Source organism: Kitasatospora sp. NPDC041917, assembly GCF_055589745.1.
In genome coordinates this window covers 57378-166305 of sequence record NZ_JBVJBI010000013.1, presented here as the reverse complement: position 1 = coordinate 166305, position 108928 = coordinate 57378, and the positions used below count along the sequence as shown (strand labels likewise).

The 108928-nt window shown below is 73.2% G+C and carries 112 protein-coding genes, 2 tRNA genes, 1 pseudogene and 1 riboswitch (2 of these 116 only partly in view); of the genes and pseudogenes, 73 read left to right on the top strand and 42 right to left on the bottom strand.

The annotated features are described in order from the left end of the window. The 6 genes and pseudogenes from ACZ6EM_RS18600 to ACZ6EM_RS18575 form a co-directional block, all read left to right on the top strand. A protein-coding gene (locus ACZ6EM_RS18600) for a YqgE/AlgH family protein (protein WP_359904235.1) crosses the window boundary here: on the top strand, positions 1–539 show its 3' portion. 46 nt of this gene lie to the left of the window's left edge; the window shows 539 of its 585 coding nt (coding positions 47–585); its start codon lies beyond the left edge, outside the window; its stop codon occupies positions 537–539. Between the two features lie 63 nt (positions 540–602). Continuing rightward, positions 603–881 carry a DUF3039 domain-containing protein gene (locus ACZ6EM_RS18595; RefSeq protein WP_359904233.1) on the top strand — a complete coding sequence of 93 codons (279 nt, stop codon included), beginning with the start codon at positions 603–605 and terminating at the stop codon, positions 879–881. A 91-nt stretch (positions 882–972) separates the two neighbouring features. After that, on the top strand, positions 973–2583 hold the full coding sequence (locus tag ACZ6EM_RS18590; protein WP_465772777.1) for a beta-N-acetylhexosaminidase: 1611 nt from the start codon (positions 973–975) through the stop codon (positions 2581–2583). A 366-nt stretch (positions 2584–2949) separates the two neighbouring features. Then, the gene (locus ACZ6EM_RS18585; protein ID WP_355265826.1) at positions 2950–3816 is read left to right on the top strand and encodes an FAD binding domain-containing protein; all 867 of its coding nucleotides are present in this window, start codon (positions 2950–2952) and stop codon (positions 3814–3816) included. A 68-nt stretch (positions 3817–3884) separates the two neighbouring features. Continuing rightward, positions 3885–4442: pseudogene (locus tag ACZ6EM_RS18580) on the top strand ((2Fe-2S)-binding protein); the annotation flags it as partial. A 656-nt stretch (positions 4443–5098) separates the two neighbouring features. Then, complete coding sequence (locus ACZ6EM_RS18575; protein ID WP_380545566.1) at positions 5099–7426, top strand: xanthine dehydrogenase family protein molybdopterin-binding subunit; 2328 nt, start codon at positions 5099–5101, stop codon at positions 7424–7426. An 86-nt stretch (positions 7427–7512) separates the two neighbouring features. On the opposite strand, the gene ACZ6EM_RS18570 is transcribed toward ACZ6EM_RS18575, so the two are convergent. Continuing rightward, a tRNA-Cys gene (locus ACZ6EM_RS18570) sits at positions 7513–7584 on the bottom strand. Positions 7585–7669: 85 nt separating this feature from the next. Next, positions 7670–7735, top strand: a riboswitch (guanidine-III (ykkC-III) riboswitch). A 44-nt stretch (positions 7736–7779) separates the two neighbouring features. Here ACZ6EM_RS18570 and ACZ6EM_RS18565 point away from each other — a divergent pair. Next, on the top strand, positions 7780–8094 hold the full coding sequence (locus ACZ6EM_RS18565) for a DMT family transporter (RefSeq protein ID WP_380545568.1): 315 nt from the start codon (positions 7780–7782) through the stop codon (positions 8092–8094). A 124-nt stretch (positions 8095–8218) separates the two neighbouring features. Continuing rightward, the gene (locus ACZ6EM_RS18560; RefSeq protein ID WP_452178236.1) at positions 8219–9658 is read left to right on the top strand and encodes an MFS transporter; all 1440 of its coding nucleotides are present in this window, start codon (positions 8219–8221) and stop codon (positions 9656–9658) included. 3 nt (positions 9659–9661) lie between these two features. Here ACZ6EM_RS18560 and ACZ6EM_RS18555 read toward each other — a convergent pair whose 3' ends face one another. After that, positions 9662–10984, bottom strand: coding sequence for a polysaccharide deacetylase family protein (locus tag ACZ6EM_RS18555; protein WP_465772776.1), 1323 nt, complete (start codon positions 10982–10984; stop codon positions 9662–9664). A 404-nt stretch (positions 10985–11388) separates the two neighbouring features. Here ACZ6EM_RS18555 and ACZ6EM_RS18550 point away from each other — a divergent pair, with 404 nt between their 5' ends. Genes ACZ6EM_RS18550 through ACZ6EM_RS18540 form a run of 3 tightly spaced genes read left to right on the top strand, consistent with a single transcriptional unit; the run spans position 11389 to position 15922 of the window. Continuing rightward, entirely contained in the window at positions 11389–12030 is a 642-nt protein-coding gene (locus tag ACZ6EM_RS18550) for a class F sortase (RefSeq protein WP_380351913.1), read from the top strand. Next, positions 12027–13352 (top strand): alpha/beta hydrolase, encoded by a 1326-nt coding sequence (locus ACZ6EM_RS18545; RefSeq protein WP_401051065.1) that lies wholly within the window; start codon positions 12027–12029, stop codon positions 13350–13352. The genes ACZ6EM_RS18550 and ACZ6EM_RS18545 overlap by 4 nt, the downstream gene beginning before the upstream one ends. After that, complete coding sequence (locus ACZ6EM_RS18540) at positions 13349–15922, top strand: rhomboid family intramembrane serine protease (RefSeq protein ID WP_401051067.1); 2574 nt, start codon at positions 13349–13351, stop codon at positions 15920–15922. The genes ACZ6EM_RS18545 and ACZ6EM_RS18540 overlap by 4 nt, the downstream gene beginning before the upstream one ends. A 113-nt stretch (positions 15923–16035) precedes the next feature. Here ACZ6EM_RS18540 and ACZ6EM_RS18535 read toward each other — a convergent pair whose 3' ends face one another. Beyond that, on the bottom strand, positions 16036–16461 hold the full coding sequence (locus ACZ6EM_RS18535; protein WP_401053472.1) for an SsgA family sporulation/cell division regulator: 426 nt from the start codon (positions 16459–16461) through the stop codon (positions 16036–16038). Between the two features lie 312 nt (positions 16462–16773). Here ACZ6EM_RS18535 and ACZ6EM_RS18530 point away from each other — a divergent pair, with 312 nt between their 5' ends. The 3 genes from ACZ6EM_RS18530 to ACZ6EM_RS18520 all read left to right on the top strand — a co-directional run bounded on the left by ACZ6EM_RS18530 (position 16774) and on the right by ACZ6EM_RS18520 (position 20454). Continuing rightward, complete coding sequence (locus tag ACZ6EM_RS18530) at positions 16774–18606, top strand: DEAD/DEAH box helicase (RefSeq protein WP_465772797.1); 1833 nt, start codon at positions 16774–16776, stop codon at positions 18604–18606. Between the two features lie 352 nt (positions 18607–18958). Then, complete coding sequence (locus ACZ6EM_RS18525; protein ID WP_049654777.1) at positions 18959–19609, top strand: IclR family transcriptional regulator; 651 nt, start codon at positions 18959–18961, stop codon at positions 19607–19609. 38 nt (positions 19610–19647) lie between these two features. Continuing rightward, the gene (locus tag ACZ6EM_RS18520) at positions 19648–20454 is read left to right on the top strand and encodes a S16 family serine protease (RefSeq protein WP_465772775.1); all 807 of its coding nucleotides are present in this window, start codon (positions 19648–19650) and stop codon (positions 20452–20454) included. A gap of 44 nt (positions 20455–20498) precedes the next feature. Here ACZ6EM_RS18520 and ACZ6EM_RS18515 read toward each other — a convergent pair whose 3' ends face one another. Then, the gene (locus tag ACZ6EM_RS18515) at positions 20499–21269 is read right to left on the bottom strand and encodes a helix-turn-helix domain-containing protein (protein WP_359904201.1); all 771 of its coding nucleotides are present in this window, start codon (positions 21267–21269) and stop codon (positions 20499–20501) included. Between the two features lie 153 nt (positions 21270–21422). Further along, positions 21423–21884: an Lrp/AsnC family transcriptional regulator gene (locus tag ACZ6EM_RS18510; protein ID WP_401055998.1), complete on the bottom strand. Its 462-nt coding sequence runs from the start codon at positions 21882–21884 to the stop codon at positions 21423–21425. 342 nt (positions 21885–22226) lie between these two features. On the opposite strand from ACZ6EM_RS18510, the gene ACZ6EM_RS18505 reads away from it, so the two are divergent. Further along, positions 22227–22769 (top strand): VOC family protein, encoded by a 543-nt coding sequence (locus ACZ6EM_RS18505; protein WP_401055117.1) that lies wholly within the window; start codon positions 22227–22229, stop codon positions 22767–22769. Between the two features lie 127 nt (positions 22770–22896). Here the strand turns inward: ACZ6EM_RS18505 and ACZ6EM_RS18500 are convergent, their stop codons facing one another. After that, positions 22897–23448: a hypothetical protein gene (locus tag ACZ6EM_RS18500; protein ID WP_452178234.1), complete on the bottom strand. Its 552-nt coding sequence runs from the start codon at positions 23446–23448 to the stop codon at positions 22897–22899. A gap of 134 nt (positions 23449–23582) precedes the next feature. Here ACZ6EM_RS18500 and ACZ6EM_RS18495 point away from each other — a divergent pair, with 134 nt between their 5' ends. The 4 genes from ACZ6EM_RS18495 to ACZ6EM_RS18480 all read left to right on the top strand — a co-directional run bounded on the left by ACZ6EM_RS18495 (position 23583) and on the right by ACZ6EM_RS18480 (position 27685). After that, positions 23583–24287, top strand: coding sequence for a response regulator transcription factor (locus ACZ6EM_RS18495; protein WP_465772774.1), 705 nt, complete (start codon positions 23583–23585; stop codon positions 24285–24287). A gap of 59 nt (positions 24288–24346) precedes the next feature. Beyond that, entirely contained in the window at positions 24347–25918 is a 1572-nt protein-coding gene (locus tag ACZ6EM_RS18490) for a sensor histidine kinase (protein WP_465772796.1), read from the top strand. Between the two features lie 177 nt (positions 25919–26095). After that, complete coding sequence (locus ACZ6EM_RS18485) at positions 26096–27496, top strand: glycosyltransferase 87 family protein (protein WP_452178232.1); 1401 nt, start codon at positions 26096–26098, stop codon at positions 27494–27496. A gap of 60 nt (positions 27497–27556) precedes the next feature. Beyond that, entirely contained in the window at positions 27557–27685 is a 129-nt protein-coding gene (locus tag ACZ6EM_RS18480) for a hypothetical protein (RefSeq protein WP_465772773.1), read from the top strand. Here ACZ6EM_RS18480 and ACZ6EM_RS18475 read toward each other — a convergent pair. Further along, positions 27682–28098, bottom strand: coding sequence for an SsgA family sporulation/cell division regulator (locus ACZ6EM_RS18475; protein WP_097237712.1), 417 nt, complete (start codon positions 28096–28098; stop codon positions 27682–27684). The two genes, ACZ6EM_RS18480 and ACZ6EM_RS18475, sit on opposite strands and share 4 nt — an antisense overlap. A 405-nt stretch (positions 28099–28503) precedes the next feature. Here ACZ6EM_RS18475 and ACZ6EM_RS18470 point away from each other — a divergent pair, with 405 nt between their 5' ends. Both ACZ6EM_RS18470 and ACZ6EM_RS18465 read left to right on the top strand, forming a co-directional pair. Beyond that, positions 28504–30162, top strand: coding sequence for an RDD family protein (locus ACZ6EM_RS18470; RefSeq protein WP_465772772.1), 1659 nt, complete (start codon positions 28504–28506; stop codon positions 30160–30162). Positions 30163–30235: 73 nt separating this feature from the next. Next, positions 30236–30988: an RDD family protein gene (locus ACZ6EM_RS18465; protein WP_452178229.1), complete on the top strand. Its 753-nt coding sequence runs from the start codon at positions 30236–30238 to the stop codon at positions 30986–30988. A 36-nt stretch (positions 30989–31024) separates the two neighbouring features. Here ACZ6EM_RS18465 and ACZ6EM_RS18460 read toward each other — a convergent pair whose 3' ends face one another. Continuing rightward, positions 31025–31402: a hypothetical protein gene (locus tag ACZ6EM_RS18460; RefSeq protein ID WP_465772771.1), complete on the bottom strand. Its 378-nt coding sequence runs from the start codon at positions 31400–31402 to the stop codon at positions 31025–31027. 222 nt (positions 31403–31624) lie between these two features. Between ACZ6EM_RS18460 and ACZ6EM_RS18455 the strand changes: the two genes are divergently transcribed. The 4 genes from ACZ6EM_RS18455 (at position 31625) to mycP (ending at position 35695) form a co-directional block, all read left to right on the top strand. Continuing rightward, positions 31625–32338, top strand: a complete 714-nt coding sequence (locus ACZ6EM_RS18455) for an endonuclease V (RefSeq protein ID WP_401048717.1) — start codon at positions 31625–31627, stop codon at positions 32336–32338. A 97-nt stretch (positions 32339–32435) separates the two neighbouring features. After that, on the top strand, positions 32436–32885 hold the full coding sequence (locus ACZ6EM_RS18450; protein WP_380545597.1) for a hypothetical protein: 450 nt from the start codon (positions 32436–32438) through the stop codon (positions 32883–32885). A gap of 37 nt (positions 32886–32922) precedes the next feature. Beyond that, the gene (locus tag ACZ6EM_RS18445) at positions 32923–34350 is read left to right on the top strand and encodes a WXG100 family type VII secretion target (RefSeq protein ID WP_465772770.1); all 1428 of its coding nucleotides are present in this window, start codon (positions 32923–32925) and stop codon (positions 34348–34350) included. A gap of 85 nt (positions 34351–34435) precedes the next feature. Continuing rightward, the gene (gene mycP / locus ACZ6EM_RS18440) at positions 34436–35695 is read left to right on the top strand and encodes a type VII secretion-associated serine protease mycosin (RefSeq protein WP_465772769.1); all 1260 of its coding nucleotides are present in this window, start codon (positions 34436–34438) and stop codon (positions 35693–35695) included. Here mycP and ACZ6EM_RS18435 read toward each other — a convergent pair. Then, positions 35689–36261: a GNAT family N-acetyltransferase gene (locus ACZ6EM_RS18435; protein WP_465772768.1), complete on the bottom strand. Its 573-nt coding sequence runs from the start codon at positions 36259–36261 to the stop codon at positions 35689–35691. The two genes, mycP and ACZ6EM_RS18435, sit on opposite strands and share 7 nt — an antisense overlap. 206 nt (positions 36262–36467) lie before the next feature. Here ACZ6EM_RS18435 and ACZ6EM_RS18430 point away from each other — a divergent pair, with 206 nt between their 5' ends. Beyond that, positions 36468–37064: a DinB family protein gene (locus tag ACZ6EM_RS18430; RefSeq protein ID WP_465772767.1), complete on the top strand. Its 597-nt coding sequence runs from the start codon at positions 36468–36470 to the stop codon at positions 37062–37064. 33 nt (positions 37065–37097) lie between these two features. Here ACZ6EM_RS18430 and ACZ6EM_RS18425 read toward each other — a convergent pair whose 3' ends face one another. Next, complete coding sequence (locus ACZ6EM_RS18425; RefSeq protein ID WP_401048709.1) at positions 37098–37538, bottom strand: hypothetical protein; 441 nt, start codon at positions 37536–37538, stop codon at positions 37098–37100. A gap of 587 nt (positions 37539–38125) precedes the next feature. Further along, complete coding sequence (locus ACZ6EM_RS18420; protein ID WP_465772766.1) at positions 38126–38800, bottom strand: hypothetical protein; 675 nt, start codon at positions 38798–38800, stop codon at positions 38126–38128. A 256-nt stretch (positions 38801–39056) separates the two neighbouring features. Between ACZ6EM_RS18420 and ACZ6EM_RS18415 the strand changes: the two genes are divergently transcribed. After that, positions 39057–40064, top strand: a complete 1008-nt coding sequence (locus tag ACZ6EM_RS18415; RefSeq protein ID WP_452178223.1) for a hypothetical protein — start codon at positions 39057–39059, stop codon at positions 40062–40064. A 141-nt stretch (positions 40065–40205) separates the two neighbouring features. On the opposite strand, the gene ACZ6EM_RS18410 is transcribed toward ACZ6EM_RS18415, so the two are convergent. Both ACZ6EM_RS18410 and ACZ6EM_RS18405 read right to left on the bottom strand, forming a co-directional pair. Next, a complete protein-coding gene (locus tag ACZ6EM_RS18410; protein ID WP_380545613.1) occupies positions 40206–40796 on the bottom strand; it encodes an isochorismatase family protein in 591 nt (196 codons plus the stop codon). A 214-nt stretch (positions 40797–41010) separates the two neighbouring features. Further along, positions 41011–42345 carry a nicotinate phosphoribosyltransferase gene (locus tag ACZ6EM_RS18405; protein WP_465772765.1) on the bottom strand — a complete coding sequence of 445 codons (1335 nt, stop codon included), beginning with the start codon at positions 42343–42345 and terminating at the stop codon, positions 41011–41013. A gap of 140 nt (positions 42346–42485) precedes the next feature. On the opposite strand from ACZ6EM_RS18405, the gene clpS reads away from it, so the two are divergent. The 7 genes from clpS (at position 42486) to ACZ6EM_RS18370 (ending at position 47453) form a co-directional block, all read left to right on the top strand. Next, the gene (gene clpS, locus ACZ6EM_RS18400) at positions 42486–42779 is read left to right on the top strand and encodes an ATP-dependent Clp protease adapter ClpS (protein WP_049654313.1); all 294 of its coding nucleotides are present in this window, start codon (positions 42486–42488) and stop codon (positions 42777–42779) included. Positions 42780–42909: 130 nt separating this feature from the next. Next, complete coding sequence (locus tag ACZ6EM_RS18395) at positions 42910–43482, top strand: DUF2017 domain-containing protein (RefSeq protein WP_380632231.1); 573 nt, start codon at positions 42910–42912, stop codon at positions 43480–43482. Between the two features lie 304 nt (positions 43483–43786). Continuing rightward, on the top strand, positions 43787–45175 hold the full coding sequence (locus ACZ6EM_RS18390) for an amino acid permease (RefSeq protein WP_401048363.1): 1389 nt from the start codon (positions 43787–43789) through the stop codon (positions 45173–45175). A 157-nt stretch (positions 45176–45332) separates the two neighbouring features. Next, entirely contained in the window at positions 45333–45758 is a 426-nt protein-coding gene (locus ACZ6EM_RS18385) for a M67 family metallopeptidase (protein ID WP_465772764.1), read from the top strand. 139 nt (positions 45759–45897) lie between these two features. Then, positions 45898–46017 carry a putative leader peptide gene (locus ACZ6EM_RS18380; RefSeq protein ID WP_387694855.1) on the top strand — a complete coding sequence of 40 codons (120 nt, stop codon included), beginning with the start codon at positions 45898–45900 and terminating at the stop codon, positions 46015–46017. A gap of 117 nt (positions 46018–46134) precedes the next feature. Further along, complete coding sequence (locus ACZ6EM_RS18375; protein WP_465772763.1) at positions 46135–46413, top strand: MoaD/ThiS family protein; 279 nt, start codon at positions 46135–46137, stop codon at positions 46411–46413. Between the two features lie 71 nt (positions 46414–46484). After that, positions 46485–47453 (top strand): PLP-dependent cysteine synthase family protein, encoded by a 969-nt coding sequence (locus ACZ6EM_RS18370; RefSeq protein WP_359904138.1) that lies wholly within the window; start codon positions 46485–46487, stop codon positions 47451–47453. Between the two features lie 57 nt (positions 47454–47510). Here the strand turns inward: ACZ6EM_RS18370 and ACZ6EM_RS18365 are convergent, their stop codons facing one another. Then, positions 47511–47969, bottom strand: a complete 459-nt coding sequence (locus ACZ6EM_RS18365; RefSeq protein ID WP_380545619.1) for a type II toxin-antitoxin system PemK/MazF family toxin — start codon at positions 47967–47969, stop codon at positions 47511–47513. Positions 47970–48155: 186 nt separating this feature from the next. On the opposite strand from ACZ6EM_RS18365, the gene ACZ6EM_RS18360 reads away from it, so the two are divergent. The 3 genes from ACZ6EM_RS18360 (at position 48156) to ACZ6EM_RS18350 (ending at position 50897) form a co-directional block, all read left to right on the top strand. Next, on the top strand, positions 48156–48347 hold the full coding sequence (locus ACZ6EM_RS18360) for a MarR family transcriptional regulator (RefSeq protein WP_359904135.1): 192 nt from the start codon (positions 48156–48158) through the stop codon (positions 48345–48347). 244 nt (positions 48348–48591) lie between these two features. Then, positions 48592–49338 (top strand): MBL fold metallo-hydrolase, encoded by a 747-nt coding sequence (locus ACZ6EM_RS18355; RefSeq protein ID WP_401048362.1) that lies wholly within the window; start codon positions 48592–48594, stop codon positions 49336–49338. 227 nt (positions 49339–49565) lie between these two features. Continuing rightward, positions 49566–50897 (top strand): LAETG motif-containing sortase-dependent surface protein, encoded by a 1332-nt coding sequence (locus ACZ6EM_RS18350; protein WP_465772762.1) that lies wholly within the window; start codon positions 49566–49568, stop codon positions 50895–50897. Positions 50898–51047: 150 nt separating this feature from the next. Here the strand turns inward: ACZ6EM_RS18350 and ACZ6EM_RS18345 are convergent, their stop codons facing one another. The 4 genes from ACZ6EM_RS18345 to ACZ6EM_RS18330 form a co-directional block, all read right to left on the bottom strand. Beyond that, positions 51048–52334, bottom strand: coding sequence for an LLM class flavin-dependent oxidoreductase (locus ACZ6EM_RS18345; RefSeq protein WP_387733439.1), 1287 nt, complete (start codon positions 52332–52334; stop codon positions 51048–51050). Beyond that, a complete protein-coding gene (locus ACZ6EM_RS18340; protein ID WP_401054300.1) occupies positions 52331–53386 on the bottom strand; it encodes an LLM class flavin-dependent oxidoreductase in 1056 nt (351 codons plus the stop codon). Before ACZ6EM_RS18340 ends, ACZ6EM_RS18345 begins: the two co-directional genes overlap by 4 nt. A 401-nt stretch (positions 53387–53787) precedes the next feature. Further along, positions 53788–55065, bottom strand: a complete 1278-nt coding sequence (locus ACZ6EM_RS18335; protein ID WP_452178294.1) for a PTS transporter subunit EIIC — start codon at positions 55063–55065, stop codon at positions 53788–53790. A gap of 387 nt (positions 55066–55452) precedes the next feature. After that, positions 55453–56742, bottom strand: coding sequence for a PTS transporter subunit EIIC (locus tag ACZ6EM_RS18330; protein WP_401048440.1), 1290 nt, complete (start codon positions 56740–56742; stop codon positions 55453–55455). A 402-nt stretch (positions 56743–57144) separates the two neighbouring features. Between ACZ6EM_RS18330 and ACZ6EM_RS18325 the strand changes: the two genes are divergently transcribed. The 4 genes from ACZ6EM_RS18325 (at position 57145) to rdgB (ending at position 59519) form a co-directional block, all read left to right on the top strand. After that, positions 57145–57378 carry a PTS sugar transporter subunit IIB gene (locus ACZ6EM_RS18325; protein ID WP_063349220.1) on the top strand — a complete coding sequence of 78 codons (234 nt, stop codon included), beginning with the start codon at positions 57145–57147 and terminating at the stop codon, positions 57376–57378. A gap of 141 nt (positions 57379–57519) precedes the next feature. After that, a complete protein-coding gene (gene rph / locus ACZ6EM_RS18320; protein ID WP_401048438.1) occupies positions 57520–58245 on the top strand; it encodes a ribonuclease PH in 726 nt (241 codons plus the stop codon). 247 nt (positions 58246–58492) lie between these two features. After that, on the top strand, positions 58493–58882 hold the full coding sequence (locus ACZ6EM_RS18315; RefSeq protein WP_465772761.1) for a hypothetical protein: 390 nt from the start codon (positions 58493–58495) through the stop codon (positions 58880–58882). 31 nt (positions 58883–58913) lie between these two features. Continuing rightward, entirely contained in the window at positions 58914–59519 is a 606-nt protein-coding gene (rdgB, locus tag ACZ6EM_RS18310; RefSeq protein ID WP_401048436.1) for an RdgB/HAM1 family non-canonical purine NTP pyrophosphatase, read from the top strand. Positions 59520–59592: 73 nt separating this feature from the next. On the opposite strand, the gene ACZ6EM_RS18305 is transcribed toward rdgB, so the two are convergent. After that, positions 59593–59676: transfer RNA gene (locus ACZ6EM_RS18305), tRNA-Leu, on the bottom strand. Positions 59677–60176: 500 nt separating this feature from the next. Between ACZ6EM_RS18305 and ACZ6EM_RS18300 the strand changes: the two genes are divergently transcribed. Then, entirely contained in the window at positions 60177–62516 is a 2340-nt protein-coding gene (locus ACZ6EM_RS18300; RefSeq protein ID WP_465772795.1) for a chitinase C-terminal domain-containing protein, read from the top strand. 95 nt (positions 62517–62611) lie between these two features. Here the strand turns inward: ACZ6EM_RS18300 and bcp are convergent, their stop codons facing one another. Next, positions 62612–63085 (bottom strand): thioredoxin-dependent thiol peroxidase, encoded by a 474-nt coding sequence (gene bcp / locus ACZ6EM_RS18295; protein WP_401048434.1) that lies wholly within the window; start codon positions 63083–63085, stop codon positions 62612–62614. Between the two features lie 166 nt (positions 63086–63251). Between bcp and ACZ6EM_RS18290 the strand changes: the two genes are divergently transcribed. The 3 genes from ACZ6EM_RS18290 to ACZ6EM_RS18280 all read left to right on the top strand — a co-directional run bounded on the left by ACZ6EM_RS18290 (position 63252) and on the right by ACZ6EM_RS18280 (position 65392). Next, positions 63252–63593, top strand: coding sequence for a DUF3618 domain-containing protein (locus tag ACZ6EM_RS18290; protein WP_380538871.1), 342 nt, complete (start codon positions 63252–63254; stop codon positions 63591–63593). Positions 63594–63777: 184 nt separating this feature from the next. Continuing rightward, the gene (locus tag ACZ6EM_RS18285; protein WP_049655715.1) at positions 63778–64080 is read left to right on the top strand and encodes a GroES family chaperonin; all 303 of its coding nucleotides are present in this window, start codon (positions 63778–63780) and stop codon (positions 64078–64080) included. A gap of 130 nt (positions 64081–64210) precedes the next feature. Beyond that, positions 64211–65392: a winged helix DNA-binding domain-containing protein gene (locus ACZ6EM_RS18280; protein ID WP_465772760.1), complete on the top strand. Its 1182-nt coding sequence runs from the start codon at positions 64211–64213 to the stop codon at positions 65390–65392. A 30-nt stretch (positions 65393–65422) separates the two neighbouring features. Here the strand turns inward: ACZ6EM_RS18280 and ACZ6EM_RS18275 are convergent, their stop codons facing one another. Further along, the gene (locus tag ACZ6EM_RS18275; protein ID WP_465772759.1) at positions 65423–67762 is read right to left on the bottom strand and encodes a transglycosylase domain-containing protein; all 2340 of its coding nucleotides are present in this window, start codon (positions 67760–67762) and stop codon (positions 65423–65425) included. A 224-nt stretch (positions 67763–67986) separates the two neighbouring features. Here ACZ6EM_RS18275 and ACZ6EM_RS18270 point away from each other — a divergent pair, with 224 nt between their 5' ends. The 12 genes from ACZ6EM_RS18270 to ACZ6EM_RS18215 all read left to right on the top strand — a co-directional run bounded on the left by ACZ6EM_RS18270 (position 67987) and on the right by ACZ6EM_RS18215 (position 80180). Then, a complete protein-coding gene (locus ACZ6EM_RS18270) occupies positions 67987–68784 on the top strand; it encodes an ABC transporter permease (protein ID WP_465772758.1) in 798 nt (265 codons plus the stop codon). Continuing rightward, entirely contained in the window at positions 68777–69628 is an 852-nt protein-coding gene (locus tag ACZ6EM_RS18265; protein ID WP_452178298.1) for an ABC transporter permease, read from the top strand. Before ACZ6EM_RS18270 ends, ACZ6EM_RS18265 begins: the two co-directional genes overlap by 8 nt. 82 nt (positions 69629–69710) lie before the next feature. After that, a complete protein-coding gene (locus tag ACZ6EM_RS18260) occupies positions 69711–70673 on the top strand; it encodes an ABC transporter ATP-binding protein (protein WP_401047224.1) in 963 nt (320 codons plus the stop codon). A 183-nt stretch (positions 70674–70856) separates the two neighbouring features. Then, positions 70857–72110 (top strand): glycosyltransferase family 2 protein, encoded by a 1254-nt coding sequence (locus ACZ6EM_RS18255; protein WP_465772757.1) that lies wholly within the window; start codon positions 70857–70859, stop codon positions 72108–72110. A gap of 2 nt (positions 72111–72112) precedes the next feature. Continuing rightward, a complete protein-coding gene (locus tag ACZ6EM_RS18250; RefSeq protein WP_465772794.1) occupies positions 72113–73408 on the top strand; it encodes a nucleotide sugar dehydrogenase in 1296 nt (431 codons plus the stop codon). Between the two features lie 159 nt (positions 73409–73567). Next, the gene (locus ACZ6EM_RS18245) at positions 73568–74863 is read left to right on the top strand and encodes a DUF445 domain-containing protein (protein ID WP_465772756.1); all 1296 of its coding nucleotides are present in this window, start codon (positions 73568–73570) and stop codon (positions 74861–74863) included. 114 nt (positions 74864–74977) lie between these two features. Next, positions 74978–76018 (top strand): adenosine deaminase, encoded by a 1041-nt coding sequence (locus ACZ6EM_RS18240; RefSeq protein WP_401047226.1) that lies wholly within the window; start codon positions 74978–74980, stop codon positions 76016–76018. Between the two features lie 210 nt (positions 76019–76228). After that, positions 76229–76801, top strand: a complete 573-nt coding sequence (locus ACZ6EM_RS18235) for a toxin-antitoxin system HicB family antitoxin (RefSeq protein WP_401047216.1) — start codon at positions 76229–76231, stop codon at positions 76799–76801. 117 nt (positions 76802–76918) lie between these two features. Further along, entirely contained in the window at positions 76919–77758 is an 840-nt protein-coding gene (locus tag ACZ6EM_RS18230; RefSeq protein ID WP_401047213.1) for a DUF4097 family beta strand repeat-containing protein, read from the top strand. Further along, positions 77758–78702 carry an ATP-binding cassette domain-containing protein gene (locus ACZ6EM_RS18225; protein ID WP_401047210.1) on the top strand — a complete coding sequence of 315 codons (945 nt, stop codon included), beginning with the start codon at positions 77758–77760 and terminating at the stop codon, positions 78700–78702. Before ACZ6EM_RS18230 ends, ACZ6EM_RS18225 begins: the two co-directional genes overlap by 1 nt. Continuing rightward, positions 78699–79478, top strand: coding sequence for an ABC transporter permease (locus ACZ6EM_RS18220; RefSeq protein ID WP_401047207.1), 780 nt, complete (start codon positions 78699–78701; stop codon positions 79476–79478). The genes ACZ6EM_RS18225 and ACZ6EM_RS18220 overlap by 4 nt, the downstream gene beginning before the upstream one ends. Positions 79479–79589: 111 nt before the next feature. Beyond that, positions 79590–80180 (top strand): hypothetical protein, encoded by a 591-nt coding sequence (locus tag ACZ6EM_RS18215; RefSeq protein WP_401047204.1) that lies wholly within the window; start codon positions 79590–79592, stop codon positions 80178–80180. Between the two features lie 181 nt (positions 80181–80361). On the opposite strand, the gene ACZ6EM_RS18210 is transcribed toward ACZ6EM_RS18215, so the two are convergent. Next, positions 80362–80757: a hypothetical protein gene (locus ACZ6EM_RS18210; RefSeq protein ID WP_465772755.1), complete on the bottom strand. Its 396-nt coding sequence runs from the start codon at positions 80755–80757 to the stop codon at positions 80362–80364. A gap of 413 nt (positions 80758–81170) precedes the next feature. Then, positions 81171–81626 carry a GNAT family N-acetyltransferase gene (locus tag ACZ6EM_RS18205; RefSeq protein WP_401054220.1) on the bottom strand — a complete coding sequence of 152 codons (456 nt, stop codon included), beginning with the start codon at positions 81624–81626 and terminating at the stop codon, positions 81171–81173. A gap of 311 nt (positions 81627–81937) precedes the next feature. Here ACZ6EM_RS18205 and ACZ6EM_RS18200 point away from each other — a divergent pair, with 311 nt between their 5' ends. Next, a complete protein-coding gene (locus tag ACZ6EM_RS18200) occupies positions 81938–82195 on the top strand; it encodes a hypothetical protein (protein WP_465772754.1) in 258 nt (85 codons plus the stop codon). Positions 82196–82429: 234 nt separating this feature from the next. Here ACZ6EM_RS18200 and ACZ6EM_RS18195 read toward each other — a convergent pair whose 3' ends face one another. Together ACZ6EM_RS18195 and ACZ6EM_RS18190 are read right to left on the bottom strand one after the other, a co-directional pair. Further along, entirely contained in the window at positions 82430–82615 is a 186-nt protein-coding gene (locus tag ACZ6EM_RS18195) for a DUF397 domain-containing protein (RefSeq protein ID WP_465772753.1), read from the bottom strand. 3 nt (positions 82616–82618) lie between these two features. Then, complete coding sequence (locus tag ACZ6EM_RS18190) at positions 82619–83470, bottom strand: helix-turn-helix domain-containing protein (protein ID WP_401054225.1); 852 nt, start codon at positions 83468–83470, stop codon at positions 82619–82621. 229 nt (positions 83471–83699) lie between these two features. Here ACZ6EM_RS18190 and ACZ6EM_RS18185 point away from each other — a divergent pair, with 229 nt between their 5' ends. Then, the gene (locus ACZ6EM_RS18185; protein WP_452178305.1) at positions 83700–84065 is read left to right on the top strand and encodes an ATP-binding protein; all 366 of its coding nucleotides are present in this window, start codon (positions 83700–83702) and stop codon (positions 84063–84065) included. Continuing rightward, a complete protein-coding gene (locus ACZ6EM_RS18180; protein WP_380359172.1) occupies positions 84062–84316 on the top strand; it encodes a hypothetical protein in 255 nt (84 codons plus the stop codon). The genes ACZ6EM_RS18185 and ACZ6EM_RS18180 overlap by 4 nt, the downstream gene beginning before the upstream one ends. On the opposite strand, the gene ACZ6EM_RS18175 is transcribed toward ACZ6EM_RS18180, so the two are convergent. Beyond that, complete coding sequence (locus tag ACZ6EM_RS18175; RefSeq protein ID WP_465772752.1) at positions 84306–85436, bottom strand: tryptophan dimethylallyltransferase family protein; 1131 nt, start codon at positions 85434–85436, stop codon at positions 84306–84308. The two genes, ACZ6EM_RS18180 and ACZ6EM_RS18175, sit on opposite strands and share 11 nt — an antisense overlap. After that, positions 85433–85645 carry a hypothetical protein gene (locus tag ACZ6EM_RS18170; protein ID WP_465772751.1) on the bottom strand — a complete coding sequence of 71 codons (213 nt, stop codon included), beginning with the start codon at positions 85643–85645 and terminating at the stop codon, positions 85433–85435. Before ACZ6EM_RS18170 ends, ACZ6EM_RS18175 begins: the two co-directional genes overlap by 4 nt. 153 nt (positions 85646–85798) lie before the next feature. On the opposite strand from ACZ6EM_RS18170, the gene ACZ6EM_RS18165 reads away from it, so the two are divergent. Together ACZ6EM_RS18165 and ACZ6EM_RS18160 are read left to right on the top strand one after the other, a co-directional pair. Further along, positions 85799–86620, top strand: coding sequence for a class II aldolase/adducin family protein (locus ACZ6EM_RS18165; protein WP_465772750.1), 822 nt, complete (start codon positions 85799–85801; stop codon positions 86618–86620). A 40-nt stretch (positions 86621–86660) separates the two neighbouring features. Continuing rightward, positions 86661–87695, top strand: a complete 1035-nt coding sequence (locus ACZ6EM_RS18160) for a 2-dehydropantoate 2-reductase (RefSeq protein ID WP_465772749.1) — start codon at positions 86661–86663, stop codon at positions 87693–87695. A 231-nt stretch (positions 87696–87926) separates the two neighbouring features. Here the strand turns inward: ACZ6EM_RS18160 and ACZ6EM_RS18155 are convergent, their stop codons facing one another. After that, on the bottom strand, positions 87927–88382 hold the full coding sequence (locus ACZ6EM_RS18155; RefSeq protein WP_387691717.1) for a MarR family winged helix-turn-helix transcriptional regulator: 456 nt from the start codon (positions 88380–88382) through the stop codon (positions 87927–87929). A 188-nt stretch (positions 88383–88570) separates the two neighbouring features. On the opposite strand from ACZ6EM_RS18155, the gene ACZ6EM_RS18150 reads away from it, so the two are divergent. Further along, positions 88571–90037, top strand: a complete 1467-nt coding sequence (locus ACZ6EM_RS18150; RefSeq protein ID WP_465772793.1) for an MFS transporter — start codon at positions 88571–88573, stop codon at positions 90035–90037. A gap of 114 nt (positions 90038–90151) precedes the next feature. Here the strand turns inward: ACZ6EM_RS18150 and ACZ6EM_RS18145 are convergent, their stop codons facing one another. Then, entirely contained in the window at positions 90152–90997 is an 846-nt protein-coding gene (locus tag ACZ6EM_RS18145; protein ID WP_465772748.1) for an SDR family oxidoreductase, read from the bottom strand. 116 nt (positions 90998–91113) lie between these two features. On the opposite strand from ACZ6EM_RS18145, the gene ACZ6EM_RS18140 reads away from it, so the two are divergent. Continuing rightward, positions 91114–91704 carry a TetR/AcrR family transcriptional regulator gene (locus ACZ6EM_RS18140; protein WP_452178311.1) on the top strand — a complete coding sequence of 197 codons (591 nt, stop codon included), beginning with the start codon at positions 91114–91116 and terminating at the stop codon, positions 91702–91704. 49 nt (positions 91705–91753) lie between these two features. Here ACZ6EM_RS18140 and ACZ6EM_RS18135 read toward each other — a convergent pair whose 3' ends face one another. Then, positions 91754–92320: a TetR/AcrR family transcriptional regulator gene (locus tag ACZ6EM_RS18135; RefSeq protein WP_401044939.1), complete on the bottom strand. Its 567-nt coding sequence runs from the start codon at positions 92318–92320 to the stop codon at positions 91754–91756. Positions 92321–92421: 101 nt separating this feature from the next. Between ACZ6EM_RS18135 and ACZ6EM_RS18130 the strand changes: the two genes are divergently transcribed. Continuing rightward, a complete protein-coding gene (locus ACZ6EM_RS18130) occupies positions 92422–93144 on the top strand; it encodes an NAD(P)H-dependent oxidoreductase (RefSeq protein WP_452178313.1) in 723 nt (240 codons plus the stop codon). A gap of 7 nt (positions 93145–93151) precedes the next feature. Beyond that, on the top strand, positions 93152–93472 hold the full coding sequence (locus ACZ6EM_RS18125; protein WP_355268639.1) for a DMT family transporter: 321 nt from the start codon (positions 93152–93154) through the stop codon (positions 93470–93472). 130 nt (positions 93473–93602) lie between these two features. Here ACZ6EM_RS18125 and ACZ6EM_RS18120 read toward each other — a convergent pair whose 3' ends face one another. Continuing rightward, positions 93603–94310: a TetR/AcrR family transcriptional regulator gene (locus ACZ6EM_RS18120; protein ID WP_380356490.1), complete on the bottom strand. Its 708-nt coding sequence runs from the start codon at positions 94308–94310 to the stop codon at positions 93603–93605. A gap of 79 nt (positions 94311–94389) precedes the next feature. Between ACZ6EM_RS18120 and ACZ6EM_RS18115 the strand changes: the two genes are divergently transcribed. Together ACZ6EM_RS18115 and ACZ6EM_RS18110 are read left to right on the top strand one after the other, a co-directional pair. Continuing rightward, positions 94390–95322 (top strand): zinc-binding dehydrogenase, encoded by a 933-nt coding sequence (locus tag ACZ6EM_RS18115; protein ID WP_465772747.1) that lies wholly within the window; start codon positions 94390–94392, stop codon positions 95320–95322. A 195-nt stretch (positions 95323–95517) separates the two neighbouring features. Further along, positions 95518–96237 (top strand): hypothetical protein, encoded by a 720-nt coding sequence (locus ACZ6EM_RS18110; protein WP_401044950.1) that lies wholly within the window; start codon positions 95518–95520, stop codon positions 96235–96237. Between the two features lie 67 nt (positions 96238–96304). Here the strand turns inward: ACZ6EM_RS18110 and ACZ6EM_RS18105 are convergent, their stop codons facing one another. From ACZ6EM_RS18105 to ACZ6EM_RS18095, 3 genes are read right to left on the bottom strand one after another with little or no spacing between them, the layout of a single operon-like run. Continuing rightward, positions 96305–97126, bottom strand: a complete 822-nt coding sequence (locus ACZ6EM_RS18105) for an NmrA family NAD(P)-binding protein (protein WP_465772746.1) — start codon at positions 97124–97126, stop codon at positions 96305–96307. A 57-nt stretch (positions 97127–97183) separates the two neighbouring features. After that, the gene (locus ACZ6EM_RS18100; RefSeq protein ID WP_452178319.1) at positions 97184–97765 is read right to left on the bottom strand and encodes a hypothetical protein; all 582 of its coding nucleotides are present in this window, start codon (positions 97763–97765) and stop codon (positions 97184–97186) included. A 58-nt stretch (positions 97766–97823) separates the two neighbouring features. Further along, the gene (locus tag ACZ6EM_RS18095) at positions 97824–98810 is read right to left on the bottom strand and encodes a quinone oxidoreductase family protein (RefSeq protein WP_465772745.1); all 987 of its coding nucleotides are present in this window, start codon (positions 98808–98810) and stop codon (positions 97824–97826) included. A 109-nt stretch (positions 98811–98919) separates the two neighbouring features. Between ACZ6EM_RS18095 and ACZ6EM_RS18090 the strand changes: the two genes are divergently transcribed. Further along, positions 98920–99255, top strand: a complete 336-nt coding sequence (locus ACZ6EM_RS18090; RefSeq protein ID WP_401044962.1) for an ArsR/SmtB family transcription factor — start codon at positions 98920–98922, stop codon at positions 99253–99255. Positions 99256–99330: 75 nt separating this feature from the next. Here ACZ6EM_RS18090 and ACZ6EM_RS18085 read toward each other — a convergent pair whose 3' ends face one another. Then, entirely contained in the window at positions 99331–101121 is a 1791-nt protein-coding gene (locus ACZ6EM_RS18085) for a hypothetical protein (protein WP_465772744.1), read from the bottom strand. Positions 101122–101389: 268 nt separating this feature from the next. Further along, a complete protein-coding gene (locus ACZ6EM_RS18080; protein WP_359901911.1) occupies positions 101390–102157 on the bottom strand; it encodes a CDP-alcohol phosphatidyltransferase family protein in 768 nt (255 codons plus the stop codon). 398 nt (positions 102158–102555) lie between these two features. Between ACZ6EM_RS18080 and ACZ6EM_RS18075 the strand changes: the two genes are divergently transcribed. Both ACZ6EM_RS18075 and ACZ6EM_RS18070 read left to right on the top strand, forming a co-directional pair. Further along, positions 102556–103131 (top strand): NUDIX hydrolase, encoded by a 576-nt coding sequence (locus ACZ6EM_RS18075; RefSeq protein WP_452178321.1) that lies wholly within the window; start codon positions 102556–102558, stop codon positions 103129–103131. An 84-nt stretch (positions 103132–103215) separates the two neighbouring features. Further along, positions 103216–103905 (top strand): HAD family hydrolase, encoded by a 690-nt coding sequence (locus ACZ6EM_RS18070; RefSeq protein ID WP_465772743.1) that lies wholly within the window; start codon positions 103216–103218, stop codon positions 103903–103905. Positions 103906–103946: 41 nt separating this feature from the next. Here the strand turns inward: ACZ6EM_RS18070 and ACZ6EM_RS18065 are convergent, their stop codons facing one another. From ACZ6EM_RS18065 to ACZ6EM_RS18045, 5 genes are all read right to left on the bottom strand, one after another. Beyond that, on the bottom strand, positions 103947–104660 hold the full coding sequence (locus ACZ6EM_RS18065) for a YidC/Oxa1 family membrane protein insertase (RefSeq protein WP_465772742.1): 714 nt from the start codon (positions 104658–104660) through the stop codon (positions 103947–103949). Positions 104661–104742: 82 nt separating this feature from the next. Beyond that, positions 104743–105063 carry a DUF6412 domain-containing protein gene (locus tag ACZ6EM_RS18060; protein WP_401052564.1) on the bottom strand — a complete coding sequence of 107 codons (321 nt, stop codon included), beginning with the start codon at positions 105061–105063 and terminating at the stop codon, positions 104743–104745. A 68-nt stretch (positions 105064–105131) separates the two neighbouring features. Continuing rightward, positions 105132–105656, bottom strand: a complete 525-nt coding sequence (locus ACZ6EM_RS18055) for a hypothetical protein (RefSeq protein ID WP_465772741.1) — start codon at positions 105654–105656, stop codon at positions 105132–105134. Next, the gene (locus ACZ6EM_RS18050) at positions 105653–107128 is read right to left on the bottom strand and encodes a hypothetical protein (protein WP_465772740.1); all 1476 of its coding nucleotides are present in this window, start codon (positions 107126–107128) and stop codon (positions 105653–105655) included. Before ACZ6EM_RS18050 ends, ACZ6EM_RS18055 begins: the two co-directional genes overlap by 4 nt. Positions 107129–107131: 3 nt before the next feature. Beyond that, a complete protein-coding gene (locus ACZ6EM_RS18045) occupies positions 107132–107545 on the bottom strand; it encodes a hypothetical protein (RefSeq protein WP_465772739.1) in 414 nt (137 codons plus the stop codon). A gap of 136 nt (positions 107546–107681) precedes the next feature. Here ACZ6EM_RS18045 and ACZ6EM_RS18040 point away from each other — a divergent pair, with 136 nt between their 5' ends. Both ACZ6EM_RS18040 and ACZ6EM_RS18035 read left to right on the top strand, forming a co-directional pair. Continuing rightward, positions 107682–107966 carry a type II toxin-antitoxin system Phd/YefM family antitoxin gene (locus ACZ6EM_RS18040; protein WP_063349249.1) on the top strand — a complete coding sequence of 95 codons (285 nt, stop codon included), beginning with the start codon at positions 107682–107684 and terminating at the stop codon, positions 107964–107966. Between the two features lie 34 nt (positions 107967–108000). After that, positions 108001–108381 carry a PIN domain-containing protein gene (locus ACZ6EM_RS18035; protein ID WP_465772738.1) on the top strand — a complete coding sequence of 127 codons (381 nt, stop codon included), beginning with the start codon at positions 108001–108003 and terminating at the stop codon, positions 108379–108381. On the opposite strand, the gene ACZ6EM_RS18030 is transcribed toward ACZ6EM_RS18035, so the two are convergent. Beyond that, positions 108368–108928 carry the 3' portion of a hypothetical protein gene (locus ACZ6EM_RS18030; RefSeq protein ID WP_401052568.1) on the bottom strand. The gene runs 42 nt beyond the window's last position, so 561 of the gene's 603 nt are visible here — the last part of the coding sequence; its start codon lies beyond the right edge, outside the window — the gene reads right to left on this strand; its stop codon occupies positions 108368–108370. The genes ACZ6EM_RS18035 and ACZ6EM_RS18030 overlap by 14 nt on opposite strands.

Genomic DNA, 108928 nt, shown 5'->3' with positions numbered 1-108928 from the left:
TGCTCGTCGCGACGCCCCTGCTCACCGACCCGAACTTCGCGCGGGCGGTGGTGCTGCTCCTCGACCACGACGTCGAGGGGGCGCTCGGCGTGGTCCTCAACCGGCCGACGCCGGTCGAGGTGGGAAGCGTGCTGGACGGCTGGAACAGACTCGTCGGACAGCCGGCCGTGGTGTTCCAGGGCGGCCCGGTGGCGCTGGACTCGGCGCTCGGCCTCGCGGTGGCACCGGGGGAGCCGGGCACCGGCGAGCCGCTCGGCTGGCGCCGGGTGCACGGTGCGATCGGCCTGGTGGACCTGGAGGCGCCGCCCGAGGTGCTGGCCGGGGAGCTGGGCAGCCTGCGGATCTTCGCCGGGTACGCCGGCTGGTCGCCGGGACAGCTGGAGGCGGAGCTGGAGAGCGGCGCCTGGTACCTGGTGGACTGCGAGCCGGGGGACGTCTCCAGCCCCGAGCCGGAACGGCTGTGGCGCGCGGTCCTGCGCCGCCAGCGCGGCCCGCTCGCCCTGCTGGCGACCTACCCGGACGACCCCACGATGAACTGAGCCGACCGGCCCCGCGCCGCGACACTGGCCGGGTTTCCGGAGGCCCCCATAGACTTGGCACCCATGAGCACTCTTGAGCCCGAGCGCGGCCTCGGCACCGGCACCCTGGTCGAGCCCGTCCCACAGGTGTCCCACGGGGACGGCGACCACGAGCGCTTCGCGCACTACGTCCAGAAGGACAAGATCATGGAGAGTGCCCTCTCCGGGTCTCCCGTGGTGGCGCTCTGCGGCAAGGTGTGGGTGCCCGGGCGCGACCCGAAGAAGTACCCGGTCTGCCCCATGTGCAAGGAGATCTACGACGGCATCGGCAAGCCGCAGGGCGGCGACGGCGACAACAAGTAGTCCGCGGCGCCGCGCACAACGCCGTTTTGCATAGCACCAGGGTTTCCCCGGTGGTCTATGCCAATCGCCGGGGCGTGGGCAGGATGTCGGAATGGACCTCATTCCCGCACCGTCGAGTGCCGTTCGCCGCCCGGACGAGGACTACCCGCTCGACGCCGCCACCACGCTGACCGCACCCCCCGCGCTGGCCGACGCCGAGCGCTGGCTGCGGACCACACTGTCCGCCGCCACCGGGCTGCCGCTCGGCCCGGGCCGGCCGGGTTCGGGCATCGAGCTGGTCGAGGACCGGACGCTCGCCGCCGAGGCGTACCGGATCACGGTGCGCCCCGGCCACGCCCTGCTCGCCGCGGGCGGCCCGGCCGGAGCGCTGTGGGGCGCGCAGACCCTGCGGCAGCTGCTCGGGCCGGACGCCTACCGCCGCTCGCCGCTGCGCCGCGAGGGCTGGGTCCTGCCCGGCGCCGACATCGCGGACGCCCCCCGGTTCGGCTGGCGCGGCGCGCTGCTCGACGTCGCCCGGCACTTCCTGCCCAAGTCGGACGTGCTGCGCTTCGTCGACCTGCTGGCCGCGCACAAGCTCAACGTGCTGCACCTGCACCTGACCGACGACCAGGGCTGGCGGGTGGAGATCAAGCGCTACCCGAGGCTGACCGGGCGCGGCGCCTGGCGGGAGCGCTCGATGGTCGGCTACCGGGCCGGGCAGCGCCGCGACGACCGCCCGCACGGCGGCTACTACACCCAGGACGACCTGCGCGAGATCGTCTCCTACGCGGCCGCCCGCGGGGTCACCGTCGTCCCGGAGATCGACCTGCCCGGCCACACCCAGGCCGCCGTGTCCGCCTACCCCGAGCTGGGCAACACCGACGTGGTGGACACCGCCGCGCTCGGGGTCTGGACCGACTGGGGGGTGAGCCACAACGTGCTCAACGCCTCCGAGGAGACCCTGCGCTTCTTCGAGGGCGTGCTGGAGGAGGTCCTGGAGCTCTTCCCGTCCGAGTTCATCCACCTCGGCGGCGACGAGTGCCCCAAGGAGCAGTGGAAGGACAGCGCCGCCGCGCAGGCCCGGATACGCGAGCTGGGCCTGGCCAACGAGGACGAACTGCAGAGCCACCTCATCCGGCACTTCGACGGCTGGCTGGCCGACCGCGGCCGCCGGCTGATCGGCTGGGACGAGATCCTGGAGGGCGGGCTCGCGCCGGGCGCCGCCGTCTCCTCCTGGCGCGGCTTCGGCGGCGGGGTCGCCGCCGCGAAGGCCGGGCACGACGTGGTGATGTGCCCCGAGCAGCACGTCTACTTCGACCACCGGCAGGCGGACGGACCGGACGAGCCGATCCCGGTCGGATTCGTGCGCACGCTGGAGGACGTCTACCGGTTCGAGCCGGTCCCCGAGCAGCTGGACGAGGCCGCCGCCCGGCACGTGATCGGCACCCAGGCCAACCTGTGGAGCGAGTTCATGGACAGCGCCCGGGACATCGACTACCGGGCCTTCCCCCGGCTGGTCGCCTTCGCCGAGGTCGCCTGGTCGGAGCTGCCCGCCGAGCCGGCCGAGCGGGACTTCGCCGGTTTCGAGCAGCGGCTGACGACGCACCTGAGGGCCCTTGACGCGCTCGGCGTCGAGTACCGCCCGGCCGACGGTCCGCACCCGTGGCAGCGCCGGCCCGGGGTGCTCGGCCGGCCGATCGAGGGCCCGCCGCCGGTGCGGTAGGGCGTGTCCCGCAGGTCCCGCGGGTCCCGCCGGACCCGGCGAAGACCCGCGGGAAACGCCCCGGTCCTACCCGCGGGGAACTTCTGAGCGGTCGTCCGACGTCAAGAACTGATGAACATCTGCCCTGGCCCGGAGCGGGTCGGGGCAGATACCGCCCGGTATCAGTCTCAATCGGGCAGTCCCGTTCACCGGTCCCGAAATGATCATCGAGCATTGTGTGCCAGAGTTGCCCAACCCGGCCCGATCGCCCGTACCCTACGGGCCAGGCCGGGCTGCTGACGCAGGACAGTACGGCCGAAGGCCGGCGGGCGGCAGGCGATCGATGAGCAAGTGGAGCACGGTGGGACCCAGGTGAACCGGACGATCATGCTGCCGGCCTCCCTCGACGAGGCCGTCGACGCGCTGGCCGCCGCCCCGGCCGCGGTACCGGTGGCCGGAGCCACCGACCTGATGGAGGCCGTCAACGCCGGCCGACTGCGCCCCGCCGCCCTGGTCGGCCTCGGCCGGATCACCGAACTGCGCGGCTGGCGCTACGAGGACGGCGGCACCGCCGTGCTCGGCGCCGGACTCACCCACGCCCGGATGGACCGCCCCGACTTCGCGGCGCTCATCCCCGCGCTCGCCGACGCCGCCCGCACCGCCGGCCCGCCGCAGGTCCGCAACGTCGGCACCCTCGGCGGGAACATCGTCACCGCCGCCCCGGCCGGCGACACCCTCCCGGTGCTCACCGCGCTGGAGGCCAGCGTCACCCTGGCCCGGGCCGGGGGCACCCGCGAGGTGCCGGTCAGTCACCTGCTCACCGGACTCGACCCGGTGCGCCCCGGCGAACTGCTCACCTGGGTGCGCGTCCCGCTGCTGCACGCCCCGCAGGTCTTCCTCAAGGCCACCGGCCGCAGCGGACCGGCCCGCGCCACCGCCTCCGTCGCCCTGGTCCTCGACCCGGCCCGGCGCTCGGTGCGCTGCGCCGTCGGGGCCGTCGCGCCGGTGCCGCTGCGCCCGCTGGAGGCCGAGGCCTGGGTGGCCGGCTGCATCGACTGGGACGGCAGCCGGGAGATCGACCCGGCCGCGACCGCCGCCTTCGGCGAGTACGTGGCCGCCGCCTGCGTCCCCGACAACTACGGCGCCGAGGGCGCCTGGGAGGCCGTGACCGAGGGGCCGACCGCGGCCGCGGTTCGGTTGCGGCGTACCGTATCGGTGCTGGCCCGACGGGCACTGGGAAGGGCGCTGAAGTGACCACAGACCCCATCGAGACCCTGGACGCCGACCCGCTCGGCCTCTCCCCGCAGGTCAGCCGCGAGCTGCGCCCGTGCGCCTCGTACACGCTGCGGGTCAACGGTTTCGAACGGCCCGTCACCGACGCGTGGATCGGCGAGAGCCTGCTCTACGTGCTGCGCGAGCGGCTCGGCCTGGCCGGCGCCAAGGACGGCTGCGAGCAGGGCGAGTGCGGGGCCTGCTCGGTGCAGGTGGACGGCCAGCTGGTGGCCGGCTGCCTGGTGCCCGCCGCCCTGGCCGCCGACAGCGAGATCAGCACCGTCGAGGGCCTGTCCGCCGCCGGCGGCGCGAGCGCCGTCCAGCAGGCGCTGGCCGCCTCTGGCGCCGTCCAGTGCGGCTACTGCACCCCCGGCATGGCGATGGCGGTGCACGACCTGCTCCAGCGCAACCACCGGCCCACCGAGGTGGAGGCCCGTCAGGCGCTGTGCGGCAACCTCTGCCGCTGCACCGGCTACCGGGGCGTGCTGGCCGCCGTCCAGACCGTCGCGGACGCCCGCGCGGCGGAGGCCGAGGAGGCGGAGGAGGCCGCCGCGCAGGCCGCCGGGCCCGCTCCCGGGGGGCCGGCCGAGCCGGTCGCCGAACCGCCCGCCGACGTGCCGGTGGACGCGCCGGTCGAACCCGGGCAGGCCGTCGAGCCGCCGGTCTACGCCGACGCCGAGGCCTGGATCGAGCACGTCCCGCAGCAGCCCGTCGAGGCCCACCCGGTCGCCCACCCCGCGGAGCAGTACCACCCGGAGCGGCACGCCGCCGAGCAGCACCACCCGGCGCAGCCCGCCGTGGAACAGCACGCTGTCGAGCAGGCGCTGGCCGGGCTGCCGTACGGCGACCCCCAGGGCGGCTACGACACCGGCGTGTACGACACCACCGTGCTGGCCCCGATCCGGGACGACATCCCCGCCCGGATCCCCGCCCAGGCCGCCGACGACCAGGTGTACTACCCGCCGCAGGGCTACCCCGAGCAGCCGTACCAGGCCACCCCCGCGCACGGCACCTACGTGCCCTACCCGGACGGCCACCAGCAGCAGAACGGCTACGACACCGGGTACGACGCCCCGGTCTACGAGCCCACCCCCGCGCACGGGACCCCGCTGCCCGGCTCCGTCCACGACGGCACCCCGCACGGCACCCCGTACGCCGCCCCGCACCCGCACGGTGCCCCGGCCGAGGGCGGCGCCCCGGCCGGTGTCCCGTACGGTGCCACCCCCGCCCACGGCATCCGGCTCCCCGAGGACGACCACGCATCATGACGTCGCCTACCGACATCGGCGCAGCACTCCAGCAGGACGGCGGCGAGGGCGGCGCACCGGAGCCGATCGGCCTGGGCAGCTCCCCGCTGCGCAGCGACGCGCTGCCCAAGGCGCTCGGCATCTACCCGTACGCGGCCGACCTGTGGGCCGAGGGGCTGTTGTGGGGCGCGGTGCTGCGCTCGCCGCACCCGCACGCCCGGATCCGGGGCATCGACACCTCGGCCGCGCTGGCGCTGCCCGGTGTGCACGCCGTGGTCACCGCCGCCGACCTGCCGCCCGGACCGGACGGCACCCCCGACGGTGCCCCGGCCGGGCCGATCGTCGCCGACCGGCCGGTGCTGGCCGCCGGCGTGGTGCGCCACCACGGCGAGCCGATCGCCGCGGTGGCCGCCGACCACCCGGACACCGCCCGGCTGGCGGTCGGCCTGATCGCGGTCGACTACGAGCCGCTGGAGGCCGTCACCGACCCGGAGCAGGCCTTCACCGCGCCGCCGCTGCACCCGGACGGCAACCTGTTCCGCCACCTGCCGCTGCGCACCGGGGACCCGGACGCGGTCGGCGAGATCGTCGTCGAGGGCCTCTACCAGGTCGGCCGGCAGGACCCGGCCCCGCTCGGCGCCGAGGCCGGGCTGGCCGTACCGCGCCCGGACGGCGGCGTCGAGCTGCACCTGTCCTCCACCGACCCGCACGGCGACCGCGACCGCACCGCCGCCTGCCTGGGCCTGGAGCCGGACCGGGTCCGGCTGGTGGTCACCGGCGTGCCCGGCGCCACCACCGACCGCGAGGACCTCTCGTTCCAGGTCACCCTGGCCCTGCTGGCGCTGCGCACCGGCCGCCCGGTGAAGATGACGCTCACCCGCGAGGAGTCCTTCCACACCCACACCTCGCGCCACCCCGCGCTCCTGCGCTACCGCCACCACGCCGACGCCGAGGGCACGCTGGTGAAGGTCGAGGCGCAGATCCTGCTGGACGGCGGCGCCTACGCGGACGTCTCCGCCGAGGCGCTGGCCGCCGCGACGGCCTTCTCGGCCGGTCCGTACGTCTGCCCGAACGTCTTCGTGGACGCCTGGGCAGTGCGCACCAACAACCCGCCGGCCGGCCGGATGCGCGGCGAGGGCGCCCTGCAGGCGTGCTTCGCGTACGAGTCGCAGCTGGACCAGCTGGCCGCCCGGATCGGCGTGGACCCGGTGGAGATCCGCCGCCGCAACGCGATGTCCACCGGCGACCCGCTGCCCACCGGTCAGGCCGTCACCTGCCCGGCGCCGGTGCGCGCCCTGCTGGACGCGGTCGCCGCCGAGCCGCTGCCGGCCCTGCCGGTGGACGACCCGGACGCCGAGTGGCTGCTGCCCGGCGGGCCCGGCGGCGCGGGCGACCCGGCGGCGGTGCGGCGCGGGATCGGCTACGCCGTCGGCATGGTGCACATGCTGGGCGCCGAGGGCGAGGACGAGGTCTCCACGGCGACCGTGCGGGTCAGCGGGGACCACGCCACGGTGATCTGCGCGGCGGTCGACGCCGGGCAGGGCTTCGCCACGCTGGCCCGGCAGATCGTGCAGACCGTGCTGGGCGTCAGCGAGGTCTACATCGCCCCGGCCGACAGCGACCAGTCGATCGCCGGGCCGTCCGCCCGCGGCCGGCACACCTGGGTCTCCGGCGGCGCCGTCGAGCGGGCCGCGCTGATGGTCCGCCACCAGCTGCTGCAGCCGATCGCGGCGAACTTCGGGATGTCGGCGGAGCTGCTCCAGATCGCCGACGGCAAGATCACCTCGTACGACGGGGTGCTCGGCATGCCCGTCGCCGAGGCGCTGGAGGGCAAGGAGCTCTGGGCCACCGCGCAGTGCCGCCCGCACCCCACCGAGCCGCTGGACGAGGCCGGGCAGGGCGACGCCTTCGTCTCCATCTCGTTCTGCGCGATGCGTGCGGTGGTGGACGTGGACATCGAGCTGGGCGCCGTGCGGGTGGTCGAGATGACGGTCGCCCAGGACGTCGGCCGGGCGCTGAACCCGCGCCAGATCGAGGACCGGATCGAGGCGGGGGTGGCCCAGGGCGTGGGCCTGGCACTGCTGGAAGACCTGCGGACGGAGGGCGGGGTGCTACTGAACCCCTCGCTCACCGGCTACCGGCTGCCCACCGCGCTGGACACCCCGGAGGTGCGGATCGCCGCGCTGCTGGAGGAGCGCGACGTGGTGGCCCCGTTCGGCGCGAAGGCGGTCGGAGCCGTGCCCGCGGTGGTCGCCCCGGCGGCCGTCGCCGCGGCCGTGCGCGCCGCCACCGGCCTGCCGGTCGGCCGGCTGCCGATCCGGGCCGAGGACGCCGTCACCGCCTGACCGGGAGCTCCCGGGAAAGGCGGAAAGCAGGGAAAGGAAATTGCCGGTCGACTTTCGGAGTCGACTGGCAATTTCCTTTTCCGGTGAGGCCATGGCGGGAATCGAACCCGCGTGCACCGCTTTGCAGACGGTTCCCTAAGCCACTCGGGCACACGGCCAGTGAATTCATAGTGGCCGATCCGGGGGAGAGGGGTCAATGCCCTTTTGTAAATTCTGTATGGCAATGTGTGCTACCGTCGGGGACAGGTGGCGGTATTTCCGCCACCCCGGACGAGCGCGTCGTACCCGGTGACGACAAGACGGCGCAGTTCAGCGGCAATCCGGCCGCTGTGGACTGCGGAGGTAGCACCGTCATGGCCTGGCTCGTTCTGATCGTCTCGGGTGTCCTGGAGACCATTTGGGCGGTCGCCCTGGAATCGTCCAAGGGCTTCACCCGCCTCGTTCCCAGCCTCGTCTTCGGCATCGCACTGCTGTTCAGCATGGGCGGCCTGGCGTACGCGATGCGCACCATTCCGATCGGCACCGGCTACGCCGTCTGGGTGGGCATCGGAGCGGTCGGCACCGCGGTCTACGGCATGGCCGTCCTGGGGGATCCGGTGACCATGGCCCGGATCGCCTGCCTGCTGCTGATCGTCTCCGGCGTGGTGGGCCTCAAGGTGCTGCACTGACCTCCGCCGTGGTCCCGGCCTGGGCCCGTCCTGGGTCCCGGGGCCCGTCCTGGGCCCTGCGGCCGAGGAGATCACCGACCGGGGTCAGGGGTCATCGGGGCAGACGGCTCTTACGATGTTACGTATGACCACTGCCTCCCCCACCTCGGTCGACCCCGTACCGATACCCCTCGACGACGACCCCGGTGGTGGGGTCCTCGGCGGCCGCTACCGTGCGCTGACGCTGGGGATCGTCTCGGTGGTCCTGGTGATCGCCTTCGAGGCGACGGCCGTCAACACCGCGATGCCGACCGCGGCCCGCGAGCTGAACGGGCTCGGGCTGTACGCGTTCGCCTTCTCCGGCTACTTCACCACCACCCTGTTCGCCCTGGTCGTCTCCGGCCAGTGGTGCGACCGGAGCGGCCCGCTGCGGCCGCTGTTCAGCGGCATCGCCGTGTTCGGCGTGGGGCTGGTGGTGGCCGGGACGGCACCCGGAATGTGGGTGTTCGTGGCCGGGAGGGCCATCCAGGGCCTCGGCGGCGGGCTGGTGATCGTCGCCCTGTACGTGGTGGTCGGCCGGGCCTACCCGGAGCGGCTGCGGCCCGCGGTGTTCGCGGCCTTCTCCTCGGCCTGGGTGCTGCCCTCGATCATCGGTCCGCTGGTCTCCGGGGCCGTCACCCAGCACCTGGGGTGGCGCTGGGTGTTCCTGGCCGTGCCAGTGCTGATCCTGCTGCCGCTGGCCGTGATGGGCCCGGCACTGGCCCGCACCGAGCGCGAGCACCCGGTGGCCAGGGGCGCGGCCTTCGACCGCCGTCGCACCCTGCTGGCCGCGATGGCGGCGGTCGGCGCCGGCCTGCTGCAGTACGCGGGCCAGCGGCGCGACCTGATCGGGCTGGCCCCCGGGATCGCCGGGGCGGCGCTGCTGGTGCCGGCGGTCCTCGGCCTGCTGCCGGCGCGGACCCTGCGGGCCGGCCGGGGACTGCCGGCCGTGATCCTGCTGCGCGGGCTGGCCGCGGGGGCGTTCTTCGCGGCCGAGGCCTTCATCCCGCTGATGATGACCACCCAGCGTGAGCTCTCGCCGACGCTGGCCGGCCTGACCCTGACCAGCGGCGGTCTCACCTGGGCGCTCGGCTCCTGGCTCCAGGGCCGGCCCGGGGCGGAGCGCTACCGCACGGTGATGATCCGGGGCGGCTTCGTGCTGACCGCGGTGGCGATCTCGGGCGCCGCGCTGGTGCTGTTCCCGGCGGTGCCGGCCTGGGCCGCGTCGGTGGCCTGGGGCGTCGGCGGCGTCGGGATGGGGATGGCGATCGCGAGCGTCAGCGTGCTGATGATGAAGCTCTCCACCCCGGAGGACGCCGGGGCCAACTCGGCCGCGCTCCAGATGAGCGACGCGCTGGGCAATGTGCTGCTGACCGGTCTGGCCGGGGTGATGTTCGCGGCGCTGGGCGGCGGCTCGCTCGCCGCCGCCCACGGGGGCGGTGGGGAGGCCGGCTCGCCCGGCGCCTTCGCGGTGATCCTGCTGTCGATGGCCGGGGTGGCGCTGCTCGGCGCGGTGCTCTCCGGCCGGGTGCGGACGAAGGCCTGACGGTCAGCCGGCGGTGGCGCCGGCGGGGGCCGCAGCGGGGGCCGTGGTGGGGGCCGCGGCCCCCGCCGGGGCGCCGAGGAAGGCCTCCCAGCCGCCGGCCGGGGACTGCCCCGGGGCGAGGGTCTGGAGCTTGCGCAGCACCGCCGGGTCCTGGGCGTCCAGCCAGTCGACCAGCTGCCGGAAGGACACCAGCCGGACCTCCGGCTTGTCCGCGATGGTCCTGAGGACGTCCTCGACGGCGTTCATGTAGATGCCGCCGTTCCACTCCTCGAAGTGGTTGCCGATGACGTACGGCGCCCGGTTGCCGTCGTAGGTGCGGTCGAACCCCATCAGGTAGGCGTCGCGGGCCTGGGTCTGGAAGCCGGGGTGGAGCGCCGGGTCGGCCTTGGTGTTGGGGCCGCACTGGTTGTACATGATGTTGTAGTCCATCGAGAGCACCTGGAAGGTGTGCCCGGGGAACGGGATGGACTGCAGCGGGAGGTCCCACAGCGCGCCGCCCTGGATCTTCTGCGGCCACACCTGGGTGCCGTTGCCGCTGCTGTCGTAGCGCCAGCCGCGCCTGACCGCGGTGGGCAGCAGGTTGCGCTGGCCCTCCAGGCAGGGGGTGCGGCTGCCGATCAGCTCCTTGCGGTAGTCGAAGGGCAGCGCGGGCAGGTCGGTGAAGCCGGTGTTGGTGCGCCAGTTCGTCACGAAGTCCATCGCCTGCTGGATCTCGCTGTCCCACTCCTCCGGGGACCACGCGCCGACGCCCGTGGAGCCGCAGAAGTGGCCGTTGAAGTGGGTCCCGATCTCGTGGCCCTCCAGCCAGGCCGCGTGCACGTTCTCCAGGGTGTCGCGGATGTGCTGGTCGCTCAGGTAGCCGATGTCGGAGGCGCCGACCTTGTGCTGCGGCGGGCGGTAGAGGTCCTTCTTGGACTCGGGCAGCAGGTAGAGGCCGCTGAGGAAGAAGGTCATCTTCGCGTCGTGGTCCCGGGCCAGCCGGCGGAAGCGGGCGAACAGGCCGTTGTCGAGCTCGCCGGCGCCGTCCCAGGAGAAGACCACGAACTGCGGCGGGCGCTGGCCGGGCTGCAGCCGGTCGGGGACGGGCTGGTGCGGCTGGGCGCCGGTGTCCGAGGTGGAGCCGTCACCGATCAGGACCGCCTGCGGCCGGGGGAGCGGGGCCGGGGCCGGAGTGGCGCCCTGCTTGTCGGCCGCTCCGGTGGCCGGCGCGGCGCTGCCGGTCGCCCGCTCCTCGCCGGTGGCGTGGTTGCTGCCGCACCCGGCCGCCAGGGTGGCGGCGGTGGCGGCGCCGGCCGTCAGCAGGGTGCGGCGTGAGAGGGCTTCCATGGTCACTCCGTTCGTGGGGCGGGCGGGCGGCGTGCGGGAGTGCGGAGTCCGGTCGGACAAGTGGGTGATACAACCCGTAACCGGGTCAGCATGGCACGAGGGCGGGGCCGGTCGAAGAGGCGCAGCGCGAGCTCGTGAGTGATCGCTCGAACGACGCAACCGATCGGGTCCGTTGAACCGTCGGTAGCTCGTGTCGGGCGTGCACCCGCGGCGATCGTGCGCGGGGGGTGGTCGTCGCGCTCCGCGACCGGGCGCCCACGCGGCGCAGAAAAGAGGCCGTCCGCCCTGCCGATCGGCGGGTGCCGGTACGACCGTCGTATGGACGTGCCTTACAGTCCGTTCCGGTTGAATTGTTCCCAGGAAACTCCCAGGAAGCGGGGTTCCGTCGGCAGAGGGGAGCGCCCATGGGCGTCCAGCAGAGCAGGGGCCCGTGGCCGGGCACCCTGGCGGCCGGGGCCGCGCTGGTCCTCGGTGCCTGGCTGCTGCACGACGGAGGTTCGTCGCTGCCGCCCGCGCCGGGGGCCGGTCAGGCCCAGGCCGGGATCGCGCCGGTCTCGATCGTGCCGCCGCTCGGCCCGTCCGCGCCGACCCGGATCCGCATTCCGGCGGTGCGGCTGGACGCCCCGGTCACCGCGCTCGGGCTGGACGGCGCCGGCCGTCTCCAGACCCCGCCCGAGGCGGACCGCAACCTGGCGGGCTGGTACCGCGGCGGGGCCAGCCCCGGCCAGCGCGGCACCGCGATCCTGGCAGGACACGTCGACAACAAGGCCGGCCCCGCGGTCTTCTATCATCTGGGCGCGCTCCGTCGGGGGGACCGGATCGAGATCGCCCGGGCGGACGGCGCCACCGCCGTCTACCAGCTCTACGCCATCGAAGTGCACGACCGAAAGGACTTCCCGGACGACCGGGTCTATCGTCAGGCCGCTGACGCACAGCTGCGGGTCATCACCTGCGGCGGTTCGTACAGTGAGGAACACGGCTACGACGGCAACGTCGTCGCCTACGGTTTCCTGGCCGACACCACCCCGCCGGGCAAAGCCGCATGACCACGCTGACCCTTGCCTCCCGCTGGAACCCGATCGACTGGCCGCTCACCGAGGGCCTGATCCCGCACGCCGTGCTGGCGGCAGGCTGGGCGGCGCTGTTCGCGCTAGCCATCGGCCGCGGCCGCAGCTGGTGGCGGGTCCGCCTACCCGCCGCACTGTTCACCGCGGCCGCGCTCAGCTGGCTGCTGGACGTGGTGGTCGACGGCTGGTGGCACCCCTTCCCCGAGGGCACTCCCCGGTACGTCACCTGGTGGATAGCCGTCGCCCTGCTCGGGCTCTGCCTGGTCGGCTACCGGCTGCGCCGGCTCACCTGGCGGCGCCGGGGGCTCGCGCTGGGCCTGAGCGGCCTGGTGCTGCTGATGTCCTCCTCCGAGGTCAACATCGGCTTCGGCCAGTTCCCGAGCGGGCGCGTGATGCTGGCGCCCTGGCTGACCAGGACCGACGGGCTGGTCGCCACCAAGGCGGGCCAGACCATGAGCGCCCCGCCCGGCAAGTCGCTGGAGGAGGCCTGGAAGCCCCCGGCGGACCTGCCCGAGAAGGGCACCGTCTCGGTGGTGCCGATCCCCGGCACCAAGTCGGGCTTCAAGGCCCGCGACGCGTACGTCTACCTCCCGCCCGCCTACCAGGCCACCCCGCGGCCGCTGCTGCCGGTCGTCGTGATGATCACAGGCCAGCCCGGGGTTCCGGGGGACTGGGTGCTCTCCGCGCAGATCAACGAGGCGCTGGACGCCTTCGCCGCGGACCACGGCGGCCTCGCGCCGATCGTGGTGATGCCCGATCAGCTCGGCTCCACCTGGGCCAACACGCTCTGCCTCGACTCCAAGATCGCCAAGACCCAGACGTACCTGGCCGTGGACGTGCCGGACTGGGTCCACCAGAACCTCCAGGCCGCGACCGGCCGCACCGCGTGGGCGATCGGGGGCGCCTCGATGGGCGGCACCTGCGCGCTCCAGCTCGGCGTCAACGCGTCCGACGTGTACGGCACCGTCCTCGACATGTCCGGGCAGGAGGAACCGACCCTGGGCAGCCGGGAACAGACCGTCAAGGCCGCCTTCGGCGGTGACGAGAAGAAGTTCGACGCGGTCGATCCGCTCCAGGTGATGGCCCGCAGGAAATTCCCGGACACCAACGTCGCGTTGGTCGTCGGCGAGACCGACGAGGAGTTCAGACCGCAGATGGAGAAGGTCTACCGGGCCGCGCAGGCGGCCGGAATGAAGTCCAAGTTCGACCTGATGCCGGGCGGCCACGGCTGGGTCGTCTTCCGCCCCGGCATCGTCCAGCAGCTCCCGTGGCTCGCCCAGCAGACCGGGCTGACGCGGTGACCGGGGCGGGGACCGCGCTGGCCACCGTCGGCGAGCAGCGCAAGCCGGGGCCGGACGCGGAGCGCTCGGCCGAGCGCGGCACCGACCGGGCTCCGGTCACCCGCACCGCGGAGCCGCGCCCGCAGCGGGTCCGGCGGGCGGCCAGGGCGCTCGGCTCCCGGCTGCGCTCGGCGCCGCTGACGCTGACCCTGCTGGCCGGGCTCTGGCTGCTCGGCGCGGCCACCGGGAGCCTGGGCCACGGCCCGTCCGAGCGGCTGCTGGACCGGGCCGGGATCGGCCTGCCCACGCTGGCCGAGGGCCACTGGTGGACGCCGGTCACCTCGATGTTCTGGTGCTCCGGCAGCGGCTCGTACGTGTTCACCAGCCTGCTGCTGCTCCTGGTCGGCCCGGCCGCCGAGCACCGGCTCGGGCGGCCGCGCACCCTCGCGGTGCTGGTCGGCGGGCAGGTCGTCGGCACCCTGCTGGGCACCGCGCTGGTCGCCTTCGGCTCCTCGGCGGGGGAGCAGTGGACCGCCTCGGTGGCCGACCAGATCTCGGTCGGCCCCGGCGTCGGCGTGTTCGCGCTGGCGGGGGTGCTCGGGTACCGGCTCACCGTGCTCTGGCGCCGCCGGCTGCACCTGCTGGTGCTGCTCGTCCCGCTGGTGATGACGCTGTACGTGGGCCACCTGCAGAGCGTCCAGCGGTGCGCCGCCGCGCTGGCCGGGCTCGGCCTGGGCGCGCTGGTCAGCCGGGGCCGCCCGCACCTGCGCACGCACCGCTCCTCGCACTCCGAGACCCGGGTGCTGGTCGCGCTCTGCCTGGTCGCCGCCGCCTTCGGGCCGCTGCTCGCCTCGCTGTACGACAACGCCAGCGGACCGTTCAACACCTTCTCCGAGCTGTACTTCTCGCACCGGCTCAGCCCGGACGAGGTCGCCGACTTCTGCGCGCTGTCGGCGCACGACTGCGCCCGCGCGCACGCCGTCGTCCGGATCTTCGACACCCCGGGCCGGATGATGGCCGCGCTCTTCCCGGCGCTGCTGCTGGTGCTCGCCGAGGGGCTGCGCCGGGGGCTGCGGCTGGCCTGGCTGGTCACCGTGGCCACCGAGCTGCTCTGGGCGGCGTTGCTGTGCTGGCTGTACCTGGACGCCGGGCCGGTGAGCCGGGACGTGGTGCAGTACTTCGTCGAGGCGCTGCTGCTGCCGCTGCTGACCACCGCCCTGCTGGTGGCCACCCGCAAGCGCTTCCCGCTGCGGCTGTCCGGCAGCTCGGTGCGCCGGCTGGCCCTGGTGCTCGGCGGCGCGGCGCTCGCCTCCGCGGCCACCTACGTGGGGGTCGGGCGGCTGGCGGCCGGGGAGTTCGAGCCGGGGGCGACCGCCCGCCGGCTGGTGGCCGGGCTGCCGGCCCAGTTCCTGCCGCCCGCGTACAACGACCTGCTGCCGGACTACCCGATCGCGGTCGGGCCGGTGGCGCGCTTCCTGGAGACGTACTGCGGGCTGGCGTTCTGGGCGGTCGCGCTGGCCGTGCTGCTCTCCGTCTTCCGCCGTCCGGTGCTGCACACCGACGCGGCGGCGGCCGACCGGGCGCGGGCGCTGCTGACCGAGCACGGCGGCGGGACGCTCTCGTTCATCGCCACCTGGGACGGCAACCACTACTGGTTCGACGAGCAGGGCCGGGCGGCCGTCGCCTACCGGGTGGTGGGCACCGTCGCGCTGACCACCGGCGACCCGTTCGGCGCGCCGGAGGACCGCGCCGGGGCGGTGGCCGGCTTCGCCCGGTACTGCGACGCGCGCGGCTGGACGCCGTGCTTCTACAGCGTCTGCGGCGAGACCAGGGACGCCGCCGCGCGGCTCGGCTGGCGCTCGCTGCAGGTCGCCGAGGACACCGTGGTGCCGCTGCCCGAGCTGGCCTTCACCGGCCGCAAGTGGCAGGACATCCGCACCGCCCTCAACAAGGCCGGCAAGCAGGGCATCTCCGCGGAGTGGTGGGCGTACCACGAGGCGCCGCTCGCCCTGCGGGAGCAGATCCGGGCGATCTCCGAGGAGTGGGTCTCCGAGAAGGGCCTGCCGGAGATGGGCTTCACGCTCGGCGGGCTGGCGGAGCTGGACGACCCGGACGTGCGGGTGCTGATCGCGGTGGACGAGCAGCGGGTGGTGCACGGGCTGACCAGCTGGATGCCGGTGTACGAGGACGGCGTGCCGGTGGGCTGGACGCTGGACTTCATGCGCCGGCGCTCGGACGGCTTCCGCGGCGTCAGCGAGTTCCTGATCGCCTCGGCCGCGCTCGGCTTCAAGGAGGAGGGCGCGCGCTTCCTGTCGCTGTCGGGCGCGCCGCTGGCCCGCACCGGGCAGGACGAGGAGCCCACCGGGCTGCAGCGGATGCTGGACTGGATGGGCAAGGTGCTGGAGCCGGTGTACGGCTTCCGCTCGCTGCTGGCCTTCAAGGCGAAGTTCCAGCCGGAGTACCGGCCGATGTACATGGCGTACCCCGACCCGGCCGCGCTGCCCGGCATCACCCGGGCGATCGGCAAGGCGTACCTGCCGCACCTGACGGCGGCCCAGGGCGTCCGGCTGATGCGCAAGCTCTCGGGCTGATCCGCCCCGGGGCGGCGGGCGACCGCACGGGCTTCCCGGGCCCCGGACCCGGGTTGCCGCCGACGGACGCGGGTGGCCGGAAGCGCGGGGGCGCTTCCGGACGCCGCCGCCCGTCAGCCGAGCAGCTGGGCGAGCGCGCGGTCGGCGTCCAGGTGCAGGTGCTCCTCGCCCTCGGGGACGAGCAGCCGGCTGCGCCACAGGAAGCGGCGCAGGTCGGTCGTGTCGAACTGGAGCAGCGCGGTGCCCTCGGGGGCCCGCAGCTCGACCATGGTGCGCCGGCCGACCGCGGGCCGGACGTGGACGTCGCCGGCGCCGGCCGGAAGCTCGATGCCGGCCGAGAGCAGCTGGCGCGCGAAGATCCAGACGATGTCCTCGGAGCCCCGGCGTTCGGCGGGCTCGTCCAGCGAGAACTCGGCGGGGAAGGCCATCCGGACGGCCAGCGGGTCCTCCGGCAGGTAGGAGAGCACCACCCGCAGCCGGACCGAGCGGTGGGGGGAGAGGATCAGACGGGCCTGGACGGGCTCTTCGACGGTGCGCACGGGTGGGTCCCTTCGGTTCGGTGCGAGGCCGCGGTGCGGCAGGTGGGGTCGGTGCGGCCTCACCCTGGTGAGAGTCCCGGGACGGGTGGCGATTACCGGGTTTCACGAGATATCGGATGTGATCCGGGTCACATCGATTTCCGGCCGCGCGGGCCGGGCGCGGCGCCTCGCCCGGAGGTCCGAACGGCGCCGGACCCGGTACGCTGGGCGGGTTGCCCGATCGCCGCCCGACCGCGGGGCGAGGCCGCTAAACCGCCTCTGACCTGCGATGATCCCCCCTCGGAGACCGTGAGTACTGCCGCCGCCTCCTCGATGCCGCTGTTCTCCGACGCACCGGAGTCGCAGGCGCCCGCCCGATCCGCCGGCCATGGTGCGCCCGCCGGTTCGCACCACCTCTCCCCGGCCTTCCCCGGCCGCGCCCCGTGGGGCACCGCGGGCAAGCTGCGGGCCTGGCAGCAGGGCGCGCTGGACAAGTACATCGAGACGCAGCCGCGCGACTTCCTCGCGGTCGCCACCCCGGGCGCAGGCAAGACCACCTTCGCGCTCACCCTGGCCTCGTACCTGCTGCACAACCACCTGGTGCAGCAGGTGACCGTCGTCGCGCCGACCGAGCACCTGAAGAAGCAGTGGGCCGAGGCCGCCGCGCGGATAGGCATCAAGCTGGACCCGGCGTACTCCTCCGGGCCGCTGTCCCGGGAGTACCACGGCATCGTGGTCACCTACGCGGGCGTCGGGGTCAACCCGATGCTGCACCGCAACCGGACCGAGGCCCGCAAGACCCTCGTGATCATGGACGAGATCCACCACGCCGGTGACTCCAAGTCCTGGGGCGAGGCCTGCTTCGAGGCCTTCGAGCCGGCCACCCGCCGACTGGCGCTGACCGGTACGCCGTTCCGCTCCGACACCAACCCGATCCCGTTCGTGGCGTACGAGGCGGGCGGCGACGGCATCCGCAAGTCCGTCGCCGACTACACCTACGGCTACGGGCACGCGCTGGCCGACCACGTCGTCCGCCCGGTCATCTTCCTCAGCTACAGCGGCAACATGCGCTGGCGCACCAAGTCCGGCGACGAGCTGGAGGCCCGGCTCGGCGAGCCGATGACCAAGGACCTGATCGCCCAGGCCTGGCGCACCGCGCTGTCCCCGCAGGGCGAGTGGATCCCGGCCGTGCTCCAGGCCGCCGACCGGCGCCTCACCGAGGTCCGCAAGGCGATCCCGGACGCCGGCGGGCTGGTCATCGCCACCGACCAGAACGTGGCCCGGGCCTACGCCAAGATGCTGCGCGAGATCAGCGGGGAGAAGGTCACCCTGGTGCTCTCGGACGAGGCCGAGGCGTCCAAGCGGATCTCCGACTTCGCGGAGGGGACCTCGCGCTGGATGGTCGCCGTCCGCATGGTGTCCGAGGGCGTCGACGTGCCCCGGCTCAGCGTCGGGGTGTACGCGACCTCGATCTCCACCCCGCTGTTCTTCGCCCAGGCCGTCGGCCGCTTCGTGCGCGCCCGCAAGCGCGGCGAGACCGCCTCCGTGTTCCTGCCGACCATCCCGCTGCTGCTGGGCTTCGCCAACGAGATGGAGCTCCAGCGCGACCACGTGCTGGACCGGCCGAAGAAGGAGGGCGAGGGCCTCTTCGACGAGGAGGACCGGCTGCTCGCCGAGGCCGAACGGGCCAACGACGGGCCGGACGGCGCGGGCGGCGAGGAGTTCTCCTACGAGGCGCTGGGCTCCGACGCGGTCTTCGACCGGGTGCTGTACAACGCCATGGAGTTCGGCATGCAGGCCCACCCGGGGAGCGAGGAGGAGGAGGACTACCTCGGCATCCCGGGCCTGCTGGAGCCGGACCAGGTGCAGATGCTGCTCCAGAAGCGCCAGCACCGGCAGATCCAGCGCAGCAAGACCAAGCCCGCCGAGGAGGCCGACCTGCTGGAGCTGCCGGCCGAGCAGCGGCCGGTGGTCACCCACCAGGAACTGCGGGAGCTGCGCAAGGAGCTGAACGCGCTGGTCGCCGCCTGGCACCACCGCACCAGCCAGCCGCACGGCACCATCCACAACGAGCTGCGCCGCCAGTGCGGCGGGCCGCTCACCGCGCAGGCCACCGTCAACCAGCTCAACGCGCGGATCGTGAAGATCCGGGAGTGGGCCAAGTAGCGGAGCCGCGAGCGCGCCCGGCCGTCGGACCGGGGGCGCGTCCGGTCATCGGACCGGGGGCGCTCCCGCACCCCGACGCACCCGGCGAATCGCGGGGGTTTGTCCGGAATTCGAGCCGGTGTTGAAGTTGATCACGCCCGAATTTTGGACAACCACTTCCGTCGCGTCATTTCCTTCACTACCTTTCCCCCACGCTCTTCCGCCGGGCAACCCCCGCGGGACGGCGTCGCGGGGCCGTGCGCGTCAAGGACGACGCCGTGCGGCCCGAGCGCGGCCACCCCCACCTGCGCGCGACACCGACCTTGGAACGGCGCCGCCCGCCCCGCGAGCGCCGCGGAAAGGATTGCCCGTCGTGACTGCCGAGACCTCCCAGACCCTGGACCGCGGCGTCCGGGTCCTCAAGCTCCTCGCCGACTCCGAGCGAGGGCTCACCGTGACCGAGCTGGCCGCCCGGCTGGCCGTCAACCGGACGGTGGTCTACCGGCTGCTGGCCACCCTGGAACAGCACGGCCTGGTCCGCCGGGACATCGGCGGGCGCGCCCGGGTGGGCCTCGGCGTGCTGCGCCTCGCGCACCGGGTGCACCCGCTGCTGCGCGAGGCCGCGCTGCCGGCCCTGCGCAGCCTCGCCGAGGACCTCGGCGCCACCGCCCACCTGACCCTGGTGGACGGCAACGAGGCGCTCGCCGTCGCCGTGGTCGAGCCCAGCTGGACCGACTTCCACGTCGCCTACCGGACGGGCCTGCGCCACCCGCTCACCGAGAGCGCGGCCGGCCGGGCGATCCTGGAGGCGCGCACCTTCCCCAGCCAGCGCCGGCCCGAGCAGGGCTTCGTCATCACCCGTGCGGAGGAGCAGTCCGGGGCGAGCGGGGCGGCCGCCGCACTGGTCGGGCTGAGCGGCATCGAGGGCAGCGTCGGCGTGGTGATGCTGAACGGCATGGTGCCCGAGCGGGTCGGCCCCCGGGTGGTGGAGGCGGCGACCGAGGTGGCCGACGCCCTGAGGTAGCGCCCGCACACGGTGTCGGGTGTGTTTGGATTCCCCTTGTGTCCGACACCAAGCTCCCCAAGGCCCTCACCACCCCGCGGACCCGCGCGCTCGCGCTGTGCGGGGTGCTGGTCGCCGCGCTGTTCGGCGTGGCCGCCTTCGTTCCGCTGCCGTACACCCTCACCTGGCCGGGCCTGACCGCGGACACGCTGGGCTCGTACCAGGGCAAGCCGGTGCTCACCATCACCGGGGCGCCGCTGCGCACCACCGAGGGCGAGCTGCGGATGGTCACCATCACGGCGACCAACGCGGGGCAGAAGAACACCTTCTGGCGCTCGCTGCGGGCGTGGTTCGACCCGAAGGAGGCGGTGCGCCCGTCCGAGACGGTCTACCCGGAGAGCAACCCGGTGAAGGCCGACGAGGCGACCGCCCAGCAGATGGCCGAGTCGCAGGACGCCGCCACCGCGGCCGCGCTGGGCTACCTCCACCTGTCGCCGGACCAGGTGAAGGTCAAGGTCGACCTGGGCGAGGTCGGCGGGCCGAGCGCCGGCCAGATGCTGGCGCTGGGCATCGTCGACAAGCTGGCCGGCGACGGCAAGGGCGGCGACCTCACCGGCGGGCTCACCGTCGCCGGCACCGGCACCATCGACAAGGACGGCACCGTCGGCCCGGTCGGCGGCGTCCCCCTGAAGACGCAGGCGGCCGCCCGGGACGGCGCGACGGTGTTCCTGCTGCCCAAGGACGAGTGCGCGGACGCCAAGGTGAACACCCCGGCGTCGCTGCGCCTGGTGCCGGTCGGCACCCTCGCCGAGTCGGTCTCCGCCCTCCAGGCGCTGAGGAGCGGCGGCAGCGTCCCCTCCTGCTGACCGGGCGCCGCCCCTCCCGCGCGGGGCCGGCCCGGTCGGCGGGGTCAGACCCCGAAGGCCATCTCGGCGAAGTCCTCGCCCACCCGGGTGCTCAACCGGGCGGCGATCCCGGCCAGCCGGTGGGCCTGGGCCATCGGCAGGGAGACCGAGATCGCGCCGATGCCGGTGCCCGCGACGACCGGCACCGCCGCACCCGCCGTGCCGAGCGCGTACTCCTGGAACTGGGTGATCGGGACGGCCCGCCGCGGGCCCTGGCGCGGCAGCAGCGGCAGGCAGGCCGGGTCCCGCAGGGTGTACGGGGTGAACGGCACCATCGGGTAGCGGGCCAGGTGGGCCCGGCGCTCCTCGGCCGTCATCAGGGCCAGCAGGGTCTTGCCGGCCGCGTGGGCGTGCGCGCCGGCCCGGAAGTCGTGCCGGTCGACCAGCGGCGCGCCGGGGGCCTCGGCGGCCTCGACCAGTTCCACCTCGCCGTGCCGGTACCAGGTGAAGTAGACGGCGGCGGACAGTTCGTCGGCGAGCACGCCCAGCAGCGTCCGGAGCCGGGCCCGGCCGGTCGCCGGGCCGTCGTCCCGGATCAGCCCGGCGACCGCGGGGCCGGTCCGGTAGAGCCCGCTGCGGCGTTCCAGGTAGTGGTCGTGCACCAGGGTGCGCAGCAGGTGGTAGGCGGTGCCCAGGGCGAGATCGGTGTCCCGGGCGAGCTGCTTGGCGGTGGCGCCCTTGGGGTAGCGGGCGGCCGCCTCCAGCAGGCGCAGGGCGCGCTGGGCGGAGGCGATGAGGGTGGGGGCGGTACCGACGGCCGCGACCGCGTTCGTCATGCCGGGGCCGACCCGGCGCGGGGCGCGGCTGCCGCGGGTATCAGCGGACCGGAGGGCGGCGCGAGAGGTAGTAGAACGTTCATATAGAAATCTTGCGGCCGTCGGCGCCTCACGCATATGCCCGAATCGGCGCGTCGGACCGATCCGATCCTCCTACTCGGCGGCGGCCTGGTCGACCAGCGGCAGGATCCGGTACGGCACCGGGTTCTCCAGCACGATCGCCGTGGACGAGCGGACGATCCCGTCGAAGCCCAGCACCCGGTCGATCACCCGCTGCAGATCGGCGTTGGACCGGGCCACGATCCGCACCAGCATGTCCCCGATCCCGGTGATGGTGTGCAGCTCCAGCACCTCCGGCACGCTCGCCAGGTGCGCCCGCACGTCCGCGCCCTGGCCCTGGGAGATCTCCAGGGTGGCGAAGGCCGTCACCGGGTAGCCGATCGCCGCCGGGTCCACCTCCGGGCCGAAACCGCCGATCACGCCCTTGGCCTGGAGCCGGTCCAGCCGGGCCTGCACGGTGCCCCGGGCGACCTGCAGCCGGCGCGAGCACTCCAGCACCCCGATCCGGGGCTCCTCGGCGAGCAGCCGGATCAGCCGGCCGTCCAGGATGTCGATGGCGTCGTTGGTGCTGCCCGCCTGGGCGGCGGACGGGCCTTGCGGGGCGGCGGAAGACCCCTGCGGAGCGGAGGAAGATCCCTGTGGAGCGGCGGAGTTGGGCGAGCCGGGGGAGCTCGGGACGTGAGCGGGGGGCATCGACGGCACCGTCCTGTGGTGGGCATTCTGTACAGCGGCGCGGCCGATTCTCCCGTTCCGGGGCACAGCTTGACCAGGAGGAAACGGAACAGTTGCGCGCAGGTCGGACCGGCGCCACCCTCCAGCCACACCCCCGTGCGCAGGGCCCCACCCCCGGTGCCCGGGACGGCCAGGATGGTCCGTACGCCTACCGGGAGGGCAGTCATGACCGACACCGCCGCCGAACCCGTCCTGTTCGGGGCCGGCCTCGAACCGGACCCCGCGGAGCAGGGGCCGCTGCCGATGGGCCGCGCCGACGCGGTGGTCTTCGCGGTCGCCGACGCCGAGCGGGCGGCCCGCCGCTACTGCGCCGCGCTCGGGCTGCGCTGTACCGCGTACGCCGGGCCGCGGACCGGGGACCCGGAGACCCTCTCGTACGTGCTCGCCGCGCCGGGGACGCGGATCGTGCTCACCTCCCCGGTGCGGACCACCGGCCCGCGCGGCCGGGAGCTGACCGCGTACCTCGACCGGTACGGGGACGGGGTGCTGGACCTCACGGTGAGCGTGCCGGACGTCTACTACGCCTACGACTACGCGGTGGACCGGGGCGCGCTGTCGCTGGCCGAGCCCTACGAGGCGCGGGACGACTACGGCGCGGTGGTGCTGGCCACCATCGGCGTGCCGGGCGGGACCAGGCACACGCTGGTGGACCGGGCGGGATACGTGGGGCCGTACCTGCCGGGGTACGTGCCGTGCGACGGCTTCTGACGGCGCCCGCCGTGCGACCGTCCGCTGTCCGACCGCTCGCGCCGCGACGGCCGGCGGTGCCGTCGCCCGTCGCCCGTCGCCCGTCGCCCGCCGCCTGACGGGGTGTCGGGGTGTCGGGGTCCGCGCGTCAGCGGACCACCGTCTCCACGATCGGCGCGTGGCCGTTCCAGGAGGCGAAGACCGAGTTGGCCTCGTCGCCGCGGGTGAAGTCGACCCGCAGCCACTGGCCGTCGGTCCACACCTGCATCTGCCAGCCCGGGTCCGGGGTGGCGGACACCAGGGTGGCCCGGTCCGGCTTCAGGTCCAGCGCGACCTTGCCGCCGGGGATCGGGTAGCTCTTCACCGTGGACGTCGCGGCGGCGCTGGGGGTGGGCCGGCGGCCGGGCGACGCGGTGGTGGTGGCGGGAGCCGGGCCGTGCGGGGCGGTGGCGGCAGTGGCGGTGGTGGTCGGGGAGGCCGCCGGGGAAGGGGCCGTGGACGGTGGGGTGGAGCGCGGCTGGTCCGGCGTGGCGGGCGCGGAGTGCGGCGTGCCCTCGGCCTTCGGGGAGGGCAGCGCGATCGCCGTGGGCTGCTCGAACGCGGCGCCGGTCAGCACCGCGTGCACGCCGAGCCAGGACAGCGCCACCGCCGCCCCGGTGGCCGCCGCCCAGGCGCCGAGCTGTACCAGTCCGTTCCGCATCGTCCGCACATCCTGCCGTATTTCCAAACGGATGGAGACCGGCACCCCCGGTATTCGGCAGGGCAGTTGCACAATGTCCGGACCCACCCCCGAGGTACAGACCACTGACCGGCGATGGCGTACCGTGCAGGCCCATGGCAACAGTGCTCGTGGTCGAGGACGACCCCTTCGTACGCTCCGCCCTCATCCGCCACCTGACCGACACCGGTCACGCGGTCCGCAGCGTGGGCACGGCTCTGGAGGCGCTGCGGGAGGTCGCCCAGGTCGGCTGCGACCTGGTGATCCTCGACCTCGGACTGCCCGACCTGGACGGCAGCGAGGCGCTCAAGATGATCCGGGGCCTGACCAATGTGCCGGTGATCATCTCCACCGCCCGGGACGACGAGGCCGAGATCATCCGGCTGCTCAACGACGGCGCCGACGACTACTTGGTGAAACCTTTCTCCGGGGAGCACCTCAGTGCCCGGATGACCGCCGTGCTGCGCCGCTTCGGCAGCGGCGCGGCGCCCGTCGCCCAGCTGCTGCGCGTCGGCGGACTGGCCATCGACCTCCAGCGGCGGGAGGCCGCGCTGGACGGGAGCCCGCTCGACCTGACCCGCCGTGAGTTCGACCTGCTGGCCTTCCTGGCGGCCAGGCCCGGCGTGGTGGTGCCCCGCAAGGAGATCCTCGCCGAGGTCTGGCAGCAGACCTACGGCGGCGACCAGACCATCGACGTCCACCTCTCCTGGCTGCGCCGCAAGCTCGGCGAGACCGCCTCCAACCCCCGCTACCTGCACACCGTCCGGGGCGTCGGGGTCCGGCTGGAAGCCGTCGGGGGCGTGGCGGAGCACCGGACATGAGGCGGTTCGGGCGCTCGCTGCGCTGGGCCCTGATCAAGGCCGCCGTCGCCGGGACCACCATGGTCGCGCTGGCCTTCCTGATCCCGCTCGGACTGATGGTCCAGCAGACCGCACGGGACCGGGCCTTCACCGCCGCCGAGCGGCAGGCCGCGGCGCTCGGGCCGGCCCTGGCGATCACCACCGACGAGGAGGCGATCACCCGGGCGCTGGCCAGTACGGACGCCGGCGGGCAGGGGCGGATGGCGGTGCACCTTCCGGCGGCCGGGCAGCCCGCCGGGGCGGGTGGCGGCGGCGCGCTCCACGGCGGCGCGGCGGCCGGTGGGGGAAGTGGAGCGGGCGGAGGAAGTGGAGCCGGCGGCGCGGCAGCCGTCGGCGGGAGTGGAACCGCCGGCGGGAGCGGAGGCGGCGGCGACGCGGTCCACGCCGTCGAGGGCGACGGAGCCGGGCCGGGCGGAGGCGGCCCCGGGACGGTGGCCGCCGGGACCGGCGAGCCCGGGGGCCCGATGCTGGGGGAGGGGCGCGCCACCACGGCCGACGTGGCGACGGCCGGCGGGCAGGGCCGCTCCTTCACCGTGAAGGTGCCCGGCGGGTACGCCCTGCTCCAGCCCGTCGCGGTGGACACCGGGCGGACCGCGGTGGTCGAGGTGTTCGTGGCCGAGAGCGACCTCACCCGGGGCGTCGCCACGGCCTGGCAGGTGCTCTCCGCCGTGGCACTCGGCCTGGTCGCCATCTCGGTGCTGGTCGCCGACCGGATGGGCAGCCGCATCGTCGCCTCCGCGCGCAAGCTCGCCGCCGCCGCCCGCTCGCTCGGCGCCGGGAACCTCTCCGTGCGGGTCCCGGTGGAGGGCAAGCAGGTCGAGGGCAGCCCCGAGGAACTGCGCGAGGCCGGCCACGCGTTCAACACCATGGCCGACCGGGTGGTCCAACTCCTCGCCGCAGAACGGGAACTGGCCGCCGACCTGTCGCACCGGCTGCGCACCCCGCTGACCGTGCTGCGGCTCAACGCCGCCTCGCTCGGCGAGGGCGACGCGGCCGACGCCACCCGGCACGCGGTCGCCCAGCTGGAGCGCGAGGTCGACCAGATCATCCGCTCGGCCCGCCGCGCCCCCGAGGACGCGCCCGCCGTCGCCGTCGGCTGCGACGCCGCCGAGGTGATCCGGGAACGGGTCGCCTTCTGGTCGGCGCTGGCCGAGGACGAGGGACGCCGCTGGCAGCTGGCCGGCGCCGAGCGGGCGGCGCCGGTGCCCGTCCAGCGCGGGGACCTCGCGGCCGCCGTCGACGCGCTGCTCGGCAACGTCTTCCGGCACACCTCCGTCGGCACCGCCTTCTCGGTGGACGTGCTCGCCACCGACTGCTCGGTGATCGTGCTGGTCGGCGACGCCGGACCGGGGTACAGCGACCCGGCCGCCGCCCTCAAGCGCGGCGAGGGGCACGGCGGAGAGGGCTCCACCGGCCTCGGCCTGGACATCGTCCGCAAGCTCGCCGAGTCCACCGGCGGGGACGTCGCGCTCGGCCGCTCCGCGGTGCTCGGCGGCGCCGAGACCCGGCTGCGGCTGCGCACCGGGCCCCAGGAGGCGGAGCCCGCGCGGGGTGGACGGCGGCGGAGCCGGGGCGCCCTGTTCCAGAGGTGAGGGGGCGACCACCGTCCCGGTTCCGGCCGTCCGGGTTCCGGCCGTTTGTGCTCCGCCCGCGACGGAGTGCGGCCGCTCAGAGCCACTTTGTCACGCTGAGTAGTTGATCGTGTCCGGTTCCGTTCGGACGGCATCCGGTATCGTCGCTGGTTGGCAGAGCCGTGGACGGAGTGGACAGTGACAGCGGTGCAAGACGAGCGCAGCCCGGTGCGGACCGCACCCGACCCCTCGCCCGCCCCCCTGTCGGACCGGCTGCGCCGGGCCCTCGGCGCCCCCGTCCGGGCGCTGCGCGAGGCCCCCCGGCGTCCGCTGCTGGCGGCCTCCGCCGTGGCGCTGCTGTCCCTGCTGGTGTACGCGGTGGTCCGCCACTTCGTCCACACCTCGATGGTGGACATGATCGTCTACCGGGCCGAGGGCGCCGCCGTGGCCAACGGCACCGACCTGTACGCGCTGCGCGTCACCGAGTGGAACCTGCCCGCGACGTACCCGCCGTTCGCGGCGATGCTGTTCGTCCCGACCACCTGGTTCCCGGTGCCCGTCCTCCGGGTGGCGATCACTCTCGGCAACGTCGGGCTGCTCGCCCTGCTGACCCACCTGTCCTTCAAGCTGGTCGGCTGGCCGCGCCGCGAGCTGCGGCCGATCGGCGTGATCCTGGCGACCGGCCTCGGAGTCTGGCTCGAACCGGTCTTCACCACGCTCCGCTACGGCCAGATCAACCTCGCGCTGGCCTGCCTGATCCTCTGGGACCTCACCCGTGCGGACGGGCGGCGGAGCAAGGGCGTGGCGATCGGCATCGCCGCCGGCATCAAGCTCACCCCCGGCCTGTTCGCGGTCTACCTGCTGATCACCGGTCGGATCCGGGCCGCCTTCGTGGCGGGCCTCACCTTCCTCGGCACCTTCCTGCTCGGCGCCCTGGTCCTGCCGGACGCCACCTGGGGCTTCTGGACCAAGTACCTCTACGACTCCTCCCGGGTCGGCAAGACCTGGATCGTCGACAACCAGTCGATGCGCGGCGCCTTCGCCCGCCTGCTGCACAGCGCCGACCCCGGCACCGTCGCCACCCTCGGGGCCGGCCTGATCGCGCTGGCGGGCCTCGCGGTCTCCGCCTGGGCCGCGCGCAGCGGCCGCTGGCTGCCCCGGGCCGAGGCCTGGGGCGTCTGCTGCGCGGCCGTCACCGCCGTCCTGATCTCGCCGATCAGCTGGACCCACCACTGGGTCTGGTGCGTGCCGATGCTCGTCCTGCTCGCCGCCGAGGCCTCGGTCGAGCACGCCCGCCCGGCCGGCGTCCGCCGGCTGCGCTGGCGGGCCGTCTTCTGGGCCACGCTGGTCGCGTTCCTGTCCTTCGCGATGTGGGCCGCGAAGCCGGTCGGCCTGGCCGTCCTCGACATGTCACCGTGGCGCCAGCTGCCGACCTCGGTCTATCCGTGGGTCGGACTCTGCTTCCTGCTCGCCGCCGCCGTCCGGATAAGGGCCCGACGGCGTTCGGCCGGCGCGCCGCTGGTCCGGCTGCCCGGACAGCGGGACGCCGGAGGGCCGGACACCGCCCGCGGTCGTCAGCAGGCCCCCGCGGCCCGCTGAGCCGGCGGGGGCGCCGCTCCCGCTTCCCCGCTCCCGTTGCCGCCGCCGGTCCTTGCGGGCGTGGTCGCGTTCCTGGGGGTGTTCGTCCGGGTGCTGGTGCGGGTGCTGGTGCTGGTGCTGGTGCTGCTGGTGCGGGTGCTGATGCTGGTGCTGGTGGACGAGCCGGTGCACGCTGCGGCGCATGCCTAGGCGAGCAGTTCGGCGAGCGAGCCGTCCATGTCCAGCGCGGCCAGCTCGCTGCCCGGCGGAACCAGCCGGTGCGCCCGCTCCAGCCAGGCCGCGACGGCCGGCAGCGGGGCCTCCAGCAGCGCGTCCCCGGCGGGCGAGCTCAGCGCCAGACAGAGCACGCTGCGCCGGCCCGAACGGGTCGGCCAGATCCGCACGTCACCCTGGCCGCACGGGCGGAAGGTGCCCTCGACCAGCAGCTCGCGGGCGAACACCCAGGTCACCGGCGAACCGGTGTCCAGGTGAAAGGTGATGTACACCGCGTACGGGTCGTGGCTGCCGTAGGACAGCCGGGCCGGGACGGGGACGCTGTGCTCCGGCGAGAGCACCAGGTTGAGCTCCAGCTCGTGCTCGACGACGCTGACGGGACGCTCCATGATCGTCTTCCTCTCTGCCTTCGGGCGGTGCCCGGTTCCGGGCCCCTGTGACCTTTGAGAGGGCGGTCCGCACCGGCTCTTACACACGTTTCCGGGATTTCTTCGGGAAGTTTGGTGAGGGTGGTGAACAGCGGGTGGCACGGCGCGCGAGCAAACGTCGTGCGCTGGGTTCCCTACCTTGAGCTACCCCCTGCTGTCCGGGGAATCGCGAACTTTCCGTCACGGCTTCGGTGAGGTACTACCCTTTGTGACTGTCCGGCGACTGTCCGCCCATCGGTGGCGCCCCCACGCGCGCCGAGCGCAGGGTGCGCGCCGGGCCGTGCGCGCGCGTGGACGCGTCTGCGGTGGTCGGGCCCGGTCGGCCCGCGCCGTCCTCGTCAGGACCTGCCAGGAAAGAAGACCCCCATGACGGACCGCCCCTTCGCCGCCGACGGCGACCCGGCCGTCGCACCCGAGCCCGGCTACTACTCCGACCCCTCCATCCCCGGCTTCGTCCGGTACTGGGGCGGCTCGGCCTGGGTGCCCGGCACCAGTCGGCCCGCGCCCGCCGGGGGCGAGGTGCTGCAGCCGCCCCGGTACGCGACGCGGCGGTCCGCCCCGGGCGGTGCGGCGGTGCGGCCGGTGCGGCCGCCGGTAGCGCCGGTGGTGGTGCCGGTGGTGCCGGAGCCGGCCGGGCTCCCGGAGGTGGCAGCGGCGCCGGAGCCGGTGGCCCCGGAGCGGATGGCCCCGGAGCGGATGGCCCCGGAGCCGGTGGTGCCGGGGGCGGTGGCGGAGGTCCGGGTCGGGCCGCCCGCGGGTGGGGGTGACACCGGGCCGGTGTACTTCGACCAGACCTCGGGCGGGGCGTCCTTCGTGCTCGGGCCGCGGGTGGCGGAGGTGATCGGCGGGCCGGTGTTCCGGACGGTCGACGGGCCGGGCGTTTCGTCGGGCGTTTCGCCGGGGGTCTCGCCGGTGGCGCCGTCGGGCTTCGCCGGCGCCGGGCTGCCCGGGGTCCTGGAGGAGCCGGTGGCCGTCGGTGCGGTGCCCGAGGCGGTCCAGGGGATGGGCACGGCCCTGGGTTCGGGGCCGGCCCCGGCGCCCGTGGTCGGGGAGTCCGGGTGGCAGGCCGATCCCCGGGCGCAGCCGGGCCTGATGGAAGCGGGCGACGCGCCGCGTTGGGTCTCCTGGGGGGTGCTTCCGGAGGCGCTCGATGCGGAGGAGGGGTGCGCGGAGCCCGAGCGCGCTCCGGCTGCCGTCGAACTGGCCGCGGCCGGCGCTCCCGCCGCGGCGGTGACCGTGCGGGAGACGCCGGTACCGGCCGTCCTGGCCTCGGGCCCGGTGCCGGTGGTCGGCGAGAAGGCGATTCCGGCCCCGGCCCCGGCCCCGGCTGCGGTCGCCCCGAAGCCGGTGGCTGCGGTCGCCGCGACCGCCGGGGCCATGGCGGCCTCCGCCGCCCCGCTGCCCGCCGTACGGACGGTTCGGGAGACCGCCGTCCAGCCCCGCCCGTCCGCCGCCGCCCCCGCCGCCACCGCGTCCTCCCGGGCGGCCGGCGCCACCCGTACCGCCCGGACGGCCCGTACCGCCCGGGTCGCCGTGCCGGCCGGCCTCGGCCGTCGCCTGGCGGCGCGGACGGTGGACACCGCCGTGCTGCTGGTGGTCGCGGTCGCCGCCGGGATTCCGCTCGGCCGCTCGGTGACCGACCACCTCCAGCAGAAGGTCGACCAGGCCCGGATGGCCAGCGCCCTCAGCCGGCGTCAGATCCAGGTCTGGCTGGTGGACGACGTGGTGCTGGGCAAGATCGCCGTCCTGATCGGCATCCTGCTGTTCGTCAGCCTGCTCTACGAGGTGCTGCCGGTCGCCCGCACCGGCCAGACCTTCGGCAAGCGGCTGGCCCGGATCCGCGTGGTGAACGCCGCCGCCCCGGCCGGCCGGACCAGACTGAGCCTCGGCCGCTCGCTCCTCCGGTGGGCGGTGCGGCAACTCGGCACGGTGCTGCTGCTCGGCCTGGTCTGGCCGGTGTTCGACCGGACGGCGCGGCGGGGGTGGCAGGACCGCGCGGCCCGCACCCGGGTGGTGCGCGGCTGAGGGCCGGTAGGCCCAGTGCAAAACGGACAAAATGTCCCAAACATCGAGAATGTGTGATGTTCTACTCGGGGTCATGAGCACCCACGACCCCTCAGGCCCCCAGCCGGAGGGGGGCGGCAAGCCCTCCTTCGACAAGCAGCCCCCGCAGTCGGGCGGCGGCACGCCGGAAGGCGAGCCGTCGGGCCCGACCCCGTCCCCCGAGCCGTCCAACGAGCCGCCCCACGAGCCGTCCGGCGGCCCCGGCGCCTACCAGGGCACCTACGGCGGAAGCCCGTACGGCGAGCCGACCCCCGGTCAGAGCCCGTACGGCCAACCCCCGTACGACCGGACGCCGCCCGGGTACGGCCACGGCTACGGCCCCGGCGCGTACGGCACCCCCGGCGCCGGCCCCGTCCCCGGCATGCCGCCGATCGGCACCTGGCCCAAACGGATCCTCGCCCGGCTGATCGACTACCTCCTGGTGCAGGCCGTCGCCGTGATCATCGTGGGGCCCTTCGTCGACCTCGGCACACGCAACGGCTCCACCGAGGCGTTCTGGCTCGGCTGCGCCATCTACCTCGTCTACGACGCCCTGATGCTCAGCCGGGACGGCCAGACCCTCGGCAAGAAGGCGACGAAGGTCCGCGTCGCCATGCTCGTCGACGGGAACAAGCCGACCCCGGCCGCCGCCTGGACCCGCGCAGCCGTCTTCATCCTCCCGGCCGTGCTCTGTTGTGCCGCGCTCTGGTGGATCATCGACGGGTTCTTCGGCGTTTTCGACAAGCCCTACCGCCAATGCCTGCACGACAAGGCCGCGAAGACCGTGGTGGTCACCACGGAGGTCTGAGCGGCGGCGCAGGACACACCGGCGCCCGGCGGCCGATCAGCGCTGCCGGGCGTACGCGTGCCCGGTGGCGGCCGCAGCGGGGCGGGGCGCCCGCGCCGGGTCCGCGCCGCCCGCCTCCACGGTCGCGTCCTCCACGGTCGCGTCCTCCACGGTCGCGTCCTCCACGGTCGCGGCCCCCGCGGCGGCGGCCCCCGCGGCGGCGGCCCGCGCGGCGGCGGCCCGCGCGGCGGCGGCCCGCGCGGCGGCGGCGGACATCGAAAGCACCGTCACCACGGTGCCGAGCACCAGCGCGAACCCCACCAGCACCGCGACCGCCAGGACGCCCGAAGCACCCGAAACGGCCAGCAGCACCACCGTGGTGGCGACGACGGTGAACGAGCCGAGGCAGACCTGGGCGACGGAGGGGCGCGGCATGGCGGAGGTCCTTCGCACGTCGGGGGAAACGGGCGGGAATGGTGCCGGGTTCCAGTGGTCCTACCCCGCGGGGAGACGGGTACGTCCAGGCTAGCCCCCGAACGCGGGGGCACAGGGGGCGCACGGGCTCACCCCGGGGTCGTCCGGCCCGGTCGGTACGGTGAGGCGAAACCCGTCGACACCACGCACCGCCGCACACCACCGCACCCGGGGGAACCGACCATGCCCATCCCCGCCGACTGGCCCACCACCGAGGCCGAGGCACTCGCCGAACAGGAGCGGCTGCGCCCGCTCGTCCAGGCCCACGACGACAAGGGCCCCGGCGACCCGGCCCCCGACGCGCTCGTCGCCGGCGTGGACGTCGCCTACGACGACGACCACGACCTCGTCGCCGCCGCGGCCGTCCTGCTCGACCGCGACACCCTCGCCGTCGTCGAACAGGCCACCGCCGTCGGCCGGATCGCCTTCCCGTACGTCCCCGGACTCCTCGCCTTCCGCGAACTCCCCGCCGTCCTCGACGCACTGGCCGCACTCACCCGCACCCCCGACCTCGTCGTCTGCGACGGCTACGGCCTCGCCCACCCCCGCCGCCTCGGCCTCGCCAGCCACCTCGGCGTCCTCACCGGACTGCGCACCCTCGGCGTCGCCAAGACCCCCTTCACCTTCGACCACCACGAACCCGACGCGCCCCGCGGCTCCTGGACCCCGCTCACCGACCCCGCCACCGGCGAGGAGGTCGGCCGCGCCGTCCGCACCAGGGAAGGCGTGAAACCCGTCTTCGTCTCCGTCGGCCACCGCACCGGCCTCGACACCGCCGTCCGCACCACCCTCCAACTCGCCCGCCACTACCGCCTCCCCGAAACCACCCGGCACGCCGACTCGCTCTGCCGACGCGCCCTCACCGACGCCCAACGGACCGGGACGACCGCGAACTGACCAAGCCCCGGGCGGGATTCGGACCCGGTGTGTTAGACATGAGACACCGGGGCCCGGCCCCGACCGCCAGGGACGGACGCACGGGGGAGGCGCCGAAATGGGATCAGGGACCACCGGAACCGGATCGACCGGCGGAGCCGGACAGGGCTACCGCATCGAAGTCGAACAACTCCGCGCCTTCGCCGGCCAAGTACGGCTGCTGCTCGCCGACTTCCAGAAACACGCCGACGGCAGCGACACCCACGGCCGCAGCGGCATCGGCAAGAACGCCTTCGGCACCTTCGCCGAAGCCACCGAGATCCACGGCCGCTACGGCACCATGCGGGACGCGCTGCGCGACGTCCTCAACCAGCTCCAGGAAGCCGTGAACGAGGCCCAGCAGAAGGCCGACCTCACCGCCACCAACTACGAGGAGCAGGACCAGCACGCCGCCGCGAAACTCAAACTCGGCGACGACGGCTGGTCCGTCGCCCACCCCTCCGCCGGCAGCCAGGCCGCGGCCCAGCAGAACCTCACCCCGTCCACCCGCGGCAACGCCACCGTCTGACCGCCGCCCGCCCGGACCGAACGGAGGCCGACCGCCCGTGGTCTACACCGACTTCACCAAGTACAGCCACGCCCAGCTCCGCACCATGGCACAGGCCCTCGACCCCGGCGCGGTGATGGCCGCCGGAGACCCCTGGCGCAAGGCCGCCGACACCCTCAAACAGATCCGCCAGACCCTCACCAAAGCCAGCACCGAAGCCGCCACCTCCTGGGAAGGCACCACCAGCGACGCCTTCCACACCCGCATGCTCACCCTGGCCGCCAGCATCAACAACGCCGCCGCCTACGCCAACGACGCGGCCAACATCCTCCACACCGCCTCCGAAGCCATGGCCAAGGCCAAGCGCGACATGCCCGAGGAACCCGGCAACTGGGACAAGGTCAAGGACACCGTCGGCGACGCCCTCTTCGGCGACGACGACGAACACCTCCCCCTCGCCGACCGCAAGAAGGCCGAAGCGGCCGCCATCATGCAAACCCTCGCCATGCACTACCGCATCGCCACCCCGGCCCTGAAGCCCCCGCCGCCGTACGACCCGAAGAGGCCGGGAAGGGTTGAAACCCCCGACGCCGGTTCGACGGACGACCCGACTGGGGCAGCGGCGATGGCGGCGGCAATGGTGTCAGGAACCTCGATGGGAACGGCGGGGGCGTCGACACGGGCGACGACTGTCCCGCCTGCCCAGCGCAAGTCCGGCCAACCGCCGATGACCGCCGGATCCGTCGCGAGGAGCGCGCCGGCTCCGAGCGACTCGGGCATCAAGGGCGGTACGGCGCAAGCCCCGGCAAAGCCGTCGGTGCCTCCCGGCCCCGGCTCCGGTGCGGGTGTCTACGGCAAGCCGGTTGCACCTTCGACCGGAAGTGTCCCGAGTCCGTCACTTGCCGGGATCCAGACCTCGGGGCTGGATCCCGTGCACACCGGAGGCCCTGCCACTGGGCCGTTCGGGGCCGGCAGCGGGCCGGACGTCCCTCGGTCCACGGGCCCGACGACCATATCCCCGGTCGGGCCGATCGTGGGTCAGGGAAAGTCCGGCCCAGGAGGTAGGGAGATCTCGGCCGGGGTGACGCCTGTCGAGGGGCCCGGACAGCGTGGAGGGCGGGCTAGCGGCAGTGCTGGCGAGGTCCATCCGGGCATCGGTACCGGAGGCCGCGGAGCGCTTGGCGGAAAGCAGGCCGGGCAACCTCTGGCACGGCCTGGTGGGGTCGTCGGGGAGACGGCGAAGCCCGGTGGAGTACAAGGCAAGCAGGCTTTCACGGAAGGCGGATCCGGACTTGGAGCGCGAAACCGGCTCAGGGGTGAGTCGGGGGTCGCAAGCGCGAACGGTATGTCTCCCGGTGTCCCGATGAGCGGAGCACAAGGACGTAAGAAGGACCAGGGGAAGGACGGCAAGCGGCCGGACTATCTCGTCGAGGATGAGGAGACCTGGGCGTTGGAAAAGCCCAGGAATCCGAACGTGGTGAAATGAACCGGTCCGGGAACGGACGGGTGATCTGATCGCATCCCGCAGGTCGACGGCCTGCGGGATGCCTCACTGAGTGGGGTGACCAGGTTTGACGAGCCGCCGGTTGGCGCGTGGTGCGGCGGCTCTGGCTGCCGGGGTACTGATGCTGGGCTCGGCCACGCCGGTGGCATCGGCCGACCAGGCCAGAGACCAGCAGTGGGCGTTGAAATCCCTCGAAGCGGAGACGAAGGTCTGGCCGGTAAGTCAGGGCGACGGCGTGATTGTCGGAGTGATCGATACCGGCGTGAACCAGGATCACCAGGACTTGACCGGACAGGTGCTTTCCGGGGCCGACTTCTCCGGCGGTAATACGGACGGTCGAGTGGACAGTGACGGTCACGGCACGGGGATGGCGAGCCTGATCGCAGGACACGGGCACGGCGATCAGGCAGGGGTGATGGGGCTGGCCCCGAAGGCGAAGATCCTTCCGGTGAGGGTGACAACAGATGCCGACAACTCCAGTCCTTCGCCGGATCCTGGTTCTTCGCAAGGTTCTGACACGGGTCAGAACGAACTCGCAGCGGCGATTCGATTCGCGACGGACCACGGCGCGAAGGTCGTCAACATCTCCCTCTCCGGGTCCTACCGTTGGGACTCGCAGCTGAGAAAGGCCGTCAACTACGCGGTTTCAAAGGATGTCGTGCTGGTTTCCGGCGCGGGCAACACCGGGTCAAGCCTGGGGGTCGGATACCCGGCTGCCTTCCCCGGAGTGGTGGCGGTCGGGGCAGTGGATTCCAACGGGTCTGTGTGGGATCGGTCGACGTCAGGTCCTGAGACGACGCTCGTAGCGCCCGGGGTGGGGATCTACCACGCGGCTGCGAAGTCTTCGATGGCGTATGTCACCGGAAGCGGCACCTCGGATTCCACCGCCTATGTCGCCGCCACCGCTGCGCTCATTCGGTCCAAGTACCCCAATCTGTCCGCTGGACAGGTGATCAACCGCATGATCAAGTCGGCTTCTCCGCCCGCCAACGGGGCGGTAGTGCCCAACAACCAGTACGGCTACGGGCTCGTCACGCCGGCGAAGGCCCTGGAAGCGAATCCGGCCGTGGACAACGGGTCTCGGGAGAATCCCCTGATCGGGCGAATGGAAGCGAAGGGCACCCCGCCTCCGGTGACTGAGGAGACCGACGAGCCCTCCGTGGAGCCGATGGTCCCCGAGGGGGACCGCGGGAGCAGCGGGAGCGGGGTGGGGGTCGTGGTGGGGGTGGCGGCCGGGGGTTTGGTGTTGGTGGTCGGTGGCGTCGTGGCGCTCGTGGTGCGGGCGCGGCGGCGGCGGGGGGCGGCTGGTGGGGGGTCGTATCAGTGAGTGGCGAGCCATTCGTCGCGTAGGGCGGCCATCTGGAGGACGTCCCAGTAGCGGTTGTCCCAGTGGTGGGCCTGGCGGGAGCGGCCTTCGAGGGTGAAGCCGGATTTGCGGTAGGCGTGGGCGGCGCGTTCGTTGTACTCGAAGACTTCGAGGTGGACGCGGTTGAGGCGGATGGTTTCGAAGGCGTGGCGCAGGACCAGGAGGGTGGTCTCGGTGCCGATGCCGCGTCCGGTGCTGTCCGGGGTGAGGGCGATCCGGAAGCTGGCGGAGGAGTTGTCGGGGTCGACGTCGGTGAGGGCGGTTTCGCCGAGGAAGCGGCCGGTGGTGGGGTCCTCGACGGCGAGGTCGAGGCGGTCGGGCTGGTCGGGGCGGGTGGCGCACCATTGGTGGATCCGGTCGCGGGTGAAGGCGGTGCGGGTGCCGGTGAGCCGGTTGGTCGTCTTGTCGGTGCAGAGTTCCCACATCGGGTCGGTGTGCCGTTCGTCGAGGGGGACGAGCCGGATGGTGGGGCCGTGCAGGGTGGGTTTCACGGCGAGGGCGGCGAGGTTGGTGGTGTCGGCGGTCATAGCGTCCAGGATGGCGGGCCGGTTTCCGGTTCGTCCACGTCTTTGATCCCGGTGGTGCGGGTGCGCACCGGGCTGGAGTGCGCGCGGGGATGGGGGCGCGTGATGGGGGAATGCGCCGGTGGGTGCGCCGGGGGTGGCAGCATTTCGGCGATCGCTGGCGTCATTGCCACTGGTGGGGCTTGTCGGGTGGTGGAGATGCTGGGCCCATGAGCGCTTCTGAGAGCACGCCGGCCGAGAGCACGTCGATCGCCGCCACCGACAGCACCGACACCGGGATCGTCCCGGACACCAAGGACTGGACCTGGGTGTTGGAACGCCCCTGTCCCGACTGCGGGTTGGACACTCCGCGGGTGGTCCGGGAGGACGTTGCCGGGATGGTCCGGGCCAATGCGGAGGGCTGGCTGACGGTGCTGGCGGGGGAGGCGGACGGACTGCGCCGCAGGCCCGCCGCGGGGGTGTGGTCGGACCTGGAGTACGCGTGCCACGTCCGGGACGTCTTCCGGCTGTTCGAGGTCCGGCTGGGCCTGATGCTGGACCGGGAGGACCCGCTGTTCCCGAACTGGGACCAGGACGACACGGCCGTCGCCGAGCGCTACGGGGAGCAGGACCCGAAGGCGGTGGCCGGGGAGCTGGCGGAGGCCGCGGAGAGGCTCGCAGGGGCCTTCGAGCGGGTGGCCGGCGAGCAGTGGGGGCGGACCGGGAACCGCAGCGACGGGGCGCGGTTCACGGTCGAGTCGTTCGCCCGGTACCTGATCCACGACCCGGTGCACCATCTGTTCGACGTGACGGGCGAACGGGTCTGAGGCCGGGCCGGGGGCGGCGGCGGGGGCGCGGGGTCACCAGCCGGAGGCCTCGCGCAGCATGGTGCGGCGCAGCCGTCCGGCCACGCTGGCGGCGTCGGTGCCGATGACGTCGGCGATCTCGGGGGCGGCGAGGCCGACGACGTAGTGCAGGATCGCCAGGTCGTCCTCGGCCGGGTGCCGGCCCGGGTCGGCGGTCACCCGGCGGGTGTGTTCGGCGACGGTGCCGCGCAGGATCTCCCAGGCGTGCGCGGTCGGGTTGGAGCTGCCCATCAACTCCCGCCAGTGCACCGCGATTTCCGCGAAGGCCTGCTGGACGGCGATGGCCGCGGCGGCGTGCTCGGTGAGCCACACGCGCGCATAGCTGAGGTACCGGGGGCGGTGGAGTTCGCAGAACGCGGTGAACTCCAGTGGTACGTCCGCCGGCTCGCCGGGCCCCGGGGGCGACTCGGCGGAACTCTCGTGACGGTTGGTCATCTCGGCTTCTCGGAAAGGGAGATGGATTTCTGACGGTCGATCATCTGTGCTCACTCTACGGTAGGCCCTCGGTGCGCTGGGTGACCAATCCGATGGAATGCCCGGAACCCGCCGCCGCCAGGCCGGTTCCGGTGGCGACCGGGTGCGGCGCGGCGGCGGGACGGCCGGGAAGGTGGCCGGCGAGGGCCGGCGGGGCAGTACTGCGCAGTGGCGGGGGACTCGTAGGTGCGAGCGTGTCGCAGCTGGTCAGAGCGCGTAGGACGGCTGTGGCTGCAAGGCAGTTGATGTGACACCGTAGGGCCTGAGGAGGCTGGCGTCCACGCTCAGGGCGCGAACCTGCGCCCGCACAACCACCCGCACAACCGCACTCACGATCGTCGCGGAGATCACCACGGACGGGGACACGGTCGTCATCACGGTGACGGTCGTGCGCGTGGCGTTGACGGCGTGCGCGGAGTGGGCGCGCTGCGGATGCGGTGGACGGCCGATGCGGTGGGCCGGGCACATCGACCGCGCCCCGGCGGCCTGAACGGGACCGGCCTGAACGGGACCGGCCGGGGCGGGAGGGCGGGCGGAGCGGCCGCCGGTCAGGAGGTCGTACGGGCCTCCGTGGGGGTGATCCGGTCGACGGCGGTGTCCCGCTCGACCTGGGTCGGGAAGGCTTCGACGGCCCGCCGCCGGGCCGCCTGTGCCACCGCCGCGGCCGCGGCCTCAGCCGCCGCGGCTGCTCCGGCGGCGGCCTCCTCGCGCTCGCGCCGGTGCGCGGTGCCTGCGGCGTGCGTCCCGGAGCCGTGCGTCCCGGAGCCGTGCGGACCGGCGGAGAGCGCCCCGGAGCCGTGCGTCCCCGGGGCGTGCGTCCCCGGGGTGTGCCCGCCGCCCGTGACGGCTCCGGGGGCGTGCTCCCCGGCGGGCTGCCCCGGGGCCCGTCGTCGGCGGCCGAGCGCGGCCCGGGCGGCGTGTTCCTCGGCAGCCTGTCTAGCGGCCAGGTAGGCCTGCACGGCGGCCATGCCGTAGACGGGCTGGATGAGCTGATGGCCCTTGAAGAAGGGCCTGGCCGGGGCGAACCCGGCGGCGACCACGAGGTCGCGGATCTCTGCTATCTCGGCCTCACTGCGGGCGGTGAAGCGGACCTCCCAGCCCTTCTTGTACGTATGGCCCTTTTCGCCGCTGCGGCGGGCGGGGTCCGGGCGGCGGACGTATCCGGGCAGGCGGCCGAGGCGGAGCTGGGCCGCGCGGAGGCCGGCGGTCTCGTCACGTGACATGACGTAAGCCTAGGCAATCCCCGGGGCGGGATTGACGCCTTGGGCATCCCTCGCCGTATGCCTTTGATCACTCTGGGTCAGGCGACCAGGTCGACGATCGTTTTCGATCACATATGACAACCTGATGAGCGTCAATTACTCCAAATGAGTGAGGGTATGAGGACTTTAGTGCGGGCTGATCCCGGTTTCGCGACGGTTGGGTAACAGTGCGTCAGGGTCCCGGTCGCGGGTCCGGGGGGTTGGGGATGGTGTCGGCATGAGCTACCGGATTCCGACTCCGCCGCCGTCCCTGGAGGAGCTGGCGAAGCGTCAGCAGAACGTCGTCACCGCGAGCCAGTTGCGCGCCCGGGGCGTGCCGGCCCGGATCATCACCGAGCACTGCCGCCGGGGCGGACCCTGGCAGCGGATGCTGCCCAGGGTCTACCTGCTGCAGGCCGCCGAGCCCACCCCCGAGCAGCGGATGTGGGCCGCGCTGCTGTACGCCGCGCAGAACGGTCGCGAGGAGGGTCGCCGGGAGGGTGCGGTGATCACCGGCACGGCCGCGTTGGCGCTGTACGGCTTCACCGTCGTGCCCCGGCTGCCGGCGGTGACGGGGGTGGACGTCCTGGTGCCCCGGCAGCGCCGGCTGAAGGACGTCGGTGAGGTCCGGATCCGGCGCACCGAACGGGAGTTGGTGGCCCGCTCGGTGCACGGGCTGGCCTGTGCGCCGGTGGCCCGGGCGGTGGCCGACGCGCTGGTCGAGTGGACGGCGGAGCCGTCGGGCGGCCCGGCTCCGGTGCGCGAGGTGCTGAGGGAGGCCCTCGCTCTGCCCGGGAACCACTGCACGGTGCGGGAGTTGGTGGCCGAGCTGACCGACTGCGGGTTGACCTGCGAGCCACGGGTGCGTGCCGCGCTGGATGAACTGCTCGCCACCGAGCGGGATGTGGTGTTGGAGCGGCTGGGGAGCCTGGTGGACGAGTGGTTGCTGCCGGCGCCGCTGAGCGCCCCCGAGCTGCGGATGCGCGGCGGTACGTACATCGCCGTCCCGGACTTCTACTGGCCGGAGCGGGGCGTCGCGGTGGAGGTGGACTCGGAGCTGCGCTGCGTGAGCGAGGGCGAGGCCGCCTGGGTGCGCGGCGGCCAGCACCGGATGGAGTACCTGGGCGTCCGCGTGGTGTACGTCTGCGGGGCCCGGCTGGCTGCCGACCCGGACGTGGTCGGCGGCGAACTGCGCGAGGCGTACCGGGCCGGCGGGACGGACGTGGTGGAGCTGCTGGTGGTCTGAGCGGCCCCGCGGGAACGCCCCCGCGGGCACGACCTCGCGGGCACGACCCGGCGAGCACGACCTCGCGACCGTGCCCCCGCGAACACATCCCCCGTGAACACGCCCCCCCGCGAGCACCCCCGGGCGCGGCCCCGGGAGCCGCTACGGACGGACCAGCGGTGTGCCGACCAGCTCGACCCCGGCCGCCCGCAGCTCCGCCAGCGCGGCGGCGGTGGTCTCCGCGGCGACCCCGGCGGTGAGGTCCAGCAGTACCCGGGTGGTGAAGCCCGCCCGGGCCGCGTCCAGCGCGGTCGCCCGGACGCAGTGGTCGGTGGCGATGCCGACCACGTCGATCTGGTCGACCTGCCGCTCGCGCAGCCACTCCACCGGACCGCGGTTGTTCTCGTCCAGCCCCTCGAAGCCGCTGTACGCCGCCGAGTGGGCGCCCTTGTCGAAGACCGCCTCGACCGCGCCGGAGATGACGGCGGGTGCGAAGTTGGGGTGGAAGCCCACGCCCTCGGTGCCGGCCACGCAGTGCGGCGGCCAGCTGTCGACGTAGTCCGGCTCGGCGGAGAAGTGGTCGCCCGGGTCGATGTGGTGGTCGCGGGTGGCGAGGATGTGGTGGTAGCCGGGGGAGGACTCGGCGATCAGGTCGGTGATAGCGGCGGCCACCTCGGCGCCGCCGGCGACGGCCAGGCTGCCGCCCTCGCAGAAGTCGTTCTGCACGTCGACGACGATCAGTGCCCGGTGCATGGCTCGCATCCTCGGATCTCGGGGGCCCGCGGGAGGCGGCGCCCCGGTGGGGGGAGCCCTCGGGAGTACGCGGCCCGGCCGCGGCGGGCGCGGGGGGTACTCGGGGAGCTCCGGGGGAACTCGGGGAACTCTACGGTTGACTGTAGGGAGTGGCGCGCGGGGGCGGAAGTCCCCGGGGCCGGTCCGGTGGGCCGGTCCCGGCCCCGGGCTCCGGTCAGTGGGCCGGCCCGGCGGGCAGGACCAGTTCGGTCGGCAGCACCGGGTCGCCCTTGGACAGTTGGGTGGCCGACAGCGGCAGGGCGGCGCGGGCGCGCACGTGCCGTTCGCGGGCGGCGCTCAGCGGCTCCCGGCCGACGGTCTCGCCGTCCAGCACCAGCGGCACCTGCACCAGGTGCGGGCGCAGCCCGTCCGGGACGGGCCCGGTGCCGACCACCTCGGCCTCGGCGACGCCGTCGGCGTCGGGCCGGCGGGCCGCCCACTTGCGGCCGCCGACGCTGGTCTTGCCGCCGGCCGCGCGCTTGGCGACCGGCACCATCGGCCCGCCCTCGGTCCCGGCGCGGGCGACCAGCTTGTAGACCATCGCGCAGGTCGGGTGGCCGCTGCCGGTGACCAGGCTGGTGCCGACGCCGTAGCCGTCCACCGGTGCGGCGGCCAGGGCGGCGATCGCGTACTCGTCGAGGTCCGAGGTGACGATGATCCTGGTCCGGTCGGCGCCGAGCTCGTCCAGCTGGCGGCGGACCCGGTGGGCCAGCAGGGTGAGGTCGCCGGAGTCGATCCGGACGGCGCCCAGTTCGGGGCCGGCCACCTCGACGGCGGTGCGCACGGCCTCGCGCAGGTCGAAGGTGTCGACCAGCAGCGTGGTGCCCTTGCCCATGGAGGCGATCTGCGCCGTGAAGGCGTCCCGTTCGCTGTCGTGCACCAGGGTGAAGGCGTGGGCGGCGGTGCCGGTGGTCGGGATGCCGTGGGTGAAGCCGGCCTCCAGGTCGGAGGTGGCGGCGAAGCCGGCCACGTAGGCCGCTCGGGCGGCGGCGACGGCGGACTGCTCGTGGGCGCGGCGGGCGCCCATCTCGATCACCGGGCGGCCGCCGGCGGCGGCGGTCATCCGGGAGGCGGCGGCGGCGATGGCCGAGTCGTGGTTGAGGATCGAGAGGATCACCGTCTCCAGGATCACGGCCTCGGCGAAGCTGCCCTCGACGGTGAGCAGCGGCGAGCCGGGGAAGTAGACCTCGCCCTCGGGGTAGCCGTGGATGTCGCCGCGGAAGCGGTAGTCGGCGAGGAAGCGCAGGGTGGTCTCGTCGACCACGTCCTGGTCGGCGAGCCAGTCCAGCTGGGGGGTGGTGAAGCGGAAGTTCTCGACGGCGTCCAGGACCCGACCGGTGCCGGCCATGACGCCGTATCGGCGGCCGCTCGGCAGGCGGCGGGTGAAGACCTCGAAGACGGAGCGGCGGTGCGCGGCCCCGCTGCGCAGGGCGGCCTGCAGCATGGTGAGCTCATAGCGGTCGGTGAGCAGCGCGGTCGAGCCGGCCGCGCGCACGGAAGTGGCGTCCATACGGATGATGCTACTACCACTTAGCGTCAGAGTGACGATTTCTCGGCGAGCGTGCCGGGCCGGAATCGCCGGGGTGTCCCCCGGATGGCAGCATGGGGCATGAGGGGTTACGGACGACTGTGCAGCGAGGAGGACCCGGCTTGAGCGTCGCGCCCGTGGAGATCGAGCGCCCGGAGGTCGAGGGGGTGCCGGTGACCGAGCCGGACACGCCCTGGGTGACCATCGTGCACAACGACCCGGTCAATCTGATGAGCTACGTCCAGTACGTCTTCCAGGCCTACTTCGGCTATCCGAAGGACAAGGCCCGGAAGCTGATGATGGACGTCCACACCAAGGGTCGGGCGGTGGTCTCCAGCGGCTCCCGCGAGGAGATGGAGCGCGACGTCCAGGCGATGCACGGCTACGGCCTCTGGGCGACGCTGCAGCACGACTGACGCCGGACCGACCGGCGCCGGCGGTACGGGCGTCGGCGCGACCGGCGCACAGGCGGCCGGGGCCGGCCCGACGGGTGCCGGACCGCCGGCCGTACGACCGAAGACGACGAAGACGGGCTGACCGATACAGATGGCTGGGTTGTTCGAGAGTGCCGGCGGTGGCGGCGCGGCGATCGCGCTGGACGAGTGGGAGGCCTCCATCCTGCGCTCGCTGGAAGTGCAGTTGCTGGAGCTGATCGGCCCAGGCCCGGGCGGGGAGGGTGACGACCCCTTGGCCGCGCTGTTCGCCGAGGGCCCGACCGAGGCTCCCGCCGACCCGGCGCTGGCGCGGCTCTTCCCGGACGCCTACGGCGACCCGGGGAAGCCGGAGGACGAGGAGGCCAGGGTCGCGTCCGGCGAGTTCCGCCGCTTCACCGAGCTGGACCTGCGGGCCCGCAAGCGGGACGACGCGCTGTTCGTGGTCCGGGCGCTGGACGGCCTCGGCGACGGCGGGGTGCTCAAGCTGGCGGTGCCCGACTGTCAGCGATGGCTGGGCGCGCTGAACGACCTGCGGCTGGCCGTCGGCGTCCGGCTGGAGGTCACCGAGGACGACGAGGACGGCCTCTACGAGCTGCCGGACGGCGACGAGCGCAAGCCGCTGGTGATGGCGTACCTGTGGCTGGGAGCCCTTCAGGAGTCGCTGCTGGAGGCCATGGCGGACTGAGTCCGAGCGGACCCGCCCCTCGGGGGAGTGATCCTGCCCGATTCCGGGCAAGCCCCGGCCGTTTCGTCCAGAATGTGGACGATTGGCCGGGGCATTTCTTATGAAAATCGGGCAAACCATACCAGGTCATGCTCAAATAACGCTCAGATGGACACCGCTGTCCGAACTTCGCGTGGTACGACTTCTCCACCCCCGAGACCGACCAGGACGGTGCACAGTGGCCGAGAAGTTGTACGACGAAAGGGTCGACAGCACGGCGGACGGCGAAGGCTACGAGCGCGGGCTCGGCAGCCGCCAGATCCAGATGATCGCGATCGGCGGAGCGATCGGCACCGGCCTGTTCCTCGGCGCCGGCACCGCGATCTCCCGCTCCGGCCCGAGCCTGATCCTCTCCTACGCCGTCGCCGGCCTGGTGATCTTCGTGATCATGCGGGCGCTCGGCGAACTGCTCACCTACCGACCGGTCTCCGGCAGCTTCGCCGAGTACGCCCGGGAGTTCCTCGGCCCCTTCGCCGGCTACGTGACCGGCTGGACGTACTGGCTGTTCTGGGTCGTCACCGGCATGGCGGAGACCACCGCCGCCGCCGTCTACGTGCGGTTCTGGGCGCCCGACATACCGCAGTGGGTCAGTGCGCTGACCTTCCTGGTCCTGCTCTACGCGGCCAACCTGATCTCGGTGAAGCTGTTCGGCGAGATCGAGTTCTGGTTCTCCATGGTCAAGGTCACCGCCATCATCGGCATGATCCTGATCGGCGTCGGGGTGCTGACCCTCGGCTTCAGCAAGGCCGGTGACACCGCGTCGCTCGGCCACCTCTGGCAGGACGGCGGCTTCTTCCCCCAGGGCATCGGCTCCACCGTGATGACCCTTCAGATCGTCATGTTCGCCTACCTGGGCGTCGAACTCGTCGGCGTCACCGCGGGCGAGAGCGAGAACCCCGAGAAGACCCTGCCGCGGGCCATCAACACCCTGCCCTGGCGGATCATGCTGTTCTACATCGGCGCGCTGGTGGTCATCCTCTCGCTCGTGCCGTGGACCGAGTTCCGGCCCGGAGTCAGCCCGTTCGTCGCCGCCTTCGGCAAGATCGGCATCCCGGCGGCGGCCGGCATCATCAACTTCGTGGTGCTCACCGCCGCGCTCTCCTCCTGCAACTCCGGGATGTACTCCACCGGCCGCATGCTGCGCGACCTCGCGCTGCGCGGCCAGGCCCCGGGACGGCTCACCAGGCTCAACTCCCGCCGCACCCCGGCCTTCGCGATCACCGTCTCCTGTCTGCTGATGGGGATCGGCGTGGTGCTCAACGGCGTCGTCCCGGCGCGGGCGTTCGAGTACATCACCTCGGTCGCCACGGTCTGCGGCCTGTGGACCTGGGCGATGATCCTGATCTCCCAGATCCGCTACCGCCGGGCCTGGCGGGCCGGCCACCTGCCGGCGCCCACCTTCAAGGCACCCGGCGGCGCCTGGGTCAGCTGGGCCGCGCTCGCCTTCCTCGCCCTGGTCGTGGTGCTGATCGGCCTGGACCGGGACAACCGGATCTCGCTGTTCGTCTTCCCCTGCTGGGCCGTGCTGCTGGTGGTCGGCTACCAGGTGCTCAAGCGCCGCGATCCGCGGGCCCTCCACGACGCCGCCGCGGACCGGCAGCCCGCCGACGACGGCAACCTGCCCGCCGGCGACGGGAGTCTGGACGCCCGCTGACCGGGCCCGGACGCCACGGCCCGGCCCCGGCGCCACCGACCGGAAGCGGACACCCACCGCCCGGATGTGGACACCCACCACCCGGACGTGGACACCCACCGACCGCGCCTCGGACGCCCCGGCGGACAGCCGCCGGGGCGTGGCTATCCTGGCCCGCATGCTGACCATCACCCGAGAACTCCGCGACCGGATCGTGGCCCACGCCCGCGCCGACCACCCGGACGAGGCCTGCGGCGTGGTCGCCGGACCGGCCGGCAGCGGCCGGCCCGAGCGGTTCGTCCCGATGCTCAACGCCGCCCGCTCGCCCACCTTCTACGAGTTCGACTCGGGCGACCTGCTCAAGCTCTACCGCGAGATGGACGACCGGGACGAGGAGCCGGTGATCGTCTACCACTCGCACACCGCCACCGAGGCCTACCCCTCGCGCACCGACGTGAGCTACGCCTCCGAGCCGTTCGCCCACTACGTCCTGGTCTCCACCGCCGAGGGCGAGGACGACCCGTACCAGTTCCGCTCGTTCCGCATCGTGGACGGCGAGATCACAGAGGAAGACGTGCAGGTCGTCGAGGCCTACCCGGTCTGACCGGCACCCCCGCGGACGCGGCCCGCCGACCCCTCCCGAAGGGGCGGCGGGCCGCTGTCGTCTCAGCCCTGAGAACGGGAACATCCGGATCCCGAGACAGCCATGTCGGAGCGGGCCCGGGAATCTATACGATGAGCCCATGCGTTCCGTCGATGTGAGCACTCAGGCCCCGGGCATCCGCCTCGTGGCGCGCCTGCACATCGACCTGTGCCGGCACGCCGGTGCGATCTGTCCCGGCACGCCCGCGCGCTCGCGCTGAGAGCCGCTTCACCACCTCACCCGGGCCCGCCGCCCCCGGCGACGCCGAGCCCGGGGCGACCGCCCCGCCGCCTCCGCCGCGGCCCACTCACTCCACGACTCGCCCAGGAGCGCACTCATGGCCATCGAGGTCCGCATCCCGACCATCCTCCGCACCTACACCGAAGGCGCCAAGGCCGTCGAGGGCAACGGCAGCAACCTCGGGGAACTCTTCACCGACCTCGACGCCCGCCACCCGGGCATCGCCGCCCGCCTGGTCGAGGGCGGCGAGCTGCGCCGCTTCGTCAACGTCTACCTGAACGACGAGGACGTCCGCTTCCTGGAGGGCATCTCCACCGCCCTCGCCGACGGCGACAGCGTCACCATCCTGCCCGCCGTGGCCGGCGGCGCCCGCTGACCTCCCGGTTCCCCCGCCCGCACGGCGGGGGAACCGCCCTCTCCACCCCACCGCCTTGGCCGGAGGCCCCCTTGCGTTACGACAGTCCGCTCGAAGCCGTCGGCAACACCCCGCTGGTCCGTCTGCCGAGGCTGTCCGCCGCCGTCCCCGGCAACGCCGACGGCCTGGTGAGCCTCTGGGCCAAGCTGGAGGACCGCAACCCGACCGGCTCGATCAAGGACCGCCCGGCCCTGCACATGATCGAGCGCGCCGAGGCCGACGGCCGGCTCACCCCCGGCTGCACCGTCCTGGAGCCCACCAGCGGCAACACCGGCATCTCGCTGGCCATGGCCGCCAAGCTCAAGGGCTACCGGATGGTCTGCGTGATGCCGGAGAACACCAGCGAGGAGCGGCGCGAACTGCTCCGCATGTGGGGCGCCGAGATCATCCCCTCCCCGGCGGCCGGCGGCTCCAACACCGCCGTACGGATGGCCAAGGAGATCGCCGCCGAGCACCCCGACTGGGTGATGCTCTACCAGTACGGCAACCCCGACAACGCGGGCGCCCACTACACCGGCACCGGCCCCGAGATCCTCGCCGACCTGCCCACCGTCACCCACTTCGTGGCGGGCCTCGGCACCACCGGCACCCTGATGGGCGTCGGCCGCTACCTGCGCGAGAAGGTCCCCGGCGTGAGGATCGTCGCCGCCGAACCGCGCTACGACGACGTGGTGTACGGGCTGCGCAACCTCGACGAGGGCTTCGTCCCCGAGCTGTACGACGCCGAGGTGCTCACCACCCGCTTCTCGGTCGGCTCCGCGGACGCCGTCCGCCGCACCCGCGAACTCCTCCAGCAGGAGGGCATCTTCGCGGGCGTCTCGACCGGCGCCATCCTGCACGCGGCGATCGGTGTCGGGCGCAAGGCGGCGGCCGCGGGGGAGCGCGCGGACATCGTCTTCGTGGTCGCCGACGGCGGCTGGAAGTACCTGTCCACCGGCATCTACACCGCCGAGTCCACCGAGGCCGCGGTCGAGGCGCTGCAGGGCCAGCTCTGGGCGTAGGGCGCAGGGCCCGTCCCGTGGATCCTCGCCGGGCCCGCGGAATCCGGGGGCAGGCCGCTAACCGCGCGGCAGCGCCCGCTGCGCCCGGGCCCAGACCTGCCGGTCCACCGCGCCGGCCCGGCGGCGGAAGGCCGACAGCGGTACCTCGCGCAGCTCGTCGGTCTCCAGCCAGCTGGCCCGGCCCTCCCGGTCACCCACCGTCCCGGGCGGCAGCGGCAGTACGCCCGGGCGTTCCGCGTGGTGCTTGCTGGTGATCTTGGCGACGGTGGCGGTCCGGCCGCGCACCCGCAGCACCAGGCACGGGCGGTCCTTGGACCCGGGCCCGTCCTCGAACGGCACCTGCGCCCACCAGATCTCCTGCGGCTCGGGGCCGGCCCCCGGCCGCGGCTTCGGGCCGGTCGGCCCGGCCGGGCGCGGGGCCGGGCGGGTGCGCCGCACCAGCGCCGCCGCGGCGGCGGCCAGCAGCGCGACGCCCAGCAGCGACAGGACGAGCCAGGTAGCGGTCATGCCGTTCATGCGGCGAACCGTACCGGGCCGGGGTGACCGCCACTACCGTGCCGGCCGTGACAGTCGGGCATTTGTCCGCGCATTGCTCCCGGTTCGTCACGGAACTGCCACAATGCCCGTTCTGCGCCCGGAGTCCCGGCCGGTCCGGCAAGGCTGCGTCACGAACGTCCGCCCCCGTCCCCCGGAGGTGCCCCCGTGACCCGTGGCCCCGAGCTGTGGTCCTGCGCCGAGATCGCCCGCCACATCAACGTCCGGCCCGCGACCGTCCGCAGTTACCGCCGGCACCGGCTGCTGCCCGATCCGGACGTGATCGACGGCAGCGGCCGCCCGCGGTGGTACCCGTTCACCATCCGTACCTGGGCCCGCAACCGGCCCCGGCGCCGCTGATCCCCGGCCCGTCAACCACCCCCGCTCCCGCTCCCGGCGTTCTGGTGATTCCGCCCACAGCCCGGCACGGGGACGGGGGCAAAGTGCCGCTCCGCCCTTACCCTCGACACACCAACGCAGTGCTACCGGCCGGTTCGCCGCGCCCGGCCTGCCGTTTTCCATGCCGTTTTCCACGCTGTCCGGTGGAGGACGGCGATGCCGTTTTCCAGCAGCAGCCAGGATGTGTCGGGGCGGAGGGGCTCGGATGAAACTGACCGTGGTGGGGTGTTCGGGGAGCTTCCCGGCCCCCGACTCGCCCTGCTCCAGCTACCTGGTCGAGGCCGAGGGCTACCGCGTCGTGCTCGACCTCGGCAACGGAGCCCTCGGCGCCCTCCAGAAGTACACCGGCCTCTACGACGTCGACGCCGTCCTGCTCAGCCACCTGCACGCCGACCACTGCGTCGACCTGTGCGCCTACTGGGTGGCCCGCAACTACCGCGCCGAGGGCTGCCCGGAACTGCTGCCCGTGTACGGTCCGGCCGGCACCGCCGAGCGGCTCGCCCGCGCCTACGACATGCCGGAGAACCCCGGGATGAAGGAGGTGTTCGAGTTCCGCACGCTCACCCCCGGCAGCTTCGAGCTCGGCCCGTTCCGGATCGGCGTCGCCCAGGTCAACCACCCCGTCGACGCCTTCGCCTTCCGGCTGGAGCACGACGGCCGCTCGCTGGTCTACAGCGGGGACACCGGCGAGAGCGCCGAACTCGTCGAACTCGCCCGCGACACCGATCTCTTCCTCTGCGAGGCGGCGTACATCGACGGGCGCGACACCTATCGGGCCGTCCACCTCAACGGCCGCGAGGCGGGCGAGCACGCCGCCGCGGCCGGCGCCCGCCGGCTCGTCCTCACCCACATCCCCCCGTGGACCGACGCCGAGCACAACCGGCGGGACGCCGCGGCCGCCTACCCGGGGCCGGTCGAGGTCGCCCGGGCCGGTGCGGTGTACGAGGTCTGAGCAGCTTGGCGGGGGTTGCGCGGGGTTCCGCGGAATTCCCGGGAAAAAGTTCCGGGACGACCCGCAACCTCGCCGCCCCCCGTACGTCCTAGTAGGTGAGCGGCGGGAAACGCCGCCGGAACGGTCGGCCCGTCGGGCGCGGCCGCGATCACACCACTCACCAGGCTTGCTTCGTGCTGCCCGGATCCGGCCGTGTCGGTCCGGAGCGGAAATCCAGGGGGATTCCCATGCGCAAGACCAACCGTGCCCTGAACCGGGCCCGCCGGCTCGTTCCGGCGGTCGCGCTGACCGCCGCGCTGGTCGCCGGCGGCGCCGTGACCGCGACCCCGGCGTTCGCCACCGCCGGGCCGCTCAGCCTGACCGTGCACGCCCCGGCGGTGGTCGGCTTCGCGGGCGGGCCGGTCGAGTTCACCGAGCACATCGGCAACCCGGGGGACCAGGGCACGTCCGTCGTGCTGGACTTCGAGATCGAGAGCGACCTCGGGACGCCGCCGGACGCCCTGAGCCTCGACTACTTCAGCGACATGACCGGTGGCTGGCTGCCGGTGGACCTGAAGGCGCGCTCCGAAGGGAACCGGATGGTCAACGCGGGCGGCACCGGCAAGGTGACGGTCCCGGCGGGCGGCGCCGACGTCAGGCTCCGCCTCGGTGTTCCGATGGGCAAGCCGCACGACGGGGCCACCAACGGCGGCACCGGCCCGAACCTCGCCTTCCGCACCGCGGTCAAGGGCTGGTGGCAGGACTCCCCGGTCGAGCCGCCGCTCAACGACACCCACGTGATCAACGTGGAGGGGATCACCAACGGGGTGTCCGGGGTCCCGGCCACCGCCGTCGCGGGCGGGGCGCCCATCGAGTTCGACGCGGTGCTCAGGAACCCGACGCCGTCCGCCTACACCAACCTCGGCAACGTGCTGTTCACCGACCGGCACGCCAGGGTCGAGGTCCGTGGCGCCGACGGCACCTGGACCGTCCTGGCGCCGGTCACCACCGAGGCCGAGCCTCCGGCGGGCTTCTACCTGGACGGCCGCAACTCCTCGGTGGCCCCCGGGAGTTCGCAGACCAAGCGGGTCCGGGTCAGCTACCCGGCCGACATGCCGCCGGGCGCGACCGAGCTGAACCCCTGCGTGTTCGTCAACGAGGGCGACGGCATGCCCTTCCGCGGCACCACCATGTGCTCGCCCGGCGCCACCGTCCGGGTCGTCGCCCCGGAACCGAAGCCCACCACCACGCCCGCCCCGACCGGCACCCCGGAGAGCACCGGGACCCCGGCCCCGGCCCCGTCCAACGGCTCGAACGGCTCGAAGCCGCAGCCGGGCGGCGACGCGCCCGCCGCCCAGCAGGCCGGCGACGTCACCAGGGCACCGGCCGCCCCGGCCGCTTCGGCGCCCGCCGCGCCCGCGGGCGACGCCCCGGCGGCCGGTGACCGGCCGGTGGGCGGCCACCTGGCCTCCACCGGCGCCGACAGCGACCGGACCGGCCTGATCGCGGGCGCCGGAGCGCTGCTGGTGGGCGCCGGCGCGGGGGCCTTCTTCCTGGCCCGCCGCCGCCGCACCAGCTGACCGCCCGCCGTGCGCGGCCCGTCCGGGAGGCCCGGGAGGCCCGGGCGGGCCGCGCACGGCCGTGTCACCGGCGTCGGTCGCGGCGGCCCGGTGGGTCACCCGGCTGTGGGAGGCCGGCCGGGTGGCCCCCGGGTGCCGGGCGACGGATCGTCAGCGCCGCCCGGGCGCCGGCAGTCCGAGGTGGTCCCGCAGGGTGGGGCCGGTGTAGTCGGTGCGGAACACCCCGCGCTCCTGGAGCAGCGGTACGACCCGGTCGACGAACTCGTCCAGCCCGCCAGGGGTGAGGTGCGGGACGAGGATGAAGCCGTCGGCCGCGTCGTTCTGCACGAAGTGGTCGATCTGCGCGGCGACGGTGGCGGGCGAGCCGATGAAGGACTGCCGGCCGGTCAGCTCGATCACCAGCTCGCGGCTGGTCAGCTTCTTCTCCGCGGCCACCGCCCGCCACCGTTCGGCGAGGGCCACCGGGTCGGCGTGCCGGACCCGCCCCTGGACCAGGCCGCTGTCCGGGTCGGGGTCGACGGTCGGCAGCGGTCCGTCGGGGTCGTGGTCGGACAGGTCGACGCCCCAGACCTGCTCCAGGAAGGCGATCGTGGTCTGCGGGCCGACCTGGGCCCGGCGGATCCCGTGGGCCCGTTCGGCGGCCTCGGCGTCGGTGTCGCCGAGGACGAAGGTGGCCCCGGGCATGATCTTCAGCTCGTCCGGCTTGCGCCCGTACGCGGCGAGCCGGCGTTTGACGTCGGTGTGGAAGGCCTGGCCGTCGGCGAGGGTGGAGTGCCGGGAGAAGACCACGTCGGCGGTGGCGGCGGCGAACTCGCGCCCCTCGTCGGAGTCCCCGGCCTGGATCACCACCGGGTGGCCCTGCGGCGGCCGCGGCAGCGAGAGTCTGCCCTCGACCTCGAACTGCGGGCCGCGGTGCCGGGCGGGTTCGTCCCCGGCGTCCCAGAACTCCCGTGCCAGCTGGACGAATTCGGCGGCGCGGGTGTAGCGGTCGGCGCGGTCCAGGTAGCCGCCGCGGCGGAAGTTCTCCCCGGTGAAGGCGTCCGAGGAGGTGACCACGTTCCAGGCCGCGCGGCCGCCGGAGAGGTGGTCCAGCGAGGCGAAGCGGCGGGCCAGTTCGTACGGCTCGTTGAAGGTCGCGTTGACGGTGGCGGCCAGGCCGAGCCGTTCGGTGACGGCGGCGAGCGCGTTCAGTACGGTGATCGACTCGGGGCGGCCGACCACGTCGAGGTCGTGGATGAGGCCCTTGGTCTCGCGCAGCCGCAGGCCCTCGGCGAGGAAGAAGAAGTCGAACTTCCCGCGTTCGGCGGTCTGCGCGAGGTGGCGGAACGAGGAGAACTCGATGTGGCTGCCGGAGGCCGGGTCGCTCCACACCGTGGTGTTGTTGACGCCGGGGAAGTGCGCGGCCAGGTGGATCTGCTTGAGCGGTCGGTCCGTCATCGGGTCACCTCGGCGAGGGCGGGGGAAGCGGCGGGGGCGCCGGCGGGGCGGGCGGCGTAGCGGCTGGCCGGGCGGGCCAGGCCGAGGTGGTCGCGCAGGGTGCGGCCGGTGTACTCGGCGCGCAGCAGGCCCGCGGCGCGCAGGGCGGGGGCGATCCGGTCGGCCAGCGCCGCCAGGTCGCGCGGCGGGTCGGCGGGGGAGAGGTGGAAGCCGTCCACGCCGGTGCCGGTCGCGGTGAGTTCGGCGAGCAGCCGCTCGTCGGCGGCCCGGTCGGGCAGCGCGGACAGGGCGGTGTCGAGCCGGGCGAGGATGCGCAGGCCCTCCCCGGCGCGCAGCCGCAGTTCGGTGGCGGCGGTCAGCCTGGTGGCGCGGTCGGGGGCGTCGAGCAGCACGACATCGGCGTGCCGGATCGCGGCGGCGGTCCGGGCCCGCCCGCCCGGGGAGGCGTCCGGCGCGAGGTCGGCGGCGGCGACCGGCACCGCGACCACCGGGCGGCCCTGCGGCGGGCGCGGGGTGATGGACGGGCCGCGGACCGAGAAGTGCGGGCCCTCGAAGTCGATGTAGTGCAGTTTGTCGCGGTCGATGAACCGCCCGGTCGCGGTGTCGCGGATCTCCGCGTCGTCCTCCCAGCTGTCCCAGAGCCGGGCGGCCACCTCGACGGCGTCGGCGGCCTCGGCCCACAGCTCGTCCTCGGCGCCGACCGGGCGGCGGCCGAAGGCCCGGGCCTCGGCCTCGGTCGTGGAGACGCCGACCAGCCAGCCGGCCCGGCCCTCGCTCGCCCAGTCCAGGGTGTTGACCGAGATCGAGGTGTGGAAGGGCTCGGTGTGGGTGGTGGTGACGGTCGGCACCAGTCCGACCCGGTCGGTCAGCGGGGCGATCCGGGCGAGGGCGGCGAGCGCGTCGGGGCGGCTCGGCGCGGCGGCGAAGGAGTCGTCGAGGGTGACGAAGTCCAGGGTGGCCCGCTCGGCGAGGCGGGCGAGGTAGGCGTAGTGCCCGGCGTCGAAGCGGCCGGGGCTGTCGAGGGCGGCGGACAGGTGCAACTGGCGGGGCATGGTGAGCCTGACTTCCTCGTGCGGACGCGTGCGGGCGCCGGCGCGGCCGTGCGGGGAGCACGGGAGCGCGGGGGCACGCCGGAGCGCGGTGGCGGCCCGCGGGCGGAGCCCGTGCGGGCGGGGGGAAGGTCCGGCGCCGGGCGGGACGTCAGCCGGGCGGCGGCGGGGGAACGGTCAGCTCAGCCGCGACACGCCGCGGACCACACGCGACCGAAGTCGATGTGGCTGCGGGTGACCAGCGGGCACGAGGCGTTCACCGCTTCAGTTGACCAGGGCGTCCGTCGGTTCGTCAACCGCCGTTTCCGTCGGCCCGGGGTGCCCGGGCACGCCGAAGGCCCCGCCCCGCCGCTGGGGGAGCAGCGGCGGGGCGGGGCCTTCGGGGCGGGGCGGTGACGCGGGCGTCAGGCCTTGGTGACGTCCTCGATCTCGTCGTCGTCCTCGCGACCGGGGGTCTTGAGGTCGAACTTGGCGATCGCGAAGCGGAAGAGGAAGTAGTAGACCGCGGCGAAGGCCAGGCCGAGCGGGATGATCATCCACGGGTCGGTGGCCTTGTTCCAGGCCAGCGCGTAGTCGATCAGGCCGCCGGAGAAGGTGAAGCCGTCGTGCACGCCGAGCGCCCAGGTGACGGTCATCGAGACGGCGGTGAGCAGCGCGTGGATGACGTACAGGACCGGGGCGATGAAGACGAAGGCGAACTCGATCGGCTCGGTGACACCGGTGACGAAGGAGGTCAGGGCCAGCGAGACCATCATGCCGGTGACGGCCTTGCGGCGGTGCGGCTTGGCGGCGTGGGCGATGGCCAGCGCGGCGGCGGGCAGCGCGAACATCATGATCGGGTAGAAGCCCGACATGAACTGTCCGGCGGTCGGGTCGCCGGCGAAGAAGCGGGTCAGGTCGCCGTGCACGACGGTGCCGTCGGGCTTGGTGAAGTCACCGGTCTGGAACCAGGCGTAGGAGTTCACGAACTGGTGCATGCCGACCGGCAGCAGACCGCGGTTGACCAGGCCGAAGGCGCCCGCACCGAACGCGCCGGCGCCGATCAGGGTGTCGTTCAGGCTCTTGATGGCGTCGCCGATCGGGCCCCAGGCCAGACCGAAGAAGACGCCGACGGCGGTGCCGACGAAGGCCATGATGATCGGGACCAGGCGGCGGCCGTTGAAGAAGCCGAGCCAGTCGACCAGCTTGGTGCGGTGGTACTTCTGCCACAGCACCGCGGCCAGTAGACCGATCACGATGCCGCCGAGCACACCCGGGTTCTGGTAGGTGGCGGCGTCGTCCTTGCCGGGGAGGATCTTGTACTCGGTGATCGGGAACGCGGTGAGCACGTTCTTGTACACCAGGTAGCCGACCAGTGCGGCGAGGGCGGTGGAGCCGTCCGCCTTCTTGGCGTAGCCGATCGCGATACCCACCGCGAAGAGCATCGGCAGAGCGTCGAAGACCGAGGTGCCGGCGGTGTTGAACACCGCGGCGACCTTGTCCCAGCCGAGGCCGTCCTTGCCGAACACGTCGTCCTGGCCGAGACGCATCAGCAGACCGGCTGCGGGGAGCACGGCGATGGGCAGCTGGAGGCTGCGACCGATCTTCTGCAGACCCTGGAGGAGGTTCTGGCCGAACTTCTTGGCGGGGCTGGGTGGGGCCGGAGCCGTGGCGGGCGCCGGTGCCTGCGCAGACTGACTCATGGGGGTGGGTTCCTAACGGCATGGCGGTCGGTCGGGGGGAAGGCACAGGGGCCGAACCGCGAACTGGTCTACACCACACGTGGTGTAGACCAGTTTTGTAGCACGGGTGGAGAAGTCGAGGAACCCCGGAAAGCGGTGTCGCCGGGAAGCGCTATGAAATCGAAACCTACTTACCGAATGGCGATCATGGTCGCGGCTGCGATCGGCATTTTGGCCGACCGCGCAACAAAATCGATTTTGGCTAATCGCGCAACAAAAGCACAGCCTGTTCCGGTGGGCCCTGCCAGGCGCGTTGGGCCGGGGTGACCGGGCTTTCCGAAATGCCGAAGGCCCCCGGACCGTCGGGTCCGGGGGCCATTGCGGGGATAACCCCGGTGTCGCCCGGGCTCAGGCCTTGGTGACGTCCTCGACCTGGTCGTCGTCCTCCCGCCCGGGTGTTTTCAGGTTGAATTTGACGATGATGAACCGGAAGAGCGCGTAGTACACGGCGGCGAAGCAGAGGCCGATCGGGATGATCAGCCACGGCTTGGTGGCCAGCCCCCAGTTGATCGCGTAGTCGATCAGGCCGGCCGAGAAGCTGAACCCGTCGTGCACCCCGAGACCCCAGGTCACCGCCATCGAGGCGCCGGTCAGCAGCGCGTGCACGGCGTACAGGGCGGGGGCGAGGTAGGCGAAGGAGTACTCGATCGGTTCGGTGACGCCCGTCACGAAGGAGGTCAGGCCGACCGAGAGCATCAGGCCGTAGATCTCCTTGCGCCGGTGCGGCTTCGCCGAGTGCGCCATCGCGAGGGCGGCGGCCGGCAGCGCGAACATCATGATCGGGAAGAAGCCGGACTGGAACTGGCCGGCCGTCGGGTCGCCCGCCAGGAAGCGCGGGATGTCGCCGTGCACGATCGTGCCGTCCGGCTTGACGAACTCGCCGAACTGGAACCAGACGAAGGTGTTCAGCAGCTGGTGCATGCCGATCAGCAGCAGTGCGCGGTTGAAGACGCCGAAGATGCCGGCGCCGGCCGCGCCCAGGTCGGCGAGGGTCTGCGAGAAGTCGTTCAGGCCGCGGCCGATCGGCGGCCAGACCCAGAGCGCCACCACGGCGGTCAGCATGCCGACCAGGGCGGTGATCATCGGAACCAGGCGGCGGCCGTTGAAGAAGCCGAGCCAGTCGACCAGCTTGGTGCGGTGGAACCGGACCCACAGCCAGGCCGACATCAGGCCGATCAGGATGCCGCCCAGCACGCCCGGGTTCTGGTACGTCGCGGCCGCCGCCTTCGCCGAGGTGTAGTCCACGCACTGGTCGCTGACCAGCACCGTCGGCGGCTTGCAGTGCTCCGGGAAGGCGTGCAGGACCCGGAAGTAGACCAGGAAGCCGACCACGGCGGCCAGTGCCGTCGAGCCGTCCGCCTTCTTCGCCATGCCGATCGCGACGCCGACGCAGAACAGCATCGGCAGGCCGAAGGCCGAGTCGAGCAGTGCGCCGCCCGCGGCGGCGAAGACCCTGGCGACGTCGTCCCAGCCCAGTCCGTCCTTGCCGAACACGTCCGGCTGGCCGAGCCGGTTGAGGATGCCCGCGGCGGGGAGCACGGCCACCGGGAGCTGCAGGGAGCGGCCCATCTTCTGGAGGCCGCCGTAGAAGGTGTGCCACCACGTGGTCTGCGGGGCCGTGGCGCCTGCCGAACTCATCCTTCGCCCTCCGGGTGCGGTTGCCGGCCGGCGGGCCCCTGCGGGACCCTCGGGCGGGGTTCGGGAACACCCGGGGCCGTTACCGCGTTCCTCGGAGTACACATATATTGGTGTAGACCACTTGGAAGCAGGCCGTACTCCGGAGGCGCGAGCCCCGCTGATCGTCATCCTCGGGCGACGATCGGACGCCTGCCCGCCGGAATGGGCCAAAAGTGGACTAACGTGGCGGACCGGACCGGCACGGGTGATGCTGGTCGCGCTGCTCGCCGGCACGACCGCAGCCGAACCCGCGTCAGCCACCGGCACGGACCTCACCGCCCGGCGGTCGAGGGACACCCCAGCACCAGCGCAGGACGGCACCCGGCAGAGCCGCCGAAGGGCCGAGACAGAGGGAGAAACCAGATGGCCAGCAAGGCTGAGAAGATCGTCGCCGGTCTGGGCGGCATCGACAACATCGAAGAGGTCGAGGGCTGCATCACCCGCCTGCGTACCGAGGTCAAGGACGCCTCCCTGGTCAACGAGGCCGCCCTCAAGGCCGCCGGCGCCCACGGCGTCGTGAAGATGGGCACCGCGATCCAGGTCGTCATCGGCACCGACGCCGACCCGATCGCCGCCGACATCGAGGACATGATGTGAGCTGAGCCACCCGGGTTCAGCCCGCCCGGCCCGCCGACCCGCTCAGGGGGACGGCGGGCCGCGGCGCGTCCCCGCCGGCTCCCGGACCGGCCCCCCGCCGCTTCCCGGACCGGCCCCCCGGAGCGACTACGCTCAGTGCCTATGTCACGCATCGACGGCCGCACCCCCGAACAGCTCCGCCCGATCACCATCGAACGGGGCTGGAGCAAGCACGCCGAAGGCTCCGTCCTCATCTCCTACGGCGACACCAAGGTGCTGTGCACCGCCAGCGTCACCGAGGGCGTGCCCCGCTGGCGCAAGGGCAGCGGCGAGGGCTGGGTCACCGCCGAGTACTCCATGCTCCCGCGCGCCACCAACACCCGCGGCGACCGCGAGGCCGTCAAGGGCCGCATCGGCGGCCGCACCCACGAGATCAGCCGGCTGATCGGCCGTTCGCTGCGCGCCGTCGTGGACCACCGGGCGCTCGCCGAGAACACCATCGTCCTCGACTGCGACGTCCTCCAGGCCGACGGCGGCACCCGCACCGCCGCCATCACCGGCGCGTACGTCGCCCTGGTCGACGCCGTCGCCTGGGCCCGCGACAAGAAGCTGCTGCGCGCCAAGGGCCAGCCGATCACCGGCGGCGTCAGCGCCGTCAGCGTCGGCATCATCGACGGCGCCCCGATGCTCGACCTCCAGTACGAGGAGGACGTGCGCGCCGAGACCGACATGAACATCGTCTGCACCTCCGACGGCCGCTTCGTCGAGGTCCAGGGCACCGCCGAGGGCGCCCCGTTCGACCGCGAGCTGCTCGACCGGCTGCTCGACCTCGGCAGCCTCGGCTGCGCGGAGCTGGACGCGATCCAGCGCAAGGCCCTGGAGGGCTGAACCGGCGCGGGTCCCGCAGCCGTGGACCGGAGCGGACGCACGGTCAGCCCGCGGGCGCGGACGGCCGTTCGGGCCGCGGTGCGGACACGCGTGCGGGCCGCGGGCGAACGGCCCGCCGAACCGGTCGGCCTGCTGTACAGGCCGGGCCCGGAGACCGTACGGTTCCCGCAGCACTCCCGCTGCGGGAACCGCGCACCTCCCGGCGCGCGTCCCCCATCACGGAACCCGCGCCCCACAGGAGGATCGGATGCCGTCGAGCATCGCCCGCCCCGCCGCCCTCGCCGTGGCCGGACTCATCGCGATCCTCCCGCTCAGCATGGTGAGCTGCTCCGCCGCGCAGAAGGCGCTCGACTGCGGCAACACCGCGGTGCGGATCACCGGCGACATCGCCGACGTCACCCAGGCCTACGACAACGCGAGCAACGACGCGGCCGCGGCGGGGAAGGCCCTGCAGAAGCTCAAGAACGACCTCGACCAGGTCGGGAAGAACTCCAAGAACACCGACGTCGCCAAGGCCGTGACCGATCTGCAGAAGCAGGTCGAGAACGTGCAGCGGGCCGCGGACCGCAACGACGTCCCGGACCTCAAGCCGCTCGGCGCCGCGGCCGGCAACCTCACCTCGGTCTGCACCGGCTGATCGTCCCCGGCCCCTCGGTAGGGTGGGCGATATGTCCACCCGCCTGATTCTCGCCACCCGTAACCAGCACAAGGTCACCGAGCTCCGCGCCATCCTGGCGGACGCCGGCCTGGACGTCGAACTCGTCGGCGCCGACGCCTACCCGGAGATCCCGGACGTCCCCGAGACCGGGGTCACCTTCGCCGAGAACGCCCTGCTCAAGGCGCACGCCCTGGCCCGCGCCACCGGCCTGCCCGCCGTCGCCGACGACTCCGGCCTCTGCGTGGACGTGCTGAACGGCGCGCCCGGCATCTTCTCCGCCCGCTGGTCCGGCAAGCACGGCGACGACACGGCCAACCTCGACCTGCTGCTCGCCCAGCTCTCCGACATCGCCGAGCCGCACCGCGGTGCCCACTTCTTCTGCGCCGCCGCCCTCGCGCTCCCCGACGGCACCGAGCGCGTCGTCGAGGGCCGCCTCCTCGGCACCCTGCGCACCGCCCCGGCCGGCGACGGCGGCTTCGGCTACGACCCGGTCCTCCAGCCGCTCGGCGAGACCCGCACCTGCGCCGAACTCACCCCGGCCGAGAAGAACGCCATCAGCCACCGCGGCAAGGCCTTCCGTGCCCTCGCCCCGGTCGTCAAGGACCTGCTGGCCTGACACTCCGTCCGGTGAGCGCGTCGAAGGCCCGCCCCGGGATCACCTCGGGGCGGGCCTTCGATTTCAACGCCAGTGCGGCCTGAGGGACTCGAACCCTCACGGGATTTCTCCCATGGGCACCTAAAACCCAGGCGTCTGCCAATTCCGCCAAGGCCGCATGGCGACCAGTCTAGAGCTTCGTCGAGTGTGGGGACAGCGAGTTCGGCCGCCGCCCCGCCGGTGCCGCGTCCCGGTTCGGCCCCCGGTTCGGCCCCCGGTTCGGTCCCGGCCGCGTCCCGGTCGGGGGACGGCCGCGCGTCGGCCGTGCGCCGGTGCGGGCAGCTCGGCCGCCGGGTCGGCCGGCGCGCGCCGGGAGCGGGTTTCGGCCAGGGGGCTGACCGATTGTCGAGCGGCTCCGACCTGTGATGTTTGGCTTTTGATTACCAATTGGTACAGACCTATTGACCTATGTGGTTCAGACCACATAGCTTCTGCGCCAATTGCAATCCCCCACGTGCGTGCTCCCCCACAGGCACGCGCCGACACTCTCTCCTGGAGGACCGAGTGTTGATCCGAAACACGGCGGAGCGGCGTCCCACCGCCGCCCACCGCCGGAAGAGCCCGGCCGCCCGGGCCGGCGTGGCCTCGCTCGCCGCGGCCTCGCTGGCCGGACTGCTGATGGCGACGCTGGGTGCGGCGCCCTCGCAGGCGTCGGCGGCGGTCGACAACGCGGCCTGTCGGCCGGACGGCCTGTACCAGACCCCCGGGGTGGACGTCCCGTACTGCTCCGTCTACGACACCAGCGGGCGCGAGAAGATGGGCGCCGACCACCAGCGCCGCATCATCGGCTACTTCACCGGCTGGCGCACCGGCAAGAACGGCGACGCGCCGTACCTGGTGAACGACATCCCCTGGGACAAGGTCACCCACCTCAACTACGCCTTCGGCCACGTCGGCGGCGACAACAAGCTCTCGGTCGGAACCGACGGCCCGACCAACGAGGCCACCGGGATCTCCTTCCCCGGCGTCCCCGGTGCCGAGCTGGACCCGAGCCTGCCGTACAAGGGCCACTTCAACCTGCTGACGAAGTTCAAGAAGCAGTACCCGAACGTCAAGACCCTGATCTCGGTGGGCGGTTGGACCGAGACCGGCGGCTACTTCGGGGACGACGGCAAGCGCGTCGACTCCGGCGGCTTCTACTCGATGACCGTCAACGCGGACGGCAGCGTCAACCAGGCCGGCATCGACACCTTCGCCGCCTCCTCGGTCGACTTCATCCGCAAGTACGGCTTCAACGGCGTCGACATCGACTACGAGTACCCGACCTCGATGAAGGACGCCGGCAACCCGCTGGACTGGCAGCTCGCCAACGCCAAGCGCGGCTCGCTGGCCAAGGGCTACGCGGCGCTGATGAAGACCCTGCGCGAGAACCTGGACAAGGCCGGCGCCGCCGACGGCAAGCACTACCTGCTGTCGGTCGCCGCCCCGTCCTCCGGCTACCTGCTGCGCGGCATGGAGACCTTCCAGGTGGCCAAGTACCTGGACTACGTCAACATCATGTCGTACGACCTGCACGGCGCCTGGAACAAGTACGTGGGCCCGAACGCCTCGCTGTTCGACGACGGCAAGGACGGCGAGCTGGCCGCCGCCAACGTCTACGGCACCGGGCAGTACGGCGGCATCGGCTACCTGAACGCCGACTGGTCGTACCACTACTTCCGCGGTTCGATGCCCGGCGGCCGGATCAACGTCGGCCTGCCGTACTACTCCCGCGGTTTCAAGAACGTGCAGGGCGGCACCAACGGCCTCTGGGGCACCGCCTCCGCGACCACCTGCCCGGCCGGCTCCGGCCTGACCGCCTGCGGTGACGGCGCGGTCGGCATCGACAACATCTGGAACGACAAGGACGACGCGGGCAAGGAGTCCCCGGCCGGGTCGAACCCGATGTGGCACGCCAAGAACCTGGAGAAGGGCATCCTGCCCGACTACCTGGCCAAGTACGGCGTGTCCGACACCGCGCTGCAGGGCACCTACACCCGCAACTACAGCTCCGCCCTGGTGGCGCCGTGGCTGTGGAACGACACCAAGAAGGTGTTCCTCTCCACCGAGGACGAGCAGTCGGTGGGCGCCAAGGCGGACTACATCGTCAACCAGGGCGCCGGCGGCGCGATGATCTGGGAGCTCGCGGGCGACTACAAGTGGGACGCCGCCGCCAACGGCGGCAAGGGCGAGTACGTCCCCGGTTCGACGCTGACCTCGCTGATGTACGACAAGTTCAAGTCGGCGGCCCCGTACGGCGCGATCCGCTCGACGACCTCGCTGCCGCAGCAGACCCTGCCGATCGACGTGTCGTTCACCAACTTCGCGCTGGGCGACTCGAACTACCCGATCAACCCGAAGCTGCACATCGTCAACAACTCGACGCTGACCCTGCCGGGCGGTACCGAGTTCCAGTTCGACTACGGCAACTCGGCCCCGGGCAACGCCAAGGACCAGTCCGGCTTCGGCCTCCAGGTCATCAAGCAGGACAACCCGGGCCCGGGCAACGTGGGCGGTCTGAAGGGCACCTACAACCGGGTGTCGGTCAAGCTGCCGGGCTGGCAGTCGCTGGCGCCGGGCGCCTCGATCGACATGGACTTCGTCTACTACCTGCCGGTGTCCACGCCCTCCAACTGGACGGTCAACGTGGGCGGCACGCTGTACGGGATCAAGGGTGACCTGACCCGCGGTGCGGTGGACGGCGGCACACCGACCCCGACCCCGTCGCAGACGGCCACCCCGACGCCGACCCCGACGCCGACCCCGACGCCCACCGCGACCGGGACGCCGACCCCGACGCCGACCCCGACCTCGGGCGCCTGCACGGCCGCCCCGGGCTGGGACGCGGGCACCACCTACGCGACCCCCACCAAGGTCTCGTGGAAGGGCCACTACTACCAGAACAAGTGGTGGACCAAGGGCGACGACCCCGCGGCCAGCGGCTCGTGGGGAGTCTGGAGCGACCTCGGGGCCTGCTGATCGGGCCGGTCCCCCGAGGTGAGGAACGGCGGTGGCGGTGCACCCGGTCGGGGGGTGTGCCGCCACCGCTTCGTCGTTCTCCGTACCGCGGTCGGTCAGGCGCCGACCTTGAGGTCGCGCAGCAGCTTGGCGACGTGGCCGGTGGCCCGCACGTTGTAGAACGCGTGCTCCACCTTGCCCTGCTCGTCCACGACGATCGTGGAGCGGATCACGCCCAGGTAGGTGCGGCCGTAGTTCTGCTTCTCGCCGAAGGCGCCGTACGCCTCCAGCACCTCCTTGTCCGGGTCGGACAGCAGCGTGACCTTGAGGTTCTCGGCCTCGCGGAACCTGCCGAGCTTCTCCGGCTGGTCCGGGGAGATGCCGATGACGTCGTAGCCGGCGCCCGCGAGGACCTCCAGGTTGTCGGTGAAGTCGCAGGCCTGCTTGGTGCACCCGGGGGTCAGGGCGGCCGGGTAGAAGTAGACGATGACCTTGCGGCCGGCGTGGTCGGCGAGGGACACCTGGTTGCCGTCGGCGTCGGACAGGCTGAAGGCGGGCGCGGTGTCGCCGGGCTGGAGGCGCTCAGACACGGTCGTACTCTCCTGAAGGCTGGGACGGGCGGCTGTACCACGGCAAACTTACCTCCGATGGTGGGTGGGGCCGCGCGGCCGTGTTCGGCAGCTGACACACTGGGTCAGTCGCACCGATCGCACGGATCGGACGGAACGACATCGGCGAGTGAATGGGGTGGCCCGAGTGGGCGAGGCGAGCACGCAGGACAAGTCGGCGCGGACGACCGCCCAGATCGAGGCGGACATCGAGCGGACGCGTGACCGGCTGGCGGGGACCCTCGACGAGCTGGCCGTCCGCGTCCACCCGAGCACCATCTCCGCCCAGGTCAAGGCCAAGGCGGCGGCCGCCGTCGAGGAGCGGGCAGCCCGGGCGTACGTGGCCGCCAGCGGCGTGGTGGAGAAGGTCCGGGCGCAGTTCGTGGACGAGAAGGGGCAGCCGCGCCGGGAGCGGATCGTCCCGGCCGCGCTGGTCGGCGTGGGCCTGGTGCTGCTGGTCGCCTCGGCCCGCAAGCGCCGCAAGGGCTGAGTACCGCGGGACGGAGGGCCGGGCGCGCCGCGTGCCCGGCCTTCCGCGTACCGGGCCAGCGTCACGCCCCGCGCCCGGGGGAGGTACCTTCGGGACCGTGAGTACGAACGACGAAGCGACCCGCTCCGAGTACGCGCAGGAGCCCGCCCGCCACGACCGGCTCGGCGAGAAGCTGCCGATCCGGATGCTGCACGACCGCGTGCTGGTGCGCATCGAGGGCGGCGAGGGCGAGCGCCGCTCGACCGGCGGCATCCTGATCCCGGCCACGGCGGAGCTGTCCAAGCGCTGTACCTGGGCGGAGGCCGTCGCGGTGGGCCAGAGCGTGCGCTCGGTGGAACCGGGGGACCGGGTGCTGTACGACCCGGAGGACAAGCTGGAGGTGGAGGTCCGCGGCGCCACCTACGTGCTGCTGCGCGAGCGCGACCTGCACGCCGTCGCCGCGACCCGTTTCGGCGACACGGAGGGCTCGACCGGGCTGTACCTGTGACGGCCTGATCCGCCCGGTGCCCCGCGGTGCCCCGACCCGGGTCGGGGCACCGCGCTTCCGGCGCGGGCGGCGGGCCGGGCCGCCCGGGCGTCGTCGGTGCCGCGCGGCGGACACGCGCTAGGGTCCCGGCATGGGTGTGCCGGTGATCGGGGATGCGGAGCGTCGGGCCAGGCTGGGGCGGCGGCAGTTGCTGGTGCCGTCGCTGCGGGCGGCGCGGGTGGAGGACGTGGCCGACGCGGTGGTCGGGCTGCACGCGACGGACGCGGCCACGGTGTACCTGTCGGCCTGCGCGCGGCTGGCGAAGCCCTCGGCGGCGGAGGTGGACCGGGCGCTGTACGAGGACGTCTCGCTGGTGAAGCTGCTGTCGATGCGGCGGACGATCTTCGCGGTGACGGAGGGCCTCGCCCCGTACGTGAGTTCGGCGGCGGCGCGGGCGATCGCGGCGAAGGAGCGGGCGACGCTGCTGAAGCACCTGCGGGACTTCGCCGAGGGCTGGGACGAGGCCCGGCTGGCGGAGACGGAGCGCGAGGTGCTGGCCGCGCTGGCCGTCCGCGGCGAGGCGACGACCAGGGAACTCTCCGAGGACGTACCGCAGTTGCGCGAGACGATGCTGATGTCGGCGGGCAAGGCGTACGAGGCGAAGCAGAGCGTGGGCAGCCGCCTGCTGCGGCTGCTGGCCTCCGACGGGCATGTGCGCCGCTCCCGCCCGCGCGGTTCGTGGCTGAGCAGCAGCTACCCGTGGGCGCCGGTGCCGCAGTGGCCGGAGGTGCCGGTGCGGGAGGCGAAGGCCGAGGTGGTGCGGCGCTGGCTGGCGGCGTACGGACCGGCGACGGCCGAGGACGTGAAGTGGTGGACGGGCTGGACGCTGGGGGACGTCCGCCGGGCGCTGGCCGATCTCGGGGCGCTGGACGTGGCGCTGGCCGGCGGAGCGCCGGCGCTGGTGCTGCCGGGGGACGAGGCGCCGGTGGCGGAGCCGGAGCCGTGGGCGGCGCTGCTGCCCGCGCTGGACCCGGCGGTGATGGGCTGGCGCGGGCGGGACTGGTACCTGCGGCCGGAGCACGTGCCGGCGCTGTTCGACCGGGCGGGCAACGCCGGGCCGACGGTGTGGTGGTGCGGCGAGGTGGTGGGCGGCTGGGCGCAGCGCCCCGACGGCGCGGTGGTGTGGCGGCTGTTCCGGGACGTCGGGGCGGCGGCGGAGCGGGCCGTCGCGGAGCGGGCCGAGCGGCTGGCGGGCTGGCTGGGGGAGGTGCGGGTGACGCCGCGGTTCCGCACCCCGCTGGAGCGCGAACTGGTGGCCCGGGGCGTGTCCTGAAGCCTGTTCCGGAAGTCCGGGGACAAAGCTTCAGGGCGTGGGCGGGGCCGCCGGGCGGCTGACGGGGCCGCCGGTGGCGCTGGGCGGGGCGGTGGGGCGGGTCGGCTGGACCTGGCTGGGCCTGGGGGTGGGGCTGGGCTGTTCCGGCTCCGTCGTGGGCTTGGGCGCCTGCGGGCTGGGGGTGATCGGGCCGGGAGCGGGTCGGCCGGTGGCGGCGGGGGTGCTGGGCTCGTGGCCGGGCGGTGTGCCGGGGGCCGGGCCGGCGTTGGCGGGTTCGCCGCCGGCGGCGGGGGCGGTGGTCGGGGTGGTGGCGCTGGGGGTGGTGCCGGCGGGGGCGGTGGGCCAGGGGGTGGCGGCGGGGGTGCCGTGTCCGGTCTTGAGGTCGAAGTCCTGGGTGGGGGTGCCGTCGAGGGCGGCGGCCATGTAGGCGGTCCAGATCCGGGTGGGGAAGGTGCCGCCGTTGATCCGGGTGAGTCCGGCGGTGCCGGCCAGTGGCTCCTTGGCGTGGGTCTTCGGGTTCTCCCGGAACAGGCCGACGGTGGTGGCGAGTTCGGGGGTGTAGCCGGCGAACCAGGCGGAGAGGTTGGAGTCGGTGGTGCCGGTCTTGCCGGCGGCGGGGCGGTTCAGGTCGAGGGCGGCGGCGCCGGTGCCGCGCGGGCTGACGACGTCGCGCAGCACGTCGGTGACGGAGTCGGCGGTCTCCCGGTCGAGGGCCTCGGTGGGGTCGTGTTCGGGCATCTTGGGGACGTCGACGGCGCCGCCGGGGTTGACGCGTTCGAGTTTGACGACGGACCAGGGGGTGCGGGCCCGGCCGTGGTCGGCGAGGGTGGCGTAGACGCCGGCCAGGTCGAGGGCGCTGGGGGTGGCGGTGCCGAGCGTCATCGAGGTGTTGGCCGGGTCCATGCCGCGGACGCTGTCGGGGATGCCGAGCTTGACGGCGGTCTCCCGGACGCGGGCGAGTCCGGCGTCGACGCCCTCCTGCGCGTACACGGAGTTGACGGACTTCACCATGGCGTAGCGCAGGGTGATGCTGCCGTAGTCGACGTCGTCCTCGTTGGGCGGCGCGTAGGGGGTGGGGCCGCCGGTGACGGGGCGTTCGCTGCTGCCGTCGTAGCGGGATTCGGTGGTGATCGGGACGCCGTCGAGGGTGTGCTGGGCGAGCAGGCCGGCGGCGAGGTCGATCGGTTTGAAGGTGGAGCCGATCTGGTTGTCCTGGCGCAGCGCGTCGTTGTAGGGCTGCTTGGCGTAGTCGGGGCCGCCGTAGACGGCGACGACCCGGCCGGTGGCGGGTTCGACGGAGGCGCCGGCGACCCGGACGTCGGTGTCGGTGGCGGGGCGGGCCCGGGGGTCGAGTTCGCCGGTGAGCCGGTCCTGGACGGCCTTGACGAAGGCGTCCTGTCGGGGCTTGTCGAAGGTGGTGGTGATGCGCCAGCCGCCGGCCTTGAGGGTGGCGGCGTCGAGGGTGCCGGAGGAGACGAGGTAGTCGTCGGCGACGCCGACCAGGTAGCCGGCCTGGCCGGCGAGGCCGGTGGCGGGCTGGGGGTCGATCGGGTCGGGGAAGGTGGTGGCGGCGCGGTCGGCGGGGGCGAGGAAGCCGAGCTGGACCATGCCGTCGAGGGTGTAGTTCCAGCGGGCGACGGCCTTCTCGCGGTTGGCGGGGGTGGCGGTCTTGACGTCGTAGAGGCTGGGGGCCTGGAGCAGGGAGGCGAGGTAGGCGCCCTGGGCGGGGGTGAGCCCGGAGACGTCGACGCCGTAGTAGGCGTGGGCGGCGCTCTGGATGCCGTAGGCGCCGCGGCCGAAGTAGCTGCTGTTGAGGTAGCCGGCGAGGATCTCGCGCTTGTCGCGCTGCTGGTCGACCTTGAGGGCGATGAGCAGTTCGCGGCCCTTGCGCTCGATGGTGCGGTCCTGGGTGAGGTAGTAGTTCTTGACGTACTGCTGGGTGATGGTGGAGCCGCCCTGCATGCCCTTGCCGAGCAGGGTGTTCCAGCCGGCCCGGAGCATGCCCTTCAGGTCGATCCCGCGGTTCTGGTAGAAGGTGCGGTCCTCGGCGGAGACGACGGCCTGCTGGGTCGCCGGCGGGATCTGGTCGATGGTGACGTCGGTGCGGTTGACGGCGCCGGTGCGGGCGATCTCGGTGGTGCCGTCGGCGTAGAGGTAGATGTTGTTCTGGGCGACGGCGTGGGCGTTGGGGTCGGGCACCGGGACGATGACGTAGAGCACGGCGAAGCCGCCGGCGGCGAGCAGGAACAGCAGGGTGAGGGTGCCGAGGGTGACCCGCCAGGTGGGCAGGAGCCGGCGCCAGAGCGGGAGGGCACGGCGGGCCTCGCGGCGGGCGGCCCGTTTGGCCTGGCGGCGGGTGCTCAAGGTCATGCCGAGATTATCTGCTATTTGACGTCGGATCAGGCGGGGAAAACCGGGTGCGGGTGGTGCGGGCCGGAGGTACGGTGAAAGGTGCAAACCACATAACGCACCCACTTTCGCAGCTCCGCCCGCCAGGCCCGGCACCCCCGGGTACGGCCGGTCGGAGCCGCTGTGGCGTGCGCGGATGTCGAGGGGAATCCCCCTCTGCCCATATTTGTCGACAAGGAGACAATATGCTCTACGCCGCCGTTGCCCGCGGCGCCTTCCGCCGCTACTCCACCTACCGGGCCGCCACCGTGGCCGGCACCTTCACCAACACCGTCTTCGGCATCATCCTGGCCTCCACCTTCCTCGCCCTCTGGCAGGCCCGCCCCGGCCTCGGCGGCTACGACCAGAGCCAGGCCGTCACCTACATCTGGGTCAGCCAGAGCCTGCTGGTCACCGTCGCGGTCTGGGGCGGCGGCTTCCAGGACGACCTTCAGGAACGCTTCCGCAGCGGCGACATCGCCGTCGACCTCTACCGCCCGGTCGACTTCCAGGCCTGGTGGCTGGCCGCCGACCTCGGCCGGGCCGGCTTCCAGGCGCTGGTGCGCGGCACCGTGCCGATACTGATCGGCGCGCTGGTGTTCCGCATCCGGCTGCCCGAACACCCACTGACCTGGGCGTTCTTCCTGCTCTCGGTACTGCTGGCGGTCGTGGTCAGCTTCGGGCTGCGCTTCCTGGTCTCGATCACCGGCTTCTGGCTGCACGACTCGGAGGGGGTGCGCTCGGTGATGCTGGTGGTCTCGATGTTCTTCTCCGGGATGCTGCTGCCGGTCGCGCTGTTCCCCGGCCTGCTCGGCGACCTCGGCCGGGCGCTGCCCTGGTCGGCGCTGGTGAACGTCCCCACCGACGTCTTCCTGGAACGGACCGGCGGCACCGCCCTGTTCGGGGCGCTCGGCTTCCAGCTCGGCTGGGCGGTGGTGCTGCTCGCCGCCGGGCGGGGCGCCCAGTGGCTGGCCACCCGCAAGGTGGTGGTGCAGGGTGGCTGAGCAACTCGTCGGGCTCCGCCGGGAGCCCCTCGCCGCCCGCACCGCCTGGGCGCTGCGCTCCTGGTGGCTCTGCGCCCGGATGTGGATGCGCTCGATGATGGCCTACCGGGCCTCCTTCGCGCTCAACCTGGCGGCGAGCCTGGTCACCCACTCCCTCGACTTCGCGGTGCTGGTGATCATGTTCCTGCACACCGACCGGCTCGGCGGCTGGAGCCTGCCGGAGATCGCCTTCCTGTACGCCACCGCCACCTTCTCGCTCGGCGTCGCCAACCTGCTGGTCGGCTCGGCCGAGGGGCTCGGCGCGCGGATCCGCAGCGGCTCGCTGGACACCATGCTGATCCGGCCCGCGCCCGCGCTCTCCCAGCTGTGCGCCGAACGCTTCACGCTGCGCCGGCTCGGCCGCCCGCTCCAGGCCGTCGCGGTGCTGGTCTGGTCGCTGGCCGCCCTGGACGTCCACTGGACCTGGGACCGGGTGCTGCTGGTGCCCGCCCTGCTGCTCTGCGGCACCGTCATCTTCGGCGCGATCTACATCGGCGGCGCCACCGTCCAGTTCTGGTGGGGCGAGTCCAAGGAGATCCAGAACTCCTTCACCTACGGCGGCGCGACGCTGCTGCACTACCCGCCGACGATCTTCGCCAAGGAGCTGGTCGCCGGGGCGGTCTTCGGCGTCCCACTGGCCTTCGTCAACTGGCTTCCCGCGCTGCGCATCCTCGACCGGCCCGACCCGCTCGGCCTGCCCACCGCCTTCCAGTTCGCCTCGCCGGTCGTCGCCGCGCTCTGCGTCCTCGCCGCCGGGCTCGCCTGGCGGGCCGGGCTGCGCGCCTACCGCGGCACCGGCAGCTGAACCCCTCCCACCGCACCCCTCCCACCGCACCCCTCCCACCGCACCCCTCCCACCGCACCCCTCCCATCCCGAAGGAGCTCCCATGGCACTGATCGAACTCCAGGACGTCCACCGCACCTTCACCGTACGCACCCGCACGGGCCGGTTCAGCCGGGCCAAACGCGAGGTCCGGGCGGTGGACGGGCTCGGCTTCACCGTCGAGGCCGGCGAGTGCGTCGGCTACATCGGGCCCAACGGGGCCGGCAAGTCCACCACCATCAAGATGCTCACCGGCATCCTCGTCCCCAGCTCCGGACGGCTGCGGGTGGCCGGCGTCGACCCGGCGCGCGAACGCGTCGCACTGGCCCGCCGGATCGGCGTCGTCTTCGGCCAGCGCACCACCCTCTGGTGGGACCTGCCCCTGCGCGACTCCTTCGAACTCGCCCGCCGGATCTACCGCATCCCCGACGCCCGGTACCGCGAGAACCTCGGCCGCTGCGTCGAACTGCTCGACCTCGGCGGACTGCTGGACACCCCGGTGCGCCAGCTCTCGCTCGGCCAGCGGATGCGCGGCGATCTCGCCGCGGCGCTGCTGCACGACCCCCAGGTGCTCTACCTGGACGAGCCGACCATCGGCCTGGACGTGGTCAGCAAGGGCCGGGTGCGGGAGTTCCTGCGCGAGGTCAACCGGGACCGGGGCACCACCGTGCTGCTCACCACCCACGACCTGACCGACATCGAGCAGCTCTGCGGCCGGGTGATGGTGATCGACCACGGCCGGGTGGTCTACGACGGCGGACTGGAGGGCCTGCATGTCACCGGCCGCAGCGAGCGGACGCTGGTGGTGGACCTCGCCCGGGAACTCGCGCACCCGGTCGAGGTGCCCGGGGCCCGGGTCACCAGGGTCGAGGGGCCGCGCCAGTGGCTGGCCTTCCCGGCCCAGGAGAGCGCCGCGCCGATCGTGGCGGCGGTCGCCGCGCGCTACCCCTTGGTGGACCTGTCGGTGCGCGAACCGGCCATCGAGGACGTGATCGCCCGGATGTACGCGGAGGTCGCGATCGGCTGACGGGACGGACGGGCGGCGGCCGGGGGCTCTCCGGCCGCCGCCCGTCCGTCGTACGCCAGTGCCACAGCCGGGCGCGCGTTCGGTTCCTCGTCGCCGGTGCGGGTGATCATCGTGACCCCGGGCCTCCACCGTGAGTTGACCCGGCATCACTCGCCGATGCCGGAACCGGAGGCCCGCCCCCCGATGGCCGTACCCGACGTGACCGTGGTGGTCGCGGTCTACAACACCATGCCGTACCTCACCGCCTGCCTGGACTCGCTGGTCGGGCAGTCCCTGGCGCCGGGGCGGCTGGAGGTGGTGGCCGTGGACGACGGCTCCACGGACGGCGGCGGGGAGCTGCTGGACGAGTACGCCGCCCGCCACCCAGGGCTGTTCACGGTGCTGCACCAGCCCAACTCGGGCGGCCCGGCGGGCCCGACCAACCGCGCCCTGGAGCTGGCCCGCGGCCGCTACGTGCTGTTCCTCGGCGCGGACGACCGGCTCGGCGAGGAAGCGCTGGAGCGGCTGGTCACGGCCGCCGACACCTGGGGCTCGGACGTGGTGGTGCCCAAGCAGATCGGGGTGAACGGGCGGCTGGTCCCGCAGGGGATCTTCCACGCCGACGCCGAGTCCGTGGACTTCACCGACTCCGCGCTGGCCTGGGCGCTGGCCGACACCAAGCTGTTCCGGCTCGACCTCCTCCGGCGCCACGGGCTGCGCCGCGACGAGCGGTTGAAGGTCTTCTCGGACCAGCCGTTCACCCTGGAGGCCTGCCTGCGGGCGGCCCGGGTGTCCGTCCTCGCCTCCTACGACTGCTACTTCCTGGTGCTGCGCGAGGACCGGGGCAACGTCACCGAGCGGGCCGGGGTGCTGGACCGGTTGCGCGGGATCGCCGCGTTGCAGCAGGTGGCGGCGGAACTGGCGGAGCCCGGAGAGGAGTTGGACGCCATCCGGGCCCGCGGCTTCGGCTGGGACGTGCCGCGCCTGCTGCAGGAGGGCTTCCTGCTGCTGGCCGAGGACGTGCAGGAGCGGGTGTGCGTCGAGGTCGCGCGGCTGGTCGAGCGGTTCGGCGCCCGCGAGGTGTACCGCCGGCTGCCGTCCGCCGAGCGGGTGCGGCTCGAACTCGCCTGCGCGGTGCGGCCGGAGGCGCTGCGCGACCAGATCCGCTACGAGGCGGCGCACGGCGATCCACCCGTGGTGGTGGACGGCGGGCGGCGGTACGCGGGCTTCCCGGCGTTCCGGGACGCCCGGCTCGGCCTGCCGGACGAGCTGTTCCTGCTGCCGGAGGACGAGGCCGCCTCTGAGGCCGCCGCCGAGGCGGTCGGGAAGGCCGCCCCGCGGCTCGACCTCGCCCGGCAGCTGTGGCGCGGGCTCGTCCCGGAACAGCTGCGGCGCCGGCTGCGGCGCCACCCGGCGTGGCGCCGGCTGGCCGACTCGGTGAACGGAGGACGGGGATGAGCCTGGACGTCTGCGTGGTCGGCCTGGGCAAGCTGGGCCTGCCGCTGGCGGTGCAGTTCGCGCTGAAGGGCCACCGGGTGACCGGCGCGGACACCGCCCCCGGCGTGGTGGAGAGCGTCAACCGGGGCGTGCCGCCGTTCCCCCGGGAGGCGGGTCTGGACCAGGCGCTCAAGCGCGTCGTCGCCGAGGGCCTGCTGCGGGCCACCGCCGACACCACGGCTGCGGTGGCCCGGGCCGAAACCGTCGTACTGGTCGTCCCGCTGGTCACCGCCGCCGACGGCAGCCCGGACTTCGCCCTGCTCGACGCGGCCACCGACGCCGTCGCGGCCGGGCTGCGCCGGGGCACCCTGGTCAGCTACGAGACCACCCTGCCGGTCGGCACCACCCGGGAGCGCTGGGCGCCCCGGCTGGCGTCCCGGTCGGGGCTCGCGGCCGGGAGGGACTTCGCGCTGGTGTTCAGCCCGGAGCGGGTGCGCACCGGACGGGTCTTCGCCGACCTGCGGCGCTACCCCAAGCTGGTCGGCGGCCTGGACGCGCCCTCCACCCGGCGCGGCGCCGAGTTCTACCGGGCGGTGCTGGACTTCGACCCGCGCCCGGACCTGCCCCGGCCCAACGGCGTCTGGGAACTGGCCTCGACGGAGGCGGCCGAGTTCAGCAAGCTCGCCGAGACCACGTACCGGGACGTCAACATCGCGCTGGCCAATCAGTTCGCCCGGTACGCGGACGAGGTCGGGGTGGACTTCGCGGAGATCGCCGACGCCTGCAACTCGCAGCCGTACAGCCACCTGCACCGGCCGGGCATCGCGGTCGGCGGGCACTGCATCCCGGTGTACCCGCGTCTCTACCTGTGGAACGACCCGGGCGCGACGGTGGTCCGGGCGGCGCGCGAGGCCAACCTGGCGGTTCCGGGGTACGCGGTGGGCGTGCTGGCGGGGGCGGTGCCGGGTGGGATCGCCGGGCAGGGCGTGCTGGTGCTCGGCGCGTCGTACCGGGGCGGGGTCAAGGAGACGGCGTACTCCGGGGTGTTCCCGCTGGTCGAGGCGGTGCGGTCGGCGGGTGCGCGGCCGTACGTCAGCGACCCGCTGTACGAGGCGGAGGAGTTGGCGGCGCTCGGGCTGCCGCCGTACGGCGGGGAGCCGGTGGTGGCGGCGGTGCTGCAGGCCGACCACCCGGAGTACCGGGACCTGACGCCGGCGGACCTGCCGGGGGTGCGGGTGCTGCTGGACGGGCGGCGGTGCACGGACCCGAAGCGCTGGGCGGGCGCGGAGGTGCGGCGGATGGTGCTGGGCGGGGCGTGAGGCCCGGGTTGTTCGGGGCGTCATGCCCGGTCGGTTCGGGTGTGAGGCCCGGTCGGTTCGGGGCGTGAGGCCCGGGCTGTTCGGTGCGTCACGCCCGGCGGGGGCGTGTGATCGCGAGGCGCGCCCCCGGCCGCGCCGGGCAACGGGCAGACTGGCGGGGTGAGTGACGATGCCTTCAACGGGACCGGCCCCGGGGTCCGGTTCACCGCGGCCGACGAGCAGAAGAGACGCGGCGTCCGCCGGATGAAGACCATCGCGACCGGCCTGCTGGCCTTCGCGACCCTGGTCTTCGCCCTGTCCACCTGGGCCGGGGCGGCCGGTGCCGGCCCCTGGGCGGGGTACGTGGCGGCCGCCGCCGAGGCGGGCATGGTCGGCGCGCTGGCCGACTGGTTCGCGGTGACCGCGCTGTTCCGCCGGCCGTTCGGCCTGCCGATCCCGCACACCGCGATCATCCCGACCAAGAAGGACGCCTTCGGTCGCTCGCTCGGCGACTTCGTCGGCGAGAACTTCCTCTCCGGCCACGTGGTCCGCGGCCGCCTGGCGGCACTCGGCATCGGCCGCCGGCTGGGGGAGTGGCTGGCCGCGCCGGGCAGTGCCGAGCGGGTCACCAAGGAGGCCTCGGCGGCGCTGCGCGGCCTGCTCGCGGTGCTCCGCGACGACGACGTGCGGGCGGTGGTCGCCGAGGCGGTGACCAGGCGGGCCGCGGCCACCTCGGTGGCCGAGCCGATGGGCCGGATGCTCGGCAAGGTGGTCGCGGACGGCGGGCACCACGGGGTGGTGGACCTGGTCGCCGTCCGGGCGCACGGCTGGCTGACCACCAACCACGAGGACGTGGTCCGCAAGGTGACCCAGAAGACCCCGGGCTGGACGCCCCGGTTCATCGACCACCAGGTCGGCGAGCGGGTCTACAAGGAGCTGCTGCGCTTCGTCACCGACATCCGGGACGACCCGGACCACCCGGCCCGCGGCGCGATCGACAACTTCCTCGCCGACTTCGCGACCGAGCTGCAGACCGACCCGGAGACCATCGCCCGGGTCGAGCGGGCCAAGGGCGAGCTGCTGGCCCGCGCCGAGGTGCAGGACCTGATCAACTCCACCTGGGCGGCCGTGCGCACCCTGGTGATGGGCGCGGCCGAGGACGAGGACAGCGAACTGCGCCGGCGCATCCGCGACGGCGTGCGCCGCTTCGGCGAGCGCCTGGCCACCGACCCCAAGCTCCAGGCCAAGGTGGACGGCTGGCTCCAGGACGCCGCCCAGTACCTGGTCGACACCTACCGCACCGAGATCACCTCGCTGATCTCCGAGACGGTGGCGGGCTGGGACGCCGACGACGCCTCCCGCAAGATCGAGGCCAACGTCGGCCGCGACCTCCAGTTCATCCGGATCAACGGCACCGTGGTCGGCGCCCTGGCCGGGCTGCTGATCCACACCCTGGCGGTGGCGCTCGGAGGGTGACCCCGGGCACGGCCTATCCTTGCCAGCAACTGTCTTCAGTACGCGCGTAGAAGGAAGAAGGGAACCACCGTGGTCCAGCCGGACGGAAGTCGGATCGGCCCCAACCCCAGTCGGATCGAGCCCGCAGACCGGAGCATCGAGGCGTTCATCGCCGGGATGCCCAAGGCGGAACTGCACGTCCACCACGTCGGCTCGGCCTCGCCGCGCGTCGTCGCGGAACTGGCCGCCCGGCACGCCGGGAACTCCAAGGTGCCGACCGACCCGGCGGCGCTCGCCGAGTACTTCACCTTCACCGACTTCGCGCACTTCATCGAGGTCTACCTGAGCGTGGTGGACCTGGTCCGGGACGCCGAGGACGTCCGCGCGCTCACCTACGGCGTCGCCGAGGACATGGCCCGGCAGAACATCCGGTACGCCGAGCTGACCATCACCCCGTACTCCTCGGTCCGCCGGGGCATCCCCGAGGTCGCCTTCATGGAGGCGATCGAGGACGCCCGGCTGCGCGCCGAGAAGGAGCTCGGCGTGGTGCTGCGCTGGTGCTTCGACATCCCGGGCGAGGCCGGGCTGCAGTCCGCCGAGGAGACCGCCCGGCTGGCCACCGAGCTGGGCCCCGACGGCCTGGTCAGCTTCGGCCTGGGCGGCCCGGAGATCGGCGTGCCGCGCCCGCAGTTCAAGCCGTACTTCGACCGGGCCCGGGCGGCCGGCCTGCGCAGCGTCCCGCACGCGGGCGAGACCACCGGGCCGGAGACGGTCTGGGACGCGATCCGGATGCTCGGCGCCGAGCGCATCGGGCACGGAACCCAGGCGGTGAAGGACCCGGCGCTGGTCGACCACCTGGGCGAGCACCGCATCCCGCTGGAGGTCTGCCCGACCTCCAACCTCGCCACCCGGGTGGTGGAGCGGATCGAGGACCACCCGATCAAGCGGATGGTCGACGCCGGGCTGCTGGTGACGGTCAACAGCGACGACCCGCCGATGTTCGGCACCGACCTCAACACCGAGTACGCGGTGGCGGCGCGACTGCTGGGCCTGGACGAGGCCGGGGTGGCGGGGCTGGCCCGCAACGCCGTCGAGGCCTCCTTCCTGGACGGGGCGGGCAAGACCCGGCTGGCCGGGGAGATCGACGCCTACCTGGCGGGCTGGCAGCAGGCCTGACCTTCCCGCGGTCGCGTTTCCCGCGGTCGCGTTTCCCGCGGTCGCGTGTCCCGCGGTCGCGTTTCCCCTGGTGAACCGCCCCGTCGACCTCGGTCGGCGGGGCGGTTCCGTGCTCGGGTGCCGGCCGCGCCATCCCCGTTCCGGTGGTGGCGCCAAAGTGGTGCCACAAATGGCTCGACATGGCGCCACCGCCGTGCCATGCTTACGGCCATGGACCTCACGCCGTACGTGGAAAACCTCCGGAACGAGCTCGCGGTGGCCGCCGCCACCGGCGGGGACGAAGCCCGTGCGCTGGCCGAGCGGCTCACGCTCCCGCTGGAGTCGGCCGTGCGGCTCACCCTGCTCAACGCGCTCTCGGCCGCCATGGGCGAAGTCACCCGCGACCTCGCCCCCGGCTCGGTGGACGTGCGTCTGCGCGGGCTCGACCCCGAGTTCGTGGTGACGGCGCCGCCCGGCTCGGACGCCTTCCACGGCGATACGGCGCCACAGCCGGCACCGATGGCGCCACTCGTGCCACCGGTGGTGCCGCCGGTGGTGTCTTCGGCGGCGCCGGAGCCGGACGAGACCGGCACCGCCCGGATCAACTTCCGTCTGCCCGCCCACCTCAAGGCCAGGGCGGAGGAGGCCGCCGCCGAGGCCGGCCTCTCGCTCAACGCCTGGCTGGTCCGGGCCCTGGCCGGCGCCCTGGAGGGCGGCGAGCCGGCCCGCCGGCCGGTGGCCGATCCGGGCAGCCGGGTCGCGCGCAGCGTCGGCGGCCAGGGCTTCACCGGCTGGGTCCACTGAGGCCTCCGCAGTACCCCGAGCATCCGCACGACCTCCCGCACCACCTTCTGCACCTTCGACGTCACCCCCGCTCCGACCAGCGGGAACATCCACACGAGTCACAAGGACGGGACAGCCATGCCTACGTACGAGACCGACGGACCGATCTCCGCCATCCTCGAATTCGACATCGGCTCGGTCTGGATCAAGGCCGGCAAGCGCACCGACGCGGTGGTCGAGGTCCGGCCCGCCAATCCGGCCAAGGAGGCGGACGTCAAGGCCGCCGAGCAGACCCAGGTCGACTTCTCCGGTGGCCGGCTCGGCATCAAGGCCCCCAAGCAGCGCAGCGTCTTCAGCGGCAAGAAGGGTGCGGTCGAGGTCCTGGTCGAGCTGCCGGCCGGCTCCGAGGTCCACAGCGAGTCGCCGATGGCCGAGTTCGTCACCGAGGGCCCGCTCGGTGCCTGCCGGCTGAAGACCTCGCTCGGCCGGATCCAGGTCGAGAGCGCCGAGAGCGCCCGGCTCGACAGCGGCTTCGGGGACGTCCGGCTCGGCGCGACGACCGGGGACGCCGAGGTGACGGGGGCCGGCCGGATCGAGATCGGATCCGTCGGGGGCCGGCTGACGGTGAAGAACAGCAACGGCGACACCGAGGTCGACGAGGTGCACGGCGAACTCCACGCCAACGCCTCCAACGGCCGGATCCACGTCGGCCTCGCCGAGGGGAACGTGGACGCCAAGTCGGCGCACGGCCACATCCGGGTCGGCCGGGTGGTCCGCGGCAAGGTCACCCTCCAGACCAGCGTGGGGGACGTCGAGGTCGGCATCGCGGAGGGCACCGCGGCCTGGCTCGACGTGCACAGCAAGGTCGGCGGCGTCCGCAACGACCTCGGCCCCACCCAGGGCCCGGGCGACGCGGTGGAGACGGTCGAGGTCCGCGGCCGCACCCAGGTCGGCAACGTCGTCGTCCGGAGGGCCTGATGGCGGCCGACTCCGCGGTCCCGGCGATCTCGGCGACCGGACTCACCAAGTCCTACGGGGACAAGGCGGTCCTGAGGGGCGTCGACCTGGAGATCCCGGCGGGCAGCGTGTTCGCCCTGCTCGGGCCCAACGGCGCCGGCAAGACCACCACCGTGCAGATCCTCTCCACCCTGATCCCCGCGGACGGCGGCTCGGCCCGGGTGGTCGGGCACGACGTGGCACGCGAGGCCGACGCGGTGCGGAAGGCGATCGGGGTGACGGGCCAGTTCTCGGCGGTGGACAACCTGCTCACCGCCGAGGAGAACCTGATGCTGATGGCCGACCTCAACCACCTCCGCCGTCGGGAGGGGCGGAGGCGGACGGAGGAACTGCTGCGGCGCTTCGATCTCACCGAGGCCTCGCGCAAGGCCGTCACCACCTTCTCCGGCGGCATGCGGCGCAAGCTCGACCTCGCGATGACCCTGGTCGGGGACCCGAAGGTGATCTTCCTGGACGAGCCGACCACCGGGCTGGACCCGCGCAGCCGGCGCACCATGTGGGAGATCATCCGGAGCCTGGTCGCCGACCACGGGGTGACGGTCCTCCTCACCACCCAGTACCTGGAGGAGGCCGACCAGCTCGCCGACCGGATCGCCGTCCTGGACGGCGGCCGGATCGTCGCCGAGGGCACGGCCGAGGAGCTGAAGCGGTTCGCCCCCGGCGGGCGGATCCGGCTCCGGTTCGCGGACGCCGGCTCGCTGGCCACCGCCGCCGCGCTGTTCGAATACGCCACGGCCGACACCGAGGCACTGCGGCTGGAGATCCCGGGGGACAACTCCGTCCTCACCGTGAAGGCCGTGCTGGACGTGCTCGACAACGCGTCCGTGCAGGCCGAGTCGTTGGTCGTGGAGACGGCCGACCTGGACGACGCGTTCCTTCAACTGACCGGGGAGGGCGTGCGATGAGCATGGCCACGGGCACGGCCGGCCACGCGCTCAGCGACTCGCTGACCATGCTGCGCCGCAACCTCAAGCACGCGCTGCGGTACCCGTCCCTGACCTTCGCGGTCGTGGTGATGCCGGTCATGATGCTGCTGCTCTTCAACTACGCCTACGGCAGCACCCTGGGCGCCGGAATCGGCGGCGGCAACTACATCGACTACGTGACGCCCGGCATCGTGCTGATGGCGGCCACCTCCGGGTCGCTGGTCACCGCGATCGGCATCTGCACCGACATGACCGAGGGCATCGTCAACCGCTTCCGCACGATGGCCATATCGCGCTCCGCCTTCCTGGCCGGGCACGTGGTCGGCAGTGTCATCCAGACCATGATCGGGCTGGTGCTGGTGATCGGCACGGCCCTCGCGATGGGCTTCCGGCCGAACGCCGGACCGGTGGAGTGGCTGGCCGCGATGGGCCTGCTGCTCTTCCTCACGATCGCCCTGACCTGGATATCGGCCGGCATCGGCCTGGTGGCCAAGACGGTCGAGAGCGCCAGCAACATGCCGATGCCGCTGCAGTTCCTGCCCTTCATCGGCAGCGCCATCGTGCCGACCGACTCCATGCCGACGGCACTGCGCTGGTTCGCCGAGTACCAGCCCTTCACCCCCATGATCGAGACCCTGCGCGGGCTGTTGATGGGGACCGGGATCGGCACCAGTGCCTGGAGCGCCCTGGCCTGGTGCACCGTGCTGACGCTGGTCGGCTACTTCTGGTCGCGGAGCGTCTTCTACCGGCGGTGACGGGGGTACGGCCGGTGCACCCGGCGGCCCGGACGACGGAGCATCCGTCGTCCGGGCCGTCCGGCATCCCCGTAGTAAAGTCCCGGCAAAGGACAACTCCGGGGGGAGCAAATGACGGTGACGCGCCGCAAGCAGGTCGTGTGGTGGCTCCGGGGCGCGGCGCTGGCGGCCCTCCTGGTGTACCTGCCGGGCTACTTCTCCTCCCGCCAGGGCGGGCTGGTCGAGGTCGAGCGCTGGCTGAACCACCCAGTGCTGCTGCTCGGAACGACGATCGCGCTGGCCGTGGCCTCGGTGGTGGCCCGGTTCGAGTTCCGCACCAGATGGGCGCAGATCGGTTGTGCGGCCGTCCTGTCACCGCTCCTCGTCATCGGGGCGGGGGTCGGAGCCGTGGCGTACATCTTCGGCGGTGACGGCCGGCTGGTCGACCGCAAGCCCGACCCGAACCGCTCCGACCACGTGCTGCGCGTCACCGACATCGCCTTCTCGATCGATCCGGTCTACCGGGTGGAGTTGTTGACGGGAAGCGGCTGGTCGGCCCGCCACTGGGGCCTCGGCACCTGGGAGGAGGGCGACGGCTTCGTCAAGGCCGAATGGTCCGCCCCGGGCCGGATCACGGTGACCTTGCAGAAGGAGATCGAGGTCTTCACCGTGGACGAGGACGGGACGCTGGGCGGCCCCTCGGCCATACCCCGGCCCCGCTAGAGCTGTCGTAAGGTCCGTGCCGAAGATCAGTGAACCGCCGGGGGGCGAAGGTGACAGCGGCACGTCGCAAGCAGATCGGGTGGAAGCCCCGGGAGGAACCCCTGTCCCGGGCCCGCTGAAGAGCCGGCCCTTCTCCGGGGGCCGGAGGAGGGCCCGGGTCCTTCACATCAGCGAGGTGGCGTCACCAGCGGTCGATGCCCATGGTGGTGGCCGCGCTGTGGACGGCGTTGTAGTGCGGGATCGACATGTCGGACTTCTTCTGGCCCGCCGGAAGGTTCCGGTCGGCGGCGCGGAACTCGTCGCGGGCCTCCGCGAGCAGGCTGGTTCCGTGGGAGACCGGGACGTCCTTGGTGCCGTGTGCCGGGTGGGACTTGGCGGCCGTCCTGCTGCCCGCGTTGATCAGGGTGCTGCGGGCCTGGTTGTAGTCGGCGACCTTGACGGTCTTCGGGTTGCGGAGCTCCGCCCGCACCCCGGCCGCCGACGGCGCCTGTTCGGCGGCGGCGGCCGGAGCGGCAGCGGTGGTGAGCGCACCCGTCACGAGGACGGTCGCGAAGGCGTTCCGAAGGGACCTGTGCATGAGGGTGTCCTTCCGATGGGAAAGCGTCACGGATTCGCCCCTCATGAGCACCGGAACGGTCAGGGTGCGAACGCCTCCGCTCTACCCCGGCCCCTGGCGGCGGAAAACCGGCTTCCGCTCAGGAAGTTCGCCGACGATGAGATCAGGCCTTTGCCTGATTGTGCGTTCATGGGATCAGCGCAGTGGAAAGGCGGGGCTGCAACGCGGAAGGGTCCGGCATCCGTGTGGATGCCGGACCCTTCCGACTGTGGAGCGCCAGGCCCGGGTTGCACGGACTCTTCCTACTGAAAGTAGGACGTGCTCTGGTAGCACCGCTGACGCCTGACGAGGAATCATCTCCCTCGCGATGTCGAAAATATTAGCAGCTCAGCACCCGTGCGACGAATCGCGGCCGGGCGGATGGGCGCCGTCGGTCAGAGCTCTCTCGTCATGAACGCGCTGTTCGGGTCGGGCCGGTAGTCCGCGAACGGTTCGCAGGGGACGAATCCGAACTTTTCGTACAGCTTCCTGGCCGGCAGGAAGAAGTCGGGCGTGCCGGTCTCCAGGCTCAGCTTCGTGAAGCCCATGCGCCTGGCTTCGGTGATGATGTGCTCCAGCAGCAGGGACGCGACGCCGCTCCGCTTGCGCAGGGGTGCCGTGCGCATCGACTTCAGTTCGGCGTGGTCTGTGTCCAGTTGCTTGAGAGCGCCGCAGCCGACCAGGACGCCGTCGTCCCGCACCGACCAGAACGTGATCCCGGGCCGGCGGAGGGCGTCGAGATCGAGGGCGTGGGTGCTGGTCGGTGGGGAGATGGCCCGCATCTGCTGGACGTGCTCGTCGAGGAAGCGGGCGATCTCGGGGCCGGAGAGGTCGTCGGTCGCGATCTGCACTGTTGCTCCTGTCCCGGGTCGGGAAACGCGGAAGGGCCCGGCACCCGTGTGGATGCCGGACCCTTCCGACTGTGGAGCGCCAGGCCCGGGTTGCACGGACTCTTCCTACTGAAAGTAGGACGTGCTCTGGTAGCACCGCTGACGCCTGACGAGAGATCATCTCCCTCGCGATGTCGAGAATATTAGCAGCTCAGCACCCGTGTGACGAATCGTGCTCCCGGTACCCGGACCCGGGGGCGCTCTGGTCCACTCCGCGACCACGGTGCCGCCGGCGACCTGCCACACTCGTGCGGACGCGGATGGAGGGGTGGATGGCAGAGCAGAAGAGCGGGGCGTCGGGGGCCGGGGACACGGCCGGGGAGATGGCGCTCGATGTCGAGATGTCCTCGAAGGGGCTCCGGGCGCTCCGGTTTTCGGCGCCGGATTCTCGGCAGTTCCACAACACCGTGCGGTTCGTGGCAGTTCTTGCCGTCACCGCTGTCCTGGGCCGGGCGTGGCTGGCGACAAAGGAGCCGGCGGAGCGGCATGAGTCGACCCAGTGCGGTTGTTGCACGGCGGACGGGGTGTAGTCGCTCGTTCAGGGGCGATGAAAAGCGGAAGGGCCCGGCACCCGTGTGGATGCCGGACCCTTCCGACTGTGGAGCGCCAGGCCCGGGTTGCACGGACTCTTCCTACTGAAAGTAGGACGTGCTCTGGTAGCACCGCTGACGCCTGACGAGAGATCATCTCCCTCGCGACGTCAGGAATATTAGCAGATCAGCACCCGTGTGCCGAATCGCGGCCCCGGCCGGTGCAGCGGGGAGTCAGGCGTCGAACTCGCCGGCGCGGATCGCGGACACGAGGTCGCGCCATTCGTCGGGGGTGAGTTGGGCGATGGCGTTGGGCAGGAGGCTGCTACGGACGTAGATGGCGTCGGGGCCTATGGCCACCTCGGGGCAGCTTGCGCCATCGGGGCAAGCTTCAGGGCGCTTCCAGCGGAGTGTTTCCATGGCTTAGATCTCTTTCTTGATGAGCCGGATGGCATCACGGGACTGGCTCTCGGTGAGAGACCGCTCGGTCATCCTGTCGATGATGTAGCGGTAGTTCTCCAAGTGCTTCTGCTCATGCAGGAATGCCGGGCCGCCGACGGCGTCGAGCTGGACAGTGTCGAGCCGTTTCACAGGGCCGTTGGCATGGATGACGCCTTGTCCCGCGCCCATGAACCCGTTGGTGCTGAAGGTGATCACCCGAAGTGTCACATGAGGAAGTTCCGAGTACTCAAGCAGCCTGTCAAGCTGTCGCCTGGCAGCATCACGGCCGCCGAACAGCATGCGCAGGGCGGCCTCGTGCACCAATGCCGAGTATGGCTCAGCTCCGTCTCGCATCAAGAACGTCGAACGCTGCACTCGATGCTCAACGCGGGCTTCCAGGAGGCGCGGTGAGAGCGGCGGGTAGACATCCTGGAAGATTGCCCGCCCGTACTCCTCGGTCTGCATAACGCCGGGAACATGCGAGACCTGATACGTGCGCATTCCCTTGGCGAAGTACTCCATCTCCGCGATGTCCAGGAAGCCGACCGGCACGGAACCGCGAAAGTCCTCCCACCAGCCTCTGTGGCGCTCCTCGGCCATGGCGCCGAGTGCCTCGATGTAGGTGGCGTCGCTCTCCTGGAAGTCGGAGGCGAGCATCCTCACGCGTTCGGCGCTGATCGGGTACTGCGCCTTCTCGATCTGCGTGATCTTCGTTCGAGAGAACCCAAACAGCGCGGCAGCCTCGGCAGTTGTGCGTCCGGCGCAGTCGCGCATCTTCCGCAGCTCGATGCCGACTCGTTCCTGCCGGGCAGACGGGGTGGTTCCTGGTGGCATGCCCCAAGCATCCATTGCAATTGCGTGAGGGGTCCAGCAATCCATCGATCGAGTGAAGAAACAGGTAGAAGTGCCGGTACATGTACCAGCGATGTCCTACAGTCGGTGACGCACCGACCACCGATGCGGGCGTCAGTAACGCTGCCCTGCACCGCAGAGCACCCATGTCCGGACTGGCTCACGGTGACTTCTCGCTCGGTTCATCCTTCCATTCCCCTTGGGAGACGCTGTGCGTAACCTCAACTCCCCCTCCCTCACCCTCTCCCGCGACGCCCTCCGCGACGGGATGACCAGTGCCGGCTGGCCGCCCTCCCTCATCGCGGACGCCGAACTCGCGATGGTCGAACTGATCGTCAACGCCTGGCGCCACGGTGAGACGACCTCCCCGGTCATCCTGATCCACCACCGCGCCAACACCCTGCGCGTCGCGGTCTCCGACCGCAGCCCCCTTCTCCCGGAACAGGGCCCCCTCGCCCTTCTCTCCGAGACCGGCCGGGGTCTCCAGCTCGTCGCCGGCCTCACCCACCGTTGGGGCGTCGATCCCCAACACCTGGGCAAAACCGTCTGGTTCGAGCTGGACGGTGCTGTCGCGTGAGCGCCCACCACCCCATTCACCCCGCCGACCCGGCGCTGCTGCACCTCACCTCGCGCCAGGTAGCCCAACTCATCGTCGAACTCCGCACGGAAGGAAGAGAGTTCGGCCTCCTCTGGCCGTCCGCCAGCCCCGGCGACATCAACCTCCACGGCCGGCGCCTGGTCGACATCGGCAACGTCCCGGCCAGCACTCTGGTCAACCTCCTCGCGCTCATCCGCGAGTTCAGGCGCAACCGCGACCTCAGGCCGTAGGAACAGCCCCGTACGTGTTGAAGCGCAGGTACAGCCCGATGTGCGCCGGAATCCCCGGCGCGATGGTGCGGTAGCTGCACAGCTCCTGCACCCCGCTCTCGCCCTCGGGCAGCCCTTCCGTCAGCCGCCGCAGCACCTCGGCGTGCGGGCGCGGGTCGACGCCCTCGATCCGCATCAGCTCCGCGATCCGCTCGGCGGCCTCGGCATCGCTGCGGGTGTTGCCGGGAAGCCGCAGGTAGACGTTGGCCTCCTCGGGCCCCGTCGCACCCTCCCGGAACGCCAGGCAGGTCATCGGCTCGTTGTCCACCGTGCCGCCGTCCCGCCCGTGGATCACGGCACGGGCTCGGGCCGCCCGTGCCGAATCGTGGCGGTGCGACAGTGCGGCCACGGTGTCCAACTCGTCCATCGGCATCGGGAGGTGGCGGAAGTAGACCTTCACCCGGGAGGCGCTTCCGCCGTCCAGGTCGAGGGCGAAGAACTCCACCTCGTGCCCGCGCCGGGCGAGTTCCCCGCACCGCCGCCCCACCGGCTCCCAGGCCTCGGCCAGCCCCAGCCGGTGCATGGCCTCGGCCATGACCTCGTCGGTGCGGTCCGGGCCGTGCGCCTGCGGGTTGAGGTAGACCTTGTAGTGCGGCCGCTCGCCAGGCTGCCAGGCCAAGGAGTGCCAGACGGTGGGCCGGTTGAGGCCGGGACGGGCCGTGACGAACAGGTCCTCGACGTCGAGGTACCGCTCGATGCTCACCCCCGGCCGTTCGGCGAGCCGAAGCGTCAACTCCCGTCCGGCTTCCTGGCATCCGAGCGGAGTGTGGTCGAAACTCAGCGACTCGAACAGGATGCGCACCTCCGGCCTCCCCGCCTTCCAGCTGACGGAAAGCTCGGCGGGGAAGCCGTCGGTGGAGACGAACGACGGTGGATGGCAGCGGGTCCCGATGGGCCGCGCCCCCCATGGGCTGAGCACGTCCCGCAGGTCCCGCAGGACGCGGGCCGTCTCCGACCCGCCGATCCCCAGGCCCCGGCAGACGGCTGTCCACTTCTCCTCCAGGAACTGCCCGAAGGTCTTGTCCGGGTCCCGGAAGGGGGCGAGGGTGGGTGTGGTGTCGCGAAGCAGCGGGCTGGTCACTGGCCCGACTGGTTGGGTTCGTTCATTTGCCCGATGGCCGACTGGTTGGGCTCGTTGAGCTGCCCGACGACCGACTGGTTCGGCTCGTTCAGCTGCTTGGCGACAGTGCTGGGCGCGGGTGCTGCCGCCAGGGTCGCCGAGGTGCCGACGAGCAGTGCCGTACCTGCGGCGATTCCAACTGCCCACGTGGCCAATGCCCTGCGCATCATTGCCCCTCCCCCTGATCGATGATCAGATTGATCATAGTCACAGGGGTGATGCCAAAGGTATGTATCTTTCGAACGCATCTTTGATTTGCCCCCGCCCAGCCGGCCTTCAGCCCCAGCCCCCCTCGTCCCACCGCAGCAGCCCCGGGAGTCGCCATGTCCGCACCGCAGCAGCCCGAAGACCCGTATGCGGCGACCGGTGTCGTGGGACCGGCCCCGGAGGGGGTGACCCTGCCGCTGCCGCCGGTGTTCGACTCGGTGGAGAAGGAGCGCCAGTACCGGAAGGAGCAACTGGCGGCGGGGTTCCGCCTGTTCGGCCAGTTCGGCTTCTCGGAGGGCGTCGCCGGGCACATCACCGTCCGCGACCCGGAGAACCAGGGCTGGTTCTGGGTGAACCCGTTCGGCATGAGCTTCAACCAGATCAAGGCCTCCGACCTGATCCTGGTCGACCACGAGGGCACCCTGCTGCACGGCAGGCGGCCGGTGAACCGGGCCGCCTTCGCGATCCACTCCCAGGTGCACGCCGCCCGCCCGGACACGGTCGCGGCCGCGCACTCGCACTCGCTGTACGGCAAGGCCTTCTCCAGCCTCGGCATCCCGCTCGACCCGATCACCCAGGACGCCTGCGTCTTCTTCGAGGACCACGGGCTGTACAGCGACTACCGGGGTGTCGTGACCGAGGCCGAGGAGGGCAAGCGGGTGGCCGCCGCCCTGGGCGGGCACAAGGCCGTGATCCTGCAGAACCACGGCCTGCTGACGGTCGGCCGGTCGGTGGCCGAGGCGGTCTGGTGGTTCATCACCATGGAGCGCTCCTGCCAGGCGCAGCTGCTGGCGATGGCGGCAGGCACCCCGAAGCCGATCGACCGGGAGACCGCGCTGATCACCCGGAACCAGATCGGGACCTCGCTGGCCGGCTGGTTCCAGGCCCGCCCGCTGTGGGACCAGATCACCCTCTCGGACCCCGACCTCTTCGACTGACGATCCCCGCCGCCGTCCGCCTTCTCCCTGGAGCAGCCCCGTGCCCACCACCCCCGCCCAGCGCAAGCTCCGGATCGCCGTGTTCGGCGCCGGTTCCATCGGCTGCCACCTCGGCGGCATGCTCGCCCCGACCGCCGACGTCACCCTGATCGGCCGGCCGGCGGCGATGGCGACGATCGACGCGGACGGGCTGACCCTCACCGGCCCGGGCGAGGCCCGCCGCGAGGTGCGGGACCTGACGGCCGCCGCCGACCCGGAGGCCGCGGCCGGCGCCGACTACGTGCTGGTCACGGTGAAGTCCGCCGACACCGCGACCGCCGCCCGGGAACTCGCCCCGCACCTCGGTCCGAACACGGTGGTGGTGAGCTTCCAGAACGGTCTGCGCAACGTGGACGTGCTCGCGGCCGCGCTGCCGTCCCACCGGGTGCTGGCCGGGATGGTCCCGTACAACGTGGTGCGGACCGGGACCGCGGCGTTCCACCAGGGCAGCGGCGGCTCGCTGATGCTGGCCGCCGAGGAGGGGGCGGACGCCCTCGCCGACGCCGCCCGGGCGGGCGGTCTGCTGCTGGAGCTGCGGACGGACATGCCGGCCGTCCAGGCGGCGAAGCTGCTGATGAACCTCAACAACGCGGTCAACGCGCTCTCCGGGCTTCCGCTGCGCGAGCAGGTCGGGCAGCTGGCGTACCGGCAGTGCGTGGCGCGCTGCCAGCTGGAGGCGCTGGCGGTGTTCCGGGCCGCCGGGATGGCGCCCGCCCAGCTCGGCCCGGTGCCGCCGGAGGTGATGCCGCAGGTACTGGAACTGCCGGACGCGCAGTTCCAGGAGCTGGCCGGGGCCAGCCTGCAGATCGACGCGACGGCCCGCTCTTCGATGTGGGAGGACCTCCAGCGGGGCCGCCCCACCGAGATCGACTCGCTGCAGGGCGAGATCGTCGCCCTCGCCGAACGCCACGGCCTCACGGCGCCCGCCAACGCCCGCCTGATCACCCTGGTCCGCGAGGCCGAGGCGGCCGCCCCCGGCACCGCCCCCGGCTGGACCGGCCCCGCCCTCCTCGCCGAACTCACCCCGGCCCACTGACGGGGCGCTTCCGTCCCCGCGCGGGAAGTCGGCCGGGCCGACTTCCCGTGCGGCCCTTCGGCGTTCTAGCAGGTTCCGGATCGGGTGGCCGGGGTGGTCCAGGTACAACTGCCACGGCTCGCCCAGCAGTGCCGTCCGTTCGTCGAGTGTTGCCATCCCTCTCCCCATGGCGCGTGGAACCGGTCGCAGGCTACGACCTTCCACTGACACGGGAGGGGCGGCCCCGACGTCTCAACTCCGGGGCCAGGGCCGCCCGTCGAGCCGCTCGATGCCGGTGTTGAAGCGGCGCAGGAAGCCGGCGAAGGAGGCTATGTCCTCCTCCGGCCAGTCCGTCATCACGAGGTTCAGCGCCCGTACGTGGGCCTCGCGTTCCGCTTCCAGGCGGTTCCGGCCCTCCTCGGTGAGGCGGAACTTGCGGGCGATGCCGCCGTCCGGGTCCGGGATGCGTTCGAGCAGTCCCGCGCTCTTCAGGGCCGCGGTCTGCCGGTTGAGGGTGGAGACGTCCAGGGCGAAGGCGTCGCTCAACTGCCCGATGGACATGGGCCCCTCGGCGTCGACCCGGCTGAGCAGGATGTAGGAACTGCGTTCGAGCTGGCTGCCCTCGGGGCGGGCGTTGACCTGGCTCAGGTCGCGGTGCCGGGCGAACACCAGGAATTCGAGGGCGACCTCGTGCGTGGGGCTGGTCATGTCGAAGTCCCTTCATCACCGCTTCGACCTGCGGTTTCTCCGTGGATCACCTTTCAGTATGCCAGAGGTATGCGTGGCCCACATGATGTGCACAACGCACATCATGTGTAAGCTGACCATTCTGTGTTCCATGCACATTGTGTGTTTTCTGCACACTCCTGCTCTTCGACTGCCCGAGGAGGCCCGTCATCAACGGCCCCGCCCCCACTCCCCGCACCGGTCCGATCGTGGCGGTGCTCGCCTTCACCGGCACCGTCGCCGCGATCATGCAGACCCTGGTCACCCCACTGATCAGCGAGCTCCCGCAACTCCTGCACACCAGCGCGTCCAACGCCTCCTGGGTCATCACCGCGACCCTGCTCTCCGCCGCCGTCTTCGTCCCGATCAGCGGCCGCCTCGGTGACCTGCTCGGCAAGCGGACGATGCTCATCGCCTCCTGTGTCCCGCTGCTGCTCGGCTCGGTCCTGTGCGCGGTGGCCGACTCCGTGGTGCCGATGATCGCCGGCCGGGCGCTCCAGGGCATGGGCATGGGCCTGGTGCCGATCGGCATCAGCCTGTTGCGCGACGTCCTGCCGCCCGAGCGGCTCGGCTCGGCGATCGCCCTGGTCGGCGCCTCCATGGGCATCGGCGGCGGCCTCGGCCTGCCGATCGCGGCCGGCGTCGCCGACTACGCCAGTTGGCGCGCGCTGTTCTGGGGCACCGCCGTGCTGACCGTCGTCATCATCGGCATGCTCTGGACCGTCATCCCGGCCCCCGCCGCGGACGGCCGCCCCGTCGGCGGCCGCTTCGACTTCGTCGGCGCGATCGGCCTCAGCGTCGGCCTGGTCTGCCTGCTGCTGCCCGTCTCCAAGGGCGGGGACTGGGGCTGGGGCAGCACCCGCACCCTCGGCCTGTTCACCGCCTCCGCCGCGATCCTGATGCTCTGGGCCCGCTGGGAGCTGCGCGTCCCCGAACCGCTGGTGGACCCGCGGGTCACCGCCCGCCCGCGGGTGCTGCTGACCAACGCCGCCTCCGTCCTGGTCGGCTTCGGCATGTACGCCCAGGCGCTGATCGTGCCGCAGCTGCTCATGCTGCCGAAGCTCACCGGCTACGGGCTGGGGCAGTCGATGCTGGCGATGGGCCTGTGGATGGCGCCCGGCGGGCTGATGATGATGGTCGTCTCCCCGTTCGGGGGCAAGCTGTCCGCCGCGCGCGGACCGAAGTTCACCCTGGCCGCCGGGGCGCTGACGATCGCCGTCGGCTACGGGCTGGCGCTGCCGCTGATGGGCTCCACCTGGGGCGTGCTGATCGTGACGATCGTCTGCAACAGCGGTGTCGGCCTGGCCTACGGCGCGATGCCCGCACTGATCATGAGCGCGGTGCCGCTGTCCGCGACGGCCTCGGCGAACAGCTTCAACACCCTGATGCGCTCGCTGGGCACCTCGGTGTCCGCCGCCGTGATGGGTGTGGTGCTGTCGCAGATGACCGTCAACCTGGGCGGGCACGCCTTGCCCTCGGAGGGCGGCTTCCGGGTCGGCCTGGTGATCGGCTGCGGCGTCGCGCTGATCGCGGCCGCCGTCGCCGCCGTCATCCCCGCGCCGCCCGCTCCCCAGCTGCGCGCCGTTCCCGCCCCGGAGGCGGGGGACACCGAGGCGGCCAAGCCGGCCACGGCCTGAGGCCCGGCCGGGTGGGGCCCGCCTGCCTGCGTGCGGCCCGCCTGCCCGGGCCCACCCGGGGGCGGCCCGCCCCGGGCGCGTTGTGCTCGCGCGTCCGGGGCGGCCGCGCCGGCGCTACCGGAAGGCCGGCAGGTTGCGCTCGACCCAGGCCCGGAAGGGCGCGGCCGGGCGGTGCAGCACGGCCGCCACGTCGGGGCTGACCGCCTGCTCGGCGGGGAGCGGGAGGCCGAGGACGTCCAGCGTCCCGGCGATCACCTGCTCCGGCATGAACCGCGCCAGGTGGGCGTGGGCCTGCTCCCGGGACAGCTCCACGAAGGCCACCTCCTCGCCCAGGGCCTCGGCGATGACCTCGGCCTGCCGGCGCGGTCCGATCGCCTCCGGTCCGGTCAGCTCGTAGGTGCGGCCGCCGTGGCCGTCCTCGCGCAGCACCGCCGCGGCGACCGCAGCGATGTCCGCCGGGTCGACCACGGGCAGCGCCACCCCGCCGAACGGCGCGAAGACCGTCCGCTCCGCCCGGACCGTCCCGGCCCAGGCGAAGGCGTTGGAGGCGAAGCCGCCGGGGCGCAGGACGGTGAAGTCCCGTCCGGAGGTGCGCACGGCGGCCTCGAACTCCCGCAGCCGGGCGTGCGAGGGCGCGTCCGGCCGGGTGGCGCCGACCTGCGAGGAGACCAGGACGATCCGCTCCACCCCGGCGTCCGCGACCGTCCTCAGCAGGGCTTCCGGGCGCTCGCCGTGGCTGTTGAGCTCGCCGCCCAACAGGACGAACAGCGCGCGGGACCCTTCGAGGGCCGGGCGCAGGCCGGCGGCGTCGCCGAGGCCGCCCCGGGCCCAGCGGACCCCGGCCGCCGGGTGGTCGGGCTGCGGCTGCCGGGACACGGCGACCACCTGCTCGCCCGCCTCGGCCAGCAGCTCCACCAGCGTCCGGCCGATGTTGCCGGTCGCGCCCGTCACTGTGATCATTTCCGCCCCCAGGAGTGAGATGTCAGGAGTGAGATGTGCGGTCGAGCCAGTGAGTTAGTTGGCTGACTGAGAAAGACCGTAGCCGCCTTCCCGGGCGGCTGTCTATAGTCAGTCGGGTGACTGACTCAGTGAACCGGCGCACGGCGGCGTCGCAGAAGCGCCGACGGCTCACCGCGGCCGCGGCCAAGGTCCTGCACGAACAGGGCGTCGAGCGGACCACCCTCGCCGACATCGCGCGCGAGGCCGATGTCCCGGTCGGGAACGTCTACTACTACTTCAAGACCAAGGACGAGCTGGTCCGCGCCGCGCTCTCCGAGCACAGCGCACACCTGGACGACATCACCGAGCGGCTGGAGCGGTTGCCCGATCCGCTGGACCGCCTCAAGGCGCTGGTCGAGGCCTGGGTCGGCCGGCGTGACACCGCCGCCCGGCACGGCTGCCCGACCGGCACCCTGGCCGTCGAACTCGACAAGCGCGCCGACGGGGACCTCGACGCGGAGGCCGGCGCGGTGATCCGGCGGCTGCTCGACTGGGCCGCGGGCCAGTTCCGCGAGCTGGGCCTGCCCGACCCGGACGGCCTGGCCCTCACCCTGGTCGCCGGCTACCAGGGCATGTCGCTGCTCGCCAACGCGCTGCGCGACCCGGAGGTCATGACGCGCGAAGGAGGCCGTCTGCTGCGCTGGCTCGACTCCCTGCGGGCCGCGTAGGCCCGCTCTCCGCAGGTCCGCCCTCGGGCAGGCCCGGCGGGCCGGGGTCTCAGTCGCCGAGCATGCGGTGGGCGAGCAGGTGGAGTCCCGCCTCGACGCGTTCGGCGGACACGCCCCGGTCGCGGTGGTGGCGGTACAGCTCCGGGGCGAGCGGTGCCAGCAACTGGTCGGCGAGGACGTCCGGGTCCTCGGCCCGTGCCGCCGCGGCCAGCATCCGGACGTGCGCGCGCCAGAAGCCGTAGGCGCCGGTGGCCAGCCGGGCCGGGCCGGTCTCGGCGCCGAGCAGCAGGTGGGAGTGGCGCTCCAGCAGGCGGACCATCGCCGAGTAGAAGGCGCTCAGCCGCTCGGCCGGGGCGGCCGCCGGCTCCGGGCCCAATGGGCCCTCCCCGCGCAGGAGTTGCTCCTGGATCTCGTGCTCGTGGGCGTCCAGCAGGGCGCGCGCGATCGAGGCGCGGTCCGGGTAGCGGCGGTAGAGCGTGCCGCGGCCGACGCCGGCCGCCCTGGCGATGTCCTCCATGGTCACGGCGGCCGGGTCGCGGGTCGTGAACAACTGCTCGGCCGCCCGGAGCACCTTGAGTCGGTTGCGGGCGGCGTCGGCGCGTTCGGTCGGTGGCATGGGCCGATTCTAACAAGTGGACGCCCTGTCCACTTGATGGCTAGCATCGTCACCAGTCAAGCGGACGCAGTGTCCGCTTGTGAAATCCCGGGGGTACCGTCATGCCGCAGCTCCTCCACCTCGACGCCAGCGCCCGCCGTAGCTCGTTCTCCCGCCGGATCGGCGCGGCCTTCGCCGAGGCCTGGCGCGCCGAAGCGCCGCAGGGCACCTGCACCTACCGGGACCTCGCGGCCGAGCCCGTGCCGCCGATCGGCGAGGCCTGGACGACGATCTGCGACACCCTGCTCCGCGAGGGCATCGTCGAGCCCGACCGCTACGCCGAGGCGGTCCGCACCGACGCCGAGCGCGCCGCGTGGGCGGTCCTCGAACCGCTGCTCGCCGAACTGCTCGCCGCCGACGTCGTCCTGATCGGCTCGCCGATGTACAACTTCGGCGTCCCGGCGCAGCTCAAGCTCTGGATCGACCAGGTCACCTTCCCGAAGATGAACCTGCGGCCGCGGCGCTTCGTGGTCGCCTCCGCCCAGGGCGGCTCCTACCGGCCGGGCATGCCGCGCGCGCCCTTCGACCACCAGACGCGCTACCTGGTGGACTTCTTCCACGGGCACTACGCCGTCGAGGACACCCTGGTCATCGGCGCCGAACTGGCGAACGCGACCGTGGACCCGGCACTGGCCGAACGGCTCCCGCAGCACGAGGAGTCGCTGGCCGCCGCCCTGGCCGAGGCCGCGGAGGCCGGCCGGCGGCTGGCGCGCGAGGCGGTCGGGGTGGCCGGGGCGGTCGGGGTGGCCGCGGCGGCCGGGGCGCGTGCCGGCGGGCGGGGGTGAGGCGGCCGTGTCCTGGCTCCTCCTGCTCGCCGCCGGCCTGGTCGAGGTCGTCTGGTCGCAGAGCATCAAGCCGACCGACGGCTTCACCCGCCCCGGCCCCACCGCGCTGTGCGTACTGCTCGGCGCGCTGTCCGTCTACCTGCTGTCGCGGGCCATGCGCGACCTCCCGGCCGGCCTCGCCTATGCGATGTTCACCGGTATCGGCACGGTCGGCGCCATCACGCTCGGGACCGTCCTGCGGCACGAGTCGCTCGGCGCGGGCCGGGCGGCCGCGCTGGCGCTGATCGTGGCCGGGCTCGTGCTCGCCCGGCTCACCGCCGCGGACTGACGGCGGCCCTCGGTGCGGCGGTGCCGGGCCGCGTTCGGGCCCGCCGTGGCTCGACCGGCGCCGCGCCCAGGCCACCGCGGCTCAGGCCCGTCGAGGCTCGGGCCCGCGGTGGCTCGGCCGGTGCCGCAGCTCAGGCCCGCCGTGGTTCGACCGATGCCGCGAGCGCGCCCGGCAGTTCGGCGCAGGCCGTCCGGAGCCGTCGTGCGAGGTCGGCGCGGGTGTGCCCGGACGGCTGTGCCACCCAGCCGTCCATCGCCTGGTGGAACGCGGCGACCAGCATGTCCGTCGCCAGCCGGGCGCGCAGCGCGGCACCCGCCTCGGGGCCGTCGAGGGCGAACCGGCGGGTGACCGTCGACACCGCCTCCCGGGTCGCCCGCTCGCAGAAGGCCAGCCCGTGGGCGTCCATCGAGGGCGTCCGGGCGGCCAGTCGGCGGCTCGCCAGGGCGCGTTCGGCCCAGCCGTCGGCCGGCATCCGGTCGATCGCCTCGGTGAGAGTCCCCTCCAGGAGGGCCATCAGCCGGCCGTCGTCCGACGGCCGGCTCTCCAGCACCTCCAGGAACGTCGTCCACAGGTCCTGGGTGGGCGCCATCGCGACGTCCTCCTTGCTGGAGAACGCGCGGAAGAAGGTCCGCTTGGAGACCTCGACGGCCTCGCACAGCCGGTCCAGGGTCACCCCGTCGAAGCCGTGCTCGCCGAACAGCTCCAGGGCGGTGTCGATCAGCGCCTGACGGGTGCGCAGCTTCTTGCGCTCGCGCAGCGGGAGCGCGGCGCCCGGCGCTTCGGGGGCCTGTTCGGCACCGCGCTCCGGTGCCGTGGCGGTGGCCTTCTCGGGAGTCATCGCGGTCAGTCTAGTCGGGGCCATAATGCCACCTGTAGGCTTATGCCACTCAGTGGCAGAATCTTGGGGAGGATCCTCCATGCGTGCACTCCTGGTCGACCGCTCGGCCCCCGGCGGCCTGCGCCTCGGTACGGCCCCGGACCCCGAGCCGGCGCCCCACCAGGCACTGGTCCGGGTGACCGCGACCTCGCTCAACTACGGCGAGGTCGCCTTCGGCCTCGACACGGCCCCCGACGGCACCGTCCTCGGCTGGGACGCCGCCGGCATCGTCGAACGCGCCGCCGCCGACGGCTCCGGCCCCGCCGAGGGGACCCCGGTGGTCACCCTGATGCCGGCCGGCGGCTGGGCCGAACTCCGGGCGGTGGACACCGGGTTGATCGGTGCCGCACCCGTCGGTGCCGACCTCGCCGCCCTCGCCACCGTCCCGGTCGCCGCCCTCAGCGCCCTGCGCGCGCTGCACCGCATCGGCCCGCTGCTCGGCCGCAGCGTCCTGGTCACCGGTGCCACCGGCGGCGTCGGCCGGTACGCCGTCCAGCTCGCCCGGGCGGCGGGCGCGCACGTGGTCGCGTCCACCGGCTCGCCGGACCGGAACGGCGAGGTGCTGCGCCGCCTCGGCGCCCACGAGGTGGTCGCCTCGCCGAAGGAGACCACCGGGCCGGTCGACGGCGTGGTCGACGTCGTCGGCGGCCCCCAACTGGTCGAGGCCTACGAGGCCCTGGGCCCCGGCAGCGTCCTGGTCGCCACCGGCCACAGCTCCGGCCGGGGCGAGGACTTCGCGTTCGGCACCCTGTTCGGCGACGCGAACAGGCACGACCGCGCGGTGGTCTCCTTCTACCTGCTCGGCTGCACCGGCCTCGGCCGCGACCTCGGGTGGCTTGCCCACCGGGTGGCGGCGGGCGAGCTGGACCCCGGTATCACCTGGCGCGGCGACTGGGACGACGCGGCCGAGGCGGTCGACGCCCTGCTCGGGCGGCGGCTGCACGGCAAGGCGGTGCTGACCATCGGCGCCTGAGGCCTCCCGCGGGCCCGGTCCGGCTTCCGTCCGGGCTCGCCGCGCCCGACCCGTCCGGGGCCGCGACGCACCGCCCGTGCGCGGCCCCGCCCACTCGGACGGGTCAGGAGCTGTCGCTGTGGAGCGCGATGTTGCCAAGCATGGGGACGTACGGGCCCCTCGGCCGCCGAACACCGACCAGGAGAGGGATCCTCGGTGCGTGAACTCCACAGTCCCCCCAGCCACGGCCCCGGCCACCGTCCGCTGCCGGGGCGTCCGCCGCTCGGCCGTTCCCGGGGCGGCGACCGGCGACCCGGCCGGAGCTGGACCCCGCAGCGCACGATCGCGCTGATCGCGGCGGCGTCCGGTGCCGTCGTGCTGGTGGCCTGCAGCAGCTCGTCGGGCACGTCGACCGGCTCGCCGTCCGCCACCCTGCCCAACGCCAGCGCCTTCTCCGGCGAGCCGCCCTCCGCCATCGCTTCCGCCGCGCAGTCGCTGCTGGCCTCGGCGTCGGCCGCGGGGGTCTCGGCGTCGGCGGCCGCCTCCGAAGCCGCCGCCTCCCTCTCCGCGGCGGCGTCCGCCTTCCAGGCGTCCGTGTCGGCGCAGCAGGCGGCGACCCGGGAGAAGGCCGCCTCGGTGCTGAGCGGGGTGACGGACGGCGGCAACGCGCTGAACGACGTCACCATCACCGGCCTCTCCCGGCAGAGCACCGGCGGCCTGCACGCGGTAATCGTGACGATCCAGAACCCGGGGCCCAACGCGGCCTCCTACGCGGTCCAGGTCGACTTCACCGACTCCAGCGGCAAGGCCGTGGACAGCTCGATCGTCGGCGCCGAGAACGTCCCGGCGAACGGCAAGGCCCAGCCCGTCGCCTTCAGCCGGCAGCCGGCCGACCAGCCGTTGACGCCCGTGGTGGTCAAGGCCGTCCGCTACTGACGTCCCACGGTGCGGCCCGACGGCCCGACGGCCCGACGGCCCGACGGCACGGCACACGGCCGCCGGGCTACCGGAAGTCCGCCGCGTGATCCCGCACCCAGTCGCGGACGTCGCGCGGCGGACGCCCGAGCACCTCCTGCACGGTGCCGGTCACCCGCTCCGGCTCCCGCGTGAACGACTCCCAGGCGAGGAGCCGGGCGTCCACGAACGCCGCGTTCCCCCAGGCCGCCGTCAGCTGCTCGCGGGCCGTCTCCGGCGGCAACTCCTCCCACCGCACCGTGACGCCCAGCTCCTCGCCGATGATCCCGGCCAGCTCGGCGTGCGAGAGCGACTCCGGGCCGGTGACCACGTACCTGGCGCCCTCGTGCCCGTCCTCGGTGAGCGCCCGCACCGCGACGTCCGCGATGTCCCGCTCGTGCACCAGCGAGCGCCGCGCCCGCCCGTACGGCCAGCGGACCACGCCCTCCCGCACCTGATCGGCCCAGGCCAGCAGATTGCCCGCGAAGTCGATCGCCCGGACGAAGGCCCAGTCCAGGCCCGAGTGCCGGATCAGCCGCTCGATCTCCTGGTGGAAGATCGCGGCCGGCTCGTCGTCGGCGAGGTCCGCCACGTCCGCCGACAGGTAGACGACCCGCCGGGCGTGCCGGGCGATCAGCTCCACCACCCGGGGCCGCACGGGCAGCCCGGGCCACATCAGGTACACCGCCTCCACCCCGCCGGCCAGCGCCGGCCCCAGGCTCTCGGGCTCCGTCAGATCGCCCTGGACGGCCTCGACCCCCGCGGGCAGTACGGTCTTCGCGGCATCGCGCACCAACGCCCGTACCGCGTGGCCGCCTTCGACCAGCGAGGCCACAACGTGCCTGCCCACACTGCCGGTTGCGCCGATCACCAGAATTCTTGGTCATGCCCGGCCCAACGCCGACCGGGCGGGGGCTATGCCCGGGGACTACCAGCCCGGCGCCACCGGCCCGACGGGTGCCAGCCCGACCTGCCGGGCCAGCCACTCGGCGCGCTCGACGTCGCCCTGACGGAAGTGGATGAACAGGGTGTGGTCGTCCGCGGGCCGGTCGAAGTCGACGTTGTCGCTGCTGAGGGCGATCTGGACGCCGGCGTCCTTGGCGCGGACGTCGAGGCCGAGTTCAGGGGCGGCCGGCCAGGCGAAGCCTTTCCAGGACAGTGAAGCGGGCGAGGAACCGAGGAGGGCGAGGAACCTGTCCTCGATCGACCCGACGGGCCGCTCGTCCAGATGGAACGCGAACGGGGCCAGTGCGTCCACCCGGGGACCGCCCGCCGCCAACAGTCGTCGGAGCTCGTCGGTCCCGACGGGCCGCTCCTGGCCGCCCGGGTACACGTGGTCGGGAAAGGCCTCGAACAGCCGCCGGGCCTCCGCCGCCGTGAGCTCGTCCGCGTACGCGTTCGCCTCCGTCGAGCGCCGGTGCACGGTGATGCCCAGCAGCCGCCGGGCGGCGTCGTAGGCGACCCACCGGTTGGTGGTGCGCAGGACCGGAAGGACGTTCGAGGTACTCATGGCGGTGAGTCAAACAGACCGGGCACGGAGCGTCATGCGGATTCTCCGGCCCCCGGACTCAGCCGCCGACGCGCACCACGTACTTGCCGGTCGCCAGCCCGTCCTGCATGGCGTCGTGGGCGGCCGGGACAGCGTCGAGGCCGGGCAGTTCGGTGACCGGCAGTTCGAGGCCCCCGTCGGCGAGCAGGTCGAGGACCCGGCGGATGGCGCGGGCCAGCCGCTCGGGGGCGGTGGCGGCCAGGCCGCGGTGGCTGAAGCCGGTGACGGTCAGGTTGCCCGCCATCAGACGGCCGAGCGGGGGCAGGTCGGCGACGGTGCCGCCGCCCGCGTTGCCGAACAGCACGATCCGCGCGCCGGGCGCCGCCACGGCGAGGTCGAGGTCGAGCGCCGCGGTGCCCAGCGGGTCGAGCACCAGGTCGACGCCCCGGCCGCCGGCGGCGGCGCGAATCGCCTCGGCCGCTTCGTCGGTACGGGCGAAGGCGTGGTCGTAGCCGGAGGCGATCGCCGCCGCGGCCTTCTCCGGCCGGCCGACCGTGCCGATCAGCCGGCCGCCGCCGAGCAGCGGGACGAGTCGGGCGACGGCGTTGCCGATCCCGCCGCCCGCCGAGTGGACGAGGACGGTGTCCCCGGCGGCGAAACGGCCCGCGTCGGTCAGCAGCAGCACCGAGGTGGCCAGGCCCAGCGGGACGGCGGCGGCCTCGCGCAGCGCCACCCCGTCCGGGAGCGGCACGGTGAGCGCGGCCTCCGCGACCACCACCTCGGCCAGGCCGGCGCCGACCGGCGCGGCGACCACGCGGTCGCCCACCGCCAGTCCGGTGACGCCCGCGCCGAGCGCGCGGACCGTGCCGGAGACCTCCTTGCCGGGCAGGTACGGCCAGTCGGCGGCGTACGCGGCGTCCCCGCGGCGGGTCATCACGTCCACGAAGTTCAGTCCGGCGTAGGCGACGTCGATCGCCACCCGCCCCGGTCCGGGGTGCGGCGCCGCGATCTCCTGGATCTGCGAGTTCTCGGCTCCACCGGGTGCGGTCATCACCAGTGCGCGCATGTCGGTCCCCCTCGACTACGATGTTCGACGAACGACGAAGTTGGTGCGGGTCAGTGGTACCACGCCGTTTCCATGGATGTCGAACATCGCAGATCGGAGAGGTCGACCCATGCCCCGCAGCACCCGCCGCCGACCGGCGCTCGCGCACCCCGCGACCGAGGAGATCGACCTCTTCGACGTCCTGCACGCGCTCTCCGACCCCACCCGGATGACCATCGTCCGCATCCTGCGCACCGAGTCCGAGCGGGCCTGCGGCACCTTCCCGGTGGACGTCGCGCCCTCCACCCTGAGCCACCACTTCAAGGTGCTGCGCGAGTCCGGCCTGATCGCCCAGCGCGAGGAGGCCAACCGGCGCTTCTCCGCCCTGCGCACCGTCGACCTGGAGCGGCGCTTCCCCGGCCTGCTCGACACCGTGCTCGCCGCGCACGCCCGTACGGCGGGCTAGCGGCCGGGGTGCGCTCGACGCCTGTCCGGCGTCGGGTCTTCGGTGCCTGCCCGGTCCCGGGCGTCCGGCGCCCGCTCAACGCCGGTGCCAGACGGCCCAGTTCTGCCCGGCGTCGACCCGCTCGACGTACCAGTCGGCGGGGTGCCCGGGCCAGTAGGCCTCCGGCGGCCTCCCCGCCCCGGGCAGCGGGAGGACCATGACGTTCGCCTCCGCCGGGACGGGCTGCCAGCGGGGGTCACGGAACCAGACCCGACCGCGGTAGACCTCGAAGGTCTGGGCGGCGCGCAGCGACCAGTCGACATCCCAGGCGAACACCACGTTGTCGTCCGCGGTGATCCCGGAGGCGCGGGTGAAGCCGGTCGCCAGGCCCTCGCGCCCCACCGCGTGCGGCCGGGCGACCTGCGCGGTGATCGTCGAGGTCGCGAAGGCGGCGAACAGCGCCAGCGATACGCCGAGCGCCCCGAGCACCCGGCGCCCCCCGCTGTTGCGGACCAGCACCGCCGTGCCGAGCGCGAACACCACGGCGGCGCAGGTGCGGGGCAGGTCGATCCGGCCCCAGTCCGCGGCCAGGAACGAGACGTCGGGCAGGGTCCAGGGGATGAACATCGACGTGTGCAGCCGCTCGCCGGCCTCCAGCGCCACGACCCCGGCGAGCAGCAGGACGAGCCCGGCCGCCACCGCCGCCGTCCGGACCAGTGCCCGGCGCCCGTACCCGGCGAGCACCGCGACGCCCGCCACGAAGGCCGCCGGGACGAGGTAGGAGGTGTAGCGGGCGTACACCCAGTCGTCGACCCGGCCGTCCAGCGGCAGCGCGGCGGAGGCGGCCAGGGCCGTGCCGAACAGCAGCGCCACCAGCACGCCGCCGGTGATCCGCAGCGCCCGCGGCGGGCGGCGGTCGAACACCGCGCCCAGGCAGGCGACGACGGCGAGTCCGCCGATGCCCCAGGTGGAGGCGATGAAGTACCAGACCTGACCGGCGGCCCGGGCGAGGGTCTGCAGGGTGATCGCCGGATCGGTCAGGCCCTTCCAGAGGGAGCCGCCGACATCGCTGTCCGGGACGGTGAACTGCGCGTGCAGCCAGGCCGACAGCAGCTCGGCGCCGAGCACGCCGAGGCCGAGCGCCGCGAGCCCGGGCGCCGTGGCGCGCCACGGCGCCCGGCGCAGCAGCAGGACGCCGAGGAGGACGGCGGCGGTCAGTGCGACCACCACGCCGCCGCGGTCGTGCACCGCCATCGCGCAACCGGCCGACGCCCCCGCCCCGACGGCGTGCCAGGTGCGGCGCCGCAGCGGGCCGTCGGCCAGCCAGCCGTGCAGGCAGAGCAGCCAGGCGAGCACCAGGACGGGCAGCACGGCGTCGGTCATCACGAACTGCGAGTAGAAGACCACCGGCGGCAGCAGCGCGGTCGCGGCGCCGAAGGCGTACGAGCGGCGGCGGTTCAGGCCGAGGCGGCGCAGTGCGACGTAGGCGAGCGGGAAGACCAGCGCGTTGACGGCGGCGTTGACGCCCATGACCAGGTGGTAGGCGGTCGCCGGGTCGTCGGCCAGGCGCAGGGCGGGGGATATCAGCAGGGGGTAGCCGCCGGGGACGACCACGCCGACCGGGATCTCGGTGGCCGAGCCGCCGGCCAGCACCCGGGCCAGGGCGAGGTAGGAGTCCTCGTCGGGGTGGACCGACGGGAAGCTCATGGACCGGACGAGGACGAGCCGGAACAGCAGCTCGGCGAGGTAGCCGGCGAGCAGCACGGCGGCGGGCCGGGTGGCGGCCGTCCGGACGGCGGCGGCGCGGGCGGTGGCGAGCAGGGCCGGGGCGGGGCGGTCCTGGGCGGGCCGGGGAGGGTGCGGCCGGGTCGTCGTGCGGGGTGGCATGGGAGTGCCCCCTTCTGTCGGACTGTCGGACGACTGTATATGTCGATGGACTGCATATGTAGTCCGACTGGTTCCGAAGAGGGGGGTGGTTCCTGGGATCCGTCCGGGCCGACCGGTCGCCGAGAAGTCCGGCACGACCTCGCGCGGCGGCGGCGTCGCGGCGGCGGTAGTGGCGGCCCGCCGCGTCCGCCCGGCGACGGGCTCGGCGCCGGAGCCTCCCCCGGCGGGGGAGGGGCGCGTCAACCCGCCGCGGGTGCGCCCCGGCCGCTCAGCGCAGCCGCGAGGAGGACAGGATCGACGCCAGGTGCGCGACCACCATGCCCCAGGTGATCACCGTGATGCCCGCGAGCGTCCACCGGGTGGCGTCCAGGTTGCCGAGCCCGGCGTCCACCACGGCCGCCGCCAGCAGCACCAGCGAGGCCTCGATGCCGTTCGTCACCCGGTGGATCTTGAACAGCGAGGCGACCTTGCGGGCCGTCGCGATGCCCTGGGAGCGCGGCTGCGTCGACTCCTCGGTGGCCGGAAGCTGCCCGCTGCGGGCCCGGGCCACGTCCACCAGGTCCGTCGAGGCCTTGAGCAGCACCACGCCCAGCGCGGCCGCCAGCCCCGCCGACACCCACAGCTCCGAGCCGCCGCGCGCCGCCCGTACGCCCGCGCCGATCATCAGCGCGGCGTCCGCCAGGTAGGCGCCGAGCCGGTCCACGTACACCCCGGCCATGCTGAACTGGCGCTTCCAGCGCGCCACTTCGCCGTCCACGCAGTCGAACAGCAGGAACAGCTGGAACAGCACGACGGCCAGCGCCGCGCCGGTCACGCCCGGGATCAGCAGGGCCGCGCCGCCACCGACCCCGCACACCACCATCACCCAGGTGAGGGTGTTCGGCGACACCGAGGTGCGCACCAGCTGCCGGGTGGTCCGCAGCGAGACGGCCCGCATGTACAGCCGGCCCGCCCAGTGCTCGCCGTTGCGGCTCTGAAGCTTGGCCTGCGGCTGGCACACCTCGCGCAGCTCGGCGAGCGCCGGAGCAGCCACCATGACGACATCCCTCCACCTGTCCCGAAACGATCACCACAGGCTACGGCCTCCGGGGAAACGCCCGGACCAGCCGGTATGCCGCCGGCGGTACGGGAGGTGTCCTCCGGGGGAACGTCTGCCGCGGACGTCCGCGGGCCGGGTGCGGCCCGGCCGGGTACGGGCCCGCGCGGGCGGCGGTGGGCGCGTGCGTGCGGCCCGTGCGGGCGTCGGTGGCCCCGCGCGGGCGGCGGGGAAAACCGGTGGGCCGCCCGAGCGCCCCCGGGCTAGGCTGCGCGGGTTCGCCGGAACCCGAAGCCCCGGGGCCGAACGCCCGCCCCGACCTCCCGCTCCCGCACGCCGGTTGACGCGGTCCGCGCGGCCCGCACGGTCTCCCGGAACGGAACGAGGAGCGCAGACCCATGGTGACCACGGGCAGCCCGTCACAGAGCCCCGACCTGGCCCGACTGCTGGACGACCACCGCCCGCAGGGCCCGGTGGAGACCGCCGACCACGAGCGGGCCCGCCGCCTCCTCGGCGTCGCCGACGCCTGGAACAGAAGCACCTTCCCGCTGCACTTCACCGCCTCCGCCCTGATCGTCCACCCGCCGACCCGCCGCGTCCTGCTGCGCTGGCACGTCCGCCAGCAGGCCTGGCTGCACGTCGGCGGCCACGGCGACCCGGGGGAGACCCGGCCGCTGGACATCGCCCTGCGCGAAGGCCTGGAGGAGACCGGCCTGACCGACCTCACCCCCTGGCCCGGCCCCGCCCTCGTCCACCTCGCCGTGGTGCCCGTCCCCGCCTCGCCCGCCGAACCCGCCCACGAGCACGCCGACCTGCGCTTCCTGCTGGCCACCGAAACCCCGGAGCAGGCCCGGCCGGAGAACCCGGCGTCCCCGCTGGAGTGGCTCACCGTCGAGGAGGCCGGGCGGCGGACCACCGAGGAGAACCTCCGCGAGACCCTCCACCGCGCCGCCCGGCTGCTGCCGCCCGCCTGACCGGCCTCCACCGCCGCCGTTCCCCGCCGCCGTTCCGTGCCGCCGTTCCCTGCCGCCCGACCGACTTCCCCTGGAGACCACCGGATGATGCACACCGACCAGACCCTGATCTTCGACGCCGACGACACGCTCTGGGAGAACAACGTCCTCTTCGAGCGGGTCATCGACGGCTTCCTTGACTGGGTCACCACCACCCCGGCCGAGCAGGAGCGCACCAGGGCCCTGCTGAACCGGATCGAGGCCGCCAACTCCGCCACCCTCGGCTACGGCGCCACCGTCTTCCGGCAGAGCCTCGCCGACTGCCTGGAGCAGCTCAACAGCCGCACCCCCACGGCCGCCGAGCAGGCCCGGATCGACGCCCTGCTCACCCCGCTGACCAGCCGCGACGTCGAACTGATCCCCGGCGTCGCCGACACCCTGGCCGCCCTCGCCGACCGCCACCACCTGCTGCTGCTCACCAAGGGCGACCAGGGCGAACAGCGGCGCAAGGTGACCGAGTCGACCATCGACCACCACTTCCGCGGTATCCACATCGTCGCCGAGAAGTCGGTCGACACCTACCGGCAGCTCACCGCCGACCTCGGCCTCGATCCCGGCCGGACCTGGATGATCGGCAACTCGCCCAAGTCCGACATCGCCCCCGCCCGCCGGGCCGGCCTGCGCACCGTCTTCATCCCGCACGAGCACACCTGGGTGCTGGAGCACGCGGAACTCGGCCCGGACGAGGCGACGCTGCAGCTCGGGACCTTCCCCGAGCTGCTGCGCCACTTCTGACGACCGGGCCGTCAGGTCATCGCCCGTCGGGTCATCACCCGTCAGGCCAGCAGCGCGGCCGACGGCACCGGCGTGCCGTCCCGGTACAGCCAGGCCCGCTCGGCGGCCGACCAGACACCGGCCGTCAGCAGGTACAGCACGGCGGCCACCGGCACCAGCGCCGCGAACAGCACCGACCCGAACGACAGGTACGGCAGCAGTCCCACCCCCGGCTGCGGGGCGGGCTGCGCCGTCACCGTCGCGGCTGCGGTCGCGGCCGTGCGTCGGGCCCGGCGGAAGTTGACGAACCCGACCGCCGCCAGCCCGGCGAACAGCACCCCGAACACCGCCCACTGCCCGGCGCCGTGCGCACCCGTGACGTGCAGGCCCAGCGGCACACCGAACAGGGTGTGGTCCAGCAGATCGTTCGGCGTGGTGAACAGGCGGTACATCACCGAGAAGAACGGCACCTGCACCAGCAGCGGCAGACACCCCGCGAACGGCGACACCTGCTCCTTCCGATACATCTCGGCCAGCGCCTCCCGCAGCCGCTCCGGCCGGTCCTTGTGCTTCCTCTGCAGCGCGGCGACCTTCGGCGCCAGCCGCGCCCGGGCCTTCTCCCCGCGCGCCGCCGCCCGCGCCAGCGGGTGCAGCGCCAGCCGGACGGCGACGGTGAACAGGACGATGGCGAGCGCGGTCGGCACCAGATGGGCGACAGCGGCGACGACGGCGTGCGCCAGGGCGACGGCCGGGTCGAGAACGGCGAGTACGGACATGGTGGAGCGAGCCCTCCGGGGTCTCAGGAATGAGTGAACGGCGGAGGACGGCTGCGAAGAACTGCCTACGGAAGAAGGGGGTTCACGCGGCCGCCAGGGCCGCCCCCGGCGCCCTCGGGCGTCGCCTGCCCCGGGCGTCCGGATCACGCTGCGGAAGGAACGCCGTACCGAACGCCCGACGCCGCAGCACCCCGCTGCGCACCGCCGCCGGCGCCCGCGCCCCCAGCATCCGCGCCCCGGCCAGCGCCCCGGCGACCGCCCCGGCCACCAGCGCCACGGCCGCGACGGCGGCCACCGACGCCAGCGTCCCGCTGTCGGCCACCAACTCCCCGGTCAGCACCCGGAGCAGGCCCAGCAGCATCGCGACGACGGCCACGGCGCGCTCCCCCTCCCGGTGCTCCATCGGCTTCCTGACGTACCAGCAGGACGATCCTACGGCGCACCGGGTTCCCGCTCCATCGGGGAAATCCCCTACGGCGCGTCCGCCGCCTCCGCCCACACCCGCGTGCCCCCGTCCGCCTCCGTCGCCAGCCACACGGACTCCGCGAGGCGCTTGCTGTGCCCCGGCAGTGGTTCGGCGATGAAGGAGCCGTGCAGCAGCGGGCCCGCGCCTGCCGGGTCCGGCACCCCGGCCTGACGGAACCCCTCCGGAGTGTAGGAGCCGAAGCCGGTGGTGGAGCCCGGCGTCATCGCGATCCCCAGCTCCGCCAGGAACCCTTGCTCCGCACCCGGCGGCAGCCGGAACGAGAGGAACGCCAGATCGTCCTGGAACCCCCTCAGGTACGACCACCGCACCTCACTTGCCGACGCGGGTGGCCGAACCCGTGAGAACTCCGTGACCTGCTCCAGGGAGACCGTCATCCACGACCCGGGCCGCCCGCTGTTCGGCGGAGGGTTCCGCTCAAGGTCCCGCACCCAGAGCCGCGCTCCCACCACGCAGGCGACCAGCACCAGCGGCAGGAGCAACACCCCCAGCAGCACCCGGCGCCGTCTCATCGGGTCTCCCTTCCCGGGTCGGTGACAGTGCCTTCACGGTCGGTACTCCGCTCACCGGAACCCGCCGGCCGCACGGGGGCACCACCGCTTCCGGCCCAGGTCATCGGGGTGCTTCGCCCGCTGATGTCGTATTCCTGGGCCAGGCCCGCCTGGTGCAGCTTCGCCATGTCGGCGTCCGTGACGTTCGTCCCCGCGATGTCGGTCGACTTGCCTTTGTCCCAGTTGTAGCGGTCCCACACGTTGACCTGGTAGCGAGTCGATACCACGGGCTTCCCGTCGGGACCGGGATTCACCGTGACGACGCCGGAGACGACGCAGCCCTGGCTGCCGATCGCGTGGAACCAGGCTGGCTGTTGCCTTCCGTCGAACGTGAAGTCGTTGTCTCGATTGCGCTGCGTTTCCACGGGGATGGCGACCGGCGAGCCACCGGCCTTCTGGTAGGCATCGAGCGCGGTCTGTCGCCACTCCGCCTCCCTGTCGGTCAGGAGCTTGTCGATGTGTGAACGGAACGCGGGATCGTCGCGCAGCATGCGGTCCACGTCCACGGTGAGGGGCTCCCCGGTGTTGTCGAGGTAGTGCAGCATGTGACGCGCCGCGTCCTCGTTCTGGAAGACGGTGCCGCCCGCGACCAGTGCGTAGGCCTCCGCCTGGATCGCGTAGTCCTCAACGCCGGGCTCACGGACGTGGTACGGCCCGGCGCCGTCGTTCGGTGCCCTCCACTCGTAGTCGGTCGGTCCCAGGACCCCTGCCTTGATCAGGTTGTCCGCATCGGCCGAGAGCAGCCCGGCCCGTAGCGCGGGGTCGAGCGCGGCCCACCAGGCCTTCCGTGCCGCGGGATCGGTGGGCATGCCCATGGCCGTCTCCAGATCGCTCAGGGCGTTGGCGGCCCCGTCCGGATGCGTCGCCGGGTCGACCTCCTCCGGGTCGAGCGCGCGCAGGGCCGCGGCCACGGCGTTGTCGGCCTCGGTGGCCGCCGTCAGTGCCGCGGTCATGTCCTGGACGTGGTGCTGCAGTTCGTCCCACTTCCGCTTCCGGTAGGCGATCGCCTCGGGGTCGTTTCGCTCCTCGGGCGGCAGGTCGGGCAGGGTGACTGTGCCGTCGTCGGCCACGGTGGCGCCCAGGCCCTCGGCATCGCCGATCGCTCGCAGCAGCTTCTGCTGGGCCTCGGTGAAGGCCTTCCGGGCACGGTGCAGCGCGGCGGCGACGGCCAGCGCCTCGTAGTGGAACGCGTGCAGCTCGTCGGCCAGGAAGCCGATCTCCCGTACGGCCTCATCGGCGGCCGCGCCGGTCCAGGGCCGGCTTCCGGCGGCCGGGGACGCGTACGGGCCGCCGCCTCCCGAGAGGGGATGGAGCACACCGGACCGCAGCTGGCCGGCGAGGTGCTCCAGGTGGCCGGAGACGCCGTTCCAGGTGCCGCCCGCATGGTCGAGGGAGGCGAAGGAAGCGTGGCGGAGCAGGGCGAAGGTCACCATGGTTCACGGCCCCTTGAAGCCGGCCGCGGCGGAGCCGTCGGCCGCCCGGTAGCCGCGTGCGGTGGCGTCGAGGCGGTCCGAGGTCAGGCCGAGCCGGTTGTCGAGGCTGGTCCAGCGGGCCTTCCACCAGGTGAGCGCCTGCGACAGCGCGGGTCCGCTGGCGAATCCGCCGGCCAGAGCCTGGACCGCCGCGGCGGTGTCGGGTTCGACGCGGCCGACCGAGAACTGCAGCTCACCCCGTATCCGCCGCGATTCACCGGCGGCCTGCTGGAGCACGGCCGGCTGGACCAGGACGGACGGGCCCGCGGCGCCCGTCCAGGGCCCGGCCGTGCGGGGCGGGGTGAACGGATCCTGTGGTGGTGGCGCGTCCTGGCCGTAGAGCCAGGGATTCAGGTCCTTCTCGCTGGTTCCGGACACGACAGAAGCCCCCCTCTGTTCGAATGATCGGTGGTCGAACCTAGCCGATCGGGCGCGGGCGGGGGCGGGTTTCGGGGAACGGGCGGGGGCCGTTCGGGGTGTAGCCGGCGGGGCTACGCGGGGCTACTTTGGAAGGGTGAAGACGATTACCCAGCGGGAGTTCCGGAACAACTCCGCCGCGGTGATGGACGCGGTGGAGGCGGGCGAGACCTTCCACATCACCAGGAACGGGGTCGAGGTCGCCGAGCTGCGGCCGGTGTCCGGGCGTCGGCGGCTCACGGCGGAGGAGCTGGTGGCGCGGCACGTGAAGCTGCCGCGGGTGGACTACCAGCAGATGCGCAAGGAGGCCGAGGAGTACTTCGGGCCCGAGGAACTGGTCGGGGACGAGGGAGACGACCCGTTCGAGCGGCGGCGTGGCTGAGCGCCGCAGGGCGTCCCGGAGGCGGCCGGCCGGGGTGCTGGACACCTGCGTCTACATCGACCTGGCGCTGCTCAACGCGTCCGACCTGCCGGCGATGCCGGAGCTGACCGCGATCACCTTCGCCGAGCTGCAGCAGGGCGTGTCGATGGCCCGGGACCCGGCCAGCCGGGCGGCCCGGCTGGAAGTGCTGGGCGCGGCGATGGCGGATTTCGACCCGCTGCCCTTCGACGCGGCGGCCGCCGCCCGCTACGGGACGCTGGTCACCCTCACCATCGCCGCCGGGCGGCAGCCGCGCCCGCGCCGGATAGACCTGATGATCGCCGCGGTCGCCTCGGCCCACGGGCTGCCGCTGTACACCCGCAACGTCGCGGACTTCCGGGGGCTGGGCTCGGCGGTGGAGGTCATCGGGGTGTGAGGGCGGCGGCCCCCTCCTGCTCGACCCGGTCGGCCAGGGCGGCCGCGTGCCGCAGTGCCACCGCCCGGTCCCGGGTGCGCAGCAGGACGGTGTTGCCCCCGCGCTTGTCCCGGTCGCTCCCCGCCTTGGCGGCGACGGCCCAGAGCGGGCGGCCGAGCAGCTGCAGGACGAGCCAGCGGAGCCCGGAGTCCAGGCCCACGAGCACGGCGTACGGAACGAGGACGATCAGTCCTTCGCCGCTGCCCGGATCGACGTTCCGGAACGGGTTGTAGTCGTTCAGCCGCTTCCGGGTCGCCCTGAACCGCCCGAGCCACACCACCGCGATCCGTACGGTCACGGCGTCGGGCCCGGTGACGTCGATGTAGCCGAGGGCGTCGGCTCCGGTTCGGCGGCCCTCCGCCCAGGCCGCCCGGTTCGCGGCGATGGAGGTGACCAGCTCGCGTTCGCACGCCTCGGCCTGCTGCGCCTTCTGCCGCGCCTCGAACTCCGCGGTCCACGCGCTCTCGCGCTTCTTCTGTTCGGCGGACCACGCCCGTTCGCGATCGCG

Coding starts and splice junctions, on each gene's coding strand:
- ACZ6EM_RS18595 (WP_359904233.1), top strand. CDS start 603: ATGAGCACTCTTGAGCCCGAGCGCGGCCTCGGCACCGGCACCCTGGTC.
- ACZ6EM_RS18590 (WP_465772777.1), top strand. CDS start 973: ATGGACCTCATTCCCGCACCGTCGAGTGCCGTTCGCCGCCCGGACGAG.
- ACZ6EM_RS18585 (WP_355265826.1), top strand. CDS start 2,950: ATGCTGCCGGCCTCCCTCGACGAGGCCGTCGACGCGCTGGCCGCCGCC.
- ACZ6EM_RS18575 (WP_380545566.1), top strand. CDS start 5,099: ATGACGTCGCCTACCGACATCGGCGCAGCACTCCAGCAGGACGGCGGC.
- ACZ6EM_RS18565 (WP_380545568.1), top strand. CDS start 7,780: ATGGCCTGGCTCGTTCTGATCGTCTCGGGTGTCCTGGAGACCATTTGG.
- ACZ6EM_RS18560 (WP_452178236.1), top strand. CDS start 8,219: ATGACCACTGCCTCCCCCACCTCGGTCGACCCCGTACCGATACCCCTC.
- ACZ6EM_RS18555 (WP_465772776.1), bottom strand. CDS start 10,984: ATGGAAGCCCTCTCACGCCGCACCCTGCTGACGGCCGGCGCCGCCACC.
- ACZ6EM_RS18550 (WP_380351913.1), top strand. CDS start 11,389: ATGGGCGTCCAGCAGAGCAGGGGCCCGTGGCCGGGCACCCTGGCGGCC.
- ACZ6EM_RS18545 (WP_401051065.1), top strand. CDS start 12,027: ATGACCACGCTGACCCTTGCCTCCCGCTGGAACCCGATCGACTGGCCG.
- ACZ6EM_RS18530 (WP_465772797.1), top strand. CDS start 16,774: ATGCCGCTGTTCTCCGACGCACCGGAGTCGCAGGCGCCCGCCCGATCC.
- ACZ6EM_RS18515 (WP_359904201.1), bottom strand. CDS start 21,269: ATGACGAACGCGGTCGCGGCCGTCGGTACCGCCCCCACCCTCATCGCC.
- ACZ6EM_RS18505 (WP_401055117.1), top strand. CDS start 22,227: ATGACCGACACCGCCGCCGAACCCGTCCTGTTCGGGGCCGGCCTCGAA.
- ACZ6EM_RS18500 (WP_452178234.1), bottom strand. CDS start 23,448: ATGCGGAACGGACTGGTACAGCTCGGCGCCTGGGCGGCGGCCACCGGG.
- ACZ6EM_RS18495 (WP_465772774.1), top strand. CDS start 23,583: ATGGCAACAGTGCTCGTGGTCGAGGACGACCCCTTCGTACGCTCCGCC.
- ACZ6EM_RS18490 (WP_465772796.1), top strand. CDS start 24,347: ATGGTCGCGCTGGCCTTCCTGATCCCGCTCGGACTGATGGTCCAGCAG.
- ACZ6EM_RS18475 (WP_097237712.1), bottom strand. CDS start 28,098: ATGGAGCGTCCCGTCAGCGTCGTCGAGCACGAGCTGGAGCTCAACCTG.
- ACZ6EM_RS18470 (WP_465772772.1), top strand. CDS start 28,504: ATGACGGACCGCCCCTTCGCCGCCGACGGCGACCCGGCCGTCGCACCC.
- ACZ6EM_RS18465 (WP_452178229.1), top strand. CDS start 30,236: ATGAGCACCCACGACCCCTCAGGCCCCCAGCCGGAGGGGGGCGGCAAG.
- ACZ6EM_RS18460 (WP_465772771.1), bottom strand. CDS start 31,402: ATGCCGCGCCCCTCCGTCGCCCAGGTCTGCCTCGGCTCGTTCACCGTC.
- ACZ6EM_RS18455 (WP_401048717.1), top strand. CDS start 31,625: ATGCCCATCCCCGCCGACTGGCCCACCACCGAGGCCGAGGCACTCGCC.
- ACZ6EM_RS18450 (WP_380545597.1), top strand. CDS start 32,436: ATGGGATCAGGGACCACCGGAACCGGATCGACCGGCGGAGCCGGACAG.
- ACZ6EM_RS18435 (WP_465772768.1), bottom strand. CDS start 36,261: ATGACCGCCGACACCACCAACCTCGCCGCCCTCGCCGTGAAACCCACC.
- ACZ6EM_RS18430 (WP_465772767.1), top strand. CDS start 36,468: ATGAGCGCTTCTGAGAGCACGCCGGCCGAGAGCACGTCGATCGCCGCC.
- ACZ6EM_RS18425 (WP_401048709.1), bottom strand. CDS start 37,538: ATGACCAACCGTCACGAGAGTTCCGCCGAGTCGCCCCCGGGGCCCGGC.
- ACZ6EM_RS18420 (WP_465772766.1), bottom strand. CDS start 38,800: ATGTCACGTGACGAGACCGCCGGCCTCCGCGCGGCCCAGCTCCGCCTC.
- ACZ6EM_RS18415 (WP_452178223.1), top strand. CDS start 39,057: ATGAGCTACCGGATTCCGACTCCGCCGCCGTCCCTGGAGGAGCTGGCG.
- ACZ6EM_RS18410 (WP_380545613.1), bottom strand. CDS start 40,796: ATGCACCGGGCACTGATCGTCGTCGACGTGCAGAACGACTTCTGCGAG.
- ACZ6EM_RS18405 (WP_465772765.1), bottom strand. CDS start 42,345: ATGGACGCCACTTCCGTGCGCGCGGCCGGCTCGACCGCGCTGCTCACC.
- ACZ6EM_RS18395 (WP_380632231.1), top strand. CDS start 42,910: ATGGCTGGGTTGTTCGAGAGTGCCGGCGGTGGCGGCGCGGCGATCGCG.
- ACZ6EM_RS18390 (WP_401048363.1), top strand. CDS start 43,787: ATGATCGCGATCGGCGGAGCGATCGGCACCGGCCTGTTCCTCGGCGCC.
- ACZ6EM_RS18385 (WP_465772764.1), top strand. CDS start 45,333: ATGCTGACCATCACCCGAGAACTCCGCGACCGGATCGTGGCCCACGCC.
- ACZ6EM_RS18380 (WP_387694855.1), top strand. CDS start 45,898: ATGCGTTCCGTCGATGTGAGCACTCAGGCCCCGGGCATCCGCCTCGTG.
- ACZ6EM_RS18375 (WP_465772763.1), top strand. CDS start 46,135: ATGGCCATCGAGGTCCGCATCCCGACCATCCTCCGCACCTACACCGAA.
- ACZ6EM_RS18365 (WP_380545619.1), bottom strand. CDS start 47,969: ATGAACGGCATGACCGCTACCTGGCTCGTCCTGTCGCTGCTGGGCGTC.
- ACZ6EM_RS18355 (WP_401048362.1), top strand. CDS start 48,592: ATGAAACTGACCGTGGTGGGGTGTTCGGGGAGCTTCCCGGCCCCCGAC.
- ACZ6EM_RS18350 (WP_465772762.1), top strand. CDS start 49,566: ATGCGCAAGACCAACCGTGCCCTGAACCGGGCCCGCCGGCTCGTTCCG.
- ACZ6EM_RS18345 (WP_387733439.1), bottom strand. CDS start 52,334: ATGACGGACCGACCGCTCAAGCAGATCCACCTGGCCGCGCACTTCCCC.
- ACZ6EM_RS18340 (WP_401054300.1), bottom strand. CDS start 53,386: ATGCCCCGCCAGTTGCACCTGTCCGCCGCCCTCGACAGCCCCGGCCGC.
- ACZ6EM_RS18335 (WP_452178294.1), bottom strand. CDS start 55,065: ATGAGTCAGTCTGCGCAGGCACCGGCGCCCGCCACGGCTCCGGCCCCA.
- ACZ6EM_RS18330 (WP_401048440.1), bottom strand. CDS start 56,742: ATGAGTTCGGCAGGCGCCACGGCCCCGCAGACCACGTGGTGGCACACC.
- ACZ6EM_RS18325 (WP_063349220.1), top strand. CDS start 57,145: ATGGCCAGCAAGGCTGAGAAGATCGTCGCCGGTCTGGGCGGCATCGAC.
- rph (WP_401048438.1), top strand. CDS start 57,520: ATGTCACGCATCGACGGCCGCACCCCCGAACAGCTCCGCCCGATCACC.
- ACZ6EM_RS18315 (WP_465772761.1), top strand. CDS start 58,493: ATGCCGTCGAGCATCGCCCGCCCCGCCGCCCTCGCCGTGGCCGGACTC.
- rdgB (WP_401048436.1), top strand. CDS start 58,914: ATGTCCACCCGCCTGATTCTCGCCACCCGTAACCAGCACAAGGTCACC.
- ACZ6EM_RS18300 (WP_465772795.1), top strand. CDS start 60,177: ATGGCGACGCTGGGTGCGGCGCCCTCGCAGGCGTCGGCGGCGGTCGAC.
- ACZ6EM_RS18285 (WP_049655715.1), top strand. CDS start 63,778: ATGCTGCACGACCGCGTGCTGGTGCGCATCGAGGGCGGCGAGGGCGAG.
- ACZ6EM_RS18280 (WP_465772760.1), top strand. CDS start 64,211: ATGGGTGTGCCGGTGATCGGGGATGCGGAGCGTCGGGCCAGGCTGGGG.
- ACZ6EM_RS18275 (WP_465772759.1), bottom strand. CDS start 67,762: ATGACCTTGAGCACCCGCCGCCAGGCCAAACGGGCCGCCCGCCGCGAG.
- ACZ6EM_RS18270 (WP_465772758.1), top strand. CDS start 67,987: ATGCTCTACGCCGCCGTTGCCCGCGGCGCCTTCCGCCGCTACTCCACC.
- ACZ6EM_RS18260 (WP_401047224.1), top strand. CDS start 69,711: ATGGCACTGATCGAACTCCAGGACGTCCACCGCACCTTCACCGTACGC.
- ACZ6EM_RS18255 (WP_465772757.1), top strand. CDS start 70,857: ATGGCCGTACCCGACGTGACCGTGGTGGTCGCGGTCTACAACACCATG.
- ACZ6EM_RS18235 (WP_401047216.1), top strand. CDS start 76,229: ATGGACCTCACGCCGTACGTGGAAAACCTCCGGAACGAGCTCGCGGTG.
- ACZ6EM_RS18230 (WP_401047213.1), top strand. CDS start 76,919: ATGCCTACGTACGAGACCGACGGACCGATCTCCGCCATCCTCGAATTC.
- ACZ6EM_RS18225 (WP_401047210.1), top strand. CDS start 77,758: ATGGCGGCCGACTCCGCGGTCCCGGCGATCTCGGCGACCGGACTCACC.
- ACZ6EM_RS18220 (WP_401047207.1), top strand. CDS start 78,699: ATGAGCATGGCCACGGGCACGGCCGGCCACGCGCTCAGCGACTCGCTG.
- ACZ6EM_RS18215 (WP_401047204.1), top strand. CDS start 79,590: ATGACGGTGACGCGCCGCAAGCAGGTCGTGTGGTGGCTCCGGGGCGCG.
- ACZ6EM_RS18210 (WP_465772755.1), bottom strand. CDS start 80,757: ATGCACAGGTCCCTTCGGAACGCCTTCGCGACCGTCCTCGTGACGGGT.
- ACZ6EM_RS18200 (WP_465772754.1), top strand. CDS start 81,938: ATGGCAGAGCAGAAGAGCGGGGCGTCGGGGGCCGGGGACACGGCCGGG.
- ACZ6EM_RS18195 (WP_465772753.1), bottom strand. CDS start 82,615: ATGGAAACACTCCGCTGGAAGCGCCCTGAAGCTTGCCCCGATGGCGCA.
- ACZ6EM_RS18190 (WP_401054225.1), bottom strand. CDS start 83,470: ATGCCACCAGGAACCACCCCGTCTGCCCGGCAGGAACGAGTCGGCATC.
- ACZ6EM_RS18170 (WP_465772751.1), bottom strand. CDS start 85,645: ATGATGCGCAGGGCATTGGCCACGTGGGCAGTTGGAATCGCCGCAGGT.
- ACZ6EM_RS18165 (WP_465772750.1), top strand. CDS start 85,799: ATGTCCGCACCGCAGCAGCCCGAAGACCCGTATGCGGCGACCGGTGTC.
- ACZ6EM_RS18155 (WP_387691717.1), bottom strand. CDS start 88,382: ATGACCAGCCCCACGCACGAGGTCGCCCTCGAATTCCTGGTGTTCGCC.
- ACZ6EM_RS18145 (WP_465772748.1), bottom strand. CDS start 90,997: ATGATCACAGTGACGGGCGCGACCGGCAACATCGGCCGGACGCTGGTG.
- ACZ6EM_RS18135 (WP_401044939.1), bottom strand. CDS start 92,320: ATGCCACCGACCGAACGCGCCGACGCCGCCCGCAACCGACTCAAGGTG.
- ACZ6EM_RS18130 (WP_452178313.1), top strand. CDS start 92,422: ATGCCGCAGCTCCTCCACCTCGACGCCAGCGCCCGCCGTAGCTCGTTC.
- ACZ6EM_RS18120 (WP_380356490.1), bottom strand. CDS start 94,310: ATGACTCCCGAGAAGGCCACCGCCACGGCACCGGAGCGCGGTGCCGAA.
- ACZ6EM_RS18115 (WP_465772747.1), top strand. CDS start 94,390: ATGCGTGCACTCCTGGTCGACCGCTCGGCCCCCGGCGGCCTGCGCCTC.
- ACZ6EM_RS18100 (WP_452178319.1), bottom strand. CDS start 97,765: ATGAGTACCTCGAACGTCCTTCCGGTCCTGCGCACCACCAACCGGTGG.
- ACZ6EM_RS18095 (WP_465772745.1), bottom strand. CDS start 98,810: ATGCGCGCACTGGTGATGACCGCACCCGGTGGAGCCGAGAACTCGCAG.
- ACZ6EM_RS18090 (WP_401044962.1), top strand. CDS start 98,920: ATGCCCCGCAGCACCCGCCGCCGACCGGCGCTCGCGCACCCCGCGACC.
- ACZ6EM_RS18085 (WP_465772744.1), bottom strand. CDS start 101,121: ATGCCACCCCGCACGACGACCCGGCCGCACCCTCCCCGGCCCGCCCAG.
- ACZ6EM_RS18080 (WP_359901911.1), bottom strand. CDS start 102,157: ATGGTGGCTGCTCCGGCGCTCGCCGAGCTGCGCGAGGTGTGCCAGCCG.
- ACZ6EM_RS18075 (WP_452178321.1), top strand. CDS start 102,556: ATGGTGACCACGGGCAGCCCGTCACAGAGCCCCGACCTGGCCCGACTG.
- ACZ6EM_RS18070 (WP_465772743.1), top strand. CDS start 103,216: ATGATGCACACCGACCAGACCCTGATCTTCGACGCCGACGACACGCTC.
- ACZ6EM_RS18065 (WP_465772742.1), bottom strand. CDS start 104,660: ATGTCCGTACTCGCCGTTCTCGACCCGGCCGTCGCCCTGGCGCACGCC.
- ACZ6EM_RS18060 (WP_401052564.1), bottom strand. CDS start 105,063: ATGGAGCACCGGGAGGGGGAGCGCGCCGTGGCCGTCGTCGCGATGCTG.
- ACZ6EM_RS18055 (WP_465772741.1), bottom strand. CDS start 105,656: ATGAGACGGCGCCGGGTGCTGCTGGGGGTGTTGCTCCTGCCGCTGGTG.
- ACZ6EM_RS18050 (WP_465772740.1), bottom strand. CDS start 107,128: ATGGTGACCTTCGCCCTGCTCCGCCACGCTTCCTTCGCCTCCCTCGAC.